This is a genomic window from Mucilaginibacter sp. FW306-07-L (assembly GCF_058782065.1).
In genome coordinates this window covers 265,372-380,714 of sequence record NZ_JBYSXI010000002.1, presented here as the reverse complement: position 1 = coordinate 380,714, position 115,343 = coordinate 265,372, and the positions used below count along the sequence as shown (strand labels likewise).

The window sequence follows — 115,343 nt, the reverse complement described above, 5'->3', positions numbered from 1 at the left end:
AGTAGTTAAACCTACCGGGCTTGATGTGAACTTTATCTTCGTATCCGACCATGGGATGACGCGGGTTGACAACACGCACCCTATGCAATTGCCCGCTATTGATACCGGCAAATTTGTTATGGCCGGTGATGGCATTTTGGTAGAGCTTTATGCCAGGCCGGGAGCGGATGTAGCAGGTACTTATAAGCAATTAAAAGCCAACGCAAAAAATTACCGGGTTATACTCAAAAAGGATATGCCCGACCGCCTGCATTATGGTGCTAAGGACGACCGCTATAACCGCATTGGCGATATATTGCTGAAGCCTGATTGGCCCTATGTGTTTAAATATATAGGCAAAACAAAAATAAACCCCGGCTGGCACGGGTTCGATCCGTTTTTGGTAAAAGATGTTCATGCCACGTTTATGGCCTGGGGGCCCGCGTTTAAAAAACACAAGCGGGTTAAGGCTTTTAGCAATGTGAATGTTTACAACATCATCTGCCAGATATTGAAACTTACCCCCCAGGAGCAAACGGATGCTGACAACAAAATTGCGAATGAGGTATTGCTAAAAAGTAGCAGGTAACTTTGGCTGATTCGTGTTTAAAGCGGGACAGATATTTATAATTCGATATAGGGCAGCACTACATTAAAAAAGGTTTTACCAGGATTATTTATACTTTGAAAGTTGAGTATCAGTGTATTTATTATCTTATTATTTAATAATATTTTTATATCTCCTTCTTACTCCAAAAAGTTTTATAGAATTAAGTACATCAACAAATAAATATTATTATAATAATTTTTTTACATTTCTATGGTGTAGGTAATACACACATTTATTATGTTTGTACACTAAGTAAGTTTTATGCTTACTAATGTGATAAGGTTTAGGTTTGAAGTCCCCAAACAGCGAGTGTAAGGGGACTTTATTTTTTAGCCTTATTTCAAATAAAAATGATGCCGGATCAGGCATTGTCAATTCCACTAAAAATTAGCATATTTGCACCGCGAAATAACAAAGCGCGATGGTCCCGTAGCTCAGTTGGATAGAGCAACTGCCTTCTAAGCAGTAGGTCTTTGGTTCGAATCCAAACGGGATCACCTGATAAGAATTAAAAACCATCTTTATTAATTTAAAGGTGGTTTTTTTGTCGTGGATGATTTTGCAACTACAGTTGCTCGATTTAAACAACACCACACCATCAACTAAAATACCTCAACAATTCTTCCCATTCTTCATCTAAAGACAAGGATGGCCTGGTTTTTCCGGCTCTTTTGTACCAGTAGTCGGCATTCCAAGTATCCCCCTCTTTACGGTGCAGGTAGGCATGTACCCATGCCGAATCCCGATCGTTCAATTGGTCAACCTGGGCATGCGCCTGGTGCCAGTCGCCTTTGGAATCATACCAAAGGCTTTTTAGCTGCACCGAAAGGCCGCCTGGAGGTTGCAATGAGTTTAAAGATGCTTTAAATTCGGCTAATGTGTTCATGTATTACTAATTGCTGGCAGGTAGTGTGGCAACTACTGCACTACCAGGTCTGTCTCTATATTAACCTCGTTCTCCGGGGTTATCTTGTCCCAAATGCGCATTTTAACATGGTAAGTTTCACCGGCTGTCATAGGGTTGGCGATGGTAATACTGCCGCGTAACAGGCTGGCCTCATCCGGCACATGGCCCTGGTCGCCCTCAAATAAATCAGCTGCTTTGAGTATCGGCGTTCCCTTTTTATCGGTAACCAACAGCATCATTCCGGGAAAAGCCTTGCCATCCTTTAAACCATAATTTTCCAACCCGGTGGCTACAATCGCTATCTTGGTATTTAACTGAACTTTTTTATCCGTCATGCGTTGGTTGGCAGGGTCAACCAACACTATGTCCTCAATCCTGAAGCCGTTGTAGTTGTAAGACAGGCCCGTGGCAAGATCCTTTTTAGTGCCCTTGCTAAAATTACAGCCGGTAATTGCTATGCAGGCCAGCAATAGCATGGTAAAGAATGGTTTAGTATGTTTCATGGAGCAGGTTTATATTGTTTCATCAACAAACGCAGCCCATGTAAATATGTTTGTTCCGGTTAATCCCAAATACCGTTTTGCGCGGTAAATATTACAGGCTCTCCGCCGGTTACCATAATGGTATGTTCGTGCTGGGCAACGTAGCCGCCCTTGTTGCCAATCAGTGTCCAGCCATCGGCCTGGGTATCAGCAATGGTCGAGCGTGTTGAAATAAATGTTTCAATAGCTACTACAGAATTCTTTTTAAAACGGGCGATGTTGTACCTGTCGTAATAGTTAGCTATCTCATGTGGTTCTTCGTGCAGGCTACGGCCAACGCCATGCCCGGTCAGGTTTTTAATAACCGTGTAACCGGCCTTTTTGGCCTCGGTTTCTATCAGGCGGCCTATCTCCGCTATTTTAACCCCGCCTTTAATATTGCTGATGGCTTTTTTCAGTATCTCCTTTGATGCTGCTATCAGTTTGCCATGGCCGTGAATATCTTCACCCAATATAAACGAGCCGCCGTTGTCAGCCCAATAACCGTTTAACTCAGCCGATACATCGATGTTGATCAGGTCGCCCTCTTTCAATATTTTATCTGCTGATGGAATGCCGTGCGCTGCCTCCTCATTAAGACTGATGCAGGTATATCCCGGAAAGTTATAAGTTAGCTTAGGTGCCGATTTCGCGCCCATCTGTTCCAGCAATTCGCCTCCGTACTCGTCAAGCTGCTTGGTTGATATGCCCGGTTTGGCAAACTCGCGCATCTTTTTAAGCGTAATGGCAACGGCATCGCTGGCCTGCTGTATTCCTAATCTTTCGTCTTCGGTAGTTATGGACATTTTTAGTTTTTTAATCTAATGCAAACTTAACAATTTACATTTGACAGTGTTTAAGCAATATCGGTTTATGAAAATCAGGTTACTTTAAACCGCTGTTCAATAATTAAAACAAACCAATGAATTTAAGCAATAAAGCCATATTAGAGCAAGCTAATGCCGCCGTTACAGCCGGTGATAACGAAGGTTTTCTATCATTTTGTACCGAGGATACAGAATGGACATTTGTAGGCGATCAGGTACTGAAAGGCAAGCAAGCCGTAAGGCAGTATATGTTGAAAGCGTATGTTGAGCCGCCAAAGTTTATGGTTGAAAACCTGATTGCCGAGGGCGATTTTGTAATAGCCACAGGTAAGATCAGCATGAAGAATGAGGATGGTAAAATGGTTGATTACGAATACTGTGATGTTTGGCGGTTTCGGGATGGTAAGATGGCCGAATTAAAGGCTTACGTTATTGAATTGACTTAAATCACTACATCGAATTTCAATGGAAGCTCAATTTTCATCATACTGTGGTACCGGCATCCGCATGCAGCAAACCATGCGCTGGTTTGGTCCGTCAGATCCGGTTAGTTTGCCGGATATCAGGCAGGCAGGTTGCACCGGTATTGTTACCGCCTTGCATCACATTCCCAATGGGGTAGTATGGCCGGTTGAGGAGATCAGGGAACGGCAGGAGTTAATTGCCAACGCCGGTTTGCAATGGAGCGTAGTGGAAAGTTTGCCGGTTCACGAGCACATCAAAACACAAAACTTCGGCTTTGAGGAGTTGATAGAGAACTATAAAACATCCATCCGCCACCTGGCGCAATGCGGTATAAAAATAATTACCTACAACTTTATGCCCGTACTGGACTGGACACGCACTGACTTAGACTATGTAGTTGAAGATGGCAGCCGTGCCCTGCGCTTTGAAAAGGCAGCCTTTATCGCTTTTGATGTGTTGATACTGCAACGCGAGAATGCCGAAAATGATTATACCACAGCCGAGCTGCAACGTGCCCATCAGCGCTTTGCGCAAATGAGTGAGGCCGAAAAAGCAAAGCTCGCCGCCAATATTATTGCCGGTTTGCCGGGCAGCGAGGAGCATTTTACCATTGATAATTTTAGGGACGCGCTGTCGGCCTATAAACATATTGATGCAGACGGATTGCGCGCTAACCTGGTTTACTTCTTACAGCAGGTGATACCCATTGCCGATGAATGCGGCGTAAAAATAGTGATTCATCCGGATGACCCTCCCTATGCTATTTTAGGGTTGCCGCGTGTGGTGAGCACTGCTGACGATCTGGCGTACATTTTTAAAGCCGTGCCCTCATTAAGCAACGGTTTATGCTTCTGTACCGGGTCATTCGGTGTGCGGGCTGATAATGATCTGCCGGAGATGGTTCGGCAATTTGGCGACCGGATAAATTTTTTGCACCTGCGTAACGTTAAACGTAATGAGCATGGCGACTTTTTTGAGGATAACCACCTGGAAGGCGATACGGATATGTATGCGGTAATTAAAGAGGTGGTGCAGGTAATGAAACAGCGAAACCTATCCATCCCTGTGCGGCCCGACCACGGGCACCAGATGCTGAATGATCTGCATAAAAAAGTGAACCCCGGCTACTCCGCCATAGGTAGGCTCCGTGGCCTGGCCGAAATTCGTGGATTAGAACTGGGTATACTGCGCAGCCAATTGTAAACCGGTGGGGAGGTGCATTTAGTTCAAGGTAGCCTGATAAAACTCCCGGCTATCGGCTGCGAAATGATGGTTAACCACATCATCAATATAAGGCATGTGGCCTGATTGGTAGTAATGCGCGTTTACCCTTGTTTTAAACGCGCTGTTAGCTAATAGCTGTTTAACCGATGTATTGATGGTAGCCACCGGTGTAGCCAGGTCATAATACCCGGCCACTATGTTTACCTTTAACGCTTTATGCTTGTTAAGCAACCCGGTTAAGGCAGGTAACACATTCAAATAACCGCCTTCAGCGGTAGGGCCATAATTCCAGTTAGGCGTTGCCGTGGTAGTCAGGTAGGGGAGGTTATTATGGTAATTCAACTCATCCTCCACATAACTCTTAAAGGCCTGCGGAAAAACCGCCCGCAACCTTGCCGAACTTGGATCGGCCTGACCGGTTGTGCCGCTTGTGCGCGCGTCAAATATGCCTACACGGCTCTTGTTCAAAACCTGGCGGGTAAATACATGGTCGGGTATCCGGCCATTAAGGCGGCGGATAGTGTGTTCAGGCAAGCCGGTGATCAGTCGTAAGGTATCGGCAATGGGTTGTGTTATGGTATCACCGGAGGCTAAAAAGCTTTTGTAAGTAGTGTTGCCGAATGCCGCCGCTTTTTTATACAACTCATCAGCCGGTAACGCCTGCCACTCCGCGTTTAAGCGCTGATGGTATCGCGCGGCCAGTGCGTAGCTTGGCAGGTACAGCGGGTAGGCTGCCGTGTTTTTATCCTTAAAGCTGATCAAACGGTAGTTCAGCGCGGGCGATATCAGGGTAAGTCCGGCTACCTCTATATGTTGCTCATCAGCTAAATATGCTGCCAGGCCTACGGCTCGGGCGCCGCCATAGCTTTCGCCGGTTAAAAATACGGGGCTTTGCTGCCGGTTGTTGGCGGCAAGGTATTGCTCAATAAATTGACCTATTATCCTGATATCTTCATGATAGCCGTAAAACCGGCGGGCATCGGTGCCATCCACCGGGCGGCTGTAGCCTGTACCAACCGGATCAATAAATACCAGGTCGGTAAAGCCGAGCCAGGTGTTTTGGTTGGGCTGATAGCCAGCCTCGCCCGGCACACTGCGTACCGGCCCGAAAGCGCCCATGTGAAGCCAGATGGACGACGAGCCTGGGCCGCCGTTAAACACAAAAGTTACCGGGCGCTGCGCCTTGCCGTTGTTCAATTTGTAAGCGGTGTAAAATATATTGGCACCAAACCGGCCATCCGTAGTTTGTAAATAGCCTGCTGTGGTGTTATAGTTTAACTGCTGCCCTTTGGCAATAAGGATATGGGTTGATGTTACGGCATTTAATGCTTTTAAACCTGCCTTTTCGGCAAAGGTGGCATTGTGGACCGCGGCACCCCACGAGCTGAACAGGGTAACGGCAACCGAAGCTATTAATATAAGCGAAGCCAGGCGAAAAAGGTGTACGTGCAGACGGGAAGAATAGAACATGGAAAAAATATCAGTAAGTGTTATAATGCTAAATATGCTGTTTGGCGGATTGCCGGGGGAGTAATTAACAACAGCAACACATGACCCCTTGGCAAAGAGGCATTCGCATTATTGAACCTATGATATACAGACTATTCATATCAGATGCAGCAAAAGTAACAGGCAAAATCCACAATTCAAAATAAATCTATTAAAATTATAGACTTTATAGAATATGCTTTTCATGTTTCATTTACCGTCATCAATATTTTACGTGGGGAATGATGATTTTAAGGGTGATAGCTGTATTTTAGGGCGAATTAAACTATACGGTTCTAACCAATCACTTTTTATGAAATTTATTAAAGCCGGCATATTAGCAATATGTGCCGTAAACACGGCATTCGCGCAGGATGCCGACCTGGTGAAGTATGTAAATACGTTGCAAGGCACCAACTCTGAACACAGGCTAACCCGCGGGAACACTTACCCTACAACGGCCTTACCCTTTGGCATGCACACCTGGACACCCCAAACCGGTAACAATGGCGATGGCTGGAAATACCAGTACAAAAAGCAAACTATCCGCGGTTTTCAGCAGGCACACCAATGCAGTTCGTGGACAAATGATTACTGCGTGTTTTCGCTGATGCCGGTAGCCGGTAAACTGGTAGTTAATGAGGATGCGCGCGCGCTAAAATTCAGCCATGCCAATGAGGTAGCCAAGCCAAACTATTACAAGGTTAAGTTTGATAACGGTATCACTACCGAAATTTCGCCATCCGAGCGTGGGGCACACCTGCGTTTCAGCTTTACCGGTGAGGGCGATAACTTTTTGGTGCTGGATGGCTATACTGAAGAAAGCGACATCAAAATCGATATAAAAAACAAAAAGATAACCGGCTGGGTACACAACGGGCGCGGCTTAACCGATAATTTTAAAAGCTACTTCGAGGTGATCTTTGATTCACCGATAGTGGCCTGTGGTACCTGGACAAAGGAGAACGATAAGATCAACCCATCCGAAACGGCTATACAAGGTAAAAAGGTAGGCGTTTACGTACAGTTTAAAAGCGGTAAGCGCTCGGTACAGGCCAAGGCGGCATCATCATATGTAAGCCCGGAGCAAGCCGACCTGACCCTGCAGCGCGAACTGGGCAAGGATAAAAACCTGGAAGCTACCAAATTGGCCGCCCAAAAGGTATGGAACAAGCACCTGAGCCGTATTTTGGTTGAGGGCGGTACCGAGGAAGAAAAAGCCACATTCTACTCCTGCTTTTTTAGGGCCAGCCTGTTCTCCCGCCAGTTTTTTGAGTACGATAAGAATGGAAAGCCGTATTATTTTAGTCCGTATGATGGCAAGGTACACGAGGGCTATATGTATACCGATACCGGCTTTTGGGATACCTTTCGCGCGCAGTTTCCGCTAAATGCTTTAATGTACCCTAAAATGCACGGACAATACATGCAGGCCATGCTTGCCGCTTACGATCAGTGCGGTTGGCTGCCATCATGGTCGTTCCCCGGCGAGGCGGGCAGTATGATCGGTAACCATGCCATATCATTATTTGCCGATGCCTGGGCAAAGGGTATCCGTACGTTCGATCCTAAAAAAGCATTGGAAGCCTACCGCCACGAAGCGTTCAACAAAGGCCCCTGGGGACCGGCAAACGGCCGCGACGGCTGGAAAGAATACTTCGAGCTGGGTTATGTACCCTATCCAAAATATCGCGAAGCAACAGCCAAAACTTTGGAATATGCTTATGATGATTTTTGCGGCTACCAGTTAGCTAAAATGACCAATAACCCGTTTTACGAGGGCATTTTTGCCCGCCAGATGTATAACTACAAAAATGTATTTAGCCCAACAACCGGTTTTATGCAGGGCAGGGATGGTGATGGCCAATGGTCTGCCAACTTTGACCCGATAGAGTGGGGTGGCCCCTTCACCGAGGGTGCGCCATGGCATTGGGTATGGTCGGTTTTTCATGATATTAAAGGGTTGACAGGCCTCATAGGCAGCGACCAGAAGTTTGTGGCCAAGCTCGATTCGGTGTTTACCGAACCTAACAAGTTCAAGGTAGGTACATATGGCGGCCCGATACACGAGATGACGGAGATGGCCATGATCAACATGGGGCAGTACGCGCATGGCAATCAGCCTATACAGCACATGGCTTATTTGTACAACTATGGCGGCCAGCCCTGGAAATCGCAATACCACCTGCGCAAGATCATGAGCAAATTGTACAATGCCACAGAGGATGGTTATCCGGGTGATGAAGATCAGGGCCAAACCTCATCATGGTACGTGCTGAGCGCGCTGGGTTTGTACAGCGTTTGTCCGGGAACAGATCAGTATGTAGTAGGCAGCCCGGTATTTAAAAAGGCTACCATCACGCTAGAAAATGGTAAAAAATTCGTGATAGATGCCACTAACAACAGCCAGGCCAATGTATACATACAATCCGCCAAACTCAACGGTAAAGCCCACACACAAAACTATATTACTTATGGCGATATGATGAAAGGCGGTACCTTTAACCTGCTGATGGATAGTAAACCCAACACCTCTCGCGGCACTGCTGAAGGCGATAAGCCATTTTCGGTATCGGCAAAATAAAAAACCTCTAAACAACAAAGCCTCCTTATCGGGAGGCTTTGTTGTTATTATAAATTACGGTTGTTATACCGCTTTGGCCTTCGCTTTTTCTAAAGCGTCCTGGCCGTATTCTTTTATTTTGTTCACTAAATCCGGTGCTTTGTCTAAAACATCGTCTACTATCGAGTGGCCATTGGCGTCACGTTTGGTTAGGTAGCTTACACCATAAGCTACGGCTGCACCTAATGCAATAAATTTAAGTATGTTCATGGTATTTATCTGTTTGTTGCATAGGTATGTACAAGGATAATGCCAACCTTATTTCGCTTCGCCCAAAATCTCATCAATTACGCCAAACTCTTTAGCCTCATGGGCTATCATCCAGTAATCACGGTCTGATACCTGATGTACCTTCTCATAGCTTTGGCCGCTGTGGTTAGCTACAATTGTGTACAGATCCTTTTTGATCTTGGCTATTTCTCGGGCGGTTATTTCAATATCGGCCTGGGTGCCCTGTACCCCGCCGGATGGCTGATGCAGCATAACCCTTGAATGTTTAAGGGCTGCACGTTTGCCCGGCGCGCCGGAGCATAATAATATGGCCGACATGGATGCCGCCATACCCGTACAAATCGTGGCGACATCGGGCGATATAAAGTGCATGGTATCATAAATACCCAGCCCCGCATACACCGAGCCACCCGGAGAGTTAATGTACAATTGTATATCCCGTTTGGCATCGGCGGATTGCAGAAAAAGCAGTTGCGCCTGTATAATATTGGCGATCTGGTCGTCAATAGCCGAGCCTAAAAAGATGATCCGGTCCATCATTAACCGGGAGAATACATCCATCTGCGCAACATTAAACTGCCGTTCCTCCATAATGTAAGGGGTGGAGGCCATGGGGAGCTGCATGGTGTTAATGTGATTGATGTAAGCATCAACCCCTGATTTTTGGGCATGGCGGTGCCCCACCGCATAACTGCGGAATTCGTTAGTGTGATTCATAATGCTTTCTGTTTTTAAGAGAAATATAGTCGTGTCATTTCGACGAGGTACGAGGAGAAATCTGTCGCTTTGCAATGAACGCAGGCAGATTTCTCGCTATCACTCGAAATGACATGTTTTATTGTTTAAGTGGGTTTACTTAAATAGATCTATCACCCGCTTAGCGAAGGTGTGGTGTTGTTTATTATTAAAAAGTGTTTGATGTACGGATTCGATCTCTAACCTTAATTGCTCGCGGCTGTATTGATTAATCAGCTTAACGGCTTGTTGCTGTGCCTTTACATCTGTAAGCAAATCATGGTCAAGCAGCATTTTCGCTTCAAAAAGCAGCTTATCACCGTTTGGCAATTCTCCGGTGAGGTAGTCTTCGGTAAGTTTGATGTTATTCAATGAAGTCCTCATACTGCAATGCTTTTTGTTTAACGGTATCGCGCACTTTTTCGAGGCACTTGTATTTTTGTACGGTAGCTGAGCGTACGCTTGAATAATCGAACGTTTTGGCTATCTCTTCCGCATCCAGCTTATCATAGTAAAATGCCTTTAGCATATCCATACACCTTTTGCCGGCGGTGGCCAGGTAGGCAAGCAGTTTGTTGGTTGATGGTTGCGTTGCGTCTTCATTATCGGTTAAGTCAGTATCAGCATCCAAAGGCAACTCCCTGCTTTTGTTGCGATAGCGTTGCAGCCATAGGTTGCGCGCCGTACCGAACAGGTAACCGTTTTCCGTAGTGTTGATAATTGTGCTGTTAACCAGTGCTTTTTCATAATAGCTAATCAGCGCATCCTGAAAAACATCTTTCGCCTCATCAAAGCTGCCGCCCATTTTGCTGACGTAGGCCGCCACCGCCGGGAAGGCGCTTTGATACAGCTTGCTGAAAAGCTGCTCCCGGTTTTGAGCTGTGTTATTGAACGCTGCCATAGTATCGCTTTTATAATGATGTGTAAGTTAGCCGCCAACTATCACCCGCTAATTTAAACTTTTAACATACAAGTAAAACTGCCTGTGGTGATACCGTGGTTATTTTACATTTATTTTAACAATAGTTGCTTAATATTGCATGTTGAAAAAGCAGGACATCATCACACCATTCCTCCTCCATAAATGAAAAAACTTACTGAACAGAATGCCGCGCGGTATACCTTTATTCTGATAGCCATTACCTTTGTTGTGCGTATACTTATTGCCGCCTACACGGGTTTGGGTATAGGCGAATCCTACTACTTCCGTGGTGCCTTAACGCTTGAGATGAGTTACTTTGATCAGCCGCCCCTGTTTTTTTGGCTGAGCTGGTTAAGCATCAAACTATTGGGCCTGAGTACGTTCGCGCTCCGTTTTCCGGCGGTGATATTGTTCGCGGGTACAAGCTGGTTTTTGTTTTTGCTGTCGCAAAAATTGTTTAACGCCAAAGCAGGTTTTTGGGCCGTTGCCATCATGAATTTGAGTGCGGTATTTACCGTGTCCATTGCCTGCTGGTTTCAGCCCGATGCGCCGCTGATGTTCTTCTGGATGGCGGCGGCATACTATATTGCCCGGGTAATGGATATTAACCAGGATCAGGCCTCATCGCGCAACGCGTATATGGGCTGGCTTTGGGTAGGGGTGCTGATGGGTTTGGCTACGCTGAGCAAATACCATGTGCTGTTCCTGTTCGCGGGGGTGTTTATGTTTGTGGTGGCCAACAAAAACCAGCGCCACTGGCTTCGCCATCCCGGCCCATACCTGGCGGTGCTGTTAACGCTGATCATCGCCTTCCCGGTTATATGGTGGAACTATAAGAACGACTGGGCATCCTTCGTTTTCCAGGGCTCACGCGCCGGCGACGGCGGCGAGTTTAAACTGCACCCCGAGTGGTTTTTGCGCAGCATTGGCGGGCAGGCCCTATGGTTGCTGCCCTGGGTTTGGGTGCCGGTTATCAGGCAATTTATCCGCTCCTATAAAGAGCGTAATACATCCATCGCCTACAGTTTCGTTTTCTGGACATCGGTATTGCCTATCGTATTCTTTACCGTAGTAACCCTTTGGGCCGACTTGCAATACCATTTTCATTGGCAGGCACCGGGCTACATGATGCTGTTTATGCCGCTGGGTTACGTTATTGATAAAAAGCTGAACGGTGTGCCTGAACAAGCCCGATCCACCCGCCGCTGGCTGCGGTTTTCAACCGGTTTTACGGTGATCGTGATCACGGTATTGAGCCTGCACATGGTTACGGGCTTTTGGCAAAGCTACGGACCTAAATGGATAGTAGGCTTGGCCGGAGATACCGACGACCCGACCATACAGGGTATTGATTATGACGATATTTACAAACGCTTTGAAAAAGAAGGCTGGTTTAAAAACGACCGCCTTTTTGCAGGTGCACCACGCTGGTGGTTAACCGGCAAGGTGGATTGGGCACTGAAGGGCAAAAAGGATATAATCTGCTTTAATAATGATCCGCGAAATATGGCTTTCCTGGTCGATCCGAATAAATTAAAAGGGTACGATTGCGTGGTGATAGGCCAGCGACACCAGGTAAATGTGGATAACGATGTAAAGCCATTCTTTGATTCGGTTGAGCAACTGCCAGATATCGCCATTATGCGTAACGGGGTAGATGAACTGCACCTGCAGGTATACTATTGCAAAAACTTCCATGTACCGGCGCAGGAGCGTAATGATTTGCCGCTTTACAAGCAGTTAACCGGCAGGCCGCCATTTGGGAAATGACCCCACCCAACCCTCCCCGAGGGGGAGGGCTTGTAAATAGCAATTTTCCCTTTCTACTCAGGTAGAAGGGGAGTATCAGCGTAATTGTGTGAGTAGGTTATGATAAAAGGGTTTATCACTATGCCAAAAATACTTAATGCCTTGCCTTGTAAATTGCCGTATTTGGAACTTTTTATTAACCTCACTAAAATGCGTTACACAAAAGTAAAATCCATTCTCTCACTTCTTTTTGTACTGTTATTGCCTGTGGTTTTGCGGGCGCAATCAAACAATAGTTCATCAGGCAGTAATCTTAACAAATTGCAGCAGCAGTTTGTCGATCTGCGTTTCGGGATGTTCATCCACTTTAACATGCCTACCTACTGGAATGCCGACTGGCCTGACCCGGAAGCTTCGCCTGCGCTGTTCAACCCTAAAAAATTGAATGCCGACCAGTGGGCAAAGGCGGCTAAATCAGCCAATATGACCTATGGTTGCCTAACCACCAAGCACCACAGCGGTTTTTGTATTTGGGATACCAAGAGTACCGATTACAGTGTGATGAACAGCCCGTACAAAAAGGATGTGGTAAAGCAATTTGCTGATGCGTTTCGCGCTAATGGCTTAAAGGTGATGCTGTATTATTCTATATTAGACACGCACCACAAGATTCGTCCTAACCAGATAGAGCCTGAGGATATCGAGATGATCAAAACCCAGTTGACCGAGCTTTTAACTAAATATGGTAAGATCGAAGCCTTGATTATTGATGGCTGGGATGCACCATGGTCGCGTATATCTTATGATGATGTGTCATTCCAGGATATCTATAACCTGATCAAAAAACTACAGCCTGAATGTTTAGTGATGGATTTGAACGGTGCCAAATATCCGGGTGATGGTTTGTATTATACTGATATCAAGACTTACGAAATGGGTGCCGGTCAGCGCATGGCTAAGGATGTTAAGCGTATGCCAACCCTGGCCTGTTTGCCGATCAACAGTGCCTGGTTCTGGAAAGAGGATTTCCCGACTGTTCCGGTACGTGAGCCGCAAAAAATAGTTAACGAGCTGATCAAGCCATTGAATGAGGCAAGCTGTAACTTCATCCTGAACGTTGCGCCAAACCGCGATGGCCTGATCGATGATAATGCCCTGGCCAGCCTGAAAGAAGTTGGTAAGCTGTGGAAGAATGAAGGCTCAACCACCAAACTTTCACCTTTGGAAGACCCGATCATAGCCAGCAACATAGCCAAAAACGCACCTGCCAATTCAAGCTGGAGCGATGATATGAACATTATGGATTTTGCCAATGATGATGATTATGGTTCATCATGGCAATCAAACCCTCGCGTAAAAGAGCCTTGGTTCGAGATTGATTTTAAGAAGGACAGGAGCTTTAACACCATCGTTGTGTTCGAATCAAAAGCCAACATCAACAAATACAAACTGCAATACTGGGACGGCGCCGCCTGGAAACAAATATTCAACGGCGATAATGCCGAACGTGTAAAGCTCCACCGTTTCGACCGCGTTTGGGGCAGCAAAGTGCGCATCCAGATCGAAGGATCTAAAGAAAACCCATCAATAGCCGAGTTCCAGGTGTTTGATGAGCGGAGATAAGTTTTAATTGGATAGCTGGGCAATGTAATCATCCACATCTACCCAGCTATCTAATTGTTTAGCCTTTTCAAAATTCTCCCTTGCTTTGGTATAGTCGTTAACTTTAAAATAATAGATGCCCAAAGCTTTGTACATATATGGGTTATCTCCTCCGTTTTTAAAGTATGTGTCAATCATCGCTTTCCCTGCTTCAAGTTCGCCCTGCGTGATTTTACTGTAGCCTAAGTAACCACATGCTTCCCCATCTTCCGGATCAGTGTTTAACAGGGATAATAACTTTTCATCTGCTAAAGCATATTGTCCGGACAGAACCATCTCAAATGCTAAATTTAATGTAGCATGCCTGTAAGTAGCGGGATAGCATAATGCCTGATTGTAATAATCAATTGCTTTTTCGCTATCCCTGATAATTGAATTTATATATCCTAATGACAAAAGATCGTGTTCTGTTAAATCAGGATGTTTTTTCAACTGGTGATGTATTTTTAATGCGTTTTCAATATCGCGCAATCCAGTGTAGCAGCTAAGCAAGCATCTTAAAATATTGGTATCGTGTGGATGGGTTGTGTTAGCAGTTTCAAACTGTATTACAGCATTATTATAATCCATATTAGCAAGCGCTTCACAACCTTTGGCATAATTACTATAGGATTTATTTAATTTAACAGTTGATATTATCCTGTGGCCATCAGTACGAGAACTTGCTTTATTTGATAATAAATTATAATGAGCTGTATATAAAGAATAAATTAACAGCACCATGCTGAACAGTTTAACAGCACCATGCCAATCAGCATAAAATGCGAAAAATAATAAAGCGACAGATAGTGCTAACGTTGTTAAGTTGCCAGCCAATAAATTAATTATTTCCTTTTTGTAATTAAGCTCTTGAGTGCTGCTTGCACATGAACCACTACAGCGTGTAAATGCTTTACTTGTTATAATAAGTGAAGTTTCCCTAATTTAAAACGCAAGGCTTTTGAAGTAGATTTTTCAGCACCTATTGTGATCGTTATTTTCTCGGGTTTAGTTAAAATGAGATAAGCCAGCGCATGTCCTATTTCATGCGTTGTAACAATAAAAAATGTGCATAAGGCGTAGCCGATAAAAATAAGGCCAATAATGTATAAGGCAGCCATCTCCCTAATATACAGCTTTGGTGATGAAACGCGCTTTTTACTGTTAAAAATTAATTACTCGTTACCGTCCAAGAAACCAGTTTATATCAGTTTATTTCTTCTGGTAACTGCCGAACAGTTCAACCAATATGTCCGGATTGTCGGATATAATACCATCTACCTTTATGGCGGCCAGTTGTTTCATGGCTTCGGCATCGTTCACCGTCCAGGGTATCACCTTAACACCGGCGGTGTGCGCGTCGTTCACAAAGGTGGCATCAATCTGTTTATATTCCGGGCTGATGATGTTCGGCTTAAAACCCAGCTTATCCATATTTTGCTGAAAGGTGTTTTTGTTGGATACCAGGTAGGCCAGCACAACCTTTGGATACTTGCCATGCAGGTATTGCAGCGGGCGCTCATCAAACGATTGTATGTTACTGCGGTCCAATAAATTCTTTTGTTTAACAATGGCCATTACCTTTTCGGCGATCACGTCAGGCACAGGGTGCTCTACATTATCACCTTTGGGCGAGCATTTAATTTCAATGTTGTAGTAAACCGGTTTCAGGTGTTTGGCTTTGGTGTATTTATCTACCGCGTCAATCATTTCAGTTAGCAGGGGCTTGTAAGTGCGCATCTTTTTTTGCGCCATAAAACCGGGATGAACTTTGGTGCCGCCATCGTATTTCTTTATACTGTCGTAAGGCATGGTATACAGCAGCAGGCTTTTTTGCTCGGCCTTGCTGATCTCGCTGCCGTCAGGTTTCAGCATAAAATCAGCATTCATGTAGGTATCATGAGATACCACCACCTGTCCGTCTTTGGAAATTACCACATCCAGTTCAAGTGTACGTGCGCCCAGGTCAACGGCATGCAGCATGGCTTCAATAGAGTTTTCGGGCATCAGGGCGCGGCCGCCACGGTGGGCTTGCAGGTCGATGCTGTTTTGTGCCGATGCAGCCAGCAGGCTACAGCTAAAAAGGGCGGTAAGTAAGTATTTCATAAGCCCGGCAATATCTGTTTTTTGTTTTAAAGGCGATTGCTTCGGCATGTAAAGCTTTGTTAAACGCAATGCTTCTACCTCTAAGTTAACTACTTTGTGTGCTATATTAACCTGTTGATGATTTGCCGGTTTTAGCAACAAATACTATAGCGCAGGTGTTGTAGCTTTACATTAACCAATCTGTCAAATTATGAAGATCACCTCATTATTGCTTTTGTTATTGATGCCATTCGGTTTATTTGCCCAGCACTCGGTGCAAAAATTATGGCAAACGGATACTGTGCTGGCTACGCCCGAATCGGTGCTGCCTGCCGGTAAGGTATTATATGTTTCGCTCATCAGCGGCAACTCCAACGCTAAGGATGGCATAGGCGGCGTGGCAAAAATATCACCCGAAGGGAAAATAATTGATACCGCTTTTGTTACCGGCCTTAACGCGCCTAAAGGCATGGGCATCTATAAAAACACGCTCTACGTAGCCGATTTAAGCGAACTGGTTTCGGTAAACCTGAAAACTGGGGCGGTAACAAAAAAGCCGGTGGATGAAAATGCGGGTTTGAATGATGTTACTATTGATGGTAAAGGTGTTGTGTATTTGTCCGACCCTAAAAATGCGCGGGTGTTTCGCTTTGAAGGTGATAAACAAGAAGTATATTTAACAGGACTGAAAGGCGTTAACGGCGTAAAAAGCATAGGTGCCGACTTATATGTGCTAACCGCCGATGCCGCTTACAAGGCCGGTGCCGATAAAAAGCTGACCAAGGTTTGCGACCTTGAGCATGGCGGCGATGGCATTGAACCCGTAGGTAACGGCGACCTGCTGATCACTGCCTGGGAGGGATATTTGTATTATGTTACACCCGATGGCAAAAAGCAGGTATTACTGGATACGCATGAAGGCAAGAGCAAGACCGCTGATATTGGCTATGACCCTAAAAAGCGGATAATTTATGTGCCTACCTTTTTCGGTAATTCGGTAACCGCTTATAAACTGAATTAAAGGAGATAGAATAATGAAGATCAGGAATTACTTTTTTATATTGATAAGCTTTATGGTATTGCTGTTACCGGCAACCACAAACGCGCAAAGCGTTGCCGAAAAGCAGGTAACCGACGCGGTAGATACCCTTTATAAAGCTATGGTTGATGCCAACAAGGCCACGCTCAACAAATATACCGCGGCAGAATTAAGCTTTGGCCACTCCAGCGGAAAGGTGGAAGATAAGGCGGCCTTTATGGAAGCTCTTACCAGCGGCGCGTCAGACTTTACAAGTATTACCACCACTAACCAAACAGTAACTATTGCCGGGGATGCAGCCATCGTAAGGCATATCCTTAACGGGCAAATACTGGATGGCGGTAAGCCCGGTACCGTTAAGCTGGGCATATTGCTGGTATGGAAAAAGCAGCAGAAACATTGGGTTTTATTAGCCCGGCAGGCCTATAAGGTTCTGTAAACGAACTTTCAGCGTAAGATATTGCAAAGGCATCCTTATTTAAGGGTGCCTTTGTTGTTTCAGGGTATTTGGCTGTTGATAGCCGGCGATATTTCACGGCAATATATTACATCAAATTGCTATAATACTGAATTTGGGTAACTAATGTATTCCCTTTATTTGTTCATGCTTATCCGTTTTGTTTGGCGGTAAGCCCGGGCTGCACAATTAGGCCATTATAAACCAACTGATAATAAATTTTAATACGGTGTTTTTAAACCCTTTGAAAATAGGGGCTATGCGCTATTAGCTATTTATTGCTGTAATCGATTGAAACCAATAATAACCTGAATAATATGAACCTGAAATTTTACAAAAAAATGGTGTGGTTAGCGGCTTTTATAGGCCTCTGCCTGCAAGTTTACGCGCAGGAGGCGGTGCAGATCACCGGCACCGTGAGCACCACCAAGGGCGAGATGCTGGCAGGCGTATCCGTAAGGATCAAGAACACCACTACCGGCGCGGTAACTGATGCCAACGGTAAGTACAGCCTAAAGGTGCCCAACCGTTCGGCTATCTTGCAAATATCGTACATCGGTTTTGCTACTAAGGAGGTACCGGTAGGCGCAGGCAATGTACTCAACATTGTTTTAGAGGAAAACAACAACCAGCTAAACGATATTGTGGTAACCGCCCTCGGTATCAAGCGCGAGTCCAAAAAACTGGGCTACTCTACCGCTACCGTAAACACCGATCTGCTCACCGTAAACCGTACGGTTAACGTAGGTAACAGCCTGGAAGGTAAAATAGCGGGTGTTAACGTTACGCCGCCTGCCGGCGGGCCGGGCGGGTCAACCAAAATACGCATCAGGGGGCAGTCGTCCTTCGGGCCTAATAACTCACCTTTAATAGTTGTTAATGGTATTCCCATTAATAATACCGCGGTTTCCGCGGGTGGTTTTGCAGGTAATGGCGGTGGCAATGTAACCGGCGGCTCGTCTGACCAGGGCGACGGTTTGCAGAGCATCAACCAGGATGATATAGAAAGCATGACGGTACTTAAAGGTGCCGCCGCCGCCGCGCTGTACGGCTTCCGGGCTAAGGATGGCGCTATCATCATCACTACCAAAACAGGCAGCAAAACGATGGGTATTGGTATCGAAATAAACTCCAACTACCAGGCCGACCAGGCGCTGGATTATACCGATTTTCAGTACGAATACGGTCAGGGCGAATACGGCAAGCGCCAAACCACCCTTGCCGAGGCACAAACCTTTGGCGTACATAGCTTTGGTGAACGGTTTGACGGCGCGCCAACCATCCAGTTTGATGGCTCAACCCAGCCTTACTCTCCTTTCAAGGATCGTATATCGCAGTTTTACCGCATGGGGCGGAGCTTTTCTAATTCGGTGGCTATTTCCGGCGGTAATGATAAGGGCAGCTTTCGTTTATCGTTCGCTAATAACGATGCGAATGCCATTATGCCTAATTCCGACTATCATAAAAAGATATTCAACCTCGGCCTCAATTATAAGGTTACACCAAAGTTGACGATGCAATTAAACGCCAACTACTCTAACGAGTATAACCACAACCCGCCGCAAATAGGTATTCAGGATATGAACGCCAACACCACCATTTATACCCTGGCCAACAGCATTAATACCGATTGGCTGAAAAATTATAAAGACCCGAACGGTAATGAAATGCCGCTATCGCGCTTTACTAACCGTAACAACCCATATTGGGTGGCTTTGCAAAGGTTTGAGAATGTGCATCGCGACCGTATCTTCGGCAATGCCTCGATGCGTTACCAGTTTACACCTTGGTTGTATTTGCAGGCACGCATCGGGCAGGATTACTTTACCCGCCCGTATAACTACAACCGCCCTACAGGCACCCGTTCCATTGGCGCGGTAACCACCGGCTTTAACGGCTATTACTACCAGGATGTAACCACTTTCAGGGAGCGTAATATGGATTTCCTGATCGGGGCGAATAAAAAGGTAAAGGATTTTGGCTTTGACCTGACCCTGGGCGGCAACGCCATGAAACAGGTAAGTGATGTAATGGGCACCGCGGTTACCAATTTCTTTGTGCGCGATCTGTACACCATCAGCAACGGGCAGGTTAAAAACCCCAATTACAGTTATGCCGAAAAGCGTGTTAACTCGGTTTATGGTATGTTCGAGGTATCATACAAAAATTTTTTGTACGTAACCGCCACCGCCCGTAACGATTGGTTCTCTACCCTGAACATCAACACCAACAGTTACCTGTACCCATCAGTAAGCGCCAGCTTTGTATTCAGCGAAGCGTTGCGCATGCCATCATGGATTGATTATGGTAAACTGCGTGTAGCCTATGCCGAAGTGGGTAGCGATACTGACCCTTACGCCAATTTACTATACTACTCGCTTAACTCTAATCCGTTTGGCGGTACCGCGCTGGGGTCGATCAATAGTGATATTAGTCCGAACGCCGGCTTGCGCCCGCTGAAGGTGAAGGAAAAAGAAGCCGGTTTAGAGATCAGGACGTTTAATAGCCGCCTGAACCTGGATATGTCGGTATATGAGAAGAATACTGTCGACGAGATATTGAATGTAGATGTTTCGGTAGCGTCGGGCTTTAATTCAACCAAAGTAAATATTGGTAAGCTGCGCAACCGTGGCGTTGAGGCATTACTGACCATAGTGCCTGTAAAAAAGACCGGCTTTAACTGGGAAACCGCCTTTAACGGATCGTACAATGCATCCAAAGTATTGGATCTGGCTAACGGGCAGGCCAGGGTTGACGTAGGTACGGGCGAGTTTTTTGGTACCGTATCGCACGAGGTAGGTTTGCCTTTGGCATCACTGCGCGGGTTTGATTACCGTCGCGATGAACAGGGTCGTATTGTTACCATCAACGGTTTACCACAACGCGGCGAGCTCACCACCTTCGGCAGCGCCATCCCCAAATGGGTAGGCGGCTGGACAAACACGTTCCGCTATAAAGGCTTCCGTGTGTTTACCCAGGTTGATTTTAAAGCCGGTGCCAAGATCATGTCCAACTCAAACCTCAACTTTTTGCGCGAGGGCTTGTCGCAGCAATCGCTGGTTGGCCGCGAGGGCGGGGTAGTGTTTGATGGGGTTAACCCCGATGGTACGCCCAACACCACCGCTGTTGAGGCCGAAACCTTTTACTCCAACTACCGCACAACCAACATAGCTACACCATTTGTTTACAACGCGGCATTTGTTAGATGGCGCTCCATATCGGTAGGGTATGATTTCAGTAAATACATGAAGAAAACCTTTGTTAAGGGCCTCAATGTATCGCTGCTGGTTAACAACGTGCTGATGATCAAAAAATACATTGATAACCTCGATCCGCAGGCCAGTGTTTCAGCGTCAGATAACCTGCAGGGTATTGAATCGCACACGCTGCCAACCACGCGCAGCTACGGTATCAACGTAAATGTTAAACTCTAACCATCCCGAAATCATCATGAAAAAGAAATATATTATCGCTTTACTGGCATCCATGATAACGCTTGGAGCCTGTAAAAAGAATTTTGAGGAGATCAACGTGAACCCGGTGCTGCCGGCAGATCTTGATCCATCCTATTTATTTTCAAACGCCGAGTTTAGTGCCGCGCTGCCAAATTATTATTATCAGCCCATGATCGTTCAGCAACTGATAACGCCCAACACCGGCGTGTTGGAAGGCGGCAACCATAACGTAAGTTACGACCCGAATGCCAACATCACCTTTAACTACCTGTACCGCAGTACCAGTAATACAACCGGTGGTTTAGTAACCGGGCCGGTGGTGCTGCTTACTACCGTGCTGGATAAATTGAAAGATCAACCTACCCGCAGCAATCTGTACAATATGGCCCGCATTTTTAAGGCTTATATATTTATGATACTGGTTGATACCTACGGCGACGTGCCTTACAGCGAGGCCGGGAAGGGGTACCTGGAAGGCATCAACCTGCCTAAATATGATAACCAGCAGGATATTTATAACGATATACTAAAGGAGCTTGACGAGGCAACCAAAGCCCTGGATGCCGGCAAAGCTATTGAGGCCGGCGACCTGTTTTATAAAGGTGACATCCCCAAATGGAAAAAACTGGGCAACTCCCTGCTGCTGCGCGCCGCTATGCGTTACAGCAAAACAGATGCTGCCAAGGCACAACAATATGTTACCATCGCGGTAAGTGGCGGACTGATGCAATCAAACGCTGATAATGCTTTGATACAATTCAACAGCACGTTTAATAGTCCGACAGGTAGCTGGTTCCAGGCTACTGAGCGTGGTAACATTTATCTGGCCGCGCCGTTTGTGGAATATTTACAGGATACGGATGACCCGCGCCTGCGTGTTATTTCGGTTAAATACGCGCAGCCTGCCAACCCGCTGGCCACAGTAGGTACAGAAAATACCAATCCTGCCGATCAGTTGGGGATGCCTTTGGGTTATAATGAATCTACCATCAGCACTGCGCCGGGCTTTCCGGGACGGCTTGGCGCGGGCTATGCGTACTCGCAGGTTAACCGCCGTACGCTGGGTAAGATAGATATACCGGAATTTTATGTAACCTACTCGCAAACAGCCCTGTTGTTAGCCGAAGCCGTGCAACGCGGCTGGGCAACCGGCAATGCAGCAACTTTGTACGAGGCCGGTGTTAAAGCACACATGGATCAGTTAGCGCAGTACGATGGTACAGCAACCATAAGCACCGATGCGCAGAATGCTTACCTGCTGGCGCATCCGTTTAATCCGGCAAACGCTTTGGAGCAGATCAATACGCAATACTGGGTATCATCTTTCCTGAACGGTAACGAGGCCTGGGCAAACTTTCGCCGCAGCGGGTTTCCGGTGTTAACGCCAAACCCGTATCCAACGGCTGATGCCTCGGTAAAGGGCGCGTTTATCCGCAGGTTGACTTATCCGCTGCGCGAGCAAACCGTAAACGCTGCCAACTATCAGGCAGCCGTATCGCATAACGGCCCGGATAACCTGGCTACACGCGTATTCTGGGATAAGCAATAAATACATACCACCTATGAAAAACAGGATCATACTACTTGCAGCGCTACTTTTAGCGGCGCTGCATTTACAGGCCCAGCAGGTAACGCTAACGCCTGATCAGATCAAGCTGCTTACCGCAGACTGGAAAGGTGAGCGCTCGCCGGATGGTCGTCCCCGCGTGGCTGACGATGTAATGGAGCGTTTTAAAAACGTGGGCATTGAGGATGTTTGGGGCTTTTTGCGTGGCAAGGGCTACCAAAACCAGTTTGAGGGCGATTGGATGATACTGCATCCCGACAGTGTAATGGTTGGTCGTGCGGTAACCGCCCAATATATGCCCTTACGCCCCGATGTGGATAAAGTAATAAAAGACAAAGGCAAAGCCGAGGGGCGTGTTGGCCCAACCAATTCGTGGCCTATTGATGTGTTGAAGAATGGCGATATCTATGTGGCCGATGGCTTTAACAAAGTAGTTGATGGTACGCTGATAGGCGATAACCTGGGCAACTCCATTTATGCCAAAACCAAACGGGGCGTGGTATTCTACGGCTCGGTGCGTGATTTGGAGGGGCTGAACGAGATCAGGGGTTTTAACGGCTGGATCAAGGCTGTTGATCCATCGTACCTGCAACAGGTAATGCTGGCGGGTATCAATGTGCCTGTCCGTATCGGCCGCGCTACGGTATTGCCCGGCGATGTGGTGCTGGCTAAGCGCGGAGGTACACTTTTCATCCCCGCATCCCTGGCGGAAGAGGCTGTTATTACCGCTGAGTTTATTGTGCTGCGCGACGAATACGGCCACCAGCGCCTGCGCGAGGGCAAATACACACCGGGGCAGATTGACAGCCAGTGGACGGAGGAGATCAAAAATGATTTCATTAAATGGCTTAACAGCTATCCCGGCAAGCTACCCATGACCCGCAAACAACTCGACGATTACATGAAGAACCGTACCTGGTAACCCTACTAAACCTATAATGATATGAAAAACGAATTACTCAGGCTGTTAGCCGACGGCAAGCAATTGGATAAAAAGGCAAAGGCAACGCTTCCATCAACCCAACCCGAAGAAAGCAAGGGCTCGGCAAGACGCGATTTTTTGAAGAAGTCGGCATTGGGCGGCGGTTTGGCACTTGGCGGTATGCTGTTTGCATCTGCCGAGGATACGCTGGCGCAATCAACCTCAAAGGTCAACCGCAATAGCTCACCTTCGGAATTAAAAATAACCGATATGCGGTATATCGTACCCATGACCACCGTCGGCCGTTGCCCCATTATTCGTATTGATACCAACCAGGGAATTTATGGTTTGGGCGAGGTACGCGATGGTGCCGACCCTCGTTACGCCCTCATGCTGAAAAGCCGCATTTTAGGCATGAACCCCTGCAGTGTGGAAATGGTGTTCAAGGCCATTAAGCAATTCGGCTTTCATGGCAGGCAGGCGGGTGGGGTTTGCGCGGTTGAGATGGCGCTGTGGGATCTGGCAGGCAAGGCGTACAATGTGCCCGCTTACCAGTTATTGGGCGGTAAATACCGTGATACCGTAAGGCTGTATGCCGATACCCCCGAGGAAGAGGATATGAGCGTGTTCAGCGCCAAGGTGAAGGATAGGCTGGTTACCAAGGGCTATACCTGGCTAAAAATGGACCTAGGTATTGAACTGATAAAGGATATACACGGAACCACCGTTAACTCCGGTTTTTGGAAAGGCAGCCAGTGGAACGATAAACCCATGTCGCTGGGGAATACCAAACACCCCTTTACCCAGATACAGATCACTGAAAAAGGGCTTGACGAAATAGCCAAGTATGTGGATAAGGTGCGCAGCGCGGTTGGGTATGATGTGCCGCTATCGTCAGACCATTTCGGTCATTTTGATACCAATAACGCCATCAGGCTGGCGCGCAAGCTGGAGCCATACCGGTTGGCCTGGATGGAAGATATGGTGCCCTGGGAGTATACCCAGCAGTGGAAGGAGATCACTAACGCGATAGAAACACCAACATTAACGGGAGAAGATATATACCTTAAAGAAGAATTCATTAAATTGGTCGACCATCACGCGGTTGATATCATCCACCCTGACCTTTCATCGTCGGGTGGGCTGCTCGAAACCAAGAAGATAGGCGATTATGCGGAAGAACATGGCGTAGCCATGGCCATGCACTTTGCCGGTACGCCGGTAGCCTTTATGGCCAATGTGCATTGCGCTGCCGCTACGCAAAACTTTTTGGCGTTGGAGCATCACAATATTGATTTGCCTTACTGGGAAAGCTACGTGAAAACGGTTGATAAAAAACCGCTGATCGATAAAGGTTTCGCCCTCGTGCCCGACTCGCCGGGCCTGGGTATTGAGCTTAACGAGGATGTGCTGAAACAACACCTCGACCCGAAAGATAAATCATGGTTTGTACCCACCAAAGAGTGGGATGAGAAACGATCGTGGGATAGGTTATGGAGTTAATTAACCAATTTAAAACTTAAAAACTTATGGTACCAGCTAAAGTTTATTACGCGTTCTCATTTCTTATTTTATTGGGTTTTATAACGGTATCAGCAACGGGCCATCCGCAATGGGGTGGCTGGTTGCTGATGCTTTTTTTTATAGCCCTTGCCCTGGCCTTCAGGCAGCACCCTAAGCTCAAGGGCTTTTCGTTCACCATCATGATCTTCGCGGCGGTGAGTCTGGCCATGTATTACCCGCAGTATTTTGTTCAGGTTGGCGATTTTAAATTGTCAAAGCTCATCATCCCTTTGTTGCAGATCATCATGTTCGGCATGGGCAGCGAGTTGAGTATGAAGGAGCTTGCTACCGTGCTCAAACAGCCAAAAACCATCATCATCGGGGTAGTTTGCCATTACACGGTGATGCCGCTGGTGGGCTTTATACTGGCTAATACCTTTAACTTTCCGCCGGAGATTGCCGCCGGTATTATACTGGTAGGCTGCTGCCCGAGCGGTTTGGCATCCAATGTGATGTCATACCTCGCGCGGGCTAACCTGGCACTGTCAATCGCTATCACTACCGTATCAACCTTGCTGGCACCGGTGTTTACACCCCTGCTGATGCGCTTATTGGCAGGCCGTTTGGTTGAGGTGCATTTTTTAGATATGGCCTGGGATACCACCAAAGTAGTATTGCTGCCCATCATCGCGGGTGCCATATTCCATGCCCTGGTGCGTGGCAAGGTTAAATGGCTGGATAGTATTATGCCTTTGATCTCCATGATCGGTATCGGCCTCATCATCGTGGTAATTACCTCGGCAGGGCATCAAAGTTTATTAAACGTGGGCTTGTTGCTCATTGTTGCAGTATTCATCCACAACGTATCCGGTTACACATTAGGGTATTGGCTGGGCAGGTTAATGGGTTTTGCCGAAAAGGATTGCCGTACCATATCCCTCGAGGTAGGGATGCAAAACGGCGGACTGGCATCGGGGCTGGCGCTGTTAATGGGCGGACTGGCAACCATCGGACTGGCACCGGCTATTTTTGGTCCGCTGATGAACATTACCGGCTCATCATTAGCTACTTGGTGGCACGGCAAAATACCGCCCGAAGACCTGCAGGTGGAAGCTGCTGCGGAACCACAAGCTATAATTAATTAATGTTGATATGAAGATACAACTGTTTAAGCCCTTGCTCGCCTTGGTGGCGATGCTGGGCTTTTACGCGGATGCTTTCGCACAGGCTGATTCCACTGTTATTCATTTATGGAAAAACGGCGCGCCGGGTTTTGAAAGCCGCCGTACCGAACCTGAAAAGGGCGATAAATACATCAGCAATATCCACAACCCGTCGATAACGGTTTATTTGCCGTCTAAAGATAAGGCAACCGGCGCCGCGGTGCTGGTATGCCCCGGCGGCGGGCACCGTATGCTGGTCATCAATTCGGAAGGCAGGGAAGCGGCGCAATTTTTAAACAGCCTTGGCTTTGTAGCGGTGGTATTAAAGTACAGGCTCGCGCGAGATACCAACTCTGTATACCAATTAGATGTACATGCCCCACAGGATGCCATGCGTGCCATGCGCCTGATCCGCAGTAACGCCAAACAATGGGGTATTGATACCGCGCGTATCGGCATGATGGGCTTTTCGGCAGGCGGCGAGGTGGTGGATATGGTCGCTTTTAGTACTTACAAGCAACCCCTTAAACCCGCTGACGCGATTGACAAGCTGAATTATAAACCTAACTTCGTTATCCTGGTTTATCCCGGCCCGTTAGGGGTGCCGCAAAAGGTTGAACGCGATGCGCCCCCGGCTTTTTTAATAGCGGCTAATGATGATGTTTGCTGCTCGCCGCCTGTGGTTACCCTGCTGCAAAAATACCGCGAAGCAGGTGTCCCTGTTGAGGCGCATATTTTTTCAAAAGGCGATCATGCTTTTAATATGGGTAAACGCGCCAAACTGCAATCGCTAAAAGCGTGGCCGCAACGCCTTGCCGACTGGTTTGCCGATAACGATTACTTTAACAAGCAGGCAAGTAAATAATTATCATTTATCCATAACGATGATCTTATAATCATCCAGCCGGGCGGCAGTGAAATTCACATAGCCATCGGCATAAGTAAAATTAACCGGCCTGCCGCTCAGCAGGTCGGTTATACGGGCGGGTTTGTCGTTGAATATCGAATGTTTTTGATCTGCTCGATGGTGCTTTTCATAATCTCGATCCTTGAATCGGTAATTTGAAAATCAGGCATGTTCAGTTCCTTAGAATATGAAAAACTATTGTTCTCTATAAAAGAATACATCGCGTTATATGAATCTTTAATAAAATGTAAGGTGGGCAGAACAGTTTCGTCGGCATCTTCAATTATTATGGTTAGTATATGTATACTTTTATAATCGATGAATACGTCATCAGATGCCTTATCTTTAGCGAAATAGGATAAGTTATATACATATCTAAAAGCATCCTTATCAGCAAGTTGCCAATGCCCTGTACCATTAATTTCACACGTTACTTCTCTGCTTTTCTCAAAAAAATTTGTATCTAATTGATATGACAGAATGTTATCTGACTTGTTTACAATTTTCATGATTCCCGGAGTCTGCAGATGTATTTTAAAATATTAAACGGACGATCACTAATATAACGAGAGTTGGAATGCTTACGCGCTTATAAGATTAAATGAATTTCGTCAAATCGGATGCATTCTGCAAACAAATATGGGTAATCGCTAACTTGTTTGCTGATAACAACTACTTTAACAAGCAGGCAAGTAAATAATTATCATTTATCCATAACAATGAGCTTATAATCATCCAGCCGGTCGGCAGTGAAATTCACATAGCCATCGGCATAAGTAAATTTAACCGGCCTGCCACTCAGCAGGTCGGTTACACGGGCGGGTTTATACCCGCTTTTTATTTTTAAGGTGATGTTGTACACCGGCAGAGGCGCCAAATAACTTGTTGAACTTACCCCGGTAAGGTTGATGAGGTGCAGTATCAGCCCGTTATTATCGCCTTTATTTGCCGGGGTATTTTTGCTGTATTGCTGTAACACCGTTTCTACCTTAGGGTGCGCGTTGGTGATCAGTTGCTTTCCAGCATCAGGATAAATATTATTCAGCACATCAAGTAATAACTGCTTATGTTCCTGGTAGCCGTTGTTGTAATATAAGCGTCCCACATTGAATGGCAGCAACACCGCTTTTGCCGAACCGTGTTGTTTAATGGTCAGCATTTTATCGCCGGTAACATCATGCCCGCCAATAATTTCCGGCGGACCGGTACGGCCTTTAGCCAGCAGGGGCAAGCCTGTTTTATCGGCACCCGAAAGATCATACAAAGCCAGGTTATACTTCATGAACAGCATGCTTTGCCCTTTAAAGTTTTTAAAGATGGCCCTGTCCTCGGGTACCAAATAGTTGCCCGCCGCGTCGTTATTAAGGCTTTTTAGTTTAGCGCCAAACAGTTCGCTCATCAAAGCCGGGTTATCATTTAGGGCGATGTTGGTGGCTATCAGGTTAGTGCCGTTAGCTATGGCCGCTTTTAATTGCTTTACACCGCCATCGTTCAAAAAGGTGATATCAGGCAAAATGATCACCTTATAATTTTTGAGCTTATCGCCACGGTTTTGCAATTGGTTATCCTCAATAATATCAAAGGGGATATGCGCTTCCTGCAATATCTGCTGTATACCCCGATACTCCTGCATGGGCGTACCGTTAGGCCATGAACCGGGTGCTACCACCGCTATTTTAGCTATGGATTTATAGCGGCCAAAGTAAGGCTCATATTTTTTATGCAGGCTGTAGATCTTTGCTATCGCTTTATAATTCCGCTCGTCCTCATAGCCGCGGGTATCACCCATCATGCTCAAATCCAGGCCCGAGCCGTGCGCCATGTTTTGGTATAATCGTATAGATATTTCCTCCGGCTCAATAGCATTGTAGCGCGATTGAAAGGAGATTTGCTGTATACTGGCATTGCTGATGATGTGATCCGGGAAGGTAGTGCCCGCGTTATTTAAATTATCTGCCGCACTGTAAGGCCACAGCGGCAAAGTGGGTACGGCCTGCGTTTCATGCCTGATGATGTCCACATACTGATCGGTATAGGTACAAATAGCTGCCTGCGGGTTTTTGCTTTTTACCAGCGTGTATAGCCGTTTGCCCCATTCATCCAGCGTAAATTTTTTAAAGGCGAGATATTGCTGGTACAGGCTGTCAGTCTTATTCTCTTCAACCGGCAACGTCTTGCCGCTGCTAAATTCCGCGAAACGTTTTTTGTCGTATTCATTTTGGTCGATGCCCATGTAGCGGCCCTCGTAGGTATTGTTGGTTTGGTAGCCGGGCATGTTTAAAAATATACCGTCGATAGGGTAGTTATCCATCACTTCCGTAACTATACCAAAGGCGCACTGCTGCACATATGGCCCGTTGATGGATACGGTATACATGCCGGGGTTAGTCATGCGCTCACCTTTAGGCGAGATATAGCACCAGTCGGGATGCGCTTTGTAAATGCTCTCGTGTACGCGGCTAAAATCAAACCTTACCATAACCTTGATTCCCTGCTTATGGCATTTGGTCACCACATCCTTCAAAAAATCACGTTTTACGTAAGGGTTTTGATATTGATAAGACAATTTGGTGGGGTAAAAAGCCATAATGCCACCCGCGTTGATGATGAGTGTGTTGGCCGAAAATTTAACCAGGTCGGTAACCAGCGAATCGGGGTTGAGGGTGGCGGCTTCATAATCGGGCAGGTTGGTTTGTATCACCCGCAGGTTATTGCGTTTCCACCAGCCGGGTTGCTGTGCCCGGCCGGGCAGCCAAAGTATAATTGCTGTAAGCAGTAATAATATTTTACGCATGCGGATGATTTAAACTAAGCCACATGCTCAACATGGATATAATTGGCCCGGTATTCCAGCGGGTGCTTGTTGGTTACCGCCTTAAACTGGTGGTAAAAATGCGATATATTATTGTAGCCGCAGGCATAACCTATTTCGGCCACGTTTAAATCCTGCTCGGCCAGCAGGCGGCAGGCATGGCCAATGCGTACCTCTATCAAAAAATCAAAATAAGTTTTCTTGGTTTTTGATTTAAAATAACGGCAAAAGGAGTGTTTACCCATCGCGATCAGGTCGGCCACTTCTTCAATGGTCACCTTGTTCTGGAAATTATTGAAGGTGTATTCAAAAATCTTATTGATGCGCGATTTATCAATATTACTGGCCTCGTGGTTAAAGCCGTTGCTTGATATGGTAGAATACTCCTGCACCGAAGCGATCAACTCCAGCACGGTTAATAAATGCACAATACGTTTTCCCGGCGGCTCGTTCAGCATATCATCAATAAGCCGCGCTACTTTTTTGCGGGTTTCGCCATGAATACGCAGGCCGAGTTTGGCATGTTCTAATAAGCGGGTAATGTGCTTTAGCTCGGGCAAGCTAAGTAAATGGTTGCCCCACAACTCCTGCTGAAACAAAACCACTACCGATTCGCCAACCCGTTCATCCGTGCGCTGCATATACTTTTTTTCGTGCCTGAAGGTATGCGGCAGGTTGGAGCCGAACAAAAAGGTATCGCCGTTTTTAAAAGGTCCCACATGGTCGCCAATAAGGCAGGTGCCCGAGCTGCGCTTGATCAGCAGCAATTCAATTTCGGGGTGATAATGCCAGGAACTGAGCATGGCTTCGCCCACATCCTTATGAATGTTAAAGGAATGATCGGGCGTTGGCGTAGCTTTTTTCAGGATCGCTTTCATAACTCAGGTGTTTGGTTAACAGGTCAACATAGTACAAATCATCCGGCTTAATTACTCGTCCACACTTTAAACAGCATGCGTTAACATGCTACATAATACTGGGAAGGTCCGGATATATTAATTTCTTATCAGGCAAAAATTGATTGATGCTGTAATTATAAATTGGTGAACCAATATAATAAAGAAATACGCACTGTCAATATCCGGTTAATATAATACAAGGCATTTGCGGTTATAAACTGGCAGGCGTGTGCTAAATTACCCTGCTCGCTGTGTATTATATTAACCAAATAGTGCGGTTTTTTTTCAAGTTTGTAAAAGCCGTTTTTTTGCCTGCCTAAAATGCTACTTTAGTGGCAGCCGCGCTCAATTATAAACTGATTATACAATTAAAACCTGCCCATGCTTATTGTTTTTTTGTGCATTGTATTGCTTATTGTACTGGTTAGCTGGTTCAAAATCAATCCGTTTATCGCTTTCCTTATCGTATCAATAGTTGCGGGCTTGCTGCTGCAAATACCGGCGGCAAAGCTGCTCACATCCATACAAAAAGGGCTGGGCGATACCCTGGGCTCCTTAGCGGTTATTATTTGCCTGGGTGCCATGTTGGGTAAGCTGGTGGCCGTTAGCGGGGCGGCACAAAAAATAGCGTCGGTAATGGTAAATGCGGTAGGTACTAAATATATTCAATGGGCGCTGGTGGCCACCGGGTTTATTATCGGCATCCCCTTGTTTTACGGCATTGGCTTTGTGCTGATGGTGCCGCTCATCTTCTCAGTAGTATATAAATATAAACTGCCAGCGGTGTTTATGGGTCTGCCCATGCTGGCTTCGCTCTCCGTAACGCATGGTTTTCTGCCGCCGCACCCTTCGCCGGCGGCACTGGTGGTACAGTTTAATGCCAATATGGGTGTTACGCTGCTATACGGACTCATCATCGCTATACCTACCATCATCCTTGCCGGACCGGTGTTCGCTCAAACCTTAAAAAAGATACCCTCAAGCCCGCTGGCCACCTTCAGGCCCGAAGATATTCCTGCCGATAAACTGCCCGGTGCTTTCAGGAGCTTTGGTATAGCCCTGCTGCCGGTTGTTTTACTGATGGGTACCGCGTTAATCCCCGCCATGTTCAATTTATCTGCCGATGCGGCAAAGTGGCTTACCTTGATCGGCGATCCATCCGTTGTAATGCTTATCACGCTTGGCGTAGCATCTTATTTTTTGGGCACGGCCCAGGGCCGCAGCATGAGCCAACTGAATACTATTTATACGGATGCGGTAAAGGATGTCGCGCTGATCCTGCTTATCATCGGCGGCTCCGGCGCGTTTAAGCAGGTATTGGTTGATAGCGGTGTAGATAAGCAGATCGGCTATCACCTGCAACAGCTACCGCTTGATCCGCTGGTGTTAGGCTGGCTTATTGCCGCTATCATCCGTGCCAGTTTGGGCTCGGCTACGGTGGCGGGCCTAACGGCGGCAGGCATAGTGGCCCCGCTCATCATCCAAACACATGCTAATCCAAATCTGATGGTGCTGGCCATCGGCGCGGGCAGCCTTGCATTTTCGCACGTTAACGATTCGGGTTTCTGGCTGTTTAAGGAGTATTTTAACCTGAGTATGAAAGATACCTTTCGCTCGTGGTCTGCCATGGAATCACTCATTGCCGTTATCGGCCTGGGCGGCGTAATGCTGTTAAAAACTTTTATGAGTTAATATAACACATTCATTCGCTCAAATGTTATCAGTGCTGATATGTTAATTTGTACTCAATTCATCATGTAAACTATTGGCCGGGTACTTATCCGGTTACACCAAATAATATGGAAAATAATAAATACGGAATTATAGGTTTAGGTAAGATGGGCGCTAACCTGGCTTTACAGGCGGCCGAAAAAGGCTACCATATACTGGGTTACGATAAGTTTGTACCCATCATCCCCGAACAGGAAAATCTGCAGATAGTTGACGAACTGGCTACCCTTGTCGCCGGGTTAGATCGCCCACGAAAAATATTTATTTACATACCCGCCGGCCGGGCAATTGATAGCGTGATCACCGAGCTGAAACCTTTGCTTGAGGAAGGTGATATCATCATAGATGGTGGTAACTCTTACTGGGGCGACAGCATCCGCCGTGCCGAAAAACTGAAAGAAGAAGGCTTGCACCTGATAGACTGCGGTACCAGCGGCGGCATAAACGGCGCGCGTAACGGTGCCTGCTTTATGGTAGGCGGCGATAAGGATGCCGTTGGGCAAATAGAAGGCTTGCTGCGCGACCTGGCCGTGCCGCACGGTTATTCGTACACCGGCAACTCCGGCTCGGGACATTTTGTAAAACTGGTGCATAACGGCATTGAATTTGGTATGCTGCAAGCCATAGGCGAAGGCATGGCTCTGCTGGAAGGTTATCGTGAAAAACTGGATGTGAGCGATATACTGCACACCTGGAACCACGGCTCGGTAGTACGCTCGTGGCTGGTAGAGCTGATGAAGCAGTTATATGATGAAAAGGAAGGCTACAACGTACCATCTTATGTGGAAGATACCGGCGAGGTAAACTGGCTGGTGAGCGATGCCATGAGCATGGAAGTAGCCATACCGGTAATAGCCCAATCGGTAATGCAATTGATCGCTTCGCGCGATGCGGCCAACATCGCGCCGCGAGCCATTGCCATGATGCGTAACGGCTTTGGCGGGCACCCGTTTGGCCCCGAGGCAGGTATTGAGCATGAACGCCATTTTGGCCGGGTAGGGGGCTTCCCGCCGGTAAATATGGATCCGGGGATCGTGCAGTCGTAAAAAGGTTACACGGTTGAGTTTGCAGTTCTTGCGTATAATGCATAGCATTGTATATCAATTATAATCTCCTTATGAAAAACATATTTCTTTTCCTGCTGATGATCGGCATGGTGCCTGTATTTGCTCAAAATCCGCAGGTAAAAACCGCTAACGGATTGCTTGAAGGCGTTACTGAGGCCAGCGGTATACGCTCCTATAAAGGCATCCCTTTCGCCCAGCCCCCGGTTGGCGATCTGCGCTGGAAAGCACCGCAAGCTCCCAAGAACTGGACAGGCGTACGCAAGGCCGATAAATTTGGTCCGCAGGCTATGCAGCGTTTCATATTCAGCGATATGGTTTTTCGCAGTGATGGTAAAAGTGAAGATTGCCTGTACCTCAACGTATGGACTCCCGCTAAAAAAGGCAATGAAAAACTGCCCGTGCTGGTTTACTTCTACGGCGGCGGCTTTATGGCGGGCGATGGCTCCGAACTGCGTTACGACGGTGAGAGCATGGCCAAAAAAGGCATAGTGAGCATTACAGTGAATTACCGCTTAGGTGTATTCGGGTTTATGGTACACCCTGAACTAACGGCCGAATCACCTAACCACGCTTCAGGTAACTATGGTTTGCTGGATCAGCATGCCGCTTTGGAGTGGGTTAAAAAGAATATCGCTGCTTTCGGCGGCGATCCGTCAAAGGTTACCATTGCGGGCGAGTCGGCGGGCTCCATGTCGGTGAGCGCGCAAATGGCATCGCCACTATCCAAAGGCTTATTTAATGGCGCAATCTGTCAAAGCGGGGCTATATTGGGCAACCTTACCCCAACACCGCGTGAACAGGCCGAGCAAATGGGCGTAAAGTTCGCTACCAACGCCGGTGCCGCTACATTGGCCGACTTACGTAAAATACCTTCCGATAAACTGCTTGAGTTATCGGGCAACGCACGCTTTGCGCATATTATAGATGGCTACTTTTTAACCGAAAAACCTGAGGCTACCTTTGCCGCCGGTAAACAAATGAATGTGCCGTTACTTGCCGGGTGGACATCCGCCGAAGTAGGTTACCAGGGCGTATTGGGCAATCGTGAGCCGACACCGGCCAATTATAAGGATGCGGTGCAGGCCCTTTATCCAAATGATGCCGTCAGGGTACTGGAGGCTTACCCTGCCGGTACAGATGATGAGGTAAAACAGGCCGCTACCCAACTGGCATCAGACAGGTTTATCGCCTACAGTACCTGGAAATTGGTTGACATGCACAGCAAATCAAGTAAAAAGAATATTTACCGTTACCTGTTCGCCCAAAAACGTCCTGATAATTCTCAGGTGCTGATCGGTGCGCCCCATGCTTCGGATATTGAATATTCGCTGGGTAACCTTCCGCTTGTAACCATTTTTAAATGGACACCTGCCGACTACAAGGCATCGCAAATAACACAGGATTACTTCGCTAACTTTATTAAAATCGGCAACCCCAACGGCAAAGGCCTGCCGGTATGGAACGAGGTGAAAAGCGGTAAACCAAATGTGCAGGTGCTATCTGATGAGGCTAAAGCCCAGCCGAATAACACTGCTAAACGTTATGCGCTGATGGACGAACTGAACGCTAAAAAATAACAAGCGATCATTTGGTAAGTATTTACGTATTTAATTACGTAAGTACTTACTTAAATAATTCAAAGCTATACTGCGCGGTACTCCAAAATTCATCGAGTGCGATGATGTGGGGTTTAAAAAAGGATATCAGCGCGGGCCAGTCAGCCTTGTTAAAAATACTTGCTTTGATGGTTGTGCTGATGCGGGTGGTCTGTTTTCCATAGTGGTCGGTGTGGTTTGGCTGCCAGTTCCATTCTTCCTGCATTTGTTCGGTAAACAGGCGTTTCAAGGTCAGCATTTGTTCATAAAACAACTCCCGGATGTCCGCGTCCGGGTGGGCGAACTCGATCATGATCGTAGCCGACCGGTTATCGGTATCCATCTTAAAAAATAAATGTTTGATGCCGGTTTTATAATTGATCCAGTTGATCTTCAGTCCATCGGCTGATAGCTGCGGAGCGATGTATTGCCCAAATGCCGTCCAGAATGCCTGCTTTATTTGTGATGCCTCGTCCTTTGAATACAAAATTTTTTTGAAGCAAAATTAATTAATTGCGGTAATCGTAAATGGTTGTTGTGCAACAAAATTTAAAACCTTATGTACAAAACCGTCATTATATAAACGCAAATACCATATATGAAAAAATTAGCTGAACTTTTTAGGGTGACCGGCGACGGTAAATTTTCGCTGGATGATTACCAAACAGATTTTACCGGCGATTATGTAAAGGCCGATGCCGAAGCCGTGTTAAAAGATCTTATAGAGCAAACATCGCGCAAGCAAACCGAATTATACGCAGCTAACAGCCGGTCATTACTGATCATTTTCCAGGCGATGGACGCGGCGGGGAAGGATAGTGCCATAGCGCATACCATGTCGGGCCTTAACCCGCAGGGTTGCCAGGTATACAGCTTTAAACAGCCCAGCGCTGAAGAACTGGACCATGATTACCTGTGGCGGCATTACAAGGCCCTGCCCGAGCGCGGCCGCATTGGTATACATAACCGATCGCATTACGAAAATGTGCTGGTATCAAAAGTTCACCCGGAGTATATACTGAATGAAAAACTACCCGGTATAAACAGCGTAAAGGATATTAACGATGATTTTTGGAAGCAGCGTTACCAAAGCATCCGTCATTTTGAAAAACACTTAACGGCCAACGGTACGGTGGTGGTCAAATTTTTTCTGCATCTATCAAAAAATGAACAGAAGGAGCGGTTTTTAAAACGCATAAACGAGCCGGATAAGAACTGGAAATTTGCTTACGGTGATATTTACGAGCGCGAGCGCTGGGACGATTACATGAAGGCTTATGAGAAGGCCATTGCCGAAACTGCTACCAATGATTGCCCCTGGTATGTACTGCCTGCTGATAAAAAGTGGTTTACGCGCATCGCCATATCAACTATAGTGCTTGAAACGCTTGACAAGTTGAACCTGCAGTACCCGGCGTTGCCTGATGCAGAACGTGCCAAGCTGGCTAAAGCTAAAGAAGTGCTGGAGGCCGAAAAAGATTAATGCATTTGCGGCTATAACTATAGCACAACAACTATATTTGAGTATATGGAAACCATAGTTTGGGGTATAATAGGCTGCGGCGATGTTACGGAGAAAAAGAGCGGTCCGGCGTTTAACAAGGTACCTGGCAGCCGTTTGGCGGCCGTTATGCGCCGTGATGCGGCCAAGGCGGAGGATTACGCGCGCAGGCATGGGGTGCCCAAATGGTACAGCGATGCAGATGAGCTTTTAGACGATACGGAGATCAACGCGGTTTATATTGCTACGCCGCCGGCATCACATTTGCCTTACGCGCTTAAGGCGCTTAAAAAAGGCTATAATGTGTATGTGGAAAAGCCTGTTACCCTTAACGCTGCCGAGGCGGAGGCAATGGCTGCGGCTGCAAAGGCGGCTGATAAAAAACTGGTTGTAGCCCATTACCGCCGCCGGGTACCCTTATTTTTACGCATAAAACAATTACTGGATGAAGGCGTGGTTGGCGAAGTGCGAACCGTACAGTTGCGTATGTGGCAAAGCCGCAAACCGGCGCTGGTAGCCCAGGTGGCCGATAACTGGCGGGTTAACCCGGAGCTTTCGGGCGGGGGATATTTTCATGACCTGGCACCACACCAGTTGGATTTGATGTTATATTACTTTGGCGAGCCTAAAAAGTATACGGGTTACTCGCTTAACCAGGCCGCCACTACACCGGCCGACGATCATGTATGCGGTACCATCCTGTTTAAAAATAACATCGTGTTCAACGGCTCCTGGTGTTTTAATGTGGGCGATGAGGAGCAAATAGATAGTATTGAGATCGTAGGTACCCGCGGGCGCATTACCTTCGCCTGCTTTGGCAACTATATTAAGTGGCATAGCGACAGGCAGCATAATACGGAGGAATTTGTACACCCCGAGCATATACAGCAACCCATGATAGAGGATATTGTGCGGTATTTTAATGATGAAGTGCCAAACCCTTGTGCTATTGAGGAAGCGGTTACGCTGATGAAAATAATGGATGCCTTTACCGGTAAACTATAATGTGTATTTTTGTTAAAAAATGGATAGTATCGATATAAAAGTAAATAAAGTGGACGCTCCTGCTGATCTGGAAAAGGTGTTTGCCATCAGGCGTGAGGTGTTTGTAGGCGAGCAAAATTGCCCACCCGAATTGGAATGGGAGCATGAGGAGGAGTCGACACATTTTTTGGCGACCGTTAACGGTGAACCTGCCGGTGCCGCGCGCTGGCGCAAAACCGAGAATGGCTATAAGTTGGAACGCTTTGCCGTGCTAAAGCAATACCGGGGCAAAGGTGTGGCGCAGGCCGTGGTACAAACCGTATTAGATGATCTGCCTGCAGATGCCGCCTATATTTACCTGAACGCGCAGGTGCAGGCCGTGGGTTTATACAGTAAATTCGGCTTTGTGGCTGAGGGGCCTGAGTTTGAGGAAGCCGGCATTCAGCATTATAAAATGGTATTTAAGGGCAGCAGGTAATTGCTGCTCCCGTTAATCCATTTGGCTGCCTTACAGTCAATACCGTTATGAAAAACCTTTACCCAATTTTATTGGCTTTGCTGTGCGCTTACAGCGCGTCGGCACAAACGGTATCAACCTACCGGGCTGATCTGGATGCGGTATACTCAGCCCTCAAAACCACGCCCTCCTATAAGGATCAGATTAAAGGCGAAAACAAAAAACGATACGAAGCGCTTTATCAGTCGTTACGTGCGCAGCAGCCCACATCATCGCTCAATGAATTTTATTTGCTCACACGGCTTGTACAGGCGTTAAAGGATAATCATTTAGGTTTTTACCAGTGGAGCGATACCAAAGTGGATCAGTCGAAAATAGCTGATAGAGCTTACGTAAGTACTTACCTAAATTCAAACGAGTTTAAATTCTTCCCTAAAACTAATGTGGATATAGATTCATTAGAAAAGGCATTGACCGGCAAGCCCCGTAATGATGTTGAGGGAATTTACTACCTGGGTGATTTTTTAAAAGCAGTGATCTATCGCACCGGTAAGCATGATAGCCTGGTAGCTGTAGTGCTGTCGGCCAAGCAACCCGTTTGGCAGCGGGGGCAGTTGGCGGCCAGCATTAAAGAAGTATCTCCCGGTAATTTTGAAGGGGTATGTGTTAACCCGGTATATAAGATATTCGAATACAATCACCGTATAAAGCATGTTGGCAATAACCTCAACCTGTATTATGTGTGGACCAAGTTTCCGGGCGAGACAGATTATACAAGTATACCCGCCGGTACATCCAACTATCAGCTTAAAAATATTGACGCTCAGGTCCAGTATCTGCGTTTAGGGAGTTTTTCGAGCAGCGATAAATCCTTAGCCGAGTCGCAGCGCTTTTACGATAGTGTTAAAACGCTGGTTAATGCTACTAACCTGATCATCGACCTGCGTAATAACGGTGGCGGCGGATGGAAATCGTCTAAAAAGTACCTTGATATGGCGATCAATCACAGCAAAAAAGGAAAGGTGTATGTGCTTGTTAATTATGCTACGGTCAGTAATGCAGAGCAGTTCACCGTAAAGTTAAAAGGCCGAAAAAATATTACCGTCTTAGGCGCTGATACAAAAGGAATGATAACCTATGGCAGCAATTACGGCAAAACAGAAACCCTGCCCAGCGGTAAATACAAATTATACCTTACCGACATGCGGGATGATGGCGACTACCTGCAATACGAGGATGTAGGCATTAAGCCCGATAAGTACCTTAATACAGATAGTGATTGGATAGGGCAGGTGTTGAATATTACTAAATAGTTGTTATATTCAAGGCTTTAAAAGTCTAATTAATGAAGCCTCTCTTTATCGCACTTTTTCTATTGTTTTCAATAAGTCTTGCCGATGCAAAAGCAAAAATAGACAGCATTGGTATATTGAATGAAAAAATCAAAACTTTGCAAGGGGAACAAGAAGTTACCAGATCGATCGTTGAAGTAGCGAATAGTTCTATTGCAAATCAACTCGCATCTTCATCTAATTATTTAGCAATTAGCACAATAGTAATATCACTTATCGTATTGGGTGCTGGTGTATATATAACTCATGTCTCAAATAAAGTCCAGACGGCTTTATTGGGTACTCAAAGTGTATTAGATGAGGCCAAAACGATTAAAAGCGAAGTTATAATTTTAAAGGAAAGCGTTAACCATACAAAATATCTTATCGATAATAATGTGTCACAACTATATAAAGAAATTATAGCAGAGGAAATTAAATACATCTTTAAACGATTAGAACGAAACCCGAGAGATATTTCGAATGTATTCAATCAAATAGCAACACACGAAGATTTAGAACCACAATATTTTAACGATTTGAAGGTAGCTTTTTGTAAACTGGTCGAATCGAAGGATTACTCTAAATGCGATAGTGTCCTAATTTTAATTGCACAGCATTTCCCAGGTAAAGCCCTTAACGACGAAATATTAATTAAAGAATTTGCTACAAGAAATTTTTACAATGGTTTATTTAGGCATGAATTAGAAAACTTTGCAAATCAACAATATGAGGTGTCAGAAATTGCAAATAGTGAATTTTTTGAAGATATTGTGATTCATGTGATAAAGGCATCATTAAATGAATCAAAAGCTTGTTTAAGACAAATATTAACTATATATTCTAATTTGAATACGGCGATTAAAGTTAATATAATAAATAAACTGGAAAGTAGCTTAAACGAAGGTTTAAATAAAAATTTACCTGAGTGGAGGGAGGTAATAAAATCTTAAAAGGCTTTTTTATTTCGCAAGAGCCCTTTAAGATTTTATTATCATACTTTACTATTGATCAGCCTTGGTAACGGCGTTGTTTTGCGCGTCGGCTTTTTCTTTGATGAATTTACGGATGATGAGCCTGTTACCGCCATTGTAGCTGATGTAGCTGGCAACCCAGTTAATAAACACCACCCAACGGTTACGCCCACCCATTAAGGAGATCAGGTGGATGAACATCCAGGTCATCCAGGCAAAAAATCCGCTCATTCTGATCTTGCCGATATCGGCAACGGCCTTATTGCGGCCAATGGTAGCCATTGAGCCTTTGTCGAAATATTTAAATGGCTCGGTTGGCTTATTTTCAATAATGTTCAGGATGTTTTCGGCTACACGCACACCTTGCTGCATAGCTACCTGCGCAACACCCGGGTGCCCGTTAGGGGTAGCCTCGGTAATGCTGGCGGCAACGTCGCCAATGGCGAATATGTTGGTACTGCCTTCAATTTGGCTTATGGCATTGGTTTTAATACGGTTACCGCGTACCACATTTTCCTTTTCAATACCGGCAGGCACCTGGCCCATTACCCCGGCAGACCATATAACACTCTTGGTTTTGATGCTTTTACCGCCTTCAAAATTGATAACCTCACCATCGTAGCTTTCAACCTTGGTGCCTAATAACAGTTCAACACCCATGCCGCGTAAGGCTTTTTCAGCCGCTTTGGATGCCTCGTCAGACATTGGGCCTAACACCTTCGGCAAAAAGTCAACCAGGTAAACCTTCATTTCTTCTTTGCGCAGCTCCGGGTAATCCTTGGTCAGGATGTGGTTACGTATCTCGGCCAGCGATCCGGCAAGCTCCACACCAGTTGGGCCTGCACCAACCAGTACAAAGTTAAGGTAAGGCTCACGCGCTTCCTTTGATGGCTGCAATACTGCCGCCTCCAGGTTTTGTAATATCAGGTAACGGATGTTAAGCGCCTCCGGGATGGTTTTCATCGGCATGGCATAACGCTCAATATCCTTATTGCCAAAAAAGTTGGTGGTTGAGCCGGTAGCTATAACCAGGTAATCGTAATTGATGTCGCCAATGCTGGTTTCAACATAGTTGGCTTCCTTATTAATTGATTTTACCTCAGCAATACGAAAGCGGAAGTTTTTTTGATCGTCGAATTTTTTACGGATGGAGAATGCAATAGATTCGCACTCCAAACTACCCATAGCAACCTGGTAAAGCAGGGGCCAAAAGCCATGGTAGTTATTTTTATCGAGCATTAATACGTTAACCGGCTTGTTCTTTAGCTTTTTGGCTACCTCAATGCCGCCAAAGCCCCCGCCTACAATTACTACTAATGGAAACTTAGAATTTTCAAAATCCATGTGTTATGGGTATATATTTATGTTAAAAGTTGCTGTATGTATAAAACAAAAAAGCCCCAAATGTTCTTTGGGGCTTCTTAAATTTAAAATTATTTTTATTTAAGACCTTTTTTCCCAAAGTCAATGATTACCGGTGTTGCCACACAGATGGACGAGTATGTACCAAATGTGATACCGATAAGCAGGGCGAAAGAGAACCCTCTGATTACGTCGCCGCCAAAGATAAACAATACGATCAATACAAACAGTACCGTAAGCGAAGTAATTATGGTACGGCTTAACGTGCTGTTTATCGCGTTGTTGATAACCACTTCGGTGTTCTCACCTTTGCTGTTATGGAATTTAAGGTATTCACGGATACGGTCAAACACTACCACGGTATCGTTAATTGAATAACCGATTACGGTCAGGATAGCCGCGATGAAAGCCTGGTCAATATCCAGCGAGAATGGCAGGGCATCCTTAAACAACGAGAAGAACGACATTACCAGCAAGGCATCGTGCACGGTAGCCACCAATGCGCCAAGGCTGTACTGCCATTTGCGAAACCTGATCAATATATAAGCCGCGATAACCAATATAGCGAATACAACGGTTAAGCTGGCTGATGTTTTTAAATCGTTTGAGATGGTTGGATCAACCTTGGTACGGCCAACAATAGTATAGTTTGGCGATACCTCTTTTAAGCCTTTGTTTAAAGCACTTTCAACCTTGGCATCCGCGTCTTCTGATTTATCTTCAAGCAGGTAATTGGTAGTGATGCTCAGTTTATCGGCACCAAAGGTTTTTACCTCAGCCTTACCAACGCCCAGGTATTTGGTAACCGCCTCACGGGTTTGTTCGGCATCAATTTTTGAATCCTGAAACTGAACAATGTAGTTATGGCCACCCTGGAAATCCACACCATAGTTAAAACCACGTGTAACTATAGATACGATACCTGCAATGATGAACAAGCCTGAGAAAGCATAAAACTTGAAGCGGTTTTTAACAAACGCGTAGTTGGCGTTTTTAAAAGTATGCGAGCTCCAGGCATGTGAGAATTTAATGTCCCAGCCTTTTTCAAGCATCCACTCAAATATCAGCCTTGAAATAAGCAGTGAACAGAATAACGAAGTAACGATACCGATCATCAACGTGCTCGCGAAACCTTTGATAGGGCCTGAACCGAAGATAAGCAGGATTGTCGCTGTTAAGAAGGTACTGATGTTAGCATCCAAAATTGATGATAAAGCGTGTTTAAAACCATCAGCAATTGATTGTTTTAATGATTTGCCCAGCGCCATCTCCTCACGTACCCGTTCGTAAACCAGTACGTTGGCATCAACCGCTATACCCAGTGTCAGCACGATACCAGCGATACCCGGCAGGGTTAGCACCGCGCCAAAGCTGATGAGTACACCCATCAGGAACACTACGTTAATTAACACAGCAACTACGGCAACACTGCCTGCACGGTTGTAATAAACCACCATGAAAACCAGCACTACCACAAAACCCAGTACGCATGACAATAAACCGGAGCTGATCGCTTCCTGGCCTAATGACGGGCCTACAACGGCATCGTTAACAATGCGGGCAGGGGCAGGCAAACGGCCTGCTTTTAGCACGTTGGCTAAATCTTTAGTATCCTCGGCAGTAAAGTTACCTGAGATGGATGATACACCGCCTGAGATCTCGTTTTGCACGTTAGGAGCAGAATATACATTATCATCAAGCACAATGGCGATAGCCGCTTTTGACGGGGCAGCCTCTGCAGTAATGTTTTTCCATGCCTGGGCACCATTTGAGTTCATGATCATCTGCACATCCGGGCGGCCTTTTTCGTCAACGTCAGCCTTAGCATCTGTAATCACATCGCCGGTTAATACCGGGCCGTTCTCGGCACCTGATAATTTGATGGCGTATAGTGTGAATGCTTTTTCTTTTGCATCCGTACGTGGTTTTACATCCCACAAAAATTTAATATTGTTTGGCGTTACGCTTTTTGCTTCGGCGCTTCTCAGCATATCGTTAACCTTGGCGGTATCCTGCAGTTTGGCAATACCAACCGCAGGGCCGGGCATTAACTGCATACCGTTCTGGCCTTGATAAACAGCCGGAGTAAGTACTGAAAGTAATGGGTTAGCATTAGGTTTCAATTTGTTGGTAGTAGCGGCGCTGTCTTTACCGGCACCTTTACCCAGCTTGCCTAATAACGAGCCATCACCTTTTGCGGCAGTGTCCTTAGCGGAAGTGGCTGCTTTGGCAGTATCGGCAGGTGCAGTGGTAGCGTTTTTGCTTTTCGCGCCAAGCAGCTTATCCACATTGGCCAGTATAGGGTATACTTCCTGGTTATCAAAAGTTTTATAGAACTCCAGTTTGGCGGTACCCTGTAACAGCTTGCGTACACGCTCCGGATCTTTAACCCCAGGCAGTTCGATCAAAATGCGGTTAGTGCCTTGTTGTAACTGGATGTTAGGCTGCGCAACGCCAAACTGATCGATACGGGTATTTAATACCGTGTACGATTGTTTAACGGCCGCGTTGGCCTGATCCTGCAAATAAGTTTTTACCTGATCGTTGCTGGCGTTGAATTTCAGGTTGGCCTGATTGTCTTGCGTAGAGAAGATGGTGGCCAGTTTACCGCTTGGGTTAAGCTTTTCGTATTCTTCAACAAAAAGGGTGATGTAATCTTTCTGGCTGGTAACCTGTGCTTTTTCGGCATTGCCTAAAGCCTGGTTAAATGCAGGGTCGGGATTGTTGTTGCCTAATTTTTTTACCAGTTCACGTAACGATACCTGCATGGTAACGTTCATACCGCCTTTAAGGTCAAGGCCTAATGCAAGCTCGTGGCTTTTGCAGTACTGATAAGTGTGGTTTAAAACAGGGTAAACCGGCAATTGCTCTACCGAGTCGAGATAAGCCTTTTCCTTTTCAGAATCGCCTTTGGCATATTCCTTGGCGTCGCCCTCCACCTTTTGTACAACCCATGTTAACGAAAAATAATAGAAACTGAGCAAAGCCAGTACTATTGCAAAAAATTTGATGATCCCTTTACCTTGCATCGTGAAGAAGTATAACTATTGAATATATTATAATTTAGTCTTTTATAACTTTTTTTAATAAGACGGCAAATCTAATAAAATTTCTACAGCGAGGAATTTTAAATTAAAACAAAATAAATAGCGGGTTGTTAGTGCTTTTCGAGTGTGAGAATGGAGTAGGCATAGGCGTGTTTTTCGTCTGTCTCGTAGTCGGTATGCGCGGTTTCATTCCAGTCACTGTAGTCAATTTCCGGGAAAAAGGTATCGCCATCAAAGTCGTGATGAACAATGGTGAGGTATATCCTATCAGTAAGCGTCATGGCTTGTTTGTAAATTTCGGCCCCGCCAACAATAAACACTTCATCCTCACCGGCGCATAAAGCCAAAGCATCCGCGATGTTATTTACCACCTCGCAGCCCTCAATGCTGATGTTTTGTCGGGTGATAACAATATTGCGGCGTTTAGGCAGCGGCTTGCCTACCGAATCAAAGGTTTTACGCCCCATAATAACCGTATGGCCGCTGGTGGTGTTCTTAAAATGTTTCAGATCATTAGGAAGATGCCAGAGTAACTGGTTGTTTTTGCCGATGGCATAATTTTGCGCTATAGCGACTATGATGGATGTGGTCATGAGGTCATTAGTCATTAGTCATTAGTCATTGGTCATTAGTCAGTGCATGATGATTAATCATTAACTTCCCGATGATTTGATGCCAATGTTTTTTATGTAAGCGTTAAGTTTTATATGTATGAGTTCTAATTTGGCGATAAGTGTTGCATGTGCGTCGATTCTAAGCAAATTTCGCGTTAGTGCTTTATTTAGCCAGCCTTTTGTTTCAATAATTGATCCTCGGCTGTAATAACAAAAATTTTTATTGTCTTTGTAGTGATACCTTCCAAACCCTTCAGCAATATTTGCGCTTATAGAATCAGCCGACCTTGCTAACTGCTTGCCGATAGTATCTTTAGCAAAATATTCCCAGCCGGCAACTACAAACCAGATCTCGTCGCCAAAGGCTTCCGCCAAACGGTGAACCTCTAAATCCTCAATCCGGTTACTCATAATTTGATATAGATGTTTTTTAAATGTTCGTAACCTGTACAATTAAATGACAATTGCCCAATGACTAATGCCCACTGATTAAACCGCTACTACTCCTTTAATGTGCGGATGCGGGTCATAATTCTCCAGCGTGAAATCTTCGTATTTAAAATCAAAAATATTGGTCACAGCAGGATTTATACGCATGGTAGGTAACAGCCTGGGTTCGCGGCTTAGTTGCAGGTTCACCTGCTCCAGGTGATTATTGTAAATGTGGGCATCGCCAAAGGTGTGAATGAAATCACCGGGTTGCAGGCCGCACACCTGAGCCACCATCATGGTAAGCAGCGCGTACGACGCAATGTTGAACGGCACGCCCAAAAATATATCGGCACTGCGCTGGTATAACTGGCACGATAGTTTCCCATCGGCTACATAAAACTGGAACAGGGTATGGCAGGGCGGCAGCGCCATTTTGTTTACCTCGGCCACATTCCATGCCGAAACGATGATACGGCGCGAATCAGGATTTTTCTTGATCTGATCGATAACTTGGCTGATCTGGTCAATATGCCCGCCATCCGGCGTTGGCCACGAGCGCCACTGGTGCCCGTATACCGGCCCCAGGTTGCCGTCGGCATCGGCCCACTCATCCCATATGCGCACGCCGTTATCTTTTAAATATTTAATGTTGGTATCGCCCTGCAAAAACCATATCAGCTCATGAATGATCGATTTCAGATGCAGCTTCTTGGTGGTCACCATCGGGAAGCCCTCCTGCAGGTTAAAACGCATCTGGTAGCCAAAAACGCTGATGGTGCCGGTGCCTGTGCGGTCGTGCTTCTGGGTTCCGTTCTCAATCACATGGCGCATCAGGTCTAAATACTGTTTCATCGTTTTATGGGTTGTTGGCCGTAATGGCGTTTGCTGCAAATAAAAATAATCTATTTTTGGAAACCTACGGTTGTGAGTAACTATGCCGCCGTTGTTAATCTTTTTCTATGATCAACTTTCCGAATGCAAAAATAAACATTGGCCTCAACATTACCGAACGCCGCCCCGATGGTTACCACAACCTCGAAACTGTTTTTTACCCTATCGGGATAAAAGACGCGCTGGAAATTGTGGAAGCCGGTGAACTAACGTTTGAGGCATCTGGCATCGGCATCCCGGGCAGGGTAGCGGATAACCTTTGCGTTAAGGGCTACCATCTCATCAAACAGGATTACGACCTGCCGCCGGTCAGCATCCATTTGCACAAAAATATCCCCATAGGTGCGGGGCTCGGCGGGGGCTCGGCAGATGCCGCTTTTTTTATCAAATTGCTCGATCAGCAATTTGGCCTAAATTTAACTATTGAGCAAATGGAAAGCTATGCCCGGCAGCTCGGTGCCGACTGTGCTTTCTTTATCCAGAACAAGCCGGTATACGCCCACGAGAAGGGAGACGTATTTAAACCCGTTCAGCTCGATCTATCGGCCTATAAAATTGTTTTGGTGATGCCTCCCGCCCACGTATCAACAGGAGAGGCCTACCGCGGTGTGCGGCCAAAACGTTCAGACGCATCATTACAAGAGCTGGTACAATTGCCCTTAGCCCAATGGCGGCGGCATATCAAAAATGATTTTGAGGAGTCGATATTTAAAAATCACCCCGTTATCCGTGGCGTAAAAGCAAGCTTGTACGAAGCCGGCGCATTATACGCCAGTATGAGCGGGAGTGGGGCATCCGTTTTTGGGATATTTGAGGAGGTGCCGGAGTTGCACGCGTTGGAGGAGAGTAATCAGGTATTTTATCTTTAAGCTATAAAGACCCCACCCAAACCCTCCCCAAAATCACCTCTCCCAAACCCTCTCCATCCGGAGAGGGCTTTAAAATTCAGAACAAAAAGCCCTCCCACTTGGGGATGGTTGGGTGGGGTAGTGGAGGGGCGGGAGGGGTTGTGTCACAGCCCCGCATCTTCCGACACGCCCTCACCAAAGGCCGCAATCCAGTTGCTGCTGTCGCCTTTGCCTTTGGCCACCTGGGTAAGCAGGCGCGTATTTACCAGCGATACCAGCGGTGCCGGTACTTCGCTTTTTTGCGTTAATGCCAGGGCCAGCCTCGCATCCTTATAACCCAGTTTGGCCTTGAATGCTACCGGCTCATAATTTTTAGCGGCGATGAATTTTCCGTAGTTCTGAAATATAGGGCAGGCAAAAAGCGTGGAGCTAAAAAAGTCGGCCACCTGCTGGCGGTCCAGCCCGTTCTTTTCGGCCAGGGTGTAGGCCTCGGCCATTGTTTCCAGCGCGGCCATGATCATGAAGTTGCCGGTCAGTTTTACCACGTTGGCACCGCCCGTGGTTTCGCCAAAATCAATGATGCCCTGGCCCATGGCATTCAGTATATTTTCGGCTGATTTTTTTGCCTCCATTTCGCCCGAAACGCATACCCATAATTTCTTCGCGGCGGCGGCCTCCGGCCGGCCAAAAACAGGGGCGGCCAGATAGCTTGTTCCGGCCTCTTTATGAATGGCCAAAAGATGCTCTGATGTTTGCGGCGAAATAGTGCTCATGGAGATGTGCAGCGCGCCGTTTTGCATGGTCTTTAAAATGCCGTCGGTGCCGGTTACTATCTTGGTCAACACCGCGTCGTCCGCCAAAATGGTAATGACAAAATCAACTCCTTCAGCAGCCTCGGCCGGGGTTCTGCAAACGGTTGTGGCTGCCTGCTCCAGCTCACCGGCTTTAGATGCCGTACGGTTATAAACCTGTAAATGATAACCGGCGACTATCAGGTTTTTTGCCATCGGGATACCTAAATTTCCGAGGCCTATAAATGCGATCTTTTTGTTCATGATAATTAGCTGATGTAATCGCGATCTTCATCGCTTAGTGTATCGGTTTTGTTTTTGTTATACATGGTGTCATGATATTGCTCAATATCATATTGCTGTTTTTTGGGCCTGCCAACAAGTACGCCAACAATAAACGCGGCAACGGCAACGCAAGCCATTACCACGAGCTTTGACGCGAACATGGAAGTGAATAAAATGGTGAAGGGAACCTCATCCCGGTTTTGCATAATAACAATGGTAAGTAGTACGGCGATGATGATCGCCACGATAGTTTTAATGCTCATGTTATGCCTGGTTTATGTATATAACCAATATCCGCATTTTATGTGTTTTTATAAAACGAATGATTCTTGCATTGCTGTATCGACAGTCTGAAATCAGACTCTTTTGAGATGCATGGTTACAACTCTATGATAATCTTCTCAAACAGATCGGCTGAAAAATTGAACGGCTATTTGGCAAGGTGTTTGCAATTTATTCTATAATAGATAATGCTATAGCGGAGTAGGATTGCCACGGGATCTGTCTCACAAATTAGATCAAAATAGCGGTGATATTCCTGAGAAATTTTTCATCTAAAACCTTGCGGCTGTATACAAGCTATACTACTGTGCTCGTTTTTGACAATTCCTCAATTTAGTGTTCAATACACTATTCTTACTCTTTCTTAAATTTACACTTCTAAAATTTATAGTTTAAATAAGTTCGTATAACACACTGATTAGCATTGTTATATTTTACATATAATACTACATGATTTATTAATACTAATATATTTAGTATTTTGATATTGATTTTAAATTGTACGTGTTGAAGTTAGATTTTAATTAGTTATAATAAGTACTTGATTTTAAGATATTATTGAAATATACTTTAAGTGAATTTTAAAAATTTAATTCCAATAAAGTTGATTAATTAATCATTGTAGATGGTTAGATAGCACAATGGAATCTATACACTATCTTGAAATTCAATTTTTGCTGTGCACGCGCCAAAAGTAATTTAGGTGCCGGAATGTGATGAAAATTAAGAGTGGCTTAAAAGGCTTTAAAATGGCCTTAAATAAGGGGCGTGAAAATCCCCTACCCGATGAGTTGGAGTATAGGAGGAGGCAAAGAAATTAGCGTTTGGCGCGGCGTTTAGCGATCTGTTTCCGGGCTACAGGAAACAAAAAAATGGTGGACAAAATGATGATGGCACCGGCCCAAAATCCGGGTGTCATTTTCTTCATATCACCAAAAAAAAGTGCCGCCATAATGATGCCGTAGACCGGCTCGAGGTTAGTGATGAGTGCTACCTTGAATGCAGAAAGCTCGCGCATTACGGACACGCCGGCAACATAGGCGAGGGACGTACATACCGTGCCCAGGAGTAAAAGATAGCCTGCATCGGCACTGCTTAATGCCATGTGCCGGTTAAAGCCGCCGGTAAACAAAAGGTATAAACTAATCCAAAAAACAGCGCCGCCCAGCTCGTAAAACGCAATCACAGGGGCCTGTAATTTTTGTGCTTGTTTAGAGTTTATGATGGAAAAAAGGCTGGCAAGCAACGCGCTCGCTAATGCGGTTATAATGCCCTTAGTGTAATTAAATTCAAACTTGAATATCAAAAATATGCCTGTAATGATGAGCAGCCCGGCAATGATCTCGAGCTTTGAGATGGCCTTTTTACTCACCATAGGCTCTATCACAGCAGTGAACAAAGTGATGGATGACAGGCATACCAGCGTAACCGAAACGGTAGATAATTTGATGGCCGCGAAGAACAATATCCAATGCCCGCCTACTAAAGCACCGGTAAATACGAGTGACAAAAACGATTGCCGGCTCACCCTAAAATCAGTACGGTTGAATTTGAAATAAAGGAACAATGAAGCTACCGCGATAACTACCCGGTACCATACCAAAGGTATAGCTGCTACCGAAATAAGCGCGCCAAGAATGCCCGTAAATCCCCATATAAAAACAGTAAAATGCAGTATTAAAAGGTTGCGGTTTACAGCGTTTTTCGGGGCCGTTTCCGGGGCGTTACTGGTCATGATTACTTGGGTGCTTTCAGCAGTAAATAGTACCCTAAAATACCAAATAAAGCGTTCGGGATAAACACGGAAATAAGCGGTGCAACGCCACCCTGAATGGCAAAAACCGTAGCGAATTTATCAACCACGATGTAGGCGAAACATAGAAAAATGCCTATCCCCAAAGGCAGGCCGATACCCCCGCGCACCTTGCGGGATGACAGCGCCACACCTATTAAAGTGAGCACATAGGTGGATAACGGGTACACAAAACGGCGGTATTTTTCGTAGTAAATAGAGGGTAAAACCTCGGGCCTTCGTAGTGTTTCTTTATCAATGGTGGCATTCAATTCATGCATCGGCATGGCTGTATACTCGTTGTCTATTTTGATGAAATCAGTAGGGTGCATGTCCAGCACGGTATCCTTTTGCGCGCCGTTTTTTACCCTGGTTTCGTGCAGGCCATTAACATAACGCGTATCGGGATTAATAATGCTCCATTTGCGTTTTAACGAGTCGTAAACAATGCGGTCGGCCACCAGTTTTTCGCGCAGCTTATCGCCGTCAAACTTCTCTAAAATGAATGTATAGCCGGTGTTAATGGTCTTGTCAAAGTTCTGCAGATACACAAAGGTATTCTTATCTATCTGCATGTGTACATCACTGCGTGTAGGGTCGCCGCTGCCGTTAAAACCATTCTCGTTCTCAAAGGTAATTTTGAGTTTATTGGTATACGGTATCAGGTACACATTGGCATAAAGTGATACGATGAACACAATGGTAGCCGATATAAAATAAGGCCGCAAAAAGCGGTTAAAGCTGGCCCGGCTGCTTAGTATCGGTACAATCTCCGTTTGGTTAGCCATCTTGGCCGTAAAGAAAATTACGGCTAAAAAGTTGATCAGCGGCGAGAGCATATTCATATAAAACGGTATGAAACCGCCGTAATAATCCGTCGCTATCTCATATACCGAACTGCCTGATTGAAGAAAGTTATCAATGTGCTCGGATATATCAAACACCACCGTAATAACGATGAATATCATCAGTGTAAACGTAAAAGTACCTAAGTATTTACCAATGATATACCGGTCAATTACCGGCAAATATTTCCTGATGATTTTCTTCACAGTTTATAAACGTTGCCCCAGGGTTTTAACCATTTTGTTTTTCCAGTCGTAAAAATCGCCTGCGATGATGCGTTCACGGGCCTGCTCAACCAGCCATAAATAGAAGTGCAGGTTGTGCAGCGTGGCTATCTGCGCGCCCAGCATTTCGCCCGAGTGAATAAGGTGCCTTAAATAGGCCTTGCTGTACGCCGTATCGGCAAACAGGTCGCTCTCCGCCTCAATAGGCGTAAAATCGTTCTTCCATTTCTCGTTCTTGATGTTGATGATACCGTTTTTAGTGAAAAGCATGCCATTGCGGGCGTTGCGCGTAGGCATCACACAATCAAACATATCTACGCCCAGGGCAATGTTTTCGAGTATGTTAACCGGTGTACCTACGCCCATTAAATAACGTGGTTTTTGCTCCGGTAATATATCGCATACAATTTCTGTCATGGCGTACATTTCTTCCGCCGGTTCACCTACCGAAAGGCCGCCTATGGCGTTGCCCTCACGCTCAAATGAGGCGATAACTTCGGCCGAGCGCACCCGCAGATCTTTATATACCGAACCCTGTACAATAGGGAACAGGGTTTGACTGTAACCATACTTAGGCTCCGTAGTATCAAAGCGTTCGCAGCAGCGTTTAAGCCAGCGGTGCGTCATCTCAATGGAGTTTTTGGCATACCGGTAATCGCAGGGGTAGGGTGTGCACTCATCAAAGGCCATAATAATATCAGCACCAATAATGCGCTGTATATCCATCACATTTTCGGGCGTAAACAAATGTTTTGAGCCATCCACATGCGAGCGGAAGGTAACGCCTTCCTCCTTTATTTTGCGCACATCCGTAAGCGAATACACCTGGTAACCGCCGCTATCGGTCAAAATGGGCTTGTCCCAGCCGTTAAATTTATGTAAGCCGCCGGCCTGCTCAATGGTATTGAGGCCCGGCCGCAGGTATAAATGGTAGGTATTACCTAATATGATCTGTGCTTTAATATCATCAGCCAGTTCGCGCTGATGTACGGCTTTTACAGTACCCGCCGTGCCTACAGGCATAAAAATGGGGGTTTGTATGGTGCCGTGATCGGTAGTTATCTCGCCCGCCCGGGCTTTAGAAAACTTATCTTGTGCTGCTAAAGTAAATTTCATTATGAGAGTGCAAAAATAACAAATAACTATACACTAATTATTTGTTTATTTTTAGGCGGATATCGCCTGATATCGGTTGATTTTTAACAACTTTGCAGCTATAAAATTTTCGGTTGGAAACGTATTTACTCGACGCGCTGCTCTTATTTTTTCAGATCTGTTTTATCAGTCAGTTGTATTACCTGGTAAATTACCATAGCAGGCTTGCCGGTTATAAGCCGTTGGAGGAACTGCCACAGGTAAATATCCCCATATCCATTATCATCAGCGCACGTAATGAGTACGACAATTTAAAGTACAATCTTCCTCTTATTCTCGAACAAAACTATCCTGATTTTGAAGTTGTGGTAGTAAATGATTGCTCGGTTGATGATTCTGACCTGCTGTTGTTAGAACTGCAAAACACCTGCAAGCACCTTAAAGTGGTAACTATTACGGAGCATGCCCGCTTTAAAACCGGTAAAAAATTCGCGCTTACCCTGGGCATTAAAGCTTCAAAAAACGAACATTTGCTGTTTACGGATGCGGATTGCACACCATCGTCAGACAATTGGGTATTGCGCATGGCCAATAATTTTAATACCAAAGCACAGATAGTTTTGGGTTACTCGCCCTATTACAAAGCCGGCGGCATCATCAATACCTTTACCCGTTTTGAAACTATAAAAACCGCTATCAGCTATTTATCTGCCGCGTTGCGCGGGGATCCGTATATGGGTATTGGCCGCAATCTGGCTTATACTAAAACCTTATTTTTCAGCAATAAAGGCTTCGCGGCGCACATGCATGTTTTGCCGGGCGATGATGATCTTTTTGTGAACCAGAACGCCACGGCCGGTAATACTATCATTGAGATACATCCGGACACCTTTATGTACACCCAGTCAAAAACCACGTTAAAGGGTTGGTACCGCCAAAAAAAGCGCCACATGGGGGTGGGTAAATTGTACAAAAACAAACACCGCCGCATGTTGAGCTGGGATGCCATGAGCGGCTTTTTATTTTATGTATCGCTGGTGTTATGTATAGTATTTAAGGTGGAGCCATTGCTGGTTTCGGGCTTGTATTTATTGCGTTTGATAACACAAATATTAATTTATAATAAAATCTTAAAAAACTTAAAAGCAGCAGACTTGTTGCTTTATTTACCAATCCTCGACCTGATTTATTACGTATATTTAAATGTTTTTGGACTGATTGGGACATTTATAAAGACTACCCAATGGAAATAAATACCAACTTTACTGAGAATGCCAAGAACGACTTTCACCTGGTTGTAAAGGCAAGGCAGGGCGACCAGAAGGCCTATGCCGACCTGATGGTACGCTACAAGGATTCCATTTACTTTATGATATTGAAGATGGTAAATAACAAGGAAGATGCCATGGACCTGATGGTTGAAACCTTTGCCAAAGCCTTTGAAAAACTGGACAAATATCAGCCGGATTACGCTTTCAGCACCTGGTTATTTAGGGTAGCTACTAATAATTGCATCGATTTTATCAGGAAAAAGAAACTCAATACCATGTCGATCCATGGGATGATGGATGACGAGGGAGAGGAAAAACCATTGCAAATAAAGGCGGATACGCTAAACCCGGAGGAAACTTCTATAAAAAAACAGCAAACCAAGGAGCTGAAGCAACTGATTGAAGGCTTACCTTTGCGCTATCGTAACCTGATAACGCTGCGATACTTTGATGAGCTATCGTACGAGGAGATAGCCCAACACCTCGACCTGCCGTTGGGTACGGTAAAGGCGCAGTTATTCAGGGCGCGCTACTTGTTAGGTAATATTATTAACCGTTATAACCGGGATGACATCTGAAATTCTACTAAAATACTTTCCTGAAATTACACCGGAGCAGTTAGCACAGTTTGAACAACTGCCCGAATTATATACGCATTGGAACAGCCAGATCAACGTTATATCTCGCAAGGATATTGATCAGTTATACGAAAGGCACGTACTGCATTCATTAGGAATAGCCAAGGTAATGCCCTTTAAATCCGGCGAAAATGTACTTGATGTAGGCACCGGTGGCGGCTTTCCGGGCATTCCGCTGGCTATAATGTTTCCCGAAACAAAATTTCACCTGGTTGATTCTATCGGTAAAAAGATCAAGGTTGTAACCGAAGTTGCCCAGGCACTTGGCCTGAACAACCTGAAGGCCACCCACGCCCGCGCCGAACAAATAGAAGAAGAATTCGACTTCGTGGTGTCGCGGGCGGTAACACGTTTAAAGGAATTTTATCCCTGGGTAAAAAATAAGTTCTACAAACAAGGCTGCAACCGTTTACCTAACGGAATATTATACCTTAAAGGCGGCGACTTAACCGAGGAAATTAAAGAATCGGGCTTGAGTGTGAAGCAATATCACCTCAAAAACTACTTTGATGAAGAGTTTTTTGAAACCAAGCAGGTGGTATATGTTAAGGGTTAACTTTTAGGCAGATACGCGATAATCGCTATCTCATTAAGTGAGTAATGAACTGCTTCGGTATTCACATTCGTACTTTTCTTCTGCTGATTTGATTTAGGGGTGTTATTATCAATTATACTTTTTTCAGTTAACATCTTGCCGTCTCTGTCGGCAAGATTAAAAGAAACAGGTACGGTATAATCAGCATTATTGCTTTTTTTGCCAGGTAACTTGCCTTTGTAGGCTTTTATTGCTTTAATCACTTCTTCTTCAAGTGTTTTGCTTGGCGCTCTCAGTACCCTTACATCTGTAATATTATTATCGGCATTCGTTATAACTTGCGCAAATACACGGCCGGTTACTTTATTATCATAATCAGTTTTTGGATAGTGGATGTTTTGACTCAAATATTTATTAAAAGCCTTGATGTCAGAATCGTCGGTATTTTTAAAAGAGATCCGCTCAATTTTAGGCTCAGGTATTTGTACAGACGAATTTGGCTTTTTAACAGCAGATACAGATTTTTCCTTCAGCTTTTTTTTCTGCTCTTTATCCATACCTAAAATGGTAATCGTACCTACAAAGTTGGCATTTTTAGTAATGGACGGCTCCGGAAAACGCACATAGTTTTGTGCAAGGGTAACAAAGTTTACGCCCAATATATAGGTGCCGGATTTAACATTCAGCTTACCCGGAAATGTATTAAAAGCACTTACAGCGGCGTTACCCAAAACATTTTTGGCAGGTGCTAACAATCTTACAGTATTTACCGCACCTGTTTTATCCACATCAAAACTTATACTTAAACCCGCATACTTTGTCCTGTTAATTTCTGATGCAGGAAATTTAATGTGTTTACCCAGGTAATTGGTCAAAGCAGTAAAATCATTTTTAACTACATCCGGCGGTGGAATTTTGAAACCGGTATCAACCGGGTGTACTTCATTTTTAGGTGATTGATCGTCGGTAACAGCGATGCGTTGCTTAGCCAGTAAGTCAAAAGTCCGGTAATCTTTACTAAAAGCTAAAGTAGAGAGCCCCAACATGCCTGCTAAGGCAGGTAAAATAAACAGGTATTTCAGCCTTGCTGCGCTACCTGAACGTGGTTTGTTTAACATAATTATACGGTTTTTTAAAAGGTTACTATTAAAAAAGGAATTAGCGGTTGCAGGGCCCTGTAAGCCATAGGCATTATTTAACAAAAAGGAAGAATAGGTTAGGCTGTCCGTTTCTTTGTTGGCGGTATGTTCGTCGGCAATATATTCGTGTACCGTTTTAAGGCTGTTTTGCATCAGGTGTATCAGGGGGTTAAACCAGTTGATGATCTTCAGCAACTCTATAAAAATTATATCAGCCGAGTGGTTTTGCCTGATGTGCACCAGTTCGTGCGTAATAATGGTATGCTTATCCGCCTGATTTTTACTTATAAACAGGTAGTTAAAAAAGGAAAAGCCGGTGTTTTGAACGTCAATTTCTACAAGTGTATAATCCTTCAAATTAACCCGGTGGCTTTGGTTTACTAACCGGTACAGCTTAACAAGCTTAATTAAAAACAGTAGGGTTGCCAGGCCTGCGCCTAATGCATATACTACCAGCACCACATCAGTCCAAACCACATTTACTGAGGCGGGTACCGTTGCTAAGTTTGTACCGTTAGCGGTAGGGGTAAAGCTTAAATTACTGTCTACAAAACTCACCTGTGTAACAGCTTCTGCAGGTTTTAACCAGCCGATCTGCATAAGGGGCAGCGCGAATGAAAGTATGCTTGTAATTAAAAGATACCAGCGGTTAGCGGTATAATAGGTTTCGTTACGCAGTACCACCAGGTACATGGCGTAAAACAAGGCCAGGTAAAGGTTGGCCTCTAACAGGTAATACAGCCAGTTCATTTCTTCTCTTTTTTAAGTTTGTCAATCAATTCGGCCAGTTCATTCAACTCCTTAACACCCAGCTTTTTTTCATCGGCGATGAAGGATACCAGGCTTTTGTAAGAGTTATCAAAATAATTGCTCATTATTTTATTGAGGCTGAATTTTTTATACTCATCCTCACTCATCAGCGGAAAATAAACATGCGAGTTGCCATAAGCCTTATGGTCAACAAAACCTTTGCTTTCCAGTACCCGCACTACGGTTGATACCGTGTTGTAAGCCGGTTTCGGCTCCGGCATTTGTTCAATAATATCTTTTACTATGCTCTCCTTTAGCTGCCATAGTATCTGCATCACCTGTTCTTCGGCCTTGGTCAATTCTTTCATTATATAAAGCAAACTATTTTTATAGTTGTAAATGTATAAACTATGATTGTAGTTTGCAAACTATTTTTATAGTTTATTTTAAATGCTAAAATAATTAGGATGTAATTGGCCTGATATTTATCTTCGGGCTACTTAAATACCATGTCGCTACTTCATCAAATCGCCTTAACCAATCTTAAAAATATTGGTGCTACGCTTTCAAAAATCATAGTTGCTTACTTTGGCGATGCCGAAAAGGTGTTTGCCGGTAACGAGAAACGCTTGATGAAGGTGCCTGGTATAGGCGAAAAAACGGTAGCGCAATTAAACTTTGCCGAGGCCCTGCGTAAGGCCGAAGCGGAAATGAAGTTTATCGAAAAGCATCAGGTTGATGTATTTTTATATACCGATCCGCGCTATCCCAAGCGGTTAAAAAACTGTAACGATGCACCTTTACTATTGTATAGTCGTGGCAATGCCGATCTGAACAAGCAGCATGTGATCAGCATAGTAGGTACCCGTAACGCAACGGACTATGGCCGCCAGCTTTGCCGTCAGTTGATCGAAGAACTACAGCAATACAACGTGCTGATAGTAAGCGGGCTTGCCCTGGGTATTGATGTGGCCGCGCACAAGGAATGCCTGCGACTGGGCGTACCAACCATAGGCGTTTTAGGCCACGGACACGACAGGCTTTACCCCAGCCAAAACAAATCGGTTGCTGAAAGGATGCTGGAGAATGGCGGTATACTGACCGAATATCCATCCGGCACCCGGCCGGACAGGGAGAAATTCCCGGCGCGTAACCGTATTGTGGCGGGTATTGCCGATGCTACCATAGTGGTTGAGGCCAGCATAAAAGGAGGCGCGCTTATTACCGCGGAGATAGCTAACTCTTACAACCGTGATGTATTTGCTTTCCCCGGCAGGCTGGGCGATGAGTTTTCAGAAGGGTGTAACTTTTTGATACGCAACAATAAAGCCGCGCTGATAAGTTGTATGGCCGATATAGCTTACAGTTTAGGGTGGGAAAACAGCCAGGCTAAACCCAAACAGCAACTGGCCATGCCTATTGATTTACCGGAGGATGAACGTTTGGTGGTCAGTATTTTACAGCAGCATAAAACACTGGCTATTGATGAACTTACCATAAAAACCGCCATGCCCATGAGCCAACTCGCTATGGTACTGTTAAATATGGAAATGCAGGGTTATATTACTTCTCTGCCGGGTAAGGTGTACCGTTTGGGTTAAGGCGCATCGTAAAATGCCAGTTTGCCGCTATCCTCGGTAACCTCGGCCCAGCTATTCAGATCAAGCTCTATTAAGGCTACGCCCGCTGTATCCATTTGCTGCGGCGAGCCGGTAAAGTAATATAATACCTCACTAATTCCGGGGTTATGCCCAACCAAAGCAATAAAATCAGCATTATCATTGAAACGGCTAATTACCTCGAGCAGCGTTTTGGTGCCGGCATCATAAATCTCCTTATCAGTATGAGGCTGGTGTATGGATAAATGTTCGGTAAAAATATCGGCTGTACCCATGGTGCGCAAAGCGGGGCTGGATATAAGTAACTCAGGGATAATGCCCTTTGCCTTAACACGCCCGGCCATGGCAGTAGCTTCCCTGATACCCTTGGGCGTTAGCGGGCGTTCAAAATCAGTATATCCACTTTCGTGGGTAGCTTGCGCATGGCGTATCAGTAACAGCTTTTTCATGAGATCGTTTATATGATTTTAACTGCAAAATATGGCTTTTGTTTTTAAGCCGTATCAACATGGTCAACTATTGGCAAAATCAGCTATCGGGGCTTCGGGCATATCATTCATGCACTTAAAATGGCCCAGCGGGCATTTGGGCAAGCCGAATTTTGAGCAGGGGCGGCAGGGAAGGTCAATACCAGCTACTAAAGTTTTATCAACCTGGTAGGGTTGTACGCCAAGCAGTTCGGGCGTGGTGCCGCCCCAAACAGAGGCGATAGGTTTGTTAAAGGCCTCGGCAATATGGGTAAGGCCGGTATCAAAACCAATAATACTTTTAGCCTGCGATACCAGGAAAACAGATTGATCGAGCGTGATTTTGCCGCATAGATTGATGGTGCGGCTACCAATCGCGGCGCTTATTTCATCGCCATTGGCGGCCACATCATTACCGCCTAATAATATAACGGGTTGACTAAGCTGCCTGCAAATATTGATGATCTTGTAATTGGGCATCCGCTTGGTAAAGTGGGTAGCGCCAATTATAAAGGCCACAAAGCCGTTTTGGTGTGATACAGGCAGTAAATCAGTTAGGTTATACTGCCCGTTGATGTAGTAATTGATAGGTTCGCCATCATTCACTATCCCTAAAAATTTCACTGTTTCCAGGTAGCGGTCAACCAAATGCTTATGCGGTACTAAGTCCAATTTAAACTTAAGGCTGAGCCATTTACGTAAGCGCTGCTTTTTATAGGTTGATGCCGGTATGCCTGTACGCAGTTTAATAATGGTAGTGCGCAGGTTATTGTGCAGATCAATAATATGATCGTACTTTTCGGCTTTTATCTCACGGATAGTATCGCTCAGGGAATCCTTTAACAACAGTAACTTATCCAGGTACGGGTTATTGTTATAGATGTATTTAAAGGCAGGCTTGGTTAAAAAATGGATCTCGGCATTTGGCAATTGCTTTTTGAGGCAGCGTACAACAGGCGTGGTATAAATAATATCGCCCATTGAGCTAAAGCGGATCACCAGTATCTTCATACTTAACCGGCCTTGTTTTGATCCTTTATCCGGTTAATGATGGAGGTTGACGAGTAGCCTTCAACAAAGGTAATGGTTTTTACTTCGCCGCCATTGGCTATCACTTCCTTAGCACCCACAATGTTCTCTACCGAATAGTCAGCGCCCTTTATCAATATATCAGGCAGCAATGTACTGATCAGGTCAAGCGGGGTATCTTCACCAAAAATGATAATGGCATCTATAAAAAACATGGCGGCCAACAAAGCAGCACGACTGTTTTGATCGTTAATGGGCCTGCTTTCGCCTTTTATACGTTTTACTGAACTGTCGCTATTGAGGCCTAATATTAGCTTGTCACCTGCTTCGGCTGCTTTAGCCAGGTAGGTAATGTGCCCAATATGCAGCAGATCGAACACGCCATTGGTAAAAACCACCTTATTCCCTTCGGTTTGCCAGCCCGAAACCAGTTTTTTAGCCGCGTCGATATCGCCGCATATTTTGTTTATCAGTGTTTTTTCCAGATCGATGCGCATAAGTGAATATCGTTAAAAAGCGTTGTCAATGGCCTTGCAAATAATGTGGCCTATCAATATATGCATTTCCTGAATGCGGGCGGTAATATCTGATGGCACGATGATGTTCAAATCACATGCACCGTTCATCTTTCCACCGTCACGACCGGAAAGACCTAACGTTTTCAAGCCTTTTTGTTTAGCTATTTCAAAAGCCTGTAATATGCTCTCGCTATTACCGCTGGTTGATATGCCGATAAACAAATCCCCCGGTTGGCCTAAGCCCTCCAATTGGCGGGCAAAAACGCGGTCGTAACCGTAATCGTTGCCAATAGCCGTAAGTGCTGATGTATCAACGGTTAAGGCAATCCCGGGTAAAGATACGCGCTCCTTAACGTAACGACCGGTTAATTCGGCCGCTATATGCTGCGCATCGCCCGCGCTGCCGCCGTTACCGGCCAACAGTACTTTTTTGCCATCTTTTAAGGCGGCAACAGTCAATTCGCAGGCTGTTTTTATATCATCTTGGAGCATATTGATAACCTTTTGCAAGGTTTGCTGATGCTCTAATAGTTCTTCGATCACCATAATTATTGGCGTGTAATTAAATGCTCTTTTATTTGTTCAACAGTGGTAGTAGCACTTCCAATTTCCTTTATTACGATGGCCGCGGCATGGTTACCCAGTTCGCAGGCCTCATCAATCTCAAAACCTGATGCCATAAAATAGGCTATAGCGGCCAAAACCGTATCCCCAGCGCCGGTAACATCAAATACGGATGTTGCCTTTACCGGCAGCAATTTATGAGTTAATTCGCTCAATATCACCATACCTTCTTCAGATAAGGTAACCACCAGGTACTCCGCTTCTGTTTGGACAAATATGGTTTTGGCAGCTAGTTTAACTTCGTCAAGTGTTTTTACATGTGCGGCACGTGCGGCCTCGCCCAGTTCCTTACGATTAGGTTTGATCATGTAAGCGCCGCGGTATTTGGTATAATCCAACCCTTTAGGGTCAATAATTACCTTCTTATCCTCGGCCTTAGCCAGACTAATTACCTTTTGTGTAAGCTCGGGCGAAAACAGCCCTTTGTTGTAATCACTCAATATCACCATATCAGCCTGGCCGATCAACGGTTCAAGCCGGGTAAGCAATTGCTGTTGCAAATCCTCTGTTAAATGATCGGTAACTTCCCTGTCAATACGGAGCAGTTGGTGGCTGCCTGCCAAAACACGGGTTTTAACAGTGGTTGTACGGTTGTTATCAATTACCAAAGCATCGGTGGTAACACCATCAGCATGCAAAATTTGGGTAAGCTGTTCGCCGTAAATATCATTGCCGATTACCCCGCAAACCATCACACCCGCACCAAGCGAGGTCAGGTTTTGCACCACGTTACCCGCGCCACCCAGGGTAGTGCTTTCTCCCTTTAGGTTTACAATAGGTACTGGTGCCTCCGGAGATAAGCGCGTAGCTCCGCCGGTTATATAATGGTCAACCATCAGGTCACCCACTACCAGTATATTGGGTTTACTGCCGGTTTGCTGCAGTTGTGTTATTTTATCGATCAGCATTAATGTTTCTTAAATATGCTCAGGCGCGTTTTTGTTTAAAAAACTCCTGTATTTGCTGCAATGATAAGGCATTTAAACATTTTTCTTTATATAAACCACCTTTACGGGCGGCATATACGCCAAACTGCATATCGTTATGGCCTTCCTTGCGGTGCGCGTCGGGGTTTATAGATAACCAAACGCCTTTATCCAGCGCGTATTGTTGCCAGCGCCAGTCAAGGTCAAGCCGCAACGGGTTAGCGTTGATCTCGATCACCACGTTATTGGCAGCGCAGGCATCTATTACTTTTTTATGATCTATCTGGTAACCGTTACGGCTAAGCAGCAACCTGCCGGTAGGGTGGCCCAATATGGTTGTGTATGGATTTTCAATAGCCTTGATAAGCCGGGTGGTGGCCTTATCAATATCCATTTTTAAATTGGCATGTATTGATGCTACTATAAAATCAAACTTTTGCAATATCTCCTCCGGGTAATCCAGTGATCCATCGCCCAATATGTCCGATTCGATGCCTTTGAATACATAAAAGCCATCAAGTTTTTTATTCATATGATCTATCTCCTCATGCTGTTGCTGTACCCTTTCTATATTAAGGCCCTTGGCATATACCGCGCTGCGGCTATGATCGCACATGCCTAAATATTGCAGTTTCATCACATCCCGGCAATAAACCGCCATCTCTTCAATGGTGTGTACGCCATCGCTCCAGGTACTGTGGTTGTGCAGCGAGCCTTGCAAGTCATTAAGGGTGATTAGCTTGGGCAGATTATCATGAGCGGCCTTTTCAATATAAGTGTCGCCCTCACGCAGTTCCGGCTGTATCCATTGCAGGCCTGCTTTTTTGTAGATAATCTCCTCACTCTCCGGCTGATCCAGCGGTGCCGACAGACGGGCAAGCACAGCGTCAACATGTGTATCGCTGCCGGTGTTGAGAAATAGGGTTTTAAAATACTCGCCTTTTTGAACGCATACAATATCTACTAAAAGACCGTTCTCCAACTCGCCCGTGATATGGTTCTCTATAATTTTTATGAATTTGAGCAGGTTTGATTGTTCGAGCGTAGCAAGCGCTATGTTACGGTCATTAGTGCCTATAACGATGTTTAATTCACTGATAATTTCGCTGTACCGCCTGAATTCGCCAGCGATGTGTTTCAACGCTTCCGGAAAAATGGCCTTGATCTGCTCCATAAATTCATGCGCTTCCTGCTCAACCTGCGCATACAGGAATTTGCCGGTGCTGGACATGCGGAACTCAATAGCCTTTATTATTTCGGCCTGGGTTTTGGCGCCAAAGCCTTTCAGCTCTATCAGGCGGTTCTCGTTACAGGCATACAGCAGTTCGCCGGTATTTTCAATACCCATCTCACGCCATATAATACCCACTTTTTTAGGGCCGATGCCTTTAATGGCCATCATTTCCATCACACCTTCGGGCGTTTTTTCAATGAGTGCCTGCATCTCCTTAATGGTACCGGTTTGCAGCAACTCGGTTATTTTGCTTGCCGTACTTTTGCCTATGCCCTCAACAGCCTCCAGTTCGGCAGGTGTTTTATCGGCAACCTTAAAAGGCAGTTTATCAACTTTAAAGGCAGCGTTAGCTACCGAACGGATCTTGAAGCTGTTCTCTTCGTGCAGTTCCATCAGTTGCGACAGCAGGCGCAGGGTACGGGCAATAGGTTTATTTTCCATGCAGAAATTTCGGCTGTAAAAATACAAAAGCCGCCCTGTAACAAGGCGGCTTGTATATAAATTGTTTTATTATTTATTTTATCACCACGTTAAACGGCATACGGGCCTGCGGCACGCGCATAATGCTTTTAACCTGTTTTATCTGATCGTAATAACGGTAATCATCACCCAGTTCTGATTTGATGATGCGTGTTTTAACCTCAGCGCTAAATGCCGAACCAAAGCTTTTAAACGGACTATCCTGCTCCGGATATTCAATTACTTTATAGTTTTTAACATTGGCTTTTTTAGCAGCGGCCTTAACGGCATCATCAATATTACCCAGGCGATCAACCAAACCTATCTTCAACGCTTGCTTACCTGTCCATACACGTCCCTGGCCAATGCTATCAATATAACGCTGCGATTTTTTGCGGCCTTTGGCAACAACGCCGGTAAATACATCGTAACCATGGTTTACCTGGTTTTGCAGTATAGCGCGCTCGGCAGGGGTTAGGGGGCGTGATATATCGCCCAGATCAGCATATTTACTGGTTTTCACGTTGTCGAACGTCATGCCCAGCTTATCGTTAAAGAACTTTTGCATGTTGGGCAATACCGCGAATATGCCGATAGAACCGGTAATGGTATTTGGCTCCGCGAAAATAGAATCGGCAGCGCATGAGATATAGTAACCGCCCGAGGCAGCTACATCACCCATTGATACCATAATAGGCTTTACCTTTTTGGTAAGGGCAACCTCGCGCCAAATCACATCAGAAGCTAACGAGCTGCCACCCGGTGAGTTAACACGCAGAACGACGGCCTTAACCTTATCGTCCATACGGGCTTCGCGCAGTGCTTTTGATAGTTTTTCAGAGCCGATAGTGTTATCGTCGCCATCGCCGCCGTTTATTTCGCCCGAAGCATAGATCATGGCAATGCGGTTGCGTGATGATCCGCTGTCCTCGCCATCTTTATCGGCACCGCCATTAGTAGGGGCACCGTCATATTCATTTAAGGTAACCGCATTCAAATCATCCTTTAAATCGGTTTTGGTGCGTTTTTTCAGATCGTTTAGAACTTCATCCTTGTATTTAAGGCCGTCAATTAATTTTAAGCGAACCGCGTCTTCCGGGTAACGCACGCGCATATTGTCCGCGTAAGCAAACAACGAGTCGCGGTTGATCTTCCGGCTTTTGCTGATGCCATCCAAAAAATGCCCAAACATAGAGTTAAGGTAAGAGGTAACCTGCAAGCGGTTAGCATCACTCATTTTAGTCAGAAAAAATGGTTCAACAGCGCTTTTGTAGGTGCCTACTTTTATAATCTGCGCTTCAATGCCCAGCTTATCCAGCGAGCCTTTTAAAAAGGTGACTTCTGAATTAAAGCCGTTAAACTCAAAAAAGCCCTGCGGGTTAAGGTAAATCTTATCGGCTACGGATGCCAGGTAGTAGAATGATTGTGTATAAACTTCACCGTAAGCAATGATAAACTTGCCTGATTTTTTGAAATCTACCAGCGCGTTACGGATCTCTTCGGTAGTGGCCTGGCCTGATGAGAGATAGCTTTCGTCTAAAAATATACCTTTAATATTATCGTCGGTCTTTGCTTTCTTAATATTAGCCAATACATCATTCAGGCCCAGGTTTTTTTCTTCAAAGCCTAAAAAATTAAGATCAGCCAGTGGATTGTTGGGTGTGCGCTCGCCTATGGGTTTTTTAAAGTCGAGAGTGAGTACGGAGTTGGCTTCAACTGGTGTTTCTTTTTCGGATGCGGAAGAGATGATGCCTGCAAATATAATTACAGATAGTACCCCCATAATGATAGTGGCCGCGAATATACCAACCACCGTGGCGAGTACGAATTTGAAGAATTGTTTCATTAAATACGCTTAATCTTTTTATCTATGCAAACTTAATAAATCGCAGCATATAACACTAAGAGCTATCGGGTTATAATTTGTTACAATGGCACAGGTATTTTTATTGTTGGGGAGTAATTTGGGCGACAGACGCACCCTTTTGGCAGAAACCATAAAACGTATTGAAAAACAGGTTGTTGCGGTAACTGTGGCCTCATCTGTTTACGAAACGCAATCGTGGGGTAAAACGGATGAGCCTGATTATCTTAACCAGGTTGTTATGCTTTACAGCGATGAAGCACCTGAAATGTTGTTAAATACCCTCTTAGCTATAGAGCAGGAGATGGGGCGGGAGCGCAGAGAACGCTGGGGTGCAAGGGTAATTGATATTGATATTTTATTTTATGGTGATAGGGTGATTGATACGCCTACGCTGCAAATACCGCACCCACGGCTGCATGAGCGGCGTTTTACGCTTGAGCCGCTTGCTGAAATTGCGCCGGGCTTTGTACATCCCGTATTTAATAAAGATGTTTTGCAGCTACTAAATGAACTGCAAGATAACTTGATTGTTAAAAAATTATAGCTTTGTAAATTATAATTAAATTATGCCAGTTAATCCGGACCTTGACCTTTCATTTCTGTATGAAATTGCTGATGGAAGTGATGAATTTATTGTTGAATCCATCGAGATGTTTTTACAGCAAACACCTGATCTGCTGCAAAATATAAATAACGCCATTACCGCCGCTGATTGGCCTGCCGCCGCAAGCGCCGCCCATAAGTTAAAACCCAACCTCGGCTTTTTTGGTATGCTGAACAGCCAGGCGCTGTTGCAGGATATTGAGATACAGTGCAAAGCAGGCAACCCAATCGCATCCGATGTGGTGCAAAAGTTTAAAACCGTACATGATAACATGGCGGTTAACCTTGCGGAGCTTGAAACGGTAAAAAAGGAAAAAGAAGCCGGGCTTTAATTAAGCCTGGTGCAGGGTAAACGAGTAGCTTTCCATAATCAGGTTAGCCAGCAGGTTTTTGCATGCTTCGTCAACCTTGGCGGTAGCAGCAGCTTCGCTTTCAGCCTCGATCTCTAAAGTAATGTGTTTGCCAATGCGCACATTTTGAATTTCGGCCAGCCCAAGGTTTTTCATGCTGCCGGTTACGGCCTTACCTTGAGGGTCTAATATTTCTTTTTTGGGCATTACATCGATCTCAGCCTGAAACTTTATCATTTGCTAATTTGAATTGAATTAATGATAGGGTGATATAAAATATGATAACCACCGGAACAGCGGCAAATTTAAAAAATAGTATCAATATTGCCGAAAGCAGCAGTAGTAAATAGCGATAAATATTCTTGTTAAAGTCGCGGTTTTTAAATTTAAGCGACATTAAAGGCAGCTCAGCCACCAGTAAGGCGCACATTACCAGCACAAACGCGGTTAAGGCGTAGGGGTTAAATAATATTTCGCCAACGTTAGGTATTTGCTGTAAAATAAGCGGAAAAGAGGCGATCAGGATGGCATTTGCCGGTGTTGGCAGGCCAATAAAGCTTTCGGCCTGGCGGGTATCGTTATTAAATTTAGCTAAACGCAATGCCGAAAATACCGGTATCAGGAAAGCTACGAAGGGCAGATAATCACTCACCACACCCAATTGCGGGCCCTGCTGAAAAAATTCATACAGTATAACCGACGGTAAAACGCCAAAGCTCACCATATCGGCAAGCGAATCCAGATCCTTACCTATGCCCGAATAGGAGCGGAGCACCCGTGAGGCCAGGCCGTCAAAAAAATCAAATATAGCAGAGAGGAATATGGCGTAGGAAGCGAAAATCAGGTTATCACCGGTAAATGTTAATACTATGCCTATGCACCCGCTAAACAGGTTGGCGCAGGTAATAAAATTCGGAAGGTGTTTTCTGACGCGTTGCTTCATTTCAAGCCATGAAGGTATCAATAATCACGAAGTTACAAGTTAATTATTTGCTAACTTATAAACTTCGCGATTATTAAATTATTATGAGTTCATTGAGATCAGGAATTCTTCGTTGGTTCTTGTGCCTCTTATCTGGCTTTGTAAAAACTCCATTGATTCCTGCGAATTCATATCGGCCAGGTGATTACGCAATATCCAGATGCGCTGCAATGCGTCGCGGTCAAGCAACAGGTCATCACGGCGGGTACTTGATGCGGTAATATCAATAGCCGGGAATATACGTTTGTTTGATAGCTTACGATCCAGTTGAAGCTCCATGTTGCCGGTACCTTTAAATTCTTCAAAGATCACCTCATCCATTTTCGAGCCTGTTTCTGTAAGCGCCGTAGCGATGATGGTTAACGAGCCGCCATCCTCAATGTTACGGGCCGCGCCAAAAAAGCGTTTAGGTTTGTGCAGCGCGTTGGCATCCACACCACCTGATAATATTTTACCTGATGCCGGGGCAACGGTATTGTAGGCACGGGCAAGGCGGGTTATCGAGTCGAGCAGTATGACCACGTCATGGCCGCATTCAACCATACGTTTAGCTTTCTCTAAAACGATGTTGGCAATTTTTACGTGTCTTTCGGCAGGTTCATCAAAGGTTGATGATACCACCTCGGCACGTACGCTGCGGGCCATATCGGTAACCTCTTCAGGGCGCTCATCAATCAGCAGGATGATCAGGTATACTTCGGGGTGGTTTTTAGCGATAGCGTTGGCCACATCCTTCAATAACATGGTTTTACCTGTTTTAGGCTGCGCTACAATTAAACCGCGCTGGCCTTTACCTATCGGCGAAAACAGGTCCATTATACGGGTTGAGTAATTGTTCGCGTCTGTAAACAGGTTCAGTCTTTCTGATGGAAAGAGCGGCGTTAAGTGATCAAACGGTACACGGTCGCGCACTTCGGCAGGTATGCGGCCGTTAATGGCCTCTACGCGTACCAGCGGAAAGTATTTTTCGCCCTCTTTTGGCGGGCGGATGCTGCCACGTACGGTATCACCGGTTTTTAAACCAAACAGTTTTATTTGCGACTGTGATACATAAATATCATCAGGAGAGGTAAGGTAGTTATAATCTGATGAGCGAAGGAAACCATAACCATCCGGCATAATCTCCAATACACCCTCGTTAATAATTACATTATCAAAATCAAGGTTGATGGCTTCCTGCTGTTTTTGCTGGTTAGGGTTAACACGGCGTTCAAATTTTTGAGGGCGCTGTTGTTGCTCGGCCGGTGCGTCCTGTCTTGCGACAGGGGCATCTGCTTGTTGTTGTACCGGTGCGACAGGTGCAGCCTGTTGTGGAGCCTCCTGCGTTTCTTCAGCGGCAGGTGCTTCATCTTCGGTGGTATCATTAAACAGGTTGGTATCCGTAACACGTACTTCGGCCCTGCCGGCAGGCTGGGGGCTGGCTGTTTTTACACTGCGTGTTCTTTTACGCGGCTTATCGTCGGCATCAGTAGCTGCCTGCGGTTCGGCCGTGGCGGTTTTTTCGGTATAGTTTTGTTCAACAATACTTTGCTGAGCCTTGGCAACTTCAATAAGTTGCTGCTGCTCTTTTATACGTGTAATAAGCTGTGCTTTTCTAAGTTCATCGGCCTCGCCTATACCTAAGCTTTTTGCGATGTCACGCAACTCAGATACGAGCTTGTCGTTCAATTCAATCTTATCAGACATGATTTGGATTATAGTTCAAGAGAATTATTTTGTTTGAAGGTTATCCCCGCATTAGCAACGCAGCACTTTCGTAACTTAAACAACTGTTATAAAAAATACCCGGATTTTAAATTATTTCTTTAGTGCAAGAAAAATTCAAAGAGGAAAACGTTGCAATGTTACTTAAATATTTTCAAATAGCAAATTATCAAAAATATTTATCGTGTTTAAGGCTAACAGTTTTATTAATTTTTAGTTTTTTTGACCCTTAAATTATTTTGCATGATCTCCAGACAACAGCTTATTGAACAGATTAAACAAAAGCGCAGCTTTTTATGCGTAGGCCTTGATACTGATTTAGATAAGATCCCCGAATTTTTAAAGCAGTACCCCGACCCGATCCTTGAATTCAACAAGCGTATTATTGATGCTACCAAAGATTTGTGTATTGCCTACAAACCCAACGCCGCCTTTTATGAGAGCTATGGTGTTAAAGGCCTGCAAAGCCTGGTTGATACTTATAAATATATACCTAACGATACACTGAGTATTATTGATGCCAAGCGTGGCGATATCGGCAATACTTCAGACAGGTATGCCCGTGCCTTTTTTAATGAAGCCGACACCGGGATGGGTTTTGATGCCATCACCGTAACACCCTATATGGGTAACGATAGCGTTACGCCTTATTTAAAATACGATGGTAAGTGGGTGATTATACTGGCGCTTACCTCATCAACAGGCAGTAAAGATTTTCAATACCTGGAAACACCGGATGGCCTTCTGTTTGAAAGCGTTATCAAAAAAGCTAATACCTGGGCCGGTGCCGACAGGCTGATGTTTGTGGTAGGAGCCACCAAAAGCACCGAGTTTACCGCCATACGCCAGTGTGCGCCCGATAACTTTTTATTAGTACCCGGCATAGGCGCACAGGGTGGTAGTTTAGAAGATGTGTGTAAATATGGTATTACCAAGGATTGCGGCCTGATCGTCAATTCATCACGCGCTATCATCTACGCATCCAACGGTGAGGACTTTGCCGATGCCGCCCGCGCCGAAGCCCAAAAGCTGCAAAAGCAAATGGAAGCAGAGCTGGAAAAAGCGGGAATTATTTAGATTGCGGAATCGGAAGTTAGATTGCGGAATTTGAACAATCACCTAACATTTTGTCATTTCGATCGAGGTACGAGGAGAAATCTGTCGCTATATAAACTGCGGAAAGATTTCTCGCTATCGTTCGAAATGACACGATTGATGGTCTAATTAAGCAAAATTCCGCAATCTAACTTCCGAAATTCGCAATCAACTTACGCTTTCAAATCACCTTCTATCGAATCATCAATGGTGGTACCCATAATAGCTCCGGCAATTTGTTTAACAAAGGCGATGGCGTTGCCATGTTTGTTATCCCAATAGTGGCCTTGTGTTGGCGATACTTTGATAATGCTAATGCGTGGATCGCTTTTACCTTCGGTAAACCATACTTTTAATATAGGGTCCCACAGTTCATCAATCTTGCTTTTGTCTTCACTTATTTCGGCTATGCCGTAAATGTTTAAAAAGCCTGAATACGCTGAACTTTGAAAAAGCAGTTGCACAAACGGATCGGCGGCTATCTCGGCATTTTTGTGGCTGTCGTTTGAGCTTAAAAACCACAGGTCGCCATTATCGTCAATTTTTTGTGGCGACATAGGGCGGGTTGAAAATGGCAGGCCGGTTTTTATGTTACTGCAAAAAAAACAGCTATCGGCTTTTTCGGCTAACTGTTTAAGCTTTTTCCAGGCTTCGTTACCTTCCAGGTTTTCAATATTATCTTCGGGCTGATTGGCGTTAATGCTATCCATTGTTATTTGTTTTTTATGGTAAATTATTTAACTATAACAACCCGCGGTGTTGCATAATTGTTTAAAATAATTATAGGGTAAAACACCTATGTTATTGAAATTAAGGCAAAAAGAACAAAATAAAAGCTGTTTTGAGATAACACCTGTAGCAATGCATGCATTTACTTTGCTGTAATTATAAACCAATACCATCTATTTCTTGCTTTATACACTTGCCATCTGGCGTAGTATTGATTGAACGCGGCCGCTGATATCAACGCTAACCAATGAGATGCCTGTAGTAATAAACGAGCTGTAGCAGGTAAAACACCATTTATTAACCTTGAAACTTAATTATGAAAACAAAGATCACTCTCGTCCTTTTTTGTGCCGTATACCTTTTTACGGCTTGTAAAAAATCAGTTAATGTTGACAACTCCTCACCTGTAACGTCTACCACGGAGAGCAGGTTAAAAACCGAAGCCGCACCATCTTTTGCTTATGGTGCCGATGTAAGCTGGATAACCGAGCAGGAGGCCGGGGGCAAAAAATTCTATAACAGCAGCGGCACCCAGCAGGATATATTTACGGTACTCAAAAGCAAGGGAATCAATGCTATCCGATTCAGGGTGTGGGTAAATCCATCCAATACCTATAACTCTACGGCCGATGTGGTTGCTAAATGCAAACGCGCTAAAGCCGCCGGCTTGAGTATAATGATCGATTTTCATTACAGCGATACATGGGCTGATCCGGGCAACCAAACTAAACCGGAGGCATGGGCGAGCCAGGATTTTACTACGCTGATGTCAACCGTTTACAACTATACCTATAACACGCTAAACACCATAAAATCTAACGGTATTACGCCCGACTATGTGCAGGTAGGTAACGAAACCAGTGACGGTATGCTATGGCCCGATGGCAGGGCATCGTTATCAGCCACTAATTTTAAAAATTTTGCCTGGCTGATCAATTGCGGGTACGATGCCACCAAAGCGATCTTCCCATCGGCAAAGGTGATCGTGCATGTGGCCAACGGGTTTAACAACACTACTACACGCTGGATATTCGACGGCATTAAAGCTAACGGTGGTAAGTGGGATGTGTGTGGTTTTTCGGTATATCCCTCAACAAGTGGCTGGCAAACCACAAACAACCAGGTTTTAACCAACATGAAAGATATGGTAAGCCGTTATGGCAAGCAGGTAATGATATGTGAGGCCGGTATGGATGTATCAGCAGCGGCAACCTGCAAATCCTTCCTTACCGATCTGATCGCCAAAACCAAATCAGTATCAGGCGGACTGGGCGTTTATTACTGGGAGCCGCAAGCCTACGCAAGCTGGAAAGGCTACAACATGGGCGCGTTTGACAGCAGCGGCAAACCTACAGTAGCTATGGATGCCTTTATACATTAGTGTTTTACTAAACGCAGGCAGATATATTATTTGCCTGCGTTTAGTAATTATTTATGCACCCGCGAATACCAGTTTTCGCTCCGGGAAACGTGCCGCGTAGCCCGATACGATGTTGCGGATATAATCATTGCCCGGATAGGGGGTGAGGTGGTTTTTTAATTGCTGGATATCATCCGTACGAAAGTAGTGTGATATATAGCCCATGCCATAAAAACGCCCTTTTTCAATCAGTATGTAACTATGCTCGTCAATGGTGCGGCCTTCGTCGCGCACGGCAAAGGTGGGCAGCGCCTGGTTGAGCGATTCAATAGCCAGGTTTACGCGGCCGTTATAATCATCGGCAGTCATGCCACCACAGCAGGCACAGGTATCCTTATGTATGCCGTTGCATTCGGCATTGTTTTTCTGAATAAAGCACAGCTTAGGGCAAAGGCCAAAAGTATCTATCAATTGGTTAAGCAGGTTATAACCTTCCAGCATGGAGTTGCAGGTGTATAGCGGCATCTGGTGCTTGCGGTGCTTGTCAACCGCCAGGCGCACGTAGCCGCGCTGGTCAATATAATCATACAAGGCGTAACCCTGCTCAAAGCGTTTAAGTGAGCGATTATATTGCGGCCATAGGCGTTTTATCTCCACGGCTTCCAGCACAAAAGCAATCAGTTCGGTACCACAAACCTGGTAGCTGATGCTGTGTATGTTCTTCATAAAATCCTGCCGTTGCCGCCCGGCATTGTTGCCCGTAAAATGGCTGCAAACCCGTTTCTTTAAGTTTTTAGCCTTGCCTACATAAATTACTTTGCCCTTATTGTCGTGAAAGTAATATACACCGGGCATGTAGGGCAACTGGTCAATATATTGCTTTGGCAGGTTGGCAGGTAATACCTGCTCTTTTGAGTTTTGTTTAAGGGCCTTGCCAATATGTTTGTCCGCATCGGCAGCCAGCAGCATGGTAAACAGCTTAGCCGTAGCTTCGGCATCACCCGCGGCACGGTGGCGGCTGGTATTAACAATACCCAATTGCGAACATAGCTTACCCAAACTGTACGACGGAAAGCCCGGCATTATTTTACGCCCCAGCCTCACGGTGCATAGCTTATTGCAATGCAGATCATACCCGGCCTGTGCCAAATGGTAGCGTACAAAAGAATAGTCGAAGTTTACATTATGGGCAACAAATATCTTGCCCTCCAGCAATTGAAATATTTCATGCGCCACATCCTTAAAAAGCGGGGCATCGGCCACCATCTCATTAGTAATACCGGTAAGCGCCCTTATATACACCGGGATATCGCGCTGCGGATTAACCAGCGTATCAAACCGTTTAACCACGTGCACACCATCATGAATACAAATAGCTATCTCTGTAATGCCATTGGCGTTGGCATGCCCTCCCGTCGTTTCAATATCCACAATAGCGTACATAAATCAAATGTACTAATTTTTAACAATTTGCTAAATAATTTAGTGAATGGGATTGGTGATATTATAATTTTTTTTAACTGTCCTCAACTTCTTTTGTGCGAACAAAAGAAGCAAAAATCGCCGGCTACGTCCTGCCCGGTGAAAGGTTGTGCTTGGGCAAGGCTTCTGCTACTCCGGGCATTACTGATGCCGGAAATTAAGGTTATTTGTGGTTTGTGCGTTTGTCTTAATGGATTTTTGTTAGGAGTTAGAAAAGCGGTGGCCTGCCGGAAAACCGGGCCGGGAGTATGGCCTGTGCAGCTGAAGGTTTTTTCCGGCTTCACTTTTGGTTACTTTGTGTCTAAGACAAAGTAACTGGCCTCTGCGGCCAAGAGCAGGCTGGCAATAGATAAATCACAACCCCTTTAATTAAGGCAAAACTAAAATAAACCACAGTTCATTCACGTAAATTAATGACGGTTCATTCCTGATACCCACAAAAAAAAGCCGCATCAGTTACGATGCGACTTTAATATCGATATGGTCAATCACTATTCACTACTGACCATTCACTATATTATTTCTTTTTTTGCTGCGTTTGCTGTTGCTGGCGCATCATTTCTTCTAAACGTGCCGAGAAGCCTGATTTTTTCTTTTTGGTATCTTCCGGCTTGGCCTTGTTCTCCTGAATTTTGGCGTGGATCTTTTTATCGTCAACCATCAAACGGATAAGATATTGCTGTCCGAAAGTTAACATATTGGCCAAAAAGTAGTAGTAGTTCAAACCTGCCGGGTAGCTGTTTAGCATACCGAAGAAGATAAGCGGGGTAATGTAACCGATATACTTCATCTGGCCGGTAGCGCCTGATAGCTGGTTGTTAAAGTAGGTGTAGATCAGGGTTGAGATGGTCATCAGCAAACACATTAAGCTGATGTGCGTCCAACCGATCAACGGCAGTGGCGAGAATGAAAGCACCGCGTCATAGGTCGAAAGGTCTTTCATCCATAAAAAGCTCTCGCCGCGCAGCTCAAACAAGCTCGGGAAAAAGCGGAAGAAAGCGATCACGATCGGCATTTGCAGCAATAGCGGCAAACAACCACCCAGCGGGTTAACACCTGCTTTTTTATAAAGCTTCAGGTATTCCTGTTGCAGCAGGGTAGGGTTATCCTCGCCAACCTTGGTTTTTATTTCGTCCATCTCCGGCTTAAGCACGCGCATTTTAGCCATTGACAGGTATGATTTATAGGTTAAAGGCGACAATACAACCTTTAATAGAATGGTAAGCGCTAATATAATTACACCATAATTCCAGTTAAACTGATTTAAGGCGTTAAATATAGGCAGCACCGCAAAACGGTTAATGTATTTAAGCGGACCCCAGCCCATGTCAACCTGATCCTGCAGGTCATATCCCTGATCTTTAAGGGTGCTGAAGCGGTTTGGCCCAAAATAAAATTCCAGCGGATAAACGCCGCTTGCATCCTTAGCAACAGCCAGGTCGGCTTTCATTTGCTTAACATCGGTTTCGGTATTTACATCCGTATTCACCCCGACCTTCGCTTTGTTAAAGCCTGTTTTGCTGATAATTACGTTCGAGAAAAAGTGTTGTTTGAATGATACCCATTGTACCTTTTTATCGGTAACATCCTTTTGCTCATCTTCGGTTACGCTCAGGTGTTCTACATCGCCATCAAGCAGTTTGTAGTAAACGGTTGAAAACTGGCGCTCCTGCTTCATGTCTTTTTCCTGTTTGTGCAGGCTGGCAGCCCAGTTCAGGTTAAGTACACCGTTGTTACCCAGTATGGCATCCATACCGGTAGTTTTAATGTTAAGGGCGAGTTTATAGCCTTTATCAGCAAGCGAGTAGGTATAATCAATATATTGCGATGGGCTGTAGCTCAGGCGCATGGTTACAGAGGTAGCTGTTGCCTGTACCGGCGCGAAATAAAGCGAGGCGGTGTTAAAACCACGGCCGGCGGCATTTAACGTAGTGCCAAAATTATTACCCTGGCCATCAAATAATACCAGCGCTTTTTTATCAAATGTTTTGTAATCTTTCAGCTCAACTGATTGTATTTTACCACCAAGGGTGCTTAGTTCAACCTTAATATCGGCATTTTGCAGTATTACGGGTTGTGCCTTGCCGGTAATGGCGGCTCCAAAAGGGCCTTTCATAGCAGCCGAATCAACCGGTTTTGGCGTGGTTGCAGCAGCTACAGCGGCGGTCTTTTTAGCGGTATCCTGCTTTTTGTTGTCCTTGGCAGCGGTGGCGGCGGCGCGTTCCTTTTCGCGTTTTATTTCCTCGGGCGAGGGTTTTATGAGGTAGAACCCGCCTACCAATATCAGCATGATCAGGAATAATCCTGTGAATGTATTTCTATCCATTATTTAAAATCGAACAATAATTAATTCTTGCGGGCGTAGGCCAGCGAAGCGGCGACAAAGTTAATAAAAAGTGGATGCGGATTAGCAACTGTTGATTTTAATTCAGGATGAAACTGCGCGCCTACAAAATAGGGGTGGTTTTTAAGCTCAACTATCTCAACCAAACCGTTTTCAGGGTTGATACCTGATGGTATCAGGCCGGCTTCTTCATACTTTTTAAGGTATTCGTTATTGAACTCGTAACGGTGGCGGTGGCGCTCGCTGATATGGGTTTTGCCATATATAGCGGCTGCCTTTGATCCTTTTTTCAGATCACATGGGTAAGCGCCCAAACGCATGGTACCGCCTTTGGCTGTAATGTTCTTTTGTTCCTCCATCATGCTGATCACCGGGTATTTGGTGTCAGGGTTCATCTCGGTACTGTTGGCGCTTTCGAGGCCAAGCACGTTACGGCCAAACTCTACAACAGAGCATTGCATGCCCAGGCATATCCCAAAGAAAGGAATGTTATTTTCGCGTACATAGCGGATAGCTTCAATCTTGCCCTCAAAACCACGCTCGCCAAAGCCGGGTGCAACCAACACGCCATGCAGGCCTTTTAGGCGCTCAATGGCATTGCCGGGCGTTAATTGTTCGGAGTGGATGTACTCTACCTTAACCTTGCATTCATTTTTAGCACCGGCATGTATAAAAGATTCGGTAATGGATTTATAAGCATCCGGCAGCTCAACGTATTTACCTACCAGGCCAATGCGTACTTCGGATGTCGGGTTTTTAAGTCGGCCTAAAAAGTCTTTCCAGCTATCTAAAGCAGGCTCGTTTTTATGCGGAAGTTTAAATTTGGTCAGTACCGTTTTGTCCAGTTGCTCTTTCAGCATCAGCAACGGCACATCATAAATGGTTGAAGCGTCTATCGACTCAATAACGGCATTAATATTTACGTTACAGAACAGGGCTATCTTTTTGCGCAGATCCTGGTTCAGGTGATGCTCGGTACGGCAAACCAATATATCGGGCTGTATACCATACTCCAGCAACATTTTAACCGAGTGTTGTGTCGGTTTGGTTTTTAACTCGCCCGCGGCAGCCAGAAACGGCACCAGCGTAAGGTGGATAACCAGCGAGTTACTTGAGCCAACCTCCCAACGGAACTGGCGTACGGCCTCAACAAATGGCAGCGACTCAATATCACCCACGGTACCGCCAATTTCGGTGATCACGATATCATAATCGCCGCTTTCACCCAATATGCGAAAGTTGCGTTTGATCTCATCTGTAATATGCGGAACAACCTGTACCGTTTTACCCAAAAACGCACCCTCGCGTTCGCGGTTGATGACGTTTTGGTAGATACGGCCTGTAGTAATGTTGTTTGATTGCGAGGTAGGGGTATTCAAAAAACGCTCGTAGTGGCCAAGGTCAAGGTCAGTTTCGGCACCATCCTCGGTAACGTAGCATTCGCCGTGCTCATAAGGGTTCAGCGTTCCCGGATCGACGTTAATGTAAGGGTCGAACTTTTGGATGGTTACACGGTAACCACGCGCCTGTAAGAGTTTAGCTAATGATGCGGAAATAATACCTTTCCCTAACGACGAAGTAACGCCGCCCGTAACAAAAATATACTTGGTCATGTTGTTTTTTGAATTTTGACGACAGTTTTAACCGCTCGTCAAATTGTTTGTGTACGGGATACAAAGGTAAGAATATTTAACAGTTTTTTGCTGATGTTGAGAAAATGCGTGATGTTAAAATTATCCGGCTTTATAATTTATTGATTAACAGTTACCCAGCCGGTTTCTTCAGCCGTTTTTACCAGGTAATAATTTTTATAGGCACCAAGCACGGCTACTTTATCGCCTGCTGCTAATTGTAGTTTGCCGGGCGCGTTCGCGGTATCAGGTGCATCGAGCAAAGGTTGCGCTTTTTTCAGGATGATGTTTCGTAGAATGTTCGCATCAGTAATGCTTCTGCTGCTAATGTAGCCGCCCAAACCGTCGGGCAATTTTACTTTATACCACGAGCCTATAGCAGCCTCAACAGTAAGCACCGTGTTTTTAGGCAGATTAAGTAGTGAGCCGGCTTTATCATCAGGAGAAGTGTATATTTTGTTTTGAGTGTTGGCTGTGCGTACGGTGCCATTTAAATAATTTAAGGCGGCGGTAGTTTTTGCAGGTTCTGTGATCTTGCTGTCCACAAATGCCAGCGGATCAATGGCGCCGCCCGATGTATAAATACCGAAATGCAGGTGCGAAGGCGTGTTACGGGCATTACCGGTATTGCCCACCAGGCCGATGGTATCGCCGGGTTTTAAGGTTTGCCCGTTTTGCACAAGCTGGCTATCCAGGTGAGCGTAATATAGCGTGTAGTCCTTTCCATCCGGCCGAAAAAATACCACTTTACCGCCCAGGTTATTTTTGGTAACATTATTAACTGTACCGCTTGCAGCGGCTACGGCGGGTGTGCCCTTGGGGGCGAAAATATCAATACCCTCATGCTTGCGGCTGCCGTCATCACGGTTTACACCCCAAAAGCTGCCTATGCGCGGTTTGCCGCTTGCCGATACCGGGAAACCGAGTGATGGCCCGTCGGTAATGGTCAAGGTATATTCCCCGCTGATCAGCAGTTCAGGTTGCAGCCTGAGCAGGTAGCTGCCATCGCGTTTTATTTCATATTCCAGCGCCTTGCCGGTAGTATCAGCAAAGGCCACGCGTTTGGTTTCGGTGCCGTTCAGTTCAAACAGGTCGGCATAAATATTAATGTTAAGCGGTTTTTTAGTCAGGCTGATGCTGAGTTTTTTACCACGTTTGGCCGTAAAGCGCAAAGCGGTACCACCGGCCTTATCAGCCGCGAAGTAACCAGTTTCCCGGTAAGGGATGGTAATGTTAAGCGGCTTGGTGATCACCTCATCGGCATTAAGTAACCAGCGGCTGCCCATGGCGGTACGGTCAAGCCCCGCATCTTTCAGCCTTTGCCCGTAAGCCTCATGCGGCGATTGCTTTTTAAAAATAGCGATGCCGCCCCTGTCGCTACAGGCGCTTAGTGTTACTAATAAGCATACTATGGCGCTAATGCCCCTTAACCTTGTTTTCATATATCCCGCTGATGTTACCCGGAATAATAACTTTTGGGTGTGGTTAAAGTTTGGAAAAGAGGGTGTTTTATGAAATTGCTTTGGGTGACGATTTATTACTTAACTTCTTTTGTCAGACAAAAGAAGCAAAAACTGCCGGCTGTTTAATTTTCTATTAAAGCCAGTGCTTATTTAGTGCTACCCGAAAATTAAAAGGCCGGATTGATAGGTTATGATTGGTTGTTGCTTTTTACTCAACAACGTCATTCTCAACAACGTCATTGCGAGGTACGAAGCAATCTCCGGGTGGCAGGCCTTATGGTATATCCTAAAGAGATTGCTTCGTACCTCGCAATGACGAGTTTTTTAAAGAGCATCGAATGAGGCTACAACTTCAACAACTTCAAATCTTCCGGCGTATCAATAGCATGCGTTTCCAACTCGGTTTCGGCGACCTGGATGCGATAGCCGTTCTCTATCCAGCGGAGTTGCTCGAGTTTTTCGGCGGTTTCCAGCGATGATACAGGGAGTTTGGTTATTTGCTGCAATACATCGGCACGGTAACCGTAGATGCCAATATGCTTAAAGTAGGTATGAAATTCCAGCCAGTTTTCGGGCTGCTCGCCGCGCAGGTGTGGCAGGGGCGAACGCGAAAAATAAATAGCTTCTGATAGTTTGTTGATCACCACTTTGGGCGAGTTAGTGTTCAATAACTCCTGTTCGGTTTTTATTTGTTTAACTAATGTGGCTATCTGCGTTTGTAGGTTAATAAAACAGTGTGTCAGTTTGGTGATCTGCTCCGGGTCAATATAAGGTTCATCGCCTTGAATGTTAATAATTACCTTGTATTCTGGGTGCTGTAATGCTACCTCGGCACAACGGTCGGTGCCGCTTTGATGGTCGGTGCCGGTCATTATCGCGCTGCCACCAAACGCAGTTACATGCTCAAATATGCGTTCATCATCCGTAGCTACCACAACCGCCGCCAGATCGGGGCATTTTGAAGCCTGCTCATATACACGCTGTATCATGCTCTTGCCTGCGATATCAACCAGCGGCTTACCCGGAAATCGGCTCGATGCATAGCGGGCAGGTATGATGCCAAGGATATTGCCCCTCCCGGCCTCCCCTGAAGAGGAGGTGATGTTTTGCCTATTTGATATATCGGACATATTCAATCTGTAATTTCTCAAGTCCCCCTTCAGGGGATTTAGGGGGCTGTCGCTAAAACAAGCCGTGTATTTCCCTTTCAATTTTTTGCACAATTGAAGCCATGTCTTCGGTGTTATTGGCAAAGTCGAGGTTATCCTTGTCCAGTATCAGCAGTTTGCCCTGTTCATAACCGTTGATCCATTTCTGGTATTTATCATTCAGTTTTGAAAGGTAATCCAGCCTGATGCCGCTTTCATATTCGCGGCCGCGGCGCTGTATGTTGTTCACCAGCGTAGGTACCGATGCTTTAAGGTAAACCAAAAGATCAGGAGGTTTAATATAAGAGGTAATGTTGTCAAATATGGAGCGGTAGTTTTCGTAATCGCGCGTGGTCATCAGGCCCATATCGTGCAGGTTCTCCGCAAAAATAAAGGCATCCTCGTAAATAGTACGGTCCTGTATTACGTTACGGCCGCTTTTTTGAATTTCCAGTATCTGGCGATAGCGGCTGTTTAAAAAGTATATCTGCAGGTTAAAGCTCCAGCGTTTCATGTCGCTGTAAAAGTCCTCAAGGTAAGGGTTATTATCAACAGCCTCAAAAACCGGCTCCCAGCCATAATTTTTGGCCAGCATCTCGGTGAGGGTAGTTTTGCCGGCACCTATGTTTCCTACAATAGCAATGTGCATGTTCGTTTGGTATTAGGTCGGTTAGTCAGTAAGTCAATAGACCATAGACGATAGACCGTAGTAATTTAATAAAGTGTGTTTTTCACCATGGACTATTGACCATCGTCCACAGACTGCCTAATATACACCAACAACCCCTAACTGTCAAAAAAGTTGTAAGGTATTATGTGTGTTGACTTTTCTGTTTACGCAGATGCCCGCGCTGATGTTAGAACTTTCTGAAACCGATGATCTCGCGAACCTCGCGGATGGTTTTACCGGCGCTTTCACGTGCTTTTTCGGCACCGAGGCTGGCCACGCGGCTAAGGTAAACGGTATCGTTAGCAATATCTGTAATGCGGTCGCGAATAGGGGCGGTGGCCATAATCATGTCCTCGGCCAACTGCTTTTTAAGATCACCGTAAAGCACCTGCATGGTATTATACAGGTTGTCAAAATGCTTATAAGTGTCTTCGGTTGATACTACTTTCATCAAATCGAACAGGTTTTGTATCTCCTGCGGTTTTTCCTGGTTCTCGGTAGTTGGGCCGCTATCGGTAACAGCACGCATAACCTTTTTGCGGATCACCTCGGGCGCGTCAGACAAATAAACGGCATTGCCCTCACCCTCTGATTTACCCATTTTACCCTTGCCATCCAGTCCCGGAATTTTTACCAGGTTGCTGCCATACGTAAAAGCATAAGGCTCGGGGAAGTAGTCATTATTATAAAGCCGGTTAAAGCGGTTACCGAAGGTGCGCGCCATTTCCAGGTGCTGCTCCTGGTCTTTACCCACAGGTACTTTGGTAGCTTTATGAATGATGATATCCGCCGCCATCAGCACCGGGTAGGTAAGCAAACCGGCGTTCACGTTATCGGGCTGCGCACGTACCTTGTCTTTAAAGGATGTGCTTCGCTCCAGTTCGCCCAGGTAGGCGTTCATGTTCATGTACAGGTATAGCTCGGCAATTTCGGGCAGGTCAGATTGTATGTAGATCGTAGCCTTTTCCGGGTCAATACCCGCGGCAAGGTATTCAACCAGTACCTGCTTTACATTATTATGCAGGTTAGCCGGGGTAGGGTGTGTGGTTAGCGAGTGCAGGTCGGCAATAAAAAAATAGCAGTTATATTCGTGCTGCATCTTAATAAAATTCTGTATTGCGCCGTAATAATTGCCTAAATGCAAATTTCCGGTAGACCGTATACCACTAACAACTGTTTCCATAGGGGCGAAAGTAAGAATTTTTATATTTTTGACACCGATGAAAATGTTTTTGAGAAAGGCCCATGCCAGATATTACCGGTACAGTGTAGGCTTTTTCTACTTCGTTTTCTGGCCGTTGCTCTATTATTTTTCGCGCAAACCCGAGCGTTATTTAAGCATGAACAAGGTGCGCCGGGCTTGGGGTTTCATCAGTTCGCTTGTTGCGGGTATTACTTATAATATTGATCTTGAAGAAAAGATAGATTGGAGCCGCACGTATATTGTTTGCCCTAACCACACCTCAAACCTGGATATTACAGCCATCAGCATCGCCATAAAAAATAATATTTGTTTTATGGGTAAGGATGAATTGCTGGATGGGCTGGTTACCGGGCTGTTTTTTCGCACCATTGATATCCCGGTAAACCGGGAGAGCAAAATGTCGTCATTCCGTGCCTTTAAAGCCACTGCCGAGCGGTTGCAAAAGGGCGTTACCATGATTATTTTTCCTGAAGGTACCATACCCGATATTTATCCGCCTGAGTTGATCTCTTTTAAAAATGGCCCGTTCCGGCTGGCTATTGAGCATAAAATACCCATCATCCCGGTAACATCACTCAACACCTGGCAAATTTTATGGGACGATGGCCTTAAATATGGCAGTAAACCCGGCGTTTGTAATATATTTGTACATAAGCCTATTGAAACGGCCCATTTAACCGTTGATGATACCGATGCCCTGCGCGACCAGGTGCACGGCATTATTCAACAAAAATTGCATACCCCATCATGACCATTGATAAAGAAACCGTTGATAAAATAGCCCACCTTGCCCGCCTTGAACTGGCCGACACGGAGAAAGAGGAACTGATGAAGGACATGAGCCAGATACTCGATTTTATGGCCAAGCTAAACGAGGTTGACACCACCGGCGTTGAGTCCCTGGTATACATGACCACCGAAGACAACGTATTGCGCGAAGACGTGGTAAAGCAGGAAATAACCACCGAACAAGCCCTGCTCAACGCGCCCAAGCATGATGGCAGCCACATATTGGTGGCCAAGGTGATTGACCGTTGATTCGATTCTGATTTCGTAGATTTCGCTGATTCCTCTTTCTTAACCATGATTTTTAGGATTTGAGGATTGCCTTGATTCCATGATACTGATTATCAAAATCAACGTCATCAGTGCAATCAAAATTAATCAACGGTCACAGACAAAAAAATCAAGACAATCCTCAAATCCTGAAAATCATGGTCAAGAATATAATATTAACCCTGTAACAATTCACCCCAAACCACAGTCAAACCAAATAAAAACGCATGCAGCCACTTATTACTCTTAAAGATATAGGCCGTAAATATGTTATTGGTACCGAGGTTATCCACGCGCTAAAATCGGTATCGTTGAGCATTAACAAAGGCGAGTTTGTGGCTTTGATGGGTCCTTCGGGTTCGGGTAAATCAACCTTGATGAATATTTTGGGTTGTTTAGATACGCCAACCAAAGGCGAATACATTCTTAATGGTATCAATGTAAGCCACATGACGGATGATGACTTGGCCGAAGTGCGTAATACTGAGATCGGCTTTGTATTTCAAACATTCAACTTATTACCACGTAATACATCGTTAGAGAATGTGGCCCTGCCGCTGGTTTACGCCGGCATCAGCAAAACCGACAGGCTGGCACGCGCGCACAAAGCGCTGGACAATGTTGGCCTTGGCCACCGGGTTGACCATAAGCCTAATGAGCTATCGGGCGGGCAGCGCCAGCGTGTGGCTGTGGCCCGTGCGCTGATCAATAACCCATCAATTATATTGGCCGATGAGCCAACCGGTAACCTGGATACCAAAACATCTATCGAGATAATGGGATTGATTGAGGATATACATGCCAAAGGCAACACCATTATACTGGTAACGCACGAGGAAGATATAGCCCAGCATGCGCACCGTATTGTACGTATGCGCGATGGGCTGATTGAAAAAGATTATCAAAACCCGGATATACATACCGTTTTAAAGGAACGGGAAGCATTATAAACAAAACGAGCCGCTGTTAACAGCGGCTCGTTTTGTTTAGTAGTTTTTTTCCATACACACTTATACCTGGTGATACCGTCGTGCCATCTTTTTTGGAAGCCACACATAAGAATTTTTTAAACAATGCGCGCAAAAAAAGCGGCGGATAGGTAAGAAAAACAACAGTGATCCGAGAGGGTTAGTTTCGCTCTCGAAGTGATAAGGCGCGCCACAGCTACACCTTAACGTCGATTTTTGCATTTTCATAAAAACGTTAATAAAATAAAGTACTGCTTTTTTAACATGGCTGTTATCAAGCATAGCATCACAAACTCCTCAGTTTATAATTTGGTTACGTAAAATGTTGTTACATCATTACAATGTAGTAGACCAACCTGTGTATTAAAAGTTTGATGTTAGTGTTAAAATGGTTTTAAGTAATTGATATACAGGTGATAAATGTTACCCGAAGATAAAAATGCTACTTAGAGGTAATGACAACATGTAGCCGTAGCGTTCAACAAACAGGTGCTAAGCTCAATTTATTGACTTTATGATGCCGATAAGCGCTTAAAAATCCTATTTTTAGCGCCGCTTGAAATTGATGCAGCAAGATCAATTGTTCAGTTAATAATTATCGTAAAAATGAAAGTTTTAAAATTCGGAGGAACATCAGTAGGCAGCCCTGAAAGGATGAAAAAGCTGCTTGATATTGTTGATGTTACTCAACGGCAAATTGTAGTGCTTTCCGCAGTGTCGGGCACAACAAACAGCCTGGTTGAAATTGGAAAGGCATACCTTGCGGGCGACAAACCCAAGGCCGCTACATTAATTGCTGCATTAAAAAGTAAGTACGAGGTATTTATAGAGGAGCTTTTTGCCGAAGAAGAATACCTGGCACAAGGTAAGGAAGTGATAGATTATCACTTTAGCCTGCTCAATACCCTGGCTAACGACTTGTTTACCAATATTGAAGAAAAGGTAATACTGGCACAGGGCGAGCTGCTGTCAACCACCTTATACCATGTTTATTTAAAAGAGATCGGCGTACCATCGGTATTATTACCCGCGCTTGATTTTATGAAGATTGATGAGGATAACGAGCCGGTGGTTGATTACATTACCTCACACCTTACGCCGTTGCTTGAAAAGCATGCAGATAATAACCTGTTCATCACCCAGGGATATATTTGCCGTAACAGCTTTGGCGAGATAGATAACCTGCGCCGTGGCGGCAGCGATTATACCGCGTCACTAATAGGAGCGGGCATCCACAGTGAGGAAGTACAGATTTGGACGGATATTGACGGTATGCACAATAACGATCCGCGTATTGTTAAGGGTACACAACCTATTGCCCAATTATCATTTGATGAGGCTGCCGAGCTGGCCTACTTTGGTGCTAAAATATTGCATCCGCAAAGCGTGTTCCCGGCGCAGCGCTACAAAATACCGGTACGCTTGCTGAATACCATGGATCCGCAGGCGCAAGGTACGCTGATAACCAACGAGAGCGAAAAGAACAAGATAAAATCCATAGCCGCTAAGGATGATATTACGGCCATCCGCATACAATCAAGCCGTATGTTACTGGCTTATGGTTTTTTGAGGCGTGTTTTCGAGGTGTTTGAGCGTTATAAAACTGCTATCGATATGATCACAACCTCAGAGGTTGCCGTATCTTTAACCATTGATGATACCACTTATCTAAAAGATATAGAGGCAGAACTCAATACTTTTGGTTCCGTTGAGATAGAGGAGCACCTAACCATCATCTGCGTGGTAGGTGATTTCGGTACCGAAAAGCATGGTTATGCCGCGCGTGTACTTGAGGCGGTTAAGCATATCCCGTTAAGGATGATCTCGTACGGAGGGAGCGAGCACAACCTCTCCTTACTGGTAAAAACGGATGAAAAAACAGAAGTGCTGCGCAGCCTGCACAGTCGCTTATTTTAAGGCTATTAGCATACTACCCGCGTAGCGGGTAATAAATTGAAATATAGATGTTTAACGATAGTGTTATAAATCGTTTCCAAACCCTGGAAACACCATTTTATTATTACGACCTTGATGTGCTACGCCGTACATTGGCCGCATGCAGGGAGGCATCGGCTAAATATGGCTTTCATGTACATTACGCCATGAAGGCTAATTTTGATGAGCAGTTTTTAAAAAATATCCGATCATACGGCTTTGGTGCCGATTGTGTGAGTGGTAACGAGGTGCTTGCCGCTATTAAAACCGGCTTTGATAAGCAAAAAGTGGTTTTTGCGGGCGTAGGTAAATCAGACAAAGAGATAAACGCCGCGCTTGATGCGGATATTTTTTGCTTCAATGTAGAATCGGTGCAGGAGATGGAGGTAATTAACGGGCTGGCAGCCGCACGCGGCAAAAAAGCACGCATAGCCATCCGCATTAACCCCAATGTTGATGCGCATACCCACCACTACATTACTACCGGGTTGGATGAAAATAAATTCGGTATTAATACCTGGCAGCTAAATGATGTTGCCGAGCAATTGCGCGGAAGCACTAACCTGGAATTTATTGGCATTCACTTTCACGTAGGGTCGCAAATAACCGACATGGAGGTTTTCAAGAGCTTGTGTGTGCGTATTAACGAAATGCAGGAGTGGTTTGAAGATCGTGGCTTTACCATCAAAGTACTTAATGCCGGCGGTGGCCTGGGTGTTGATTACCACAGTCCGGATAATAATAACGTGGCCGATTTTGAAAGCTATTTTAAGGTGTTTCATGATTTTTTGAACATAAAACCCGGCCAGGAAGTACATTTTGAATTAGGCAGGGTATTGGTGGCGCAATCATCGGCACTCATATCGCGCGTGCTTTATGTTAAGAACGGGCAGCGTAAAAACTTTTTGGTGCTGGATGCCGGCATGACCGAACTGATACGCCCTATGCTTTACCAGGCTTACCACCAGATAGATAATTTAAGCCGCACAGCAGCGAATGTTATCGATGCGGTGAAATATGATGTAGTGGGCCCTATTTGCGAAAGCACCGACTGTTTCCGTAAGGACGTGGAACTGCCGCAATCATACCGTGGCGATATAATTGCTGTGCGTACCGCCGGTGCCTACGGGCAGGTAATGGCTTCGGGTTATAACCTGCGGGATACCGTTCAAAGCGTATATTCTGAAGAATAAAAAGGACGGTAACAGCGATCAAAAGGAGTTAATATGCTTAATTAGGCACATTGCCAATTAAAATACATACCTTTGAACTTTAATAATAATACAATGCAAAAACAAGGAACAGTTAAATTTTTCAACGTAACAAAAGGTTTTGGTTTTATAGTGCCTGACAATGGCGAACCAGAAGTTTTTGTACACTCAACCGGCCTTATCGATGAGATACAGGAGAACGACAAAGTAGAGTTCGAGGTTGAAAACGGCCGTAAAGGTCTGAATGCGGTAAAAGTAAAAGTTATATAATAGTATATATATTTTATTGATCGTTTACAAAGCACCGGTTTTACCGGTGCTTTTTTTATGCCATTAACCAGGCTGCAACCGCGCCCGCTAATGTTGCTAAAAAGTTAACCATGTTATTGCCCAGGCGGTGTTTGCGCTCTAGCAAAGCACCCAAAAGCGAGTCGGCAAGGTTGCCGGCTAATCCTCCCAGGCTTATTACTACAACCGGCCATCCCCAGCCAGAAAATATGGCGTAGATACCGGCTATTACAAAGCTGGCAGCCAGTCCGCATACAGTACCTTCCAGGCTGATCACGCCATCAAGCCCGCGGGTATCCCTCTTAAAAGTGATGATATTATAAAAACTTTTACCATACACTGTACCCAACTCGCTTGATGCCGTATCGCCGGAGGCCGCGGCAAATGCAGCCGCTATCATCAGCGTAAATTCATGTTTGTATTGGGGCAGCAGTATAACGGCCAATGCTAACAAGGCCGCTACACCGCTATTGGCCAACACTTGCCGGGCATCGCGCGGGCCGCTGTCCGCCTCGCTTTCAACAGAACGCTTTAACGCCTTTTTGTGTGATGTTGCCGCTGTGCCAGTAATAAAAAAAGCGGTCATCAGCATTACACCTGTAAAACCGGTGGCGGCAAACAGCAGCAGGGCAGTAACCACGCCGGTAACGGCAGCTAAAGGTGTGAGCTTACGCTTTAACGTAGCAAAGGCAACACCTGCCATAAGCAATGCTGCCAGTAAAATGTACGAAGTGGTATTGCTCATCATCCTGCATCAAATATAAATTATTTACTTTGTGGCTACATATGAGCGACATTTTAGGGCAGGCAATTCATGATTATCATAACGGTAATAAAACCGATAAACTTTGGATCTATAACCGCTACGGCCCGAGGGAAGAAATGCCGGTGCGGACCTACTTTAGGGGAGAGGATGATATGCCCGACCTGGAATGGTGCGCATTGAACCACTGCGAAGGCACGGTGCTTGACGTGGGTGCCGGTGCCGGTAGCCATGCCCTGGTTTTGCAGCAATGGGGTAAAGAGGTAACCGCGCTGGATATATCGCCGTTAGCGGTTGAAGTAATGGCCGCACGTGGTGTAAAGAATGCGGTACAGGCCGATATATTTAGTTATGCTGAGAAAAAATTTGATACGCTTTTATTATTAATGAATGGTATTGGCCTTGCCGGTAACCTGGATGGCCTGCGCCGGTTCTTACGCCATGCCCGTACCTTGCTGCATGAAGGCGGGCAGTTGCTGTTCGACTCGTCCGACGTGAGCTATTTATATAGTAATGGCTTGCCGGCCGAAGGTTATTATGGCGAGATAGGGTACCAATATGCTTACGGCGGGCAGCGTACAGACTGGTTTAGCTGGCTTTATGTAGATGAAAAAACCATGCTTAAAATTGCCGCCGAAGAAGGCTGGCAGGCTGAGGTGATCTTTGAGGATGAGTACGGCCAATACCTGGCTAAGCTTACTTAAAATGTCGATTGTAAGTAAATAGTAATTATATTAATTGAGTATAAAAAATCATGCACAATAATTAAAAAGTGATATTTTTATATATGATTATCCCAAAGGCGATTATCTTCACAAATTAATCCCTGATAAAAATTTACTATTTACTGTATAATGCCAGATAAATTGTCGGCCTTAATTGAGCGATTGATAGGTGAGCGTACGGCTTTTATATTGGAGCAGCGTATTTTTCATACCATTTGTACGGTTACGGTATTCGCGCTTTTTGTTAACGTATTTGTTAACTATATATTAGATATGCCCGGCCTTGCCCTCCTGATGGTTGGGGGTATCTTATTAATATCAGTAGCTTATTATTTATCAAGATTTAGCAACCGTTTCGGTTTAAGTATTATCATATATAATATTTTAAGCAATGTTCTGCTCATATTAAACTTTGTTAATAACTCCGGCACGCAGGGGCCTACCATGCTCATATTTTTGCTGGCCTGCTTCTTCAACATTTCGGTAGTACCCAAAAAGCAATACCGGTTTTGGATAGTGGTCAACATCATCATTGTACTTAGTTTAGCGGCGATAGAATATTTTGACAGCAGTATAGCGCCGCTTAACTATCCCGATAGGGAAACCCGGTTTATTGACCTGATGTATTCGTACCTGGTAATAGCGGTAATAATTTCAATAGTTACTACCTATATCAGGCGCGGTTATAATTTTGAACGCTTGCAGGTTGAGCAAAAAGCGGCTGAACTGGAACAATCGAACACGACTAAAAACAAGCTTTTCTCTATCCTGGCGCATGACCTTCGCGCGCCTTTAAGCTCCATCCAGAATTACCTCGAAATATTATCCGAGTTAAACCTGGATGAAAGTGAGCGCATGTCCATCAAAAAGGAACTGCTTAATACCACCGGTAACACGCAAAAAATGCTGTCGAACTTGTTGATGTGGACCAAATCGCAAATGGAGGGTGTGAATGTTAACCTGGCTACTGTTAAACTTGCCGATCTGCTGCAAACCACGTTGCAGATACAGCAAAAGGAAGCGCAGCATAAAGGCATAACCCTGCTCAATAACCTGGATGATAACGCGGCCGTAATTGCCGACCCTGATATGTTGCAGCTCATTGTTCGTAACCTCATCAATAACGCCATTAAATTCAGTAATAGGGGCGGTGTTGTGGAAATTCGGTCAGATTATAACGGGCAGGAATGCTGCATCAGTATTATTGATAACGGCATCGGTATATCAACCGAGCAGCAAGGCGAAGTATTTTCTATACGTGGGCGATCAACCTATGGCACGGGTAACGAAAAAGGCGTGGGCCTCGGCCTGCTGCTTTGTAAGGAATTTACCGAGTTGCAAGGCGGTAAAATATGGTTTAGCAGTGAGCCGGGCAAAGGCACTACCTTTTGCCTCGGCCTTAAAGTATACACCGGCGATAACGTTTTAAATAACGATTTTAAAGAGGCGGCCCGCCTGGGTTAACCTTTATTTTAAGATGGCCTTGGTAGCGCCGTAGCCAAATTTTTCTTTACGGGCATCCATAAAAGTTTGTACCTTGTTGTTTCGGCCGAGCGCTTTATGCAGTTCATGCCTTAATATGCCGTTGCCTGCACCATGTATAAACACTATTTCGGGCAGTTGGTGCACAATGGCGGCATCCAGCTTTTTGTTAAAGTGGTCGAGTTGTATTTTAAGGATCTCGGCACTGCCTAAAAACTGGTAATCGTCTCGCAGTTTTTCAATATGCAGGTCAACCTCATGGTCGGGTTTGCCTACAACGTCGGTCTTTTCTTCGGCGGTTTTAAAAAAGCTTTCCTTTAGCTTACCGGCATCAATTACCAGTTCATCCTCATCCAGCCTGAACAGCCAGCCTTGCGCGCCTGTTAGCGGCAGCTTTTGTTTAGCGCCGGCAAAATCCTTCGCCTTAAATTTTTCAGAATATACCAATGGGGCAGGGGGCTGCATGTTTTGGGCGGTATGGTAAATAATACTAAAACTTAGTTTAGGCCATACCTGCAAATCGGCAAGTTGTGCCGAGTAAACCTGCACACTTGACCTGGGCTGCAAAATAGCCGCGTACTCACCCTTGAATTTTTTATCACGTTCGGTATAAAGCGATGCCAGCAACTGAAATGAAGTAGTATTGATCAAATGGAAATGTACAACTGAACCGGCGCGCGCGTCGGGCACGGCAGCCAGGTATAGGCCACGCGCGGTAAATTCACCGGCGGGTACGGCAGTGTCGGCAGCTTTTGAGTAGTCAGTATTGCCGGCAGTATTGTGCCCGTGTACTGATGTAACTTTGCTGGCCATAACCGGTATCTCAAAACCGTCATCACCGGTAACACCTATCATCTGCTCATCAATAATGCGGGTAATATAACCTTCCAGCTTTTCATCAATAAACCGTACAAAATCGCCTAACTTATGCTTCATGCCTCAAAGTTACGTCATCAGGGGCAATAAGCAACATCCTGCCGTCATTTACTGGTGTGCAGATAATTTCGTGATAAATAACGTGCTGAGTTAATTCAGGTTGAAATAATGAGCTTAATTACTACAGCTTTAAAGCAAATAGCTACCTTGCATTAAATTTTGCTGACCTCATAATTATGCTTAAAAAATTACTTATTACTACGCTTTTGGGCGCTGCGGTTTATCAAACCCAGGCGCAAAGTCTTTACATGCCGCGCGATATTAAGGCGGCCTTTGCCAAACAAACCCGCTCGCCGGATGGGAAACCCGGAAAAAATTACTGGCAAAACCGTGGCCGTTACAACATTACCGTAACGGTTGACCCTGCAACACGCAATGTTAACGGTACCGAGCAGATCACCTACATCAACAACAGCCCGGATACGCTGCGTTTGCTGAATTTTAAATTCATACTCAACACACACCGCCCGGGTGCCGCACGTTTTTCGGCTACGGAAAAAGATTACCTGACCGAAGGCATCCAGATAGATAAGATGCAGATAAACGGTAATACCCAAAAATGGAACAACGAACCATCGGGTGCTAACCGTGGCGTAAGGCTGGCCAAACCGCTTAACCCCGGCGACTCCTTAAAGCTCGATATCGACTGGCATTTCCAGGCATCGGTACAAAGCGGCAGGGAGGGGATGCTGAACCCGTCGACCATGTTTTTGGCGTATTTTTACCCGCGCGTAGCTGTATACGATGATTACAATGGCTGGGATACCCTGGAGTTTTTAGACGCGCAGGAGTTTTATAACGATTTTAACGACTATACCCTCAATATAAAGGCACCTAAAAATTTTATAGTTTGGGCTACCGGTACCCTGCAAAATGCCAAACAGGTATTGCAGCCGGAGTATTACAAGCGCCTGCAAAAATCATTCACCAGCGACTCAACCATCCATGTCGCTACCGCTGATGATATCGCCAAAAAGAAAGTTACCGCGCAAAACGACCTGAATACCTGGACCTGGACCTGCACCAACATCAGCGATGTGGCCCTGGCTGTCAGCGATAATTATGTGTGGGATGCCGCCAGCGTGATCGTTGACCCGAAAACCAAGCGCCGTGCCAGTATGCAGGCCGCCTTTGCCGATTCGGCTGCTGATTTTCATAAGGTGGTACAGTTTGGCCGTCATACTTTGAGCTGGTTATCACAAAACTGGCCGGGCGTACCTTACCCGTTCCCTAAAATGACATCGGTAATGGGTTTTGCTGATATGGAATACCCGATGATGTGTAACGACAGCCATACTGATAGCTTTGATTTTACCCAGTTTGTGCAGGATCATGAGGTTGCCCATACCTATATGCCTTTTTACATGGGGATCAATGAAAGCCGCTATGCTTTTATGGATGAAGGTTGGGCAACCACCTTTGAATTGCTGATAGGCACCGCCGAGTTCGGTAAGCAAAAGGCTGAAAGCCTGTTTAAGCAATTCCGTGTGGCAGGCTGGATCAACAATAAATCAACCTTTCAGGATCTGCCGATCATCACCCCGTCGAGCGAGTTGCGCCTGGGTTACGGTAACAATGCCTACGGCAAACCGGCACTAAGTCATTTAGCGTTGAAGGATATGCTGGGCGATGAGCTGTTTAAAAAAGCGTTGCATGGCTACATGGATCGCTGGAATGGCAAACACCCTATTCCGTGGGATTATTTTAATTCCATGAGCAACGTGTCGGGCCAGGATCTGAACTGGTTTTTTAACAACTGGTATTTTACCAATTATTATATCGATTTGGCGGTACAAGGCGTAAATAAAACTACGGGCGGCTACAACGTGGCTGTGCAAAATGTAGGTGGTTTCGCGGTGCCGTTTGATGTAAAGGTAACTTATGCCGATGGCAGTACCGAAAGCCTGCATCAAACACCTGTTGTTTGGAAAGCCGACCAAAAACAAACCTCGATAGCTTTAAAAACCACCAAAGCTGTACAAAGCGTAACGCTTGATGGCGGTATATTTATGGATGCTACCGTAAAAGATAACACCTTTAAGCTGTAATCAAATCATATAGGCTTAAAACAGAAAAACCCCGGCCGTTATGGTCAGGGTTTTTCTGTTTATATATAATTAACGTTATGAGTTTTGTACAGCGTTGTTCCAGTTGTTGGCGGTATCTTTTACGGCACCTTTAGCTTCGCCGGCATACTCGCTGCCTTTAGCTTTAGCGGTGTCAGCAAGGGTATCAGTATAGTCAGATACAGTTTCGCTTACATTCTGGAATTTTGATTTAGCACGGTCAACAATATCACTGCTGTAATCTTTTACAGTTGATGCTGCTTTGCTTGCTTTCTCTTTTGTTGATTCAAGTAAATCGCCAAAGTAGTCAGCAATTTCATCACGTGTTGCTTTACCACTATCCGGGGCCAGCAATAAGGCTGCTGCCGCACCTGCTGCTGCGCCTATTAATAAAGCAGCAACTAATTTTGATTGATCTTTCATGTCTTTCCTTGTTTTAATTATAGATGATTCTAAGGTCTAACAAAATACAATAGCGCTGGTTTAGATTATTTTATAAAAAATTACGTGCTATTTATCATTGAGTAAATAATTGACTCCAGCTAATTGCACTCTGTTGACCATACCATATTGACCCGGTCAGCCTTTAATTGTACATTTGTATATAAATTCAATTTTAATTGATGTCTGAACAACTTGAACACGTAAAGTGCCTTATTATAGGGTCTGGTCCGGCGGGGTATACTGCCGCTATATATGCAGCCCGTGCTGATCTGAAACCGGTGCTCTATACAGGTATGCTTGCCGGTGGCCAGCTTACCCAAACTACTGAGGTGGAGAACTATCCCGGCTACCCCGAGGGTATTTTAGGCCCTGAGATGATGCAGAACTTTGAGAAGCAGGCATCACGTTTGGGTACTGATATCCGCTTTGGCTATGTAAGCTCGGTTGATTTTTCGAGCCTGCCGCATAAGGTGGTGGTTGACGAAAGCAAGACCATTCTGGCCGACACGGTGATCATTTCAACCGGCGCTTCGGCTAAATGGCTGGGTTTGGAGTCGGAGCAAAAATATAACGGCTTTGGCGTATCGGCTTGTGCTGTTTGCGATGGTTTCTTTTTCCGCGGACAGGATGTGGCTATAGTTGGCGCCGGTGATACCGCTGCCGAAGAAGCAACTTACCTGGCCAAGCTTTGCCGCAAGGTATACATGATCGTTCGCCGTGATGAGTTCCGTGCTTCAAAGGCCATGGTTCATCGTGTGCTGAACACGCCGAATATCGAAATATTATATAATTCTGAAACCAAAGAGATATTGGGCGACGGGCAAGTAGTGAACGCAGTTAGGGTGATCAATAACCAAACCAATGAAGAAAGGGATCTGGATGTTACCGGTTTCTTTGTAGCCATCGGCCACCACCCGAATACGGAGATCTTCCGTGGTTGGATCAATATGGATGAAACGGGTTACATCATCACCAAACCCGATTCATCTGAAACCAATATCGAGGGTGTATTTGCCTGTGGCGATGCGCAGGATCATATTTACCGCCAGGCTATCACTGCCGCAGGTTCAGGCTGTATGGCAGCTATCGATGCCGAGCGTTACCTGGCTGCTAAAGAGCACGTGGTTACCGCTTAAAATCACATAAGTAAAAATATTTAAAGGCCATGTTCATTAATTTGAATGTGGCCTTTTGCTTATATGGTAATATTTTAACCCGAATTTCCTTTTAGCTATACCGCTTTTGTAATAATTGAGTAACAGGATTATAAAATTGGCAAAATCTGCTATATTCACCACATCATAATTGTATAAACTATTCGTTTTTAAATTGATGTATAAAAAAATTGGTTTACTGCTACCCCTGGTTTTTTGCGTTTTTACAAACCCGCTATCCGCTCAAAACACTAATATCGAACTGAATATTATACCTGCCCCGGTATCAGTACGTAAAACTGCCGGAGAGTTTGTGTTGAGTAAACAAACTACGCTGTTGGCAGATACCGTGAATAACAAAGCCGTTCAGTTTTTAGCTGATTTTTTAAAAACGCAGGCTAACCTGGCTATACCTGTGCACCACAACTTGGGCAAAAATGTAAGTAATAGCATTGTGCTTACCACTGTGGGTACCGAAAATATGCCCGCCGATGGCTACCGTTTAACCATCACACCCGAAAAGGTGACTATTGCAGGTAAAGGCGCCGGGTTGTTTTATGGCATTCAATCATTCATCCAGTTATTCCCTGATGACAGGGCGGGGGCGATTAAGCTGCCATCGGTAGTGGTTGATGATTATCCGCGCTTTGGTTACCGGGGCTTTATGCTGGATGTATGCCGCCACTTTTTTACGGTGGAAGCGGTTAAAAAGTACATCGACCTGATGGCTTATTACAAACTCAATAATTTTCACTGGCATTTAACGGATGATCAGGGCTGGCGCATCGAGATCAAAAAATATCCTAAGCTAACCCAGGTGGGCAGCCGCAGGGCGCAAACGGTTATTGGCAATTACCACGACCGTACGCCGCAACAGTTTGATAATACCCCACATGGCGGCTTTTACACGCAGGAACAGATCCGCGAGGTAGTTAAATACGCCGCCGATCGTTACATTAACGTAGTGCCCGAAATTGAAATGCCCGGCCATGCCATGGCTGCGCTTGCCGCTTATCCCGAATTAAGCTGCGATCCAAGCCAGGTTTACAAAGTTGCCGAAACATGGGGTGTATTTGAGAATGTTTTTTGCCCGAGCGAGAAGACGTTTTCCTTTTTGCAGGATGTGCTGACGGAGGTGATCGAACTTTTCCCGAGCAAGTATATTCATGTTGGGGGAGACGAAGTGCCCAAGGAGGCATGGAAGAAATCAGCCTTTTGCCAAAAACTGATTCGCGACCTTAAACTGAAGGACGAGCATGGCCTGCAAAGCTACTTTATACAGCGCATGGAAAAATTTGTGAACGCCAAAGGCCGCAGCATTATCGGTTGGGATGAGATATTAGAAGGCGGCCTTGCGCCAAACGCTACGGTTATGAGTTGGAGGGGCGAGTCGGGCGGTATTGAGGCGGCACAGCAAAAGCATAACGTGATCATGACACCGGGCACCAATGGTCTCTACCTCGATCATGCGCAGGATAAGCTTTACCGTGAACCATTCGGCATTGGCGGTTACGCGCCGCTTGCCAAAACATACAGCTATAACCCAACGCCCGGCGCGCTTACGCCCGAGCAGCAAAAATACATCATCGGCGTACAGGCCAACTTATGGACGGAGTACATTGGGACTGAAAACAAGCTGGAATACATGATGCTGCCCAGGCTGATCGCCCTGTCAGAAGTAGCTTGGTCGCAATTGGCAAATAAAAACTTTACCAATTTTTCGCAGCAGCGCCTGCCACATCATTTAGCCCGGTTAGATGAACTGAAATACAATTACCGCGTTCCACCGGCTATTGGCGCTGTTGATACCATCATGTTTGCGCCGCAGCTTACGGTAAGCCTTAAATCTCCGGTAGAGGGTGCCAAAGTGTATTACAATATTGATGGTTACGAGGTATCAGATAAAGATATTTTGTATACCACTCCCATCACATATAACATACCCACAGGCCAATACCGCGAATTGCAAACCATGGTGATTTCGCCATCAGGCAAGCGCAGCCGTGTTACCAAAACTACGGTGTATAATGTAGGGCCGTTGCCAGCAGTGCAATTTAGTGGTAATGCAAAAGGCGTAAAATACCAGTTGTATACAGGCGCGTTCGGCAACACCGGCCGTATTGAAAGCGGCGGTTTGGCTGATACGGGCAGCACCAAAACATTTAGTCCGCTGCCGTTTAAAAGGGAGAATACCAACTTTGGCGTGATCTATAGCGGCTATATCAATATTGATACCGATGGTGTATATGGTTTCGCTACCGTGTCTGACGATGGCTCGGTACTGCTTATAGACGATCAGCCGGTGGTTGATAACGATGGCCGCCATAACCTGTATGAGCAGGGCGGATCAGTGGCTTTGCAAAAGGGGTTTCATAAGTTAACCGTTAAGTATTTTAATATTAATCCATCGGCTATACTCAGGGTGTACCTAACCATTCCGAGTAAGCCAAAAGGCGAGCTTTCGCCCGAATCATTGTTTAACTGATTTTAAAACTATTGATAAGCCATGGGCATAAAAACTTATGTGGCCATGCTGCCCTGCCTCGCATTGCTTTGGGGCTGTGGCGGCAACGATAAAAAGGCGGCAACAACGGCCAAAAAGCAGCAAAAACCTGCATTGACGGCACCTTTCAGGTATTATAAACATATAGAGGTAGCGCCGGGTAATGATTTTGATGTGTACAGTTGGGGCAGAGGGTCAAAGGATGTAGGGTCATTACTTATCCTGCATTCTGATTCATCGGGCATGAAGTATACTACCACAACCGGCGACCTGGAAGGAGCTATAGTGGATGTTTATAATGCCGATATGGATTCGGATGGCAACCCCGAATTACTGGTGCAAGCCAACGCTAAGGATACCACCAATTATGTAAGCATTTACCCGTATGAATTTAACGGCAACGATGCCCGCAAGCTCGACTTCCCGAAGCTGACCAAAAAGCAGCGAAGAGGTTATCAGGGTAAGGATAATTTTTATATTAAAGAGGGTAAGTTCATCCGCGAGTTCCCTATTTACGAGAGTGACAGCACAGGCGCGAAGCCAACAGGAGCTAAGCGGGTATTTGAGTACGGTTTGCGCGGCAATAGCTTTACCGTTGAACAGCTAAGCAAGGATTCGACCGATAAAACACAACCGGTAGCGGCGGTAAGCCAGCCCGTGCAGCAAGAAAAAAGGTCATCATCAGTGAGCAGGTCCTCTAAAAAGAAACGTTCCTCATCACATCGGAGAAAACGCCGCCGGCACCGTGGTTAATCGCCGGTAAGCCTGATCATTTCTTTGGCATTGTAAACGGCTTCAACATCGATATCATTATTAAAGTAGAACCAGCCTTGGCTGGTTTTTTTATTTTCGTTGATTGCGGTTACTACCCTTTGCAAATCAGCGGTTGAGTAAGGTGATTTGTAGAGCAGCGGCACACCATGAAACCGGTAGTAAACCAGCGGGGTATTTTGTACAACAGTGTCAGGCAGATCGGGGTGGCTCATACCACAAAAACTAATGTTATGTTTACCTAATGCACTGATAATATCGTCCCGCCACCAGCTTTGGTGCCGGGGTTCAAATACGTTGTTAAAGGCAGGGTTAAGGTTGTTAATGATGCGTTCCAGCTTGTCATCATTATAGGTAAATCGCGGCGGCATCTGGAAAAGCACAGGGCCGAGCTTGTCCTGCAAGCCATCATTAATGGTATCGTAAAAACTGCTCAGCATATCAGCCGAATTATGGAACTGCTTAAAATGAGTAATGGCTCGCGGCGCCTTTACAGAAAAACGAAACTCCGGCGGACTATCATCATACCATTTCTTTAACGTTTTTAACTCCGGGAAACGGTAAAAAGTAACATTAAGCTCAAGGGTAGAGAAATGCTGACAATAAAACTCAAACCATTTGCGCATGGCCAGCTTTTCGGGATAGAATTTGCCGCGCCAGCCTTTGTAATGAAAACCCGAACAGCCTATATGCCAATCCATACAAAATACGTTTATTAATAATAAATAAGGCTGGCTGAACAATTGTTTTGCTTGGTCGCATTTTGCACATTTGTAAATAACGTATGCACTTTTTATATCCCGCGTTTTTGTTTGCCTTAGCCTCGCTTGCCATACCGGTAACTGTGCACCTGTACAATTTTAGGCGCTACCAAAAGGTGCAGTTTAGCAATGTGCAGTTTTTAAAGCAATTGCAGGAGCAGCAGGCATCACGCCGTAACCTTAAAGAGCGGTTGATATTAGCCGCCAGGCTGTTGGCCTTGTCATTCTTGGTGCTGGCATTCGCGAAACCTTACATCAGCAAGCAGGATGAGACGGTTGCCGGGCAGCAGCGTAATGTGAGCATCTTCATCGATAATTCATACTCCATGCAAACCCTTAACAGCGAGGGGAACCTGCTCGATCAGGCAAAGCAAAAGGCGAAGGAAATAGCTGCTCAATATGGCATAAACGACCGTTTCCAGCTACTTACCCAAGATTTTGAAGGCAATCACCAGCGCCTGCTTAGTCGCGATGAGTTTATGGATGCGGTTGATGAGGTAAAAACCACCGGGCAAAACCGCAGTATCAACCAGGTGCTATCGCGCCAGCAGCAATTGTTAAAAAGCAATGCGCCCGGTACCGGCGATGTTTATATCGTGTCTGATTTTCAGCGTAATTCAACAGATAATAAAAAGATAGCGGCTGATAAAAACATCAGCATAAACCTGGTACCGTTAAAAGCCAATAAGCTGCCCAACGTAGCGGTTGATTCGGTGTGGTTGCTGAGTGCCGTACACAAACCGGGCGACGAAGAAAAGCTGGTGGTGAAACTCCATAATTATGCCGATCAGGAAGCCGCTGGCATCCCTTTAAAGTTATTCATCAACAAACAGCAAAAAGCGCTGGCCAGTTTTACCATTGCCCCACGCGCTACGCTTACCGATACGCTTACCTTTTCGGGCCTTAAAGCAGGCTGGCAGCATGGCGAACTGCAATTGCAGGATAACCCCATAACTTTTGATAACAGTTTTTACCTGGCCTTTAATGTAAGCCCGCGGATGCCGGTGCTGGTTATTGATAACGGTACCGAAAATCCATTTATTAAAGCCGTATTCGGGGCCGATAAATTTTTTAAGGCTGACCGTGTGCCCGAGGGTAATGTTGATTATGCCGGGCTTAATAAATATGGGCTGGTAATACTTACCGATGTAAAAATCATCTCGGCAGGCCTGGCAAGGGAACTGGGCGAATATGTGAAAAAAGGCAATACGCTGGCTGTTTTCCCGCCGGGTGATGCTGATGTGGAGAGTTATAAGGCGTTATTGCAACCATTAGCTGCCGCCTGGCCGCAACGATTAATAACGGCTGACACCAAAATATCCCGGCTAAACCTGCAAAACCCCTTGTTTAAAGAGGTATTTGATGCCATGCCGCAAAACCCTGATCTACCATCTGTAAAAAAACGGTTTGAGTTAACAGCGGCGGGGCAGGGCGAGAGTATTATGACATTACCCGGCGGGGATGCCTTTTGGGCGGGTTACCGCAATGGTGGCGGTATGGTATATGTAGCCGCCGTGCCATTAAATGATGACTTTAGCAACCTGCAGCGCCACGGCTTGTTTGTGCCGGTGCTATACCGTATAGCGTTGCTGAGCGGGCATAATTTGCCTTTGTTCAACATACTGGGTAGCGGCGAATCAGTTGAAACGGTACCGCTTCGTCCGTCAGAAAAAGAGGTGCTCAAATTAAGTCGGGATGGTTATGATATAATTCCCGACATCAGGCAGCAGGATGGCGTTACCCGTCTTTACGTGGCCGACCAGTTGCAGCAGCCCGGATTATACAATCTAAAAAAGGGCGATAGCACTGCCGCTGTGCTGGCGTTTAATGATAACAGGCGCGAGTCGGACCTTAGTTATTTTACATCTGCCGAACTGCAAAAAATGCTGCCAGTTGGTGATGGTAAGGTAATCGGCATAAATAAGCCATTAGCCACGGCAATTAATGAGGTAAATTATGGTACGCAATTATGGAAACTTTGTATAATTTTGGCGTTGATATTTCTGGCGGCCGAAATTGTGCTTATCAGGTTTTATAAAACCGGTAGCAAAGTTGCCGCGAGCCAGGTGTAATCAACCCAAACTACAATAAAGCAACACTGATGAATTTGCTTATCAAATCTGCCCTCGTTTTACATCCCGAATCCGCTTTTCATAAAAAAACCGTCGATATTTTAATCGCCGATGGCATTATCAAACAAATAGCCGATACCATTACTCATGATTCGGCCGAAGTTATTGATGCCAATGGTGCCGTTATCGCCCCCGGTTTTTTTGATCTTAACTGTAACATAGGTGAGCTTGGTCTTGAAACTAAGGAGGATATCACTACCGGAACGGCCGCTGCCGCCGCCGGTGGTTTTACCGCATTGGCACTGATGCCGGCCACACAGCCCCCTGTACATTCCAAAACAGAGGTTGAATACCTGATCAATCGTGCTAAAGGTAACCTGGTTGATCTGTATCCTTTGGGTACCATATCGCACAAAAGGGAAGGTAAGGACCTTGCCGAGATGTATGATATGTACCGGAGCGGCGCAAAGGCCTTTACTGATGCCACCCGCCCCGTGCAGGATGCCGGCCTGATGGAGCGCGCTATGCTCTATGCCCATGGTTTTGGCGCCAAAGTATTCTCTTACCCCGAGGATGCCGCCATAGCGGGCAAGGCTAAAGTAAACGAAGGTCATATCAGCACATTGCTGGGCATGAAAGGCATACCACCGCTTGCCGAAGAGCTGATGATCGCCCGTGATATTTACCTGGCCGAGTATACCGATTCGAGCATACACTTCAGCACCATATCTGCCGGCAGCTCGGTAAAATTGATCCGCGAAGCCAAAGCAAAAGGGCTTAACGTAACCTGCGATGTTGCCGCGCATCACCTGGTACTTACCGATGAGGTACTGTTAGGCTTTGATAGCCTGTACAAGGTAAAACCACCGCTGCGCACCCAAAAAGATATTGATGCCCTGCTGGAAGGCCTGGCCGACGGTACCATTGATGCCATAGTATCGCAGCATACCCCGCATGAAATTGAGTTTAAGGATGTGGAGTTTGAGATAGCCGAATTCGGTATCATCGGTTTACAAACAGCGTTTTCGTTAGCGGTGCAGGCAGGTTTATCTGCCGAGGTGATCGTTGAAAAGCTGGCCATTAATCCGCGTAAAATATTATCGGTAGCCTTACCGGCGTTTGCCGAAGGTGAGGCCGCCAACCTGGTGTTGTTTGATACCGAAGGAGAGTGGGCGTACAAGCGTGACAACAACTATTCTAAATCGGCCAATTCGCCGTTTATCGGGCAAACATTAAAAGGTAAGGTGTTATTAACCTGTAACAATAAGCAAGTTTATAAATCAAAATAAGCAATTATGATAGATCCTAAAATACAGTCGGCCATTACAGCGGCTTTAAATGCATTTAAGCAATATGGTGGCTTTGATGCCACTACGCTTTCGGGCGATTTTGAGTCGGTATTTTCATCTGACAAGGATTTTTTAGCTAAGGTTGACCTGTTAGATGGCGTATTTGACGACAACCCGCAGTTTGACCCGTTGCGTGAGGTTTTCTTTGACCTGCTGCTGATCAACTTTTTTAGCGCGGATGTTAAGAAACTGGATGAGGATTACCTTGATAGCCCGGAATGGGCCAAGATAGAGGACGAAACCCTTGACCGTGGTACCGAATTGCTAAACGTACTATTGTACCTGAACGAGTGTGCCGACGAAGAAATAGAACCGGGACTGGAAGATTACCTGAAGGAATTTTTACTGGTTGATGAGGACGAGTTTCAGGATGAGCACCGTATTTATGAGCCGATAATCGCCAACCAGATACTGATTGAAGCGCCTTTGGAGGAAATAAATAAGGTGGCAACCAACCTTCCGGCTGATTCAGAGCTGAAAGAGCTGTTTTACCCGATGATGGCTTACTTTCAGGATACTGAACCGGCAGACAGCGTGAAAGCGGCCGTGGCCAAAAACGCTGTGGATGCGGAGTTTGATGTGCCTGTTTATGAAATATTGATTAACTTTAAATAAACCTAAAAATAAATTCAATTATGGCAGATCAAGTAAAATCACCTACTGCGGTAGCCACCAAGTGGGCACTTATTTACATCGTGTTTTCGATTATCCTTACATACGGTTTTGATATGATGGGATTGGAACAGGATTCACCACTGCGTTATTTAAACATGGTATTGTTAATCGTTTTTATCTTTTTAACGCAAAAAGAGTATCGCGATGTACAAGGTGGTTTTATCACATTCGGAAAAGCGTTTAGCGTGGGTTTCCGTTTTGCTGTATTTGCTGGTTTATTAGGTGCTGTGTTTGTATTTCTTTACACTAAAATTTTAGCACCTGAAGTATTTGCAAGGTCACTTGATAAAGCTGAGAGTGATATGGTTGCAAAGGGTATGACTGATGACCAGATAGAAACAGCCATGAACATTACCCGGAAGTACGGACAAATAATAGGCGCTTTCTTCGCTGCTATAGGTACCGCGGTAATTGGTGCTATTATAAGTGTTGTAGGTGCGGCCATTCTCAAAAAAGAACGTTCTCCTTATGATTTTGATGACGCGGCGATTGTAACTGATAAAACTGATCCAACAGTATAACTTCAAAAAAACAATAAATATAAAGCGCTCAATCGGGCGCTTTTTTTATGGAATTAACTTCGCCCCCGGCTCTCACCTAAAGAGCGGGAGCTAAAACCACGTCATTACGAAGTACTCTCTTGAGGATATAACTATAAAACCTTTCGCTCGGGAATTGCTTCGTACCTCGCAATGACGATAACAGTAAGGGTTTGATTACCCTGCAATAGATTTCTCACTATCGCTCGCAATGACAGAAAAATAAAATCCTGTCATTTCGAACGAGGTACGAGGAGAAATCTCTCACTTGATTAAGCTGATCCACCCTCCCCCTAAAGAAGAGGGCACTAAAAAACACGTCATTGCGAGGTACGAAGCAATCTCTTTAGGATATCCATAATACAATCCGCTATGGGATTAATTTGTACTTGCCATGGCGGTATGGACTAAACAAAAAGCGCTGATAGTATTACTCTATCAGCGCTTTTTATAATAGGTTATACAGCCTGTTACTTAGGCAGTATATGTTTAAATATATCATTACCGAAGGCGAACAGCATCAGCGAGATCAGCATCACAAAACCTACCAGTTGCGCGCGCTCCAGGAATTTATCGCTCAATGGCTTGCCTTTAATCATCTCGATGATCAGGAACAGCGCATGGCCACCATCCAGCGCCGGGATAGGCAACAGGTTCATCAATGCCAGTACCATTGACAGGAGGCCGGTAAGGCTCCAAAAACGGGCCCAGTCCCAAACGCCGCCATACAACGTAGCGATGCCTATCGGGCTTGATACCGCCTTACGTGGGTTAACATCACCGGTGAACAGCTTGCCTAAGCCCTTGGCATTATCCTTAAAGGAAGTAATAGCCCGCTCCGCACCTATAGGCAGCGAAGCGAAAAAGCCATAATCAATGGTCTTTTCCGGGATATCAAACTTGTTTTGGAAACCGATGGTACCCTCTTTAGTTACCTGTGAATTTAAAGTTACTGCCTGGCTGCCGCGGTTAACCGTTAAGGCAACCTGCCTGTTTTTATGTTGTTTAAGCTCCTTTTGTAATTCATCCAGATAGGTTACGGGCTTACCGTTTATAGCGGTTATCACATCGCCATGCATAAGGCCTGCTTTTTTAGCGCCGCTGTTGGGTGCAAGGCTGTCAACCCATATTTTAGTACGCGGGTAACGGCTGATGAATTGTTCAATACCCAGGTCAGATACATCATTCAGGATGTTGCTTGGGATGGTAACGTTCAGCTTTTTATCGCCCCGCAAAACATTCAGAGTAGCGTTATCTATCAATACTTTTGAGCTGATCACATCATCAAAACGGTCAACCGGTTTACCATTTATGGCGTAGATCTTATCGCCTGCCCGCAGGCCAATCTTTTCGCCGATGGTGCCCGGTACAATGCCGTATTTAATTTCGCTGTTAGGTATATAGGTTTCGCCGTATTTAACGGTAAGCATCCAAAAAATGAAGATACCCACAATAATATTGACGATGATACCGCCCAGCATAACGATCAATCGCTGCCATGCCGGTTTTGAACGGAACTCCCAGGGCTGCGGTTCGCCTGCCATCTGCTCGGTATCCATTGATTCATCTATCATACCAGCAATTTTAACATAGCCGCCCAAAGGCAGCCAGCCTATGCCGTATTCAACACCTTTATATTTAAATTTAAACAGGCTGAAATTCCATGCATCAAAAAACAGGTAAAATTTTTCAACCTTGATACCGAATGCACGGGCGGCTATAAAGTGCCCAAACTCGTGTAAAATTACCAGGATTGAAAGGCCAAGCAGTAACTGGCCTATCATTACTATTACGTTCATTTATTAATTTGTATCAAATTGTATAAGCCTTTAACGGCAAAGTTTGTATTAAATTTTGTGCTAACAAGCGTGTTTGCCTGTCAGTTTCGAGGTAGTTGTGCAGCGTAGGCGTTTCGGTAAAATCTACTTTTTGCATACAGGCCTCAATAACATCGCTCATGGCTAAAAAGCTGGTTTGCCTGTTTAAAAATGCCGCTACGGCTACCTCATTGGCCGCGTTAACTATACAGGGCATGTTACCGCCTGCCTCCAACGCATCAAATACCAAACCAAGATTACGGAATGTCTTTATGTCAGGTTGTTCAAAGGTAAGCGATGGGTAGTCGGTAAAGCTGAAACGCTTGAAATTATTAGGTATCCGTTCCGGGTAACCTAATGCGTACTGTATGGGCAGTTTCATATCAGGCAGGCCCATTTGCGCCTTTAACGATCCATCCTGAAACTGAACCATAGAGTGAATAATAGATTGCGGATGCACGATCACCTCAATTTGCGAGGGTTGCAGATCAAAAAGCCATTTGGCCTCAACCACTTCCAGGCCTTTATTCATCAGCGATGCCGAATCAATGGTGATCTTGGCACCCATTACCCAGTTGGGATGTTTTAGGGCATCCTCACGGGTAACATTAGCCAGATAAGAGGCATCCCTGCCACGGAATGGCCCGCCAGACGCGGTCAGGATAATTTTTTCGACCGGGTTTTGCTCCTCGCCAACCAGGCATTGAAATATGGCCGAATGCTCAGAATCTACCGGCAGTATTTTTACATGGTGCTCCCTGGCTAATTCGGTGATCAGTTCACCGGCAACCACCAAAGTTTCTTTATTCGCTAACGCTATATCCTTGCCTGCCTTTATGGCGGCAATAGTTGGCTCAAGCCCTGCAAAGCCCACCATGGCGGTAAGCACCATGTGAACATCGGGCAGGGTAACCAGTTCAACAATGGCCTTGTGCCCGGCGTGTACTTGTATCTCGGTTTTTGCCAGTGCTTCCTTTACCTGGGCGTATTTGCTTTCGTCGCAAATGGCAACATGCATCGGGTAAAACTCAAGCGCCTGCTGTATCAGCAGGTCGGCATTGTTATTGGCAGTAAGCAGCACAACCTGAAACAGGTCAGGGTTTTCATCAACCACCTCAAGCGCCTGCGTGCCAATGCTGCCTGTTGAGCCTAAAATGGCTATATTTTTTATTGGAGATATATTATCAAGCATCATCTGTCGCCGTTGAAGATATGCACTTCAATGGCGTTATTAATTAATATACTGTTTCAATTCGTCCGCTATCTTCCTGTCGTTTGCTAGGCGCGGCACTTTATTTTGGCCACCCAGTTTACCCTGCGACCGCATATAATTTATAAAAGTATCCTTTTTTACACTATTGACTATCAATGGCTGCAAAATGTTACCCTCAATGAGGTCAAAATAGTAAATATTTTTCTTTTGCAGAGCCTTGTCTACTTTTAAGGCAAACGCTTTCAGGTCAGCGGGCTCCTTGCCGAACTCCACAAACCACTCATGGTAAGGGAGTTGCCCTGCTTTGGGCGTAACCTGCGGTGCTACGGTAAATTCTACTACATCAAGTCCTTCTTCCCTCGCAACGCTCATCAGCGCGTGCTCCACTTCCTCGCCAATCACATGCTCGCCAAAGGCGGAGATGTAATGTTTGATACGCCCGCTCACCACAATTTTATACGGATCTTTGGAGATAAACTTAACCGTATCACCAATACTGTAACCCCAAAGGCCGGCATTGGTGTTCAATATCAGCGCGTAGTTTTTATCCAGTTCCACATCCGCTAAACTGATGCGCGTTTGGTTATCGTTAAAGTATTCATCCGCAGGAATAAACTCGTAGAACATGCCCAGGTCAACCTGTAACAGCAACCCACGTTCTTTTTGCGAATCCTGGAAAGCGATGAAACCCTCTGAGGCCGGGTAGGTTTCAATAGTATCAATCGCGAAGCCTATGCTTTCTTCCATACGGGCACGGTAGGGCTCGTAGTTAACACCGCCGTATACATATAGCTTAAAGTTCGGAAAAATATCCTTGATCTTTTTACCGCCATGTTTGGCCGAGAGCCGGTCGAAATACATCTGGCACCAGGGTGGAATACCCGATATCAGGCGCATATCAGCCTGGCCGGTTTCTTCCACAATGGCATCCACCTTTTGCTCCCAATCGTCAATACAATTCACCTGGTAGCTTGGCAAGCGGTTTTTTTGCAGGTAGCCCGGTACATGGTGCGCCACAATGCCCGACAGGCGGCCAACCGGCACACCATTTTTTTCGGCCAGCTCCGGGCTGCCTTGTAAAAATATCATTTTGCCATCCACAAATTCGGCACGGCCGGTTTCGTGAATATAGCTGAGCAGGGCGTTACGGGCGGCTTTAATATGCCCAGGCATGCTCTCCTTTGACAGCGGAATGTATTTTACGCCTGATGTAGTGCCCGATGTTTTGGTAAGATACATTGGCTTACCCGGCCAGGTTATATTAGCCTCGCCGGCTACAATGCGTTCAATATAAGGGCGCAGTTCTTCATAATCGCGTACGGGTACCTGCTGCTTAAAATCGGCATAGGTGCGTATCCGGGCAAAATTATGCGCCTTGCCAAATTCGGTATCCTTAGCTTGTTCGATGAGCTTTAAAAAAATTTTTTGTTGCAGGGCTACGGCGTTGCGGCGTTGTTTATTAAGCTGCCGGTTAGCGTAGGCTGCGAATATTTTACTAAGAGTGGCTTTTAAACCCATAATTAGTCGGTTTCGGCAACGTTATCGTCCAGATCCATGTGGCTGTAAACCAGTTTGCGATAGGTAACAGCCAGCACAATATTTACAAAGGGATAGGTAAACAATATTGCTATTGATATAATAGGGTAAAAGTTTGACAGGGCAATAGGGAGCGCGATAAGCAACAAAATTATACCCAGTATGCTTATAATTTTAAGCAGATAGCCCTTGGTAAGCATAAAACTTTGCTTTAATGATTCAAGGGGGCCCGAATGGTCGTCAACAATAAAGGTGTTGAAAAACATGATGCGGAAAGCTAGGTAAAGCCCAACTATGGTACTGAATACCATCACCAGGATTTGCAAGTCCTCATAAGGTTCGAGCATATTAACGCCGATGTTATAGTTGGTAATAATAAAGGCCAGCAAAAACACTACTGCCAAATAACTTAACACCATTTTTATGGTCGGGATGATCTGCGAGAACTCAAACTCATAGTATTCGCTATCTATCACCGTAAATATCAGTTTATACAAACCCAGCGTAGAATAGGCCTGAATAAACAGCATAATAAAGGAGAATATCATGGTCGACGTAAAATCATCCGGCGAAAAGGTAAAGGCCAGAGCCACGGAAAGTACACCTAACAATAAAAAGGTAATAGCCGAATAAACGATGATGGTTACAAAGTTACCCTTTAAAATGTGCCATGAAGTTTTTAAAGTTTCTATAATAGAAAACGGATGGTACATATACAGATGTTAAGCGTTTTTCATGATAACACGTTTCCAGTAATCCTGCATAAAGCCGAAGCCATAAGCCACTAACTGGATGAAGGATGTTATTATGCTCAAAAATGCAATTTTTAAGGATTTATTTACGGTTAAGGCATGAAAAAATATCAACAATATATAAACAGCTAACAAAACATTGCACAGGGCCGCTATTGGTAACAGCAGTAAATTGGCTATGAGCGTAAAGCCCAGCCCAAGCGTAAAAAATGCCGGAAAAAAGTGAACCATTTTTAACTGCTGCGGAAAAAACTTATAAATATTGATACGCGCCCTGCCAAAAAAGTGCAACTGCTTGTAAAACTGCGTAAAGTTGGTGCGCCGCTTATGGTAAACAATGGCATCAGGTATCAACCCGATACTGAAGCCGGCGGTGTGCACCCGGATGCTGTACTCAATATCCTCGCCCAGGCGGGTGATGATGAAGCCGCCAACCCTTTCCCACACCTTGCGCGATAAGCCCATGTTAAAGCTGCGCGGGTGAAACTGTCCGCCCATGTTTTTTTTGTTGCCACGGATGCCCCCGGTGGTAAAAGGGGATGTCATCGAATAACTAATGGCCTTTTGAATAGGGGTGAAGGAACTGTGCGCCGCGTCGGGCCCGCCATACATATCCAGCCAGTTTGTATTAAGGAAGTTATTAACCGTTTCCAGGTAATTGGCCGGGATCAGACAGTCCGAATCAAATATGATGAAGTAATCGCCTTTGGCGCGCTCAAAACCGAAGTTGCGGGTAAAGCCCTGACCTTCGTTGGGTTTAACGTAATAGCTAAGGTCGAGCTTATCTGCAAAACCAGCTACAATACCGGCAGCATCATCCTTTGAGCCATCCTCAATAACCATCACATCAAACTGTTTATACGTTTGTAGCGTGAGTGTTTCCAGCAGTTCTTTAATCTCCTGCGGGCGGTTATATAAAGGTATAATGATGGTATAGTGCATGCTTATTTAATGTGCAAATCTGCGGATTGGCAAATGTGCAGATGTATTTGATAAACTATTTGTAACCTAAGTTGATTGTTTTTTTTTTTGATAATATTAATCGCATATATGGGCATTTTTAACCTGCACATTTGCAAATCACCATTCAAAACCTAAACCGTTTCCTCAACCTGGTAATTGTTGCGTTCGGTTGAGCTGCGGGCAACCAGTTCGGCCACAAAGCCGGTTAAAAACAGTTGCGAACCTACTATGATAGCTACCAGCGCAATGTAAAAAAGCGGATTAGCCGTTGTATCACGATAATGCTCATTACGGGCAATGTGGTAAAGCTTTTCAAATATGATCCACAAAGCCATGGTTAAACCTGTTAAAAAGCTCAGCACACCCATCGTGCCAAAAAAGTGCATTGGGCGTTTGCCAAACTTGCCTACAAAAAATATCGAGAGCAGGTCAAGAAACCCATTAACAAACCTGCTGAGGCCGAATTTGGTTTTGCCATATTTGCGGGCGCGGTGCTCAACCACCTGTTCGCCTATTTTGGTAAAGCCCGCCCATTTAGCCAATACGGGTATGTAGCGGTGCATTTCGCCGTAAACCTCAATGTTTTTAACTACGGTTTTGCGGTAGGCTTTGAGGCCGCAGTTAAAATCGTGCAGGTTATGTATGCCCGACATGCTGCGGGTAGCCGAATTAAACAATTTGGTAGGAATGGTTTTGCTGGGCGGATCATAGCGTTTGGCTTTCCAGCCCGAAATAAGATCGTATTTTTCTTCAACAATACGGCGGTACAGTTCGGGGATCTCATCGGGGCTATCTTGCAAATCAGCATCCATGGTGATCACCACGTTGCCTTGTGCTGCTTCAAAACCTACATTTAAAGCGGCGGATTTACCATAGTTACGCCTGAATTTAACACCCCTTAAATGCGGATTGTTCAGCTTTAGGCGGCAGATCATATCCCACGATCCATCCTTGCTGCCATCATCAACCAGTATCACCTCATAGCTGAATTTATGCTCGTCCATTACGCGGGCTATCCACGAGGTAAGCTCAGGTAACGATTCAACTTCATCATATAAAGGTACAACTACTGATATATCCATTTATTAAGCCCCTGTTTGTAGGCGCTGCAAAAATATAAAAAAAGCGGGAATGGTATTAACTATCAATGTTGCACGTTAGTGGCTTGCCTATGTTATTAAACAAAGGCGCTAAGTTTACACCAAGCGCCCTAAAATTAAAGCTGTAATTATTTACAATATCCCTAACACATTCCCCGTACGCTCACGGGTGGCATCGGCTAACTGTTCGTCGTTTGAGAGGGATTTACCGTAGGATGGTATCATTTGTTTTAGCTTGGCCTGCCATGCGGCTGATTGGGCTTTGTCTTTAAAGCAGCGCTCTATCAGTTGTATCATAATAGGTACCGAGGTTGACGCGCCCGGTGAGGCGCCCAACAGTGCCGAAATGCTGCCATCGGCAGAGGTAACCACTTCTGTACCGAACTCCAGTTTGCCGCCCAGTTTATCATCCTTTTTAACGATCTGTACGCGCTGGCCGGCCATTTCCAGCTTCCAGTCGTTTTGCTGCGCTTGCGGGTAATAATCCTGCAAGGCTTTGAGCCTGTCGGCCGGTGATTGCATTACCTGGCTGATTAGGTATTTGGTCAGCGCCATCTCGTGCAGGCCTACTGAAAGCAGCGGTTTTATATTATGTAGCTTGATAGATTTAAACAGATCAAGCAGTGAGCCTTTCTTTAAAAAGCGGGTTGAAAAACCGGCATAAGGCCCGAATAGTAATTCACGTTTGCCGTTTACCATACGGGTATCCAGGTGCGGTACCGACATAGGCGGCGAACCTACCGAAGCTTTGCCGTAAACCTTGGCGTTATGCTGGGCAACAACCGCCGGGTTAGTACAAACCAGCCATTGCCCGCTCACCGGGAAACCTCCAAAGCCCTTGCTCTCCGGTATGCCCGATTTTTGCAGCAGGGGCAATGCGCCGCCACCAGCGCCTACAAATACAAACTTTGCTTCGAGTGTGCGGGTAGTGCCGGTGTTTTTGTCGGTAACTTTTACCTGCCAGTTGTTATTGTTTTTATTGCGTTTAATATCCTCAACCTCGTGGTTAACGCTCAGGTTAACGCCGGGTTGCGCATTTAATTTATTAAGCAGGGTACGGGTAAGCGCGCCAAAATTAACATCAGTACCTATGCCCATATAAGTGGCTGATACCTTTTCGCCGGGTTGGCGGCCATCCATAATCAGCGGGATCCACTGTTTTAACTGCTGCGCATCATCCGAGTAAAGCATATCCTTAAAAAAGTGGTGCTTTACCAGCGCCTGCTGCCTTTTTTTAAGGTAATCTACATTATCTGCACCCCAAACAAAGCTCATGTGGGGTACTTTGGTGATAAATTCTTTTGGTGAGGAGATGTAACCGGTTTCAACCAGATACGCCCAAAACTCCTTACTGATCTCAAACTGCTCGGCAATTTGTATGGCCTTTTTAATTTCAATGGAGCCATCCGGCTTTTGAGGGGTGTAGTTAAGTTCGCAAAAAGCGGAGTGGCCGGTGCCGGCGTTATTCATCGCGTCAGAACTTTCGGCGGCTGTAACATCAAGCCTTTCAAACAGCTCAATGGTAAGATCGGGCTGGAGCTCTTTAAGCATTACACCTAAGGTAGCGCTCATAATACCTGCGCCAATTAAAATAACATCGGCATAGCTGCCTGCAACACGGTTAGTATTGTTCATTCTCTCTGCAAAAGCCCTTTTTAATATAGCGGGCACCCAAAAAATATTAACTGAATAAAACCAAAACGGTTTTGATTTAAAAAAGGTACCTCAATAATTAATGAGTTGCTGTTTTAAGGGCAGCTTTATTTTTAAATCAGGCAATTTTAATAAAAAAATACAACAACATGCGCTTTATCATAAAACGTAACTACACGTTTACATAAATTTTTATATTTAAATGATATTTACAGCATTTAACCACATCTGTGCAAATATTAGCTGATGTAATTACTTTAAATATAATTGTACTAATATGAAGGGGGAATTTGTTACGGTAATTTATTGTAACGGTTAACTTTGGTATTTAATTGTAACTATTTATTAATTTAAGTTGGATTTATACGTTATTTTCAAAAAAAAGTTAAATTTTTTGTAATATTATTATGTATTCTATAAAAATAAATTAAATTCGCCTCAATAATTAGTTGCGATTTACACCAAACTATTATTGAACCCCAACTATTTTTAAAAAGAAATAAATAAAACAATGGCAAAACTTGAGTACATCTGGCTTGACGGCTACAAACCAACACAAAGCCTGCGCAGCAAAACAAAAATTGAAAAAGATTTTAGCGGTAAATTAGAGGATCTTCCGAACTGGAGCTTTGATGGTTCGTCAACCGAGCAGGCACCAGGCGGCTCGTCAGACTGTATCTTGAAGCCGGTATTTGTTATTCCTGATCCGCAACGTAAAGACGGTTACCTGGTAATGTGCGAAGTACTTGATTCAAAAGGCCAGCCACACGAATCAAACGGCCGTGCTTTGATTCAGGATGATGACAACGATTTTTGGTTCGGTTTTGAGCAGGAGTACTTCCTGTGGGACCCTGCAACCAACAAACCGCTTGGTTTCCCGGCTGGTGGTTATCCAGGTCCGCAAGGCCCGTACTATTGTTCAGTAGGTGCTAACAACGCTTTTGGCCGCGAAATTGTTGAAGAGCACTTAGACGCTTGTTTAGAAGCAGGTTTGAACGTTGAAGGTATCAACGCCGAAGTTGCTGCAGGCCAATGGGAGTTCCAGATCTTCGCTAAAGGCGCTAAAGAAGCCGGTGACCAGATCTGGGTAGCCCGTTATTTGTTAGAAAGAATTGGCGAGAAATACGGAGTATCAATTAACTGGCATTGCAAGCCGCTTGGCCAGCTTGACTGGAACGGTTCAGGTATGCACGCTAACTTCTCAAATACATTATTACGTACCGCTAACAGCAAAGAGAAATTCGAGGCAGTTTGCGAGTCGTTCCGTCCGGCAGTGGCCGAGTGTATCGCGGTTTATGGTGCCGATAACGATCAGCGCTTAACCGGTAAACACGAAACAGCTTCGATCCATGATTTTAGCTATGGCGTGTCTGACCGTGGTGCTTCGATCCGCATCCCGCTTTACGCTGTTGATCACAACTGGAGTGGTTATCTGGAAGATCGTCGTCCTAACTCGGCTGCCGATCCATATAAAGTAGCTGCTGTTATCATCAAAACTGTAAAATCAGCTAAAGTTTAATCTGTAGCTTTTTTATAAATAATTGTCCCCCGGTTTGAAAAAAGCCGGGGGATTTTTTTTACCCCTCCTAAACGGCGAAGCCCTCATGAGCACCGCTAAAATAACGATAGCGAATAATCTCCCGAGGGGGAGGACTTTGAAAATCAAAAGGTTGTCATTTCGAACGAGGAACGAGGAGAAATCTGTCGCTTGGTAAAGAACGCAGGCAGATATCTCGCTATCGCTCGATATGACAGGCTGATAACAAATCAAAAAACACGTTATTGCTTCGTACCTCGCAATAACGTAGAAAAATGTCATTTCGAACGAGGAACGAGGAGAAATCTGTCGCTTGGTAAAGAACGCAGGCAGATATCTCGCTATCGCTCGAT

104 protein-coding genes and 1 tRNA gene (1 of these 105 running past the window's edge) are annotated in these 115,343 nt (G+C 45.3%); 49 read left to right on the top strand and 56 right to left on the bottom strand.

Features of this window, described 5'->3' with window-relative positions; translation table 11 throughout:
* Both AC3WJC_RS11815 and AC3WJC_RS11810 read left to right on the top strand, forming a co-directional pair.
* On the top strand, positions 1 to 568 hold the 3' end of the coding sequence (locus tag AC3WJC_RS11815; protein ID WP_492399314.1) for an alkaline phosphatase family protein. It extends 701 nt beyond the left edge of the window; the window shows 568 of its 1,269 coding nt (coding positions 702–1,269); the start codon falls outside the window, past its left edge; it ends in the stop codon at positions 566 to 568.
* A gap of 444 nt (positions 569 to 1,012) precedes the next feature.
* A tRNA-Arg gene (locus AC3WJC_RS11810) sits at positions 1,013 to 1,086 on the top strand.
* Between the two features lie 101 nt (positions 1,087 to 1,187).
* On the opposite strand, the gene AC3WJC_RS11805 is transcribed toward AC3WJC_RS11810, so the two are convergent.
* The 3 genes from AC3WJC_RS11805 to map are packed head-to-tail and all read right to left on the bottom strand — an operon-like array spanning position 1,188 to position 2,823.
* Entirely contained in the window at positions 1,188 to 1,475 is a 288-nt protein-coding gene (locus tag AC3WJC_RS11805) for a hypothetical protein (protein WP_492399313.1), read from the bottom strand.
* A 32-nt stretch (positions 1,476 to 1,507) separates the two neighbouring features.
* On the bottom strand, positions 1,508 to 1,999 hold the full coding sequence (locus tag AC3WJC_RS11800) for a hypothetical protein (protein ID WP_492399312.1): 492 nt from the start codon (positions 1,997 to 1,999) through the stop codon (positions 1,508 to 1,510).
* 59 nt (positions 2,000 to 2,058) lie between these two features.
* A complete protein-coding gene (gene map, locus AC3WJC_RS11795) occupies positions 2,059 to 2,823 on the bottom strand; it encodes a type I methionyl aminopeptidase (RefSeq protein WP_492399311.1) in 765 nt (254 codons plus the stop codon).
* Positions 2,824 to 2,939: 116 nt separating this feature from the next.
* On the opposite strand from map, the gene AC3WJC_RS11790 reads away from it, so the two are divergent.
* Both AC3WJC_RS11790 and uxuA read left to right on the top strand, forming a co-directional pair.
* Entirely contained in the window at positions 2,940 to 3,290 is a 351-nt protein-coding gene (locus AC3WJC_RS11790; RefSeq protein WP_492399310.1) for a nuclear transport factor 2 family protein, read from the top strand.
* A 19-nt stretch (positions 3,291 to 3,309) separates the two neighbouring features.
* Complete coding sequence (gene uxuA, locus AC3WJC_RS11785) at positions 3,310 to 4,512, top strand: mannonate dehydratase (protein ID WP_492399309.1); 1,203 nt, start codon at positions 3,310 to 3,312, stop codon at positions 4,510 to 4,512.
* Between the two features lie 18 nt (positions 4,513 to 4,530).
* On the opposite strand, the gene AC3WJC_RS11780 is transcribed toward uxuA, so the two are convergent.
* Positions 4,531 to 6,003, bottom strand: a complete 1,473-nt coding sequence (locus tag AC3WJC_RS11780) for a S10 family peptidase (protein WP_492399308.1) — start codon at positions 6,001 to 6,003, stop codon at positions 4,531 to 4,533.
* A gap of 331 nt (positions 6,004 to 6,334) precedes the next feature.
* Between AC3WJC_RS11780 and AC3WJC_RS11775 the strand changes: the two genes are divergently transcribed.
* Positions 6,335 to 8,605 carry a GH92 family glycosyl hydrolase gene (locus tag AC3WJC_RS11775; RefSeq protein ID WP_492399307.1) on the top strand — a complete coding sequence of 757 codons (2,271 nt, stop codon included), beginning with the start codon at positions 6,335 to 6,337 and terminating at the stop codon, positions 8,603 to 8,605.
* A gap of 63 nt (positions 8,606 to 8,668) precedes the next feature.
* On the opposite strand, the gene AC3WJC_RS11770 is transcribed toward AC3WJC_RS11775, so the two are convergent.
* The 4 genes from AC3WJC_RS11770 to AC3WJC_RS11755 all read right to left on the bottom strand — a co-directional run bounded on the left by AC3WJC_RS11770 (position 8,669) and on the right by AC3WJC_RS11755 (position 10,511).
* Positions 8,669 to 8,854 carry a YtxH domain-containing protein gene (locus AC3WJC_RS11770; RefSeq protein WP_492399306.1) on the bottom strand — a complete coding sequence of 62 codons (186 nt, stop codon included), beginning with the start codon at positions 8,852 to 8,854 and terminating at the stop codon, positions 8,669 to 8,671.
* 48 nt (positions 8,855 to 8,902) lie between these two features.
* The gene (locus tag AC3WJC_RS11765; protein WP_492399305.1) at positions 8,903 to 9,592 is read right to left on the bottom strand and encodes an ATP-dependent Clp protease proteolytic subunit; all 690 of its coding nucleotides are present in this window, start codon (positions 9,590 to 9,592) and stop codon (positions 8,903 to 8,905) included.
* A 135-nt stretch (positions 9,593 to 9,727) separates the two neighbouring features.
* On the bottom strand, positions 9,728 to 9,994 hold the full coding sequence (locus tag AC3WJC_RS11760; protein ID WP_492399304.1) for a hypothetical protein: 267 nt from the start codon (positions 9,992 to 9,994) through the stop codon (positions 9,728 to 9,730).
* Positions 9,975 to 10,511, bottom strand: coding sequence for an RNA polymerase sigma factor (locus AC3WJC_RS11755; protein WP_492399303.1), 537 nt, complete (start codon positions 10,509 to 10,511; stop codon positions 9,975 to 9,977). Before AC3WJC_RS11755 ends, AC3WJC_RS11760 begins: the two co-directional genes overlap by 20 nt.
* 183 nt (positions 10,512 to 10,694) lie before the next feature.
* Between AC3WJC_RS11755 and AC3WJC_RS11750 the strand changes: the two genes are divergently transcribed.
* Positions 10,695 to 12,302, top strand: a complete 1,608-nt coding sequence (locus AC3WJC_RS11750) for an ArnT family glycosyltransferase (RefSeq protein ID WP_492399302.1) — start codon at positions 10,695 to 10,697, stop codon at positions 12,300 to 12,302.
* 189 nt (positions 12,303 to 12,491) lie between these two features.
* A complete protein-coding gene (locus AC3WJC_RS11745) occupies positions 12,492 to 13,904 on the top strand; it encodes an alpha-L-fucosidase (RefSeq protein ID WP_492399301.1) in 1,413 nt (470 codons plus the stop codon).
* 3 nt (positions 13,905 to 13,907) lie between these two features.
* On the opposite strand, the gene AC3WJC_RS11740 is transcribed toward AC3WJC_RS11745, so the two are convergent.
* The 3 genes from AC3WJC_RS11740 to AC3WJC_RS11730 form a co-directional block, all read right to left on the bottom strand.
* On the bottom strand, positions 13,908 to 14,759 hold the full coding sequence (locus AC3WJC_RS11740; protein WP_492399300.1) for a tetratricopeptide repeat protein: 852 nt from the start codon (positions 14,757 to 14,759) through the stop codon (positions 13,908 to 13,910).
* Between the two features lie 83 nt (positions 14,760 to 14,842).
* Positions 14,843 to 15,043: a hypothetical protein gene (locus AC3WJC_RS11735; RefSeq protein ID WP_492399299.1), complete on the bottom strand. Its 201-nt coding sequence runs from the start codon at positions 15,041 to 15,043 to the stop codon at positions 14,843 to 14,845.
* A gap of 91 nt (positions 15,044 to 15,134) precedes the next feature.
* Entirely contained in the window at positions 15,135 to 16,076 is a 942-nt protein-coding gene (locus AC3WJC_RS11730) for a glycerophosphodiester phosphodiesterase family protein (RefSeq protein ID WP_492399298.1), read from the bottom strand.
* Between the two features lie 142 nt (positions 16,077 to 16,218).
* On the opposite strand from AC3WJC_RS11730, the gene AC3WJC_RS11725 reads away from it, so the two are divergent.
* The 8 genes from AC3WJC_RS11725 to AC3WJC_RS11690 all read left to right on the top strand — a co-directional run bounded on the left by AC3WJC_RS11725 (position 16,219) and on the right by AC3WJC_RS11690 (position 26,978).
* Positions 16,219 to 17,028 (top strand): ATP-binding protein, encoded by an 810-nt coding sequence (locus tag AC3WJC_RS11725; RefSeq protein WP_492399297.1) that lies wholly within the window; start codon positions 16,219 to 16,221, stop codon positions 17,026 to 17,028.
* 13 nt (positions 17,029 to 17,041) lie between these two features.
* On the top strand, positions 17,042 to 17,485 hold the full coding sequence (locus AC3WJC_RS11720) for a nuclear transport factor 2 family protein (protein ID WP_492399296.1): 444 nt from the start codon (positions 17,042 to 17,044) through the stop codon (positions 17,483 to 17,485).
* Positions 17,486 to 17,820: 335 nt separating this feature from the next.
* Positions 17,821 to 20,937: a SusC/RagA family TonB-linked outer membrane protein gene (locus AC3WJC_RS11715; RefSeq protein WP_492399295.1), complete on the top strand. Its 3,117-nt coding sequence runs from the start codon at positions 17,821 to 17,823 to the stop codon at positions 20,935 to 20,937.
* A 16-nt stretch (positions 20,938 to 20,953) separates the two neighbouring features.
* Positions 20,954 to 22,507: a SusD/RagB family nutrient-binding outer membrane lipoprotein gene (locus tag AC3WJC_RS11710; RefSeq protein WP_492399294.1), complete on the top strand. Its 1,554-nt coding sequence runs from the start codon at positions 20,954 to 20,956 to the stop codon at positions 22,505 to 22,507.
* A gap of 13 nt (positions 22,508 to 22,520) precedes the next feature.
* A complete protein-coding gene (locus AC3WJC_RS11705; protein WP_492399293.1) occupies positions 22,521 to 23,447 on the top strand; it encodes an RraA family protein in 927 nt (308 codons plus the stop codon).
* Between the two features lie 21 nt (positions 23,448 to 23,468).
* Complete coding sequence (locus AC3WJC_RS11700) at positions 23,469 to 24,950, top strand: mandelate racemase/muconate lactonizing enzyme family protein (protein WP_492399292.1); 1,482 nt, start codon at positions 23,469 to 23,471, stop codon at positions 24,948 to 24,950.
* A gap of 26 nt (positions 24,951 to 24,976) precedes the next feature.
* The gene (locus AC3WJC_RS11695) at positions 24,977 to 26,095 is read left to right on the top strand and encodes a bile acid:sodium symporter family protein (protein ID WP_492399291.1); all 1,119 of its coding nucleotides are present in this window, start codon (positions 24,977 to 24,979) and stop codon (positions 26,093 to 26,095) included.
* 7 nt (positions 26,096 to 26,102) lie between these two features.
* Positions 26,103 to 26,978 (top strand): alpha/beta hydrolase, encoded by an 876-nt coding sequence (locus AC3WJC_RS11690; protein WP_492399290.1) that lies wholly within the window; start codon positions 26,103 to 26,105, stop codon positions 26,976 to 26,978.
* Between the two features lie 110 nt (positions 26,979 to 27,088).
* Here the strand turns inward: AC3WJC_RS11690 and AC3WJC_RS11685 are convergent, their stop codons facing one another.
* The 3 genes from AC3WJC_RS11685 to AC3WJC_RS11675 all read right to left on the bottom strand — a co-directional run bounded on the left by AC3WJC_RS11685 (position 27,089) and on the right by AC3WJC_RS11675 (position 30,710).
* Positions 27,089 to 27,529 carry a hypothetical protein gene (locus tag AC3WJC_RS11685; protein WP_492399289.1) on the bottom strand — a complete coding sequence of 147 codons (441 nt, stop codon included), beginning with the start codon at positions 27,527 to 27,529 and terminating at the stop codon, positions 27,089 to 27,091.
* 194 nt (positions 27,530 to 27,723) lie between these two features.
* On the bottom strand, positions 27,724 to 29,814 hold the full coding sequence (locus AC3WJC_RS11680) for an alpha-amylase family protein (protein WP_492399288.1): 2,091 nt from the start codon (positions 29,812 to 29,814) through the stop codon (positions 27,724 to 27,726).
* A 14-nt stretch (positions 29,815 to 29,828) separates the two neighbouring features.
* The gene (locus AC3WJC_RS11675) at positions 29,829 to 30,710 is read right to left on the bottom strand and encodes an AraC family transcriptional regulator (RefSeq protein ID WP_492399287.1); all 882 of its coding nucleotides are present in this window, start codon (positions 30,708 to 30,710) and stop codon (positions 29,829 to 29,831) included.
* Positions 30,711 to 31,112: 402 nt separating this feature from the next.
* Between AC3WJC_RS11675 and AC3WJC_RS11670 the strand changes: the two genes are divergently transcribed.
* The 3 genes from AC3WJC_RS11670 (at position 31,113) to AC3WJC_RS11660 (ending at position 35,106) form a co-directional block, all read left to right on the top strand.
* On the top strand, positions 31,113 to 32,423 hold the full coding sequence (locus AC3WJC_RS11670) for a gluconate:H+ symporter (RefSeq protein ID WP_492399286.1): 1,311 nt from the start codon (positions 31,113 to 31,115) through the stop codon (positions 32,421 to 32,423).
* Between the two features lie 107 nt (positions 32,424 to 32,530).
* Positions 32,531 to 33,508, top strand: coding sequence for a phosphogluconate dehydrogenase (NAD(+)-dependent, decarboxylating) (gene gnd, locus AC3WJC_RS11665; RefSeq protein ID WP_492399285.1), 978 nt, complete (start codon positions 32,531 to 32,533; stop codon positions 33,506 to 33,508).
* A gap of 71 nt (positions 33,509 to 33,579) precedes the next feature.
* Positions 33,580 to 35,106: a carboxylesterase/lipase family protein gene (locus AC3WJC_RS11660; RefSeq protein WP_492399284.1), complete on the top strand. Its 1,527-nt coding sequence runs from the start codon at positions 33,580 to 33,582 to the stop codon at positions 35,104 to 35,106.
* A gap of 46 nt (positions 35,107 to 35,152) precedes the next feature.
* On the opposite strand, the gene AC3WJC_RS11655 is transcribed toward AC3WJC_RS11660, so the two are convergent.
* Complete coding sequence (locus tag AC3WJC_RS11655) at positions 35,153 to 35,611, bottom strand: DUF4268 domain-containing protein (protein ID WP_492399283.1); 459 nt, start codon at positions 35,609 to 35,611, stop codon at positions 35,153 to 35,155.
* Positions 35,612 to 35,722: 111 nt separating this feature from the next.
* Here AC3WJC_RS11655 and AC3WJC_RS11650 point away from each other — a divergent pair, with 111 nt between their 5' ends.
* From AC3WJC_RS11650 to AC3WJC_RS11630, 5 genes are read left to right on the top strand one after another with little or no spacing between them, the layout of a single operon-like run.
* Positions 35,723 to 36,607: a polyphosphate kinase 2 family protein gene (locus tag AC3WJC_RS11650; protein WP_492399282.1), complete on the top strand. Its 885-nt coding sequence runs from the start codon at positions 35,723 to 35,725 to the stop codon at positions 36,605 to 36,607.
* 45 nt (positions 36,608 to 36,652) lie between these two features.
* Positions 36,653 to 37,630: a Gfo/Idh/MocA family protein gene (locus AC3WJC_RS11645; protein ID WP_492399281.1), complete on the top strand. Its 978-nt coding sequence runs from the start codon at positions 36,653 to 36,655 to the stop codon at positions 37,628 to 37,630.
* A 19-nt stretch (positions 37,631 to 37,649) separates the two neighbouring features.
* Positions 37,650 to 38,087 (top strand): GNAT family N-acetyltransferase, encoded by a 438-nt coding sequence (locus tag AC3WJC_RS11640; RefSeq protein ID WP_492399280.1) that lies wholly within the window; start codon positions 37,650 to 37,652, stop codon positions 38,085 to 38,087.
* Positions 38,088 to 38,134: 47 nt separating this feature from the next.
* Entirely contained in the window at positions 38,135 to 39,379 is a 1,245-nt protein-coding gene (locus AC3WJC_RS11635; RefSeq protein ID WP_492399279.1) for a S41 family peptidase, read from the top strand.
* A 32-nt stretch (positions 39,380 to 39,411) separates the two neighbouring features.
* Positions 39,412 to 40,350, top strand: a complete 939-nt coding sequence (locus AC3WJC_RS11630; protein ID WP_492399278.1) for a hypothetical protein — start codon at positions 39,412 to 39,414, stop codon at positions 40,348 to 40,350.
* 51 nt (positions 40,351 to 40,401) lie between these two features.
* Here the strand turns inward: AC3WJC_RS11630 and AC3WJC_RS11625 are convergent, their stop codons facing one another.
* The 5 genes from AC3WJC_RS11625 to AC3WJC_RS11605 all read right to left on the bottom strand — a co-directional run bounded on the left by AC3WJC_RS11625 (position 40,402) and on the right by AC3WJC_RS11605 (position 46,678).
* Positions 40,402 to 41,715 (bottom strand): NAD(P)/FAD-dependent oxidoreductase, encoded by a 1,314-nt coding sequence (locus AC3WJC_RS11625; protein ID WP_492399277.1) that lies wholly within the window; start codon positions 41,713 to 41,715, stop codon positions 40,402 to 40,404.
* A 95-nt stretch (positions 41,716 to 41,810) separates the two neighbouring features.
* Complete coding sequence (gene secDF, locus AC3WJC_RS11620; protein WP_492399276.1) at positions 41,811 to 44,762, bottom strand: protein translocase subunit SecDF; 2,952 nt, start codon at positions 44,760 to 44,762, stop codon at positions 41,811 to 41,813.
* 128 nt (positions 44,763 to 44,890) lie between these two features.
* A complete protein-coding gene (locus AC3WJC_RS11615; RefSeq protein WP_492399275.1) occupies positions 44,891 to 45,388 on the bottom strand; it encodes a dihydrofolate reductase in 498 nt (165 codons plus the stop codon).
* 45 nt (positions 45,389 to 45,433) lie between these two features.
* A complete protein-coding gene (locus AC3WJC_RS11610; RefSeq protein WP_492399274.1) occupies positions 45,434 to 45,805 on the bottom strand; it encodes a four helix bundle protein in 372 nt (123 codons plus the stop codon).
* 78 nt (positions 45,806 to 45,883) lie between these two features.
* Positions 45,884 to 46,678, bottom strand: coding sequence for a thymidylate synthase (locus AC3WJC_RS11605; RefSeq protein ID WP_492399273.1), 795 nt, complete (start codon positions 46,676 to 46,678; stop codon positions 45,884 to 45,886).
* A gap of 107 nt (positions 46,679 to 46,785) precedes the next feature.
* On the opposite strand from AC3WJC_RS11605, the gene ispE reads away from it, so the two are divergent.
* Positions 46,786 to 47,586: a 4-(cytidine 5'-diphospho)-2-C-methyl-D-erythritol kinase gene (ispE, locus tag AC3WJC_RS11600; RefSeq protein ID WP_492399272.1), complete on the top strand. Its 801-nt coding sequence runs from the start codon at positions 46,786 to 46,788 to the stop codon at positions 47,584 to 47,586.
* Between the two features lie 143 nt (positions 47,587 to 47,729).
* On the opposite strand, the gene AC3WJC_RS11595 is transcribed toward ispE, so the two are convergent.
* From AC3WJC_RS11595 to tgt, 5 genes are all read right to left on the bottom strand, one after another.
* The gene (locus tag AC3WJC_RS11595; protein ID WP_492399271.1) at positions 47,730 to 48,620 is read right to left on the bottom strand and encodes an NAD(P)-dependent oxidoreductase; all 891 of its coding nucleotides are present in this window, start codon (positions 48,618 to 48,620) and stop codon (positions 47,730 to 47,732) included.
* Between the two features lie 5 nt (positions 48,621 to 48,625).
* The gene (locus AC3WJC_RS11590) at positions 48,626 to 48,904 is read right to left on the bottom strand and encodes a hypothetical protein (RefSeq protein WP_492399270.1); all 279 of its coding nucleotides are present in this window, start codon (positions 48,902 to 48,904) and stop codon (positions 48,626 to 48,628) included.
* Between the two features lie 836 nt (positions 48,905 to 49,740).
* Positions 49,741 to 50,658, bottom strand: coding sequence for a DMT family transporter (locus tag AC3WJC_RS11585; RefSeq protein WP_492399269.1), 918 nt, complete (start codon positions 50,656 to 50,658; stop codon positions 49,741 to 49,743).
* 2 nt (positions 50,659 to 50,660) lie between these two features.
* Positions 50,661 to 51,767, bottom strand: coding sequence for an LptF/LptG family permease (locus tag AC3WJC_RS11580; RefSeq protein ID WP_492399268.1), 1,107 nt, complete (start codon positions 51,765 to 51,767; stop codon positions 50,661 to 50,663).
* A 3-nt stretch (positions 51,768 to 51,770) separates the two neighbouring features.
* Positions 51,771 to 52,901, bottom strand: a complete 1,131-nt coding sequence (gene tgt, locus AC3WJC_RS11575; RefSeq protein WP_492399267.1) for a tRNA guanosine(34) transglycosylase Tgt — start codon at positions 52,899 to 52,901, stop codon at positions 51,771 to 51,773.
* Positions 52,902 to 53,014: 113 nt separating this feature from the next.
* Here tgt and AC3WJC_RS11570 point away from each other — a divergent pair, with 113 nt between their 5' ends.
* The 3 genes from AC3WJC_RS11570 to rsmG are packed head-to-tail and all read left to right on the top strand — an operon-like array spanning position 53,015 to position 55,345.
* Positions 53,015 to 54,133, top strand: a complete 1,119-nt coding sequence (locus AC3WJC_RS11570) for a glycosyltransferase (RefSeq protein ID WP_492399266.1) — start codon at positions 53,015 to 53,017, stop codon at positions 54,131 to 54,133.
* Positions 54,124 to 54,729, top strand: coding sequence for an RNA polymerase sigma factor (locus AC3WJC_RS11565; protein ID WP_492399265.1), 606 nt, complete (start codon positions 54,124 to 54,126; stop codon positions 54,727 to 54,729). The genes AC3WJC_RS11570 and AC3WJC_RS11565 overlap by 10 nt, the downstream gene beginning before the upstream one ends.
* Complete coding sequence (gene rsmG, locus AC3WJC_RS11560) at positions 54,719 to 55,345, top strand: 16S rRNA (guanine(527)-N(7))-methyltransferase RsmG (RefSeq protein ID WP_492399264.1); 627 nt, start codon at positions 54,719 to 54,721, stop codon at positions 55,343 to 55,345. The genes AC3WJC_RS11565 and rsmG overlap by 11 nt, the downstream gene beginning before the upstream one ends.
* On the opposite strand, the gene AC3WJC_RS11555 is transcribed toward rsmG, so the two are convergent.
* Together AC3WJC_RS11555 and AC3WJC_RS11550 are read right to left on the bottom strand one after the other, a co-directional pair.
* Positions 55,342 to 57,213, bottom strand: coding sequence for a M56 family metallopeptidase (locus AC3WJC_RS11555; RefSeq protein WP_492399263.1), 1,872 nt, complete (start codon positions 57,211 to 57,213; stop codon positions 55,342 to 55,344). The genes rsmG and AC3WJC_RS11555 overlap by 4 nt on opposite strands.
* Positions 57,210 to 57,581, bottom strand: a complete 372-nt coding sequence (locus AC3WJC_RS11550) for a BlaI/MecI/CopY family transcriptional regulator (RefSeq protein ID WP_492399262.1) — start codon at positions 57,579 to 57,581, stop codon at positions 57,210 to 57,212. Before AC3WJC_RS11550 ends, AC3WJC_RS11555 begins: the two co-directional genes overlap by 4 nt.
* Positions 57,582 to 57,722: 141 nt before the next feature.
* On the opposite strand from AC3WJC_RS11550, the gene dprA reads away from it, so the two are divergent.
* Entirely contained in the window at positions 57,723 to 58,814 is a 1,092-nt protein-coding gene (gene dprA, locus AC3WJC_RS11545) for a DNA-processing protein DprA (RefSeq protein ID WP_492399261.1), read from the top strand.
* Here dprA and AC3WJC_RS11540 read toward each other — a convergent pair.
* The 7 genes from AC3WJC_RS11540 to sppA all read right to left on the bottom strand — a co-directional run bounded on the left by AC3WJC_RS11540 (position 58,811) and on the right by sppA (position 65,935).
* Positions 58,811 to 59,281 (bottom strand): SixA phosphatase family protein, encoded by a 471-nt coding sequence (locus tag AC3WJC_RS11540; protein ID WP_492399260.1) that lies wholly within the window; start codon positions 59,279 to 59,281, stop codon positions 58,811 to 58,813. The genes dprA and AC3WJC_RS11540 overlap by 4 nt on opposite strands.
* A gap of 63 nt (positions 59,282 to 59,344) precedes the next feature.
* A complete protein-coding gene (locus tag AC3WJC_RS11535) occupies positions 59,345 to 60,310 on the bottom strand; it encodes a glycosyltransferase family 9 protein (RefSeq protein ID WP_492399259.1) in 966 nt (321 codons plus the stop codon).
* Positions 60,311 to 60,312: 2 nt separating this feature from the next.
* Positions 60,313 to 60,825: a D-glycero-beta-D-manno-heptose 1-phosphate adenylyltransferase gene (gene rfaE2, locus AC3WJC_RS11530; protein ID WP_492399258.1), complete on the bottom strand. Its 513-nt coding sequence runs from the start codon at positions 60,823 to 60,825 to the stop codon at positions 60,313 to 60,315.
* A 12-nt stretch (positions 60,826 to 60,837) separates the two neighbouring features.
* On the bottom strand, positions 60,838 to 61,392 hold the full coding sequence (gene gmhA, locus AC3WJC_RS11525; RefSeq protein WP_492399257.1) for a D-sedoheptulose 7-phosphate isomerase: 555 nt from the start codon (positions 61,390 to 61,392) through the stop codon (positions 60,838 to 60,840).
* A 2-nt stretch (positions 61,393 to 61,394) separates the two neighbouring features.
* Complete coding sequence (gene rfaE1 / locus AC3WJC_RS11520) at positions 61,395 to 62,378, bottom strand: D-glycero-beta-D-manno-heptose-7-phosphate kinase (RefSeq protein WP_492399256.1); 984 nt, start codon at positions 62,376 to 62,378, stop codon at positions 61,395 to 61,397.
* Positions 62,379 to 62,397: 19 nt separating this feature from the next.
* Positions 62,398 to 64,071, bottom strand: coding sequence for a helix-hairpin-helix domain-containing protein (locus tag AC3WJC_RS11515; protein ID WP_492399255.1), 1,674 nt, complete (start codon positions 64,069 to 64,071; stop codon positions 62,398 to 62,400).
* 73 nt (positions 64,072 to 64,144) lie between these two features.
* Positions 64,145 to 65,935, bottom strand: a complete 1,791-nt coding sequence (sppA, locus tag AC3WJC_RS11510) for a signal peptide peptidase SppA (RefSeq protein WP_492399254.1) — start codon at positions 65,933 to 65,935, stop codon at positions 64,145 to 64,147.
* 85 nt (positions 65,936 to 66,020) lie between these two features.
* Here sppA and folK point away from each other — a divergent pair, with 85 nt between their 5' ends.
* Both folK and AC3WJC_RS11500 read left to right on the top strand, forming a co-directional pair.
* On the top strand, positions 66,021 to 66,500 hold the full coding sequence (folK, locus tag AC3WJC_RS11505; protein WP_492399253.1) for a 2-amino-4-hydroxy-6-hydroxymethyldihydropteridine diphosphokinase: 480 nt from the start codon (positions 66,021 to 66,023) through the stop codon (positions 66,498 to 66,500).
* Positions 66,501 to 66,522: 22 nt separating this feature from the next.
* On the top strand, positions 66,523 to 66,891 hold the full coding sequence (locus AC3WJC_RS11500) for an Hpt domain-containing protein (protein WP_492399252.1): 369 nt from the start codon (positions 66,523 to 66,525) through the stop codon (positions 66,889 to 66,891).
* Here the strand turns inward: AC3WJC_RS11500 and purS are convergent, their stop codons facing one another.
* The 3 genes from purS to rho all read right to left on the bottom strand — a co-directional run bounded on the left by purS (position 66,892) and on the right by rho (position 69,577).
* Positions 66,892 to 67,146, bottom strand: a complete 255-nt coding sequence (purS, locus tag AC3WJC_RS11495) for a phosphoribosylformylglycinamidine synthase subunit PurS (RefSeq protein WP_492399251.1) — start codon at positions 67,144 to 67,146, stop codon at positions 66,892 to 66,894. It abuts the gene before it with no gap.
* Entirely contained in the window at positions 67,127 to 67,852 is a 726-nt protein-coding gene (locus AC3WJC_RS11490; protein WP_492399250.1) for a CDP-alcohol phosphatidyltransferase family protein, read from the bottom strand. The genes purS and AC3WJC_RS11490 overlap by 20 nt, the downstream gene beginning before the upstream one ends.
* An 81-nt stretch (positions 67,853 to 67,933) precedes the next feature.
* On the bottom strand, positions 67,934 to 69,577 hold the full coding sequence (gene rho, locus AC3WJC_RS11485) for a transcription termination factor Rho (RefSeq protein ID WP_492399249.1): 1,644 nt from the start codon (positions 69,575 to 69,577) through the stop codon (positions 67,934 to 67,936).
* A gap of 264 nt (positions 69,578 to 69,841) precedes the next feature.
* Between rho and pyrF the strand changes: the two genes are divergently transcribed.
* Entirely contained in the window at positions 69,842 to 70,672 is an 831-nt protein-coding gene (gene pyrF / locus AC3WJC_RS11480) for an orotidine-5'-phosphate decarboxylase (protein ID WP_492399913.1), read from the top strand.
* Between the two features lie 191 nt (positions 70,673 to 70,863).
* Here the strand turns inward: pyrF and AC3WJC_RS11475 are convergent, their stop codons facing one another.
* The gene (locus tag AC3WJC_RS11475) at positions 70,864 to 71,400 is read right to left on the bottom strand and encodes a pyridoxamine 5'-phosphate oxidase family protein (protein ID WP_492399248.1); all 537 of its coding nucleotides are present in this window, start codon (positions 71,398 to 71,400) and stop codon (positions 70,864 to 70,866) included.
* A gap of 335 nt (positions 71,401 to 71,735) precedes the next feature.
* On the opposite strand from AC3WJC_RS11475, the gene AC3WJC_RS11470 reads away from it, so the two are divergent.
* Entirely contained in the window at positions 71,736 to 72,800 is a 1,065-nt protein-coding gene (locus AC3WJC_RS11470; RefSeq protein ID WP_492399247.1) for a glycoside hydrolase family 53 protein, read from the top strand.
* Positions 72,801 to 72,851: 51 nt separating this feature from the next.
* Here the strand turns inward: AC3WJC_RS11470 and AC3WJC_RS11465 are convergent, their stop codons facing one another.
* From AC3WJC_RS11465 to trpS, 7 genes are all read right to left on the bottom strand, one after another.
* Positions 72,852 to 74,222, bottom strand: coding sequence for an exonuclease domain-containing protein (locus AC3WJC_RS11465; protein ID WP_492399246.1), 1,371 nt, complete (start codon positions 74,220 to 74,222; stop codon positions 72,852 to 72,854).
* 556 nt (positions 74,223 to 74,778) lie between these two features.
* On the bottom strand, positions 74,779 to 76,587 hold the full coding sequence (gene yidC, locus AC3WJC_RS11460; RefSeq protein ID WP_492399245.1) for a membrane protein insertase YidC: 1,809 nt from the start codon (positions 76,585 to 76,587) through the stop codon (positions 74,779 to 74,781).
* A gap of 20 nt (positions 76,588 to 76,607) precedes the next feature.
* Complete coding sequence (pyrG, locus tag AC3WJC_RS11455) at positions 76,608 to 78,218, bottom strand: CTP synthase (RefSeq protein ID WP_492399244.1); 1,611 nt, start codon at positions 78,216 to 78,218, stop codon at positions 76,608 to 76,610.
* 137 nt (positions 78,219 to 78,355) lie between these two features.
* Complete coding sequence (locus AC3WJC_RS11450) at positions 78,356 to 79,678, bottom strand: peptidoglycan DD-metalloendopeptidase family protein (RefSeq protein ID WP_492399243.1); 1,323 nt, start codon at positions 79,676 to 79,678, stop codon at positions 78,356 to 78,358.
* 365 nt (positions 79,679 to 80,043) lie between these two features.
* The gene (gene kdsB, locus AC3WJC_RS11445; RefSeq protein WP_492399242.1) at positions 80,044 to 80,829 is read right to left on the bottom strand and encodes a 3-deoxy-manno-octulosonate cytidylyltransferase; all 786 of its coding nucleotides are present in this window, start codon (positions 80,827 to 80,829) and stop codon (positions 80,044 to 80,046) included.
* A gap of 52 nt (positions 80,830 to 80,881) precedes the next feature.
* Entirely contained in the window at positions 80,882 to 81,496 is a 615-nt protein-coding gene (locus tag AC3WJC_RS11440; RefSeq protein ID WP_492399241.1) for a deoxynucleoside kinase, read from the bottom strand.
* Positions 81,497 to 81,704: 208 nt separating this feature from the next.
* The gene (trpS, locus tag AC3WJC_RS11435) at positions 81,705 to 82,700 is read right to left on the bottom strand and encodes a tryptophan--tRNA ligase (RefSeq protein WP_492399240.1); all 996 of its coding nucleotides are present in this window, start codon (positions 82,698 to 82,700) and stop codon (positions 81,705 to 81,707) included.
* Between the two features lie 37 nt (positions 82,701 to 82,737).
* On the opposite strand from trpS, the gene AC3WJC_RS11430 reads away from it, so the two are divergent.
* The 6 genes from AC3WJC_RS11430 to AC3WJC_RS11405 all read left to right on the top strand — a co-directional run bounded on the left by AC3WJC_RS11430 (position 82,738) and on the right by AC3WJC_RS11405 (position 88,161).
* On the top strand, positions 82,738 to 83,472 hold the full coding sequence (locus tag AC3WJC_RS11430) for a lysophospholipid acyltransferase family protein (RefSeq protein ID WP_492399239.1): 735 nt from the start codon (positions 82,738 to 82,740) through the stop codon (positions 83,470 to 83,472).
* Positions 83,469 to 83,759 carry an Asp-tRNA(Asn)/Glu-tRNA(Gln) amidotransferase subunit GatC gene (gatC, locus tag AC3WJC_RS11425; protein WP_492399238.1) on the top strand — a complete coding sequence of 97 codons (291 nt, stop codon included), beginning with the start codon at positions 83,469 to 83,471 and terminating at the stop codon, positions 83,757 to 83,759. Before AC3WJC_RS11430 ends, gatC begins: the two co-directional genes overlap by 4 nt.
* A 245-nt stretch (positions 83,760 to 84,004) precedes the next feature.
* Positions 84,005 to 84,727, top strand: a complete 723-nt coding sequence (locus tag AC3WJC_RS11420) for an ABC transporter ATP-binding protein (protein ID WP_492399237.1) — start codon at positions 84,005 to 84,007, stop codon at positions 84,725 to 84,727.
* 624 nt (positions 84,728 to 85,351) lie between these two features.
* On the top strand, positions 85,352 to 86,662 hold the full coding sequence (locus AC3WJC_RS11415) for an aspartate kinase (RefSeq protein ID WP_492399236.1): 1,311 nt from the start codon (positions 85,352 to 85,354) through the stop codon (positions 86,660 to 86,662).
* A 47-nt stretch (positions 86,663 to 86,709) separates the two neighbouring features.
* Complete coding sequence (gene lysA / locus AC3WJC_RS11410; protein ID WP_492399235.1) at positions 86,710 to 87,873, top strand: diaminopimelate decarboxylase; 1,164 nt, start codon at positions 86,710 to 86,712, stop codon at positions 87,871 to 87,873.
* Between the two features lie 93 nt (positions 87,874 to 87,966).
* Positions 87,967 to 88,161: a cold-shock protein gene (locus tag AC3WJC_RS11405; protein ID WP_492399234.1), complete on the top strand. Its 195-nt coding sequence runs from the start codon at positions 87,967 to 87,969 to the stop codon at positions 88,159 to 88,161.
* Positions 88,162 to 88,216: 55 nt separating this feature from the next.
* Here the strand turns inward: AC3WJC_RS11405 and AC3WJC_RS11400 are convergent, their stop codons facing one another.
* Positions 88,217 to 88,927: a DUF92 domain-containing protein gene (locus AC3WJC_RS11400; protein ID WP_492399233.1), complete on the bottom strand. Its 711-nt coding sequence runs from the start codon at positions 88,925 to 88,927 to the stop codon at positions 88,217 to 88,219.
* A gap of 38 nt (positions 88,928 to 88,965) precedes the next feature.
* On the opposite strand from AC3WJC_RS11400, the gene AC3WJC_RS11395 reads away from it, so the two are divergent.
* Both AC3WJC_RS11395 and AC3WJC_RS11390 read left to right on the top strand, forming a co-directional pair.
* Entirely contained in the window at positions 88,966 to 89,646 is a 681-nt protein-coding gene (locus AC3WJC_RS11395; RefSeq protein WP_492399232.1) for a class I SAM-dependent methyltransferase, read from the top strand.
* A 150-nt stretch (positions 89,647 to 89,796) separates the two neighbouring features.
* Positions 89,797 to 91,131, top strand: a complete 1,335-nt coding sequence (locus AC3WJC_RS11390; RefSeq protein ID WP_492399231.1) for a sensor histidine kinase — start codon at positions 89,797 to 89,799, stop codon at positions 91,129 to 91,131.
* A gap of 3 nt (positions 91,132 to 91,134) precedes the next feature.
* Here the strand turns inward: AC3WJC_RS11390 and AC3WJC_RS11385 are convergent, their stop codons facing one another.
* Entirely contained in the window at positions 91,135 to 92,085 is a 951-nt protein-coding gene (locus AC3WJC_RS11385; RefSeq protein WP_492399230.1) for a Smr/MutS family protein, read from the bottom strand.
* Positions 92,086 to 92,261: 176 nt separating this feature from the next.
* On the opposite strand from AC3WJC_RS11385, the gene AC3WJC_RS11380 reads away from it, so the two are divergent.
* Positions 92,262 to 94,133 (top strand): M1 family metallopeptidase, encoded by a 1,872-nt coding sequence (locus AC3WJC_RS11380; RefSeq protein ID WP_492399229.1) that lies wholly within the window; start codon positions 92,262 to 92,264, stop codon positions 94,131 to 94,133.
* A 75-nt stretch (positions 94,134 to 94,208) separates the two neighbouring features.
* Here the strand turns inward: AC3WJC_RS11380 and AC3WJC_RS11375 are convergent, their stop codons facing one another.
* Positions 94,209 to 94,574, bottom strand: coding sequence for a YtxH domain-containing protein (locus AC3WJC_RS11375; RefSeq protein ID WP_492399228.1), 366 nt, complete (start codon positions 94,572 to 94,574; stop codon positions 94,209 to 94,211).
* Between the two features lie 200 nt (positions 94,575 to 94,774).
* Here AC3WJC_RS11375 and trxB point away from each other — a divergent pair, with 200 nt between their 5' ends.
* The 3 genes from trxB to AC3WJC_RS11360 all read left to right on the top strand — a co-directional run bounded on the left by trxB (position 94,775) and on the right by AC3WJC_RS11360 (position 99,005).
* Positions 94,775 to 95,731 carry a thioredoxin-disulfide reductase gene (gene trxB / locus AC3WJC_RS11370; protein ID WP_492399227.1) on the top strand — a complete coding sequence of 319 codons (957 nt, stop codon included), beginning with the start codon at positions 94,775 to 94,777 and terminating at the stop codon, positions 95,729 to 95,731.
* Positions 95,732 to 95,927: 196 nt separating this feature from the next.
* Positions 95,928 to 98,234, top strand: a complete 2,307-nt coding sequence (locus AC3WJC_RS11365; RefSeq protein WP_492399226.1) for a family 20 glycosylhydrolase — start codon at positions 95,928 to 95,930, stop codon at positions 98,232 to 98,234.
* Between the two features lie 21 nt (positions 98,235 to 98,255).
* Entirely contained in the window at positions 98,256 to 99,005 is a 750-nt protein-coding gene (locus AC3WJC_RS11360; protein WP_492399225.1) for a hypothetical protein, read from the top strand.
* On the opposite strand, the gene AC3WJC_RS11355 is transcribed toward AC3WJC_RS11360, so the two are convergent.
* Positions 99,002 to 99,724 (bottom strand): DUF72 domain-containing protein, encoded by a 723-nt coding sequence (locus tag AC3WJC_RS11355; protein WP_492399224.1) that lies wholly within the window; start codon positions 99,722 to 99,724, stop codon positions 99,002 to 99,004. The two genes, AC3WJC_RS11360 and AC3WJC_RS11355, sit on opposite strands and share 4 nt — an antisense overlap.
* An 83-nt stretch (positions 99,725 to 99,807) precedes the next feature.
* On the opposite strand from AC3WJC_RS11355, the gene AC3WJC_RS11350 reads away from it, so the two are divergent.
* The 4 genes from AC3WJC_RS11350 to AC3WJC_RS11335 are packed head-to-tail and all read left to right on the top strand — an operon-like array spanning position 99,808 to position 104,401.
* Positions 99,808 to 101,856 carry a vWA domain-containing protein gene (locus tag AC3WJC_RS11350; RefSeq protein WP_492399223.1) on the top strand — a complete coding sequence of 683 codons (2,049 nt, stop codon included), beginning with the start codon at positions 99,808 to 99,810 and terminating at the stop codon, positions 101,854 to 101,856.
* 29 nt (positions 101,857 to 101,885) lie between these two features.
* Entirely contained in the window at positions 101,886 to 103,145 is a 1,260-nt protein-coding gene (locus tag AC3WJC_RS11345; protein WP_492399222.1) for a dihydroorotase, read from the top strand.
* A gap of 6 nt (positions 103,146 to 103,151) precedes the next feature.
* Positions 103,152 to 103,820 carry a hypothetical protein gene (locus AC3WJC_RS11340; protein ID WP_492399221.1) on the top strand — a complete coding sequence of 223 codons (669 nt, stop codon included), beginning with the start codon at positions 103,152 to 103,154 and terminating at the stop codon, positions 103,818 to 103,820.
* Positions 103,821 to 103,840: 20 nt separating this feature from the next.
* Positions 103,841 to 104,401 carry a DUF4199 domain-containing protein gene (locus AC3WJC_RS11335; RefSeq protein WP_492399220.1) on the top strand — a complete coding sequence of 187 codons (561 nt, stop codon included), beginning with the start codon at positions 103,841 to 103,843 and terminating at the stop codon, positions 104,399 to 104,401.
* Between the two features lie 488 nt (positions 104,402 to 104,889).
* On the opposite strand, the gene rseP is transcribed toward AC3WJC_RS11335, so the two are convergent.
* The 7 genes from rseP to AC3WJC_RS11300 form a co-directional block, all read right to left on the bottom strand.
* Complete coding sequence (gene rseP / locus AC3WJC_RS11330; protein ID WP_492399219.1) at positions 104,890 to 106,218, bottom strand: RIP metalloprotease RseP; 1,329 nt, start codon at positions 106,216 to 106,218, stop codon at positions 104,890 to 104,892.
* 13 nt (positions 106,219 to 106,231) lie between these two features.
* Positions 106,232 to 107,431, bottom strand: coding sequence for a 1-deoxy-D-xylulose-5-phosphate reductoisomerase (locus AC3WJC_RS11325; protein WP_492399218.1), 1,200 nt, complete (start codon positions 107,429 to 107,431; stop codon positions 106,232 to 106,234).
* Positions 107,432 to 107,467: 36 nt separating this feature from the next.
* The gene (locus AC3WJC_RS11320; RefSeq protein ID WP_492399217.1) at positions 107,468 to 108,967 is read right to left on the bottom strand and encodes a GH3 auxin-responsive promoter family protein; all 1,500 of its coding nucleotides are present in this window, start codon (positions 108,965 to 108,967) and stop codon (positions 107,468 to 107,470) included.
* A gap of 2 nt (positions 108,968 to 108,969) precedes the next feature.
* The gene (locus tag AC3WJC_RS11315) at positions 108,970 to 109,698 is read right to left on the bottom strand and encodes a hypothetical protein (RefSeq protein WP_492399216.1); all 729 of its coding nucleotides are present in this window, start codon (positions 109,696 to 109,698) and stop codon (positions 108,970 to 108,972) included.
* Positions 109,699 to 109,707: 9 nt separating this feature from the next.
* Positions 109,708 to 110,679 (bottom strand): glycosyltransferase family 2 protein, encoded by a 972-nt coding sequence (locus AC3WJC_RS11310; protein ID WP_492399215.1) that lies wholly within the window; start codon positions 110,677 to 110,679, stop codon positions 109,708 to 109,710.
* A gap of 152 nt (positions 110,680 to 110,831) precedes the next feature.
* Positions 110,832 to 111,782 carry a glycosyltransferase family 2 protein gene (locus tag AC3WJC_RS11305; protein WP_492399214.1) on the bottom strand — a complete coding sequence of 317 codons (951 nt, stop codon included), beginning with the start codon at positions 111,780 to 111,782 and terminating at the stop codon, positions 110,832 to 110,834.
* Positions 111,783 to 111,932: 150 nt separating this feature from the next.
* Positions 111,933 to 113,435, bottom strand: coding sequence for a malate:quinone oxidoreductase (locus AC3WJC_RS11300; protein ID WP_492399213.1), 1,503 nt, complete (start codon positions 113,433 to 113,435; stop codon positions 111,933 to 111,935).
* Between the two features lie 529 nt (positions 113,436 to 113,964).
* Here AC3WJC_RS11300 and AC3WJC_RS11295 point away from each other — a divergent pair.
* Complete coding sequence (locus AC3WJC_RS11295) at positions 113,965 to 114,972, top strand: glutamine synthetase beta-grasp domain-containing protein (protein WP_492399212.1); 1,008 nt, start codon at positions 113,965 to 113,967, stop codon at positions 114,970 to 114,972.
* The last annotated feature ends 371 nt before the right edge of the window (positions 114,973 to 115,343 follow it).

Excerpts from the sequence above, each read along its gene's own strand:
- AC3WJC_RS11805 (WP_492399313.1), bottom strand. The coding sequence starts at position 1,475 with ATGAACACATTAGCCGAATTTAAAGCATCTTTAAACTCATTGCAACCT.
- AC3WJC_RS11800 (WP_492399312.1), bottom strand. The coding sequence starts at position 1,999 with ATGAAACATACTAAACCATTCTTTACCATGCTATTGCTGGCCTGCATA.
- map (WP_492399311.1), bottom strand. The coding sequence starts at position 2,823 with ATGTCCATAACTACCGAAGACGAAAGATTAGGAATACAGCAGGCCAGC.
- AC3WJC_RS11790 (WP_492399310.1), top strand. The coding sequence starts at position 2,940 with ATGAATTTAAGCAATAAAGCCATATTAGAGCAAGCTAATGCCGCCGTT.
- uxuA (WP_492399309.1), top strand. The coding sequence starts at position 3,310 with ATGGAAGCTCAATTTTCATCATACTGTGGTACCGGCATCCGCATGCAG.
- AC3WJC_RS11780 (WP_492399308.1), bottom strand. The coding sequence starts at position 6,003 with ATGTTCTATTCTTCCCGTCTGCACGTACACCTTTTTCGCCTGGCTTCG.
- AC3WJC_RS11775 (WP_492399307.1), top strand. The coding sequence starts at position 6,335 with ATGAAATTTATTAAAGCCGGCATATTAGCAATATGTGCCGTAAACACG.
- AC3WJC_RS11770 (WP_492399306.1), bottom strand. The coding sequence starts at position 8,854 with ATGAACATACTTAAATTTATTGCATTAGGTGCAGCCGTAGCTTATGGT.
- AC3WJC_RS11765 (WP_492399305.1), bottom strand. The coding sequence starts at position 9,592 with ATGAATCACACTAACGAATTCCGCAGTTATGCGGTGGGGCACCGCCAT.
- AC3WJC_RS11760 (WP_492399304.1), bottom strand. The coding sequence starts at position 9,994 with ATGAGGACTTCATTGAATAACATCAAACTTACCGAAGACTACCTCACC.
- AC3WJC_RS11755 (WP_492399303.1), bottom strand. The coding sequence starts at position 10,511 with ATGGCAGCGTTCAATAACACAGCTCAAAACCGGGAGCAGCTTTTCAGC.
- AC3WJC_RS11750 (WP_492399302.1), top strand. The coding sequence starts at position 10,695 with ATGAAAAAACTTACTGAACAGAATGCCGCGCGGTATACCTTTATTCTG.
- AC3WJC_RS11745 (WP_492399301.1), top strand. The coding sequence starts at position 12,492 with ATGCGTTACACAAAAGTAAAATCCATTCTCTCACTTCTTTTTGTACTG.
- AC3WJC_RS11735 (WP_492399299.1), bottom strand. The coding sequence starts at position 15,043 with ATGGCTGCCTTATACATTATTGGCCTTATTTTTATCGGCTACGCCTTA.
- AC3WJC_RS11730 (WP_492399298.1), bottom strand. The coding sequence starts at position 16,076 with ATGCCGAAGCAATCGCCTTTAAAACAAAAAACAGATATTGCCGGGCTT.
- AC3WJC_RS11725 (WP_492399297.1), top strand. The coding sequence starts at position 16,219 with ATGAAGATCACCTCATTATTGCTTTTGTTATTGATGCCATTCGGTTTA.
- AC3WJC_RS11720 (WP_492399296.1), top strand. The coding sequence starts at position 17,042 with ATGAAGATCAGGAATTACTTTTTTATATTGATAAGCTTTATGGTATTG.
- AC3WJC_RS11715 (WP_492399295.1), top strand. The coding sequence starts at position 17,821 with ATGAACCTGAAATTTTACAAAAAAATGGTGTGGTTAGCGGCTTTTATA.
- AC3WJC_RS11710 (WP_492399294.1), top strand. The coding sequence starts at position 20,954 with ATGAAAAAGAAATATATTATCGCTTTACTGGCATCCATGATAACGCTT.
- AC3WJC_RS11705 (WP_492399293.1), top strand. The coding sequence starts at position 22,521 with ATGAAAAACAGGATCATACTACTTGCAGCGCTACTTTTAGCGGCGCTG.
- AC3WJC_RS11700 (WP_492399292.1), top strand. The coding sequence starts at position 23,469 with ATGAAAAACGAATTACTCAGGCTGTTAGCCGACGGCAAGCAATTGGAT.
- AC3WJC_RS11695 (WP_492399291.1), top strand. The coding sequence starts at position 24,977 with ATGGTACCAGCTAAAGTTTATTACGCGTTCTCATTTCTTATTTTATTG.
- AC3WJC_RS11690 (WP_492399290.1), top strand. The coding sequence starts at position 26,103 with ATGAAGATACAACTGTTTAAGCCCTTGCTCGCCTTGGTGGCGATGCTG.
- AC3WJC_RS11685 (WP_492399289.1), bottom strand. The coding sequence starts at position 27,529 with ATGAAAATTGTAAACAAGTCAGATAACATTCTGTCATATCAATTAGAT.
- AC3WJC_RS11680 (WP_492399288.1), bottom strand. The coding sequence starts at position 29,814 with ATGCGTAAAATATTATTACTGCTTACAGCAATTATACTTTGGCTGCCC.
- AC3WJC_RS11675 (WP_492399287.1), bottom strand. The coding sequence starts at position 30,710 with ATGAAAGCGATCCTGAAAAAAGCTACGCCAACGCCCGATCATTCCTTT.
- AC3WJC_RS11670 (WP_492399286.1), top strand. The coding sequence starts at position 31,113 with ATGCTTATTGTTTTTTTGTGCATTGTATTGCTTATTGTACTGGTTAGC.
- gnd (WP_492399285.1), top strand. The coding sequence starts at position 32,531 with ATGGAAAATAATAAATACGGAATTATAGGTTTAGGTAAGATGGGCGCT.
- AC3WJC_RS11660 (WP_492399284.1), top strand. The coding sequence starts at position 33,580 with ATGAAAAACATATTTCTTTTCCTGCTGATGATCGGCATGGTGCCTGTA.
- AC3WJC_RS11650 (WP_492399282.1), top strand. The coding sequence starts at position 35,723 with ATGAAAAAATTAGCTGAACTTTTTAGGGTGACCGGCGACGGTAAATTT.
- AC3WJC_RS11645 (WP_492399281.1), top strand. The coding sequence starts at position 36,653 with ATGGAAACCATAGTTTGGGGTATAATAGGCTGCGGCGATGTTACGGAG.
- AC3WJC_RS11640 (WP_492399280.1), top strand. The coding sequence starts at position 37,650 with ATGGATAGTATCGATATAAAAGTAAATAAAGTGGACGCTCCTGCTGAT.
- AC3WJC_RS11635 (WP_492399279.1), top strand. The coding sequence starts at position 38,135 with ATGAAAAACCTTTACCCAATTTTATTGGCTTTGCTGTGCGCTTACAGC.
- AC3WJC_RS11630 (WP_492399278.1), top strand. The coding sequence starts at position 39,412 with ATGAAGCCTCTCTTTATCGCACTTTTTCTATTGTTTTCAATAAGTCTT.
- AC3WJC_RS11625 (WP_492399277.1), bottom strand. The coding sequence starts at position 41,715 with ATGGATTTTGAAAATTCTAAGTTTCCATTAGTAGTAATTGTAGGCGGG.
- secDF (WP_492399276.1), bottom strand. The coding sequence starts at position 44,762 with ATGCAAGGTAAAGGGATCATCAAATTTTTTGCAATAGTACTGGCTTTG.
- AC3WJC_RS11615 (WP_492399275.1), bottom strand. The coding sequence starts at position 45,388 with ATGACTAATGACCTCATGACCACATCCATCATAGTCGCTATAGCGCAA.
- AC3WJC_RS11610 (WP_492399274.1), bottom strand. The coding sequence starts at position 45,805 with ATGAGTAACCGGATTGAGGATTTAGAGGTTCACCGTTTGGCGGAAGCC.
- AC3WJC_RS11605 (WP_492399273.1), bottom strand. The coding sequence starts at position 46,678 with ATGAAACAGTATTTAGACCTGATGCGCCATGTGATTGAGAACGGAACC.
- ispE (WP_492399272.1), top strand. The coding sequence starts at position 46,786 with ATGATCAACTTTCCGAATGCAAAAATAAACATTGGCCTCAACATTACC.
- AC3WJC_RS11595 (WP_492399271.1), bottom strand. The coding sequence starts at position 48,620 with ATGAACAAAAAGATCGCATTTATAGGCCTCGGAAATTTAGGTATCCCG.
- AC3WJC_RS11590 (WP_492399270.1), bottom strand. The coding sequence starts at position 48,904 with ATGAGCATTAAAACTATCGTGGCGATCATCATCGCCGTACTACTTACC.
- AC3WJC_RS11585 (WP_492399269.1), bottom strand. The coding sequence starts at position 50,658 with ATGACCAGTAACGCCCCGGAAACGGCCCCGAAAAACGCTGTAAACCGC.
- tgt (WP_492399267.1), bottom strand. The coding sequence starts at position 52,901 with ATGAAATTTACTTTAGCAGCACAAGATAAGTTTTCTAAAGCCCGGGCG.
- AC3WJC_RS11565 (WP_492399265.1), top strand. The coding sequence starts at position 54,124 with ATGGAAATAAATACCAACTTTACTGAGAATGCCAAGAACGACTTTCAC.
- rsmG (WP_492399264.1), top strand. The coding sequence starts at position 54,719 with ATGACATCTGAAATTCTACTAAAATACTTTCCTGAAATTACACCGGAG.
- AC3WJC_RS11555 (WP_492399263.1), bottom strand. The coding sequence starts at position 57,213 with ATGAACTGGCTGTATTACCTGTTAGAGGCCAACCTTTACCTGGCCTTG.
- AC3WJC_RS11550 (WP_492399262.1), bottom strand. The coding sequence starts at position 57,581 with ATGAAAGAATTGACCAAGGCCGAAGAACAGGTGATGCAGATACTATGG.
- dprA (WP_492399261.1), top strand. The coding sequence starts at position 57,723 with ATGTCGCTACTTCATCAAATCGCCTTAACCAATCTTAAAAATATTGGT.
- AC3WJC_RS11540 (WP_492399260.1), bottom strand. The coding sequence starts at position 59,281 with ATGAAAAAGCTGTTACTGATACGCCATGCGCAAGCTACCCACGAAAGT.
- AC3WJC_RS11535 (WP_492399259.1), bottom strand. The coding sequence starts at position 60,310 with ATGAAGATACTGGTGATCCGCTTTAGCTCAATGGGCGATATTATTTAT.
- rfaE2 (WP_492399258.1), bottom strand. The coding sequence starts at position 60,825 with ATGCGCATCGATCTGGAAAAAACACTGATAAACAAAATATGCGGCGAT.
- gmhA (WP_492399257.1), bottom strand. The coding sequence starts at position 61,392 with ATGGTGATCGAAGAACTATTAGAGCATCAGCAAACCTTGCAAAAGGTT.
- rfaE1 (WP_492399256.1), bottom strand. The coding sequence starts at position 62,378 with ATGCTGATCGATAAAATAACACAACTGCAGCAAACCGGCAGTAAACCC.
- AC3WJC_RS11515 (WP_492399255.1), bottom strand. The coding sequence starts at position 64,071 with ATGGAAAATAAACCTATTGCCCGTACCCTGCGCCTGCTGTCGCAACTG.
- sppA (WP_492399254.1), bottom strand. The coding sequence starts at position 65,935 with ATGAAACAATTCTTCAAATTCGTACTCGCCACGGTGGTTGGTATATTC.
- folK (WP_492399253.1), top strand. The coding sequence starts at position 66,021 with ATGGCACAGGTATTTTTATTGTTGGGGAGTAATTTGGGCGACAGACGC.
- AC3WJC_RS11500 (WP_492399252.1), top strand. The coding sequence starts at position 66,523 with ATGCCAGTTAATCCGGACCTTGACCTTTCATTTCTGTATGAAATTGCT.
- purS (WP_492399251.1), bottom strand. The coding sequence starts at position 67,146 with ATGATAAAGTTTCAGGCTGAGATCGATGTAATGCCCAAAAAAGAAATA.
- AC3WJC_RS11490 (WP_492399250.1), bottom strand. The coding sequence starts at position 67,852 with ATGAAGCAACGCGTCAGAAAACACCTTCCGAATTTTATTACCTGCGCC.
- rho (WP_492399249.1), bottom strand. The coding sequence starts at position 69,577 with ATGTCTGATAAGATTGAATTGAACGACAAGCTCGTATCTGAGTTGCGT.
- AC3WJC_RS11475 (WP_492399248.1), bottom strand. The coding sequence starts at position 71,400 with ATGGATAGCATTAACGCCAATCAGCCCGAAGATAATATTGAAAACCTG.
- AC3WJC_RS11470 (WP_492399247.1), top strand. The coding sequence starts at position 71,736 with ATGAAAACAAAGATCACTCTCGTCCTTTTTTGTGCCGTATACCTTTTT.
- AC3WJC_RS11465 (WP_492399246.1), bottom strand. The coding sequence starts at position 74,222 with ATGTACGCTATTGTGGATATTGAAACGACGGGAGGGCATGCCAACGCC.
- yidC (WP_492399245.1), bottom strand. The coding sequence starts at position 76,587 with ATGGATAGAAATACATTCACAGGATTATTCCTGATCATGCTGATATTG.
- pyrG (WP_492399244.1), bottom strand. The coding sequence starts at position 78,218 with ATGACCAAGTATATTTTTGTTACGGGCGGCGTTACTTCGTCGTTAGGG.
- AC3WJC_RS11450 (WP_492399243.1), bottom strand. The coding sequence starts at position 79,678 with ATGAAAACAAGGTTAAGGGGCATTAGCGCCATAGTATGCTTATTAGTA.
- kdsB (WP_492399242.1), bottom strand. The coding sequence starts at position 80,829 with ATGTCCGATATATCAAATAGGCAAAACATCACCTCCTCTTCAGGGGAG.
- AC3WJC_RS11440 (WP_492399241.1), bottom strand. The coding sequence starts at position 81,496 with ATGCACATTGCTATTGTAGGAAACATAGGTGCCGGCAAAACTACCCTC.
- trpS (WP_492399240.1), bottom strand. The coding sequence starts at position 82,700 with ATGGAAACAGTTGTTAGTGGTATACGGTCTACCGGAAATTTGCATTTA.
- AC3WJC_RS11430 (WP_492399239.1), top strand. The coding sequence starts at position 82,738 with ATGAAAATGTTTTTGAGAAAGGCCCATGCCAGATATTACCGGTACAGT.
- gatC (WP_492399238.1), top strand. The coding sequence starts at position 83,469 with ATGACCATTGATAAAGAAACCGTTGATAAAATAGCCCACCTTGCCCGC.
- AC3WJC_RS11420 (WP_492399237.1), top strand. The coding sequence starts at position 84,005 with ATGCAGCCACTTATTACTCTTAAAGATATAGGCCGTAAATATGTTATT.
- AC3WJC_RS11415 (WP_492399236.1), top strand. The coding sequence starts at position 85,352 with ATGAAAGTTTTAAAATTCGGAGGAACATCAGTAGGCAGCCCTGAAAGG.
- lysA (WP_492399235.1), top strand. The coding sequence starts at position 86,710 with ATGTTTAACGATAGTGTTATAAATCGTTTCCAAACCCTGGAAACACCA.
- AC3WJC_RS11405 (WP_492399234.1), top strand. The coding sequence starts at position 87,967 with ATGCAAAAACAAGGAACAGTTAAATTTTTCAACGTAACAAAAGGTTTT.
- AC3WJC_RS11400 (WP_492399233.1), bottom strand. The coding sequence starts at position 88,927 with ATGATGAGCAATACCACTTCGTACATTTTACTGGCAGCATTGCTTATG.
- AC3WJC_RS11395 (WP_492399232.1), top strand. The coding sequence starts at position 88,966 with ATGAGCGACATTTTAGGGCAGGCAATTCATGATTATCATAACGGTAAT.
- AC3WJC_RS11390 (WP_492399231.1), top strand. The coding sequence starts at position 89,797 with ATGCCAGATAAATTGTCGGCCTTAATTGAGCGATTGATAGGTGAGCGT.
- AC3WJC_RS11385 (WP_492399230.1), bottom strand. The coding sequence starts at position 92,085 with ATGAAGCATAAGTTAGGCGATTTTGTACGGTTTATTGATGAAAAGCTG.
- AC3WJC_RS11380 (WP_492399229.1), top strand. The coding sequence starts at position 92,262 with ATGCTTAAAAAATTACTTATTACTACGCTTTTGGGCGCTGCGGTTTAT.
- AC3WJC_RS11375 (WP_492399228.1), bottom strand. The coding sequence starts at position 94,574 with ATGAAAGATCAATCAAAATTAGTTGCTGCTTTATTAATAGGCGCAGCA.
- trxB (WP_492399227.1), top strand. The coding sequence starts at position 94,775 with ATGTCTGAACAACTTGAACACGTAAAGTGCCTTATTATAGGGTCTGGT.
- AC3WJC_RS11365 (WP_492399226.1), top strand. The coding sequence starts at position 95,928 with ATGTATAAAAAAATTGGTTTACTGCTACCCCTGGTTTTTTGCGTTTTT.
- AC3WJC_RS11360 (WP_492399225.1), top strand. The coding sequence starts at position 98,256 with ATGGGCATAAAAACTTATGTGGCCATGCTGCCCTGCCTCGCATTGCTT.
- AC3WJC_RS11355 (WP_492399224.1), bottom strand. The coding sequence starts at position 99,724 with ATGGATTGGCATATAGGCTGTTCGGGTTTTCATTACAAAGGCTGGCGC.
- AC3WJC_RS11350 (WP_492399223.1), top strand. The coding sequence starts at position 99,808 with ATGCACTTTTTATATCCCGCGTTTTTGTTTGCCTTAGCCTCGCTTGCC.
- AC3WJC_RS11345 (WP_492399222.1), top strand. The coding sequence starts at position 101,886 with ATGAATTTGCTTATCAAATCTGCCCTCGTTTTACATCCCGAATCCGCT.
- AC3WJC_RS11340 (WP_492399221.1), top strand. The coding sequence starts at position 103,152 with ATGATAGATCCTAAAATACAGTCGGCCATTACAGCGGCTTTAAATGCA.
- AC3WJC_RS11335 (WP_492399220.1), top strand. The coding sequence starts at position 103,841 with ATGGCAGATCAAGTAAAATCACCTACTGCGGTAGCCACCAAGTGGGCA.
- rseP (WP_492399219.1), bottom strand. The coding sequence starts at position 106,218 with ATGAACGTAATAGTAATGATAGGCCAGTTACTGCTTGGCCTTTCAATC.
- AC3WJC_RS11325 (WP_492399218.1), bottom strand. The coding sequence starts at position 107,431 with ATGATGCTTGATAATATATCTCCAATAAAAAATATAGCCATTTTAGGC.
- AC3WJC_RS11320 (WP_492399217.1), bottom strand. The coding sequence starts at position 108,967 with ATGGGTTTAAAAGCCACTCTTAGTAAAATATTCGCAGCCTACGCTAAC.
- AC3WJC_RS11315 (WP_492399216.1), bottom strand. The coding sequence starts at position 109,698 with ATGTACCATCCGTTTTCTATTATAGAAACTTTAAAAACTTCATGGCAC.
- AC3WJC_RS11310 (WP_492399215.1), bottom strand. The coding sequence starts at position 110,679 with ATGCACTATACCATCATTATACCTTTATATAACCGCCCGCAGGAGATT.
- AC3WJC_RS11305 (WP_492399214.1), bottom strand. The coding sequence starts at position 111,782 with ATGGATATATCAGTAGTTGTACCTTTATATGATGAAGTTGAATCGTTA.
- AC3WJC_RS11300 (WP_492399213.1), bottom strand. The coding sequence starts at position 113,435 with ATGAACAATACTAACCGTGTTGCAGGCAGCTATGCCGATGTTATTTTA.
- AC3WJC_RS11295 (WP_492399212.1), top strand. The coding sequence starts at position 113,965 with ATGGCAAAACTTGAGTACATCTGGCTTGACGGCTACAAACCAACACAA.